This window comes from Anaerostipes butyraticus, assembly GCF_016586355.1.
GTDB classification, from domain to species: Bacteria; Bacillota; Clostridia; order Lachnospirales; family Lachnospiraceae; genus Anaerostipes; species Anaerostipes butyraticus.
Window position 1 is genome coordinate 1 of sequence record NZ_BLYI01000062.1, and the last position, 115,343, is coordinate 115,343.

The 115,343-nt window shown below is 39.1% G+C and carries 92 protein-coding genes (1 of these 92 running past the window's edge); 5 read left to right on the forward strand and 87 right to left on the reverse strand.

The features are described from left to right. Positions 1-98: 98 nt before the first annotated feature. A complete protein-coding gene (locus JMF81_RS12995; protein WP_201311865.1) occupies positions 99-533 on the reverse strand; it encodes a hypothetical protein in 435 nt (144 codons plus the stop codon). Between the two features lie 2,039 nt (positions 534-2,572). Between JMF81_RS12995 and JMF81_RS13000 the strand changes: the two genes are divergently transcribed. After that, positions 2,573-3,031, forward strand: a complete 459-nt coding sequence (locus JMF81_RS13000; protein ID WP_201311866.1) for a fibronectin type III domain-containing protein — start codon at positions 2,573-2,575, stop codon at positions 3,029-3,031. An 830-nt stretch (positions 3,032-3,861) separates the two neighbouring features. Here JMF81_RS13000 and JMF81_RS13005 read toward each other — a convergent pair. The 37 genes from JMF81_RS13005 to JMF81_RS13185 form a co-directional block, all read right to left on the reverse strand. Beyond that, a complete protein-coding gene (locus JMF81_RS13005; RefSeq protein ID WP_201311867.1) occupies positions 3,862-4,473 on the reverse strand; it encodes a nitroreductase family protein in 612 nt (203 codons plus the stop codon). Positions 4,474-5,082: 609 nt separating this feature from the next. After that, positions 5,083-7,137, reverse strand: coding sequence for a pentapeptide repeat-containing protein (locus JMF81_RS13010; RefSeq protein WP_201311868.1), 2,055 nt, complete (start codon positions 7,135-7,137; stop codon positions 5,083-5,085). 28 nt (positions 7,138-7,165) lie between these two features. Further along, positions 7,166-8,242: a hypothetical protein gene (locus JMF81_RS13015; RefSeq protein WP_201311869.1), complete on the reverse strand. Its 1,077-nt coding sequence runs from the start codon at positions 8,240-8,242 to the stop codon at positions 7,166-7,168. 15 nt (positions 8,243-8,257) lie between these two features. Next, positions 8,258-10,561: a radical SAM protein gene (locus JMF81_RS13020; RefSeq protein WP_201311870.1), complete on the reverse strand. Its 2,304-nt coding sequence runs from the start codon at positions 10,559-10,561 to the stop codon at positions 8,258-8,260. Positions 10,562-10,706: 145 nt separating this feature from the next. After that, the gene (locus tag JMF81_RS13025; RefSeq protein ID WP_201311871.1) at positions 10,707-11,888 is read right to left on the reverse strand and encodes a Coenzyme F420 hydrogenase/dehydrogenase, beta subunit C-terminal domain; all 1,182 of its coding nucleotides are present in this window, start codon (positions 11,886-11,888) and stop codon (positions 10,707-10,709) included. 17 nt (positions 11,889-11,905) lie between these two features. Then, entirely contained in the window at positions 11,906-12,886 is a 981-nt protein-coding gene (locus JMF81_RS13030) for a glycosyltransferase family 2 protein (RefSeq protein WP_201311872.1), read from the reverse strand. A 57-nt stretch (positions 12,887-12,943) separates the two neighbouring features. Then, positions 12,944-14,479, reverse strand: a complete 1,536-nt coding sequence (locus JMF81_RS13035; protein ID WP_201311873.1) for an oligosaccharide flippase family protein — start codon at positions 14,477-14,479, stop codon at positions 12,944-12,946. Positions 14,480-14,507: 28 nt separating this feature from the next. Next, positions 14,508-15,662: a polysaccharide pyruvyl transferase family protein gene (locus JMF81_RS13040; protein WP_243282661.1), complete on the reverse strand. Its 1,155-nt coding sequence runs from the start codon at positions 15,660-15,662 to the stop codon at positions 14,508-14,510. A gap of 45 nt (positions 15,663-15,707) precedes the next feature. Next, positions 15,708-16,688 (reverse strand): glycosyltransferase, encoded by a 981-nt coding sequence (locus JMF81_RS13045; RefSeq protein ID WP_201311874.1) that lies wholly within the window; start codon positions 16,686-16,688, stop codon positions 15,708-15,710. A gap of 13 nt (positions 16,689-16,701) precedes the next feature. Continuing rightward, on the reverse strand, positions 16,702-17,706 hold the full coding sequence (locus JMF81_RS13050; RefSeq protein WP_201311875.1) for a DUF6625 family protein: 1,005 nt from the start codon (positions 17,704-17,706) through the stop codon (positions 16,702-16,704). Next, on the reverse strand, positions 17,706-18,587 hold the full coding sequence (locus JMF81_RS13055) for a glycosyltransferase family 2 protein (RefSeq protein WP_201311876.1): 882 nt from the start codon (positions 18,585-18,587) through the stop codon (positions 17,706-17,708). The genes JMF81_RS13050 and JMF81_RS13055 overlap by 1 nt, the downstream gene beginning before the upstream one ends. 38 nt (positions 18,588-18,625) lie before the next feature. After that, positions 18,626-19,633: a glycosyltransferase family 2 protein gene (locus tag JMF81_RS13060; protein WP_201311877.1), complete on the reverse strand. Its 1,008-nt coding sequence runs from the start codon at positions 19,631-19,633 to the stop codon at positions 18,626-18,628. Continuing rightward, positions 19,633-20,175: an acyltransferase gene (locus tag JMF81_RS13065; protein WP_243282663.1), complete on the reverse strand. Its 543-nt coding sequence runs from the start codon at positions 20,173-20,175 to the stop codon at positions 19,633-19,635. The genes JMF81_RS13060 and JMF81_RS13065 overlap by 1 nt, the downstream gene beginning before the upstream one ends. 140 nt (positions 20,176-20,315) lie before the next feature. After that, positions 20,316-20,903, reverse strand: a complete 588-nt coding sequence (locus JMF81_RS13070; RefSeq protein WP_201311878.1) for a serine O-acetyltransferase — start codon at positions 20,901-20,903, stop codon at positions 20,316-20,318. Between the two features lie 9 nt (positions 20,904-20,912). Further along, positions 20,913-22,025 (reverse strand): glycosyltransferase, encoded by a 1,113-nt coding sequence (locus tag JMF81_RS13075; RefSeq protein WP_201311879.1) that lies wholly within the window; start codon positions 22,023-22,025, stop codon positions 20,913-20,915. Further along, complete coding sequence (locus JMF81_RS13080; RefSeq protein ID WP_201311880.1) at positions 22,022-23,008, reverse strand: glycosyltransferase; 987 nt, start codon at positions 23,006-23,008, stop codon at positions 22,022-22,024. Before JMF81_RS13080 ends, JMF81_RS13075 begins: the two co-directional genes overlap by 4 nt. An 11-nt stretch (positions 23,009-23,019) precedes the next feature. After that, positions 23,020-23,907, reverse strand: a complete 888-nt coding sequence (locus JMF81_RS13085) for a glycosyltransferase family 2 protein (protein WP_201311881.1) — start codon at positions 23,905-23,907, stop codon at positions 23,020-23,022. 2 nt (positions 23,908-23,909) lie between these two features. Then, entirely contained in the window at positions 23,910-24,971 is a 1,062-nt protein-coding gene (locus JMF81_RS13090) for a glycosyltransferase family 1 protein (RefSeq protein WP_279323897.1), read from the reverse strand. A gap of 42 nt (positions 24,972-25,013) precedes the next feature. Continuing rightward, on the reverse strand, positions 25,014-26,108 hold the full coding sequence (locus JMF81_RS13095; protein WP_201311883.1) for an EpsG family protein: 1,095 nt from the start codon (positions 26,106-26,108) through the stop codon (positions 25,014-25,016). Positions 26,109-26,124: 16 nt separating this feature from the next. Further along, positions 26,125-27,252 carry a glycosyltransferase family 4 protein gene (locus JMF81_RS13100; protein WP_201311884.1) on the reverse strand — a complete coding sequence of 376 codons (1,128 nt, stop codon included), beginning with the start codon at positions 27,250-27,252 and terminating at the stop codon, positions 26,125-26,127. Further along, positions 27,249-28,745, reverse strand: a complete 1,497-nt coding sequence (locus tag JMF81_RS16995; RefSeq protein WP_201311885.1) for a sugar transferase — start codon at positions 28,743-28,745, stop codon at positions 27,249-27,251. Before JMF81_RS16995 ends, JMF81_RS13100 begins: the two co-directional genes overlap by 4 nt. Before the next feature lie 12 nt (positions 28,746-28,757). Further along, positions 28,758-30,617: a polysaccharide biosynthesis protein gene (locus tag JMF81_RS13110; protein ID WP_201311886.1), complete on the reverse strand. Its 1,860-nt coding sequence runs from the start codon at positions 30,615-30,617 to the stop codon at positions 28,758-28,760. Positions 30,618-30,640: 23 nt separating this feature from the next. Beyond that, positions 30,641-31,615: an SDR family oxidoreductase gene (locus tag JMF81_RS13115; protein ID WP_201311887.1), complete on the reverse strand. Its 975-nt coding sequence runs from the start codon at positions 31,613-31,615 to the stop codon at positions 30,641-30,643. Between the two features lie 323 nt (positions 31,616-31,938). Beyond that, positions 31,939-33,372, reverse strand: coding sequence for an adenylosuccinate lyase (gene purB / locus JMF81_RS13120; protein WP_201311888.1), 1,434 nt, complete (start codon positions 33,370-33,372; stop codon positions 31,939-31,941). 9 nt (positions 33,373-33,381) lie between these two features. Further along, complete coding sequence (purF, locus tag JMF81_RS13125) at positions 33,382-34,809, reverse strand: amidophosphoribosyltransferase (protein WP_201311889.1); 1,428 nt, start codon at positions 34,807-34,809, stop codon at positions 33,382-33,384. A 17-nt stretch (positions 34,810-34,826) separates the two neighbouring features. Beyond that, positions 34,827-35,531, reverse strand: coding sequence for a phosphoribosylaminoimidazolesuccinocarboxamide synthase (gene purC, locus JMF81_RS13130; protein ID WP_201311890.1), 705 nt, complete (start codon positions 35,529-35,531; stop codon positions 34,827-34,829). Between the two features lie 101 nt (positions 35,532-35,632). Beyond that, positions 35,633-36,838: a glycoside hydrolase family 3 protein gene (locus JMF81_RS13135; RefSeq protein WP_201311891.1), complete on the reverse strand. Its 1,206-nt coding sequence runs from the start codon at positions 36,836-36,838 to the stop codon at positions 35,633-35,635. Positions 36,839-37,201: 363 nt separating this feature from the next. After that, on the reverse strand, positions 37,202-39,316 hold the full coding sequence (locus JMF81_RS13140; RefSeq protein ID WP_201311892.1) for a sensor histidine kinase: 2,115 nt from the start codon (positions 39,314-39,316) through the stop codon (positions 37,202-37,204). After that, complete coding sequence (locus tag JMF81_RS13145) at positions 39,288-39,995, reverse strand: response regulator transcription factor (RefSeq protein ID WP_201311893.1); 708 nt, start codon at positions 39,993-39,995, stop codon at positions 39,288-39,290. Before JMF81_RS13145 ends, JMF81_RS13140 begins: the two co-directional genes overlap by 29 nt. 151 nt (positions 39,996-40,146) lie before the next feature. Next, complete coding sequence (locus tag JMF81_RS13150; protein WP_201311894.1) at positions 40,147-41,691, reverse strand: metallophosphoesterase; 1,545 nt, start codon at positions 41,689-41,691, stop codon at positions 40,147-40,149. A gap of 926 nt (positions 41,692-42,617) precedes the next feature. Continuing rightward, entirely contained in the window at positions 42,618-43,814 is a 1,197-nt protein-coding gene (locus JMF81_RS13155; RefSeq protein WP_201311895.1) for an NADP-dependent isocitrate dehydrogenase, read from the reverse strand. Positions 43,815-44,003: 189 nt separating this feature from the next. After that, positions 44,004-45,722 carry a [FeFe] hydrogenase, group A gene (locus tag JMF81_RS13160; protein WP_201311896.1) on the reverse strand — a complete coding sequence of 573 codons (1,719 nt, stop codon included), beginning with the start codon at positions 45,720-45,722 and terminating at the stop codon, positions 44,004-44,006. Then, positions 45,716-47,548 (reverse strand): NAD(P)-binding protein, encoded by a 1,833-nt coding sequence (locus JMF81_RS13165; RefSeq protein ID WP_201311897.1) that lies wholly within the window; start codon positions 47,546-47,548, stop codon positions 45,716-45,718. The genes JMF81_RS13160 and JMF81_RS13165 overlap by 7 nt, the downstream gene beginning before the upstream one ends. Positions 47,549-47,695: 147 nt before the next feature. Next, the gene (locus tag JMF81_RS13170; RefSeq protein WP_201311898.1) at positions 47,696-48,532 is read right to left on the reverse strand and encodes a DegV family protein; all 837 of its coding nucleotides are present in this window, start codon (positions 48,530-48,532) and stop codon (positions 47,696-47,698) included. Positions 48,533-48,618: 86 nt separating this feature from the next. Next, positions 48,619-49,476, reverse strand: a complete 858-nt coding sequence (locus tag JMF81_RS13175; RefSeq protein ID WP_201311899.1) for a DUF368 domain-containing protein — start codon at positions 49,474-49,476, stop codon at positions 48,619-48,621. After that, positions 49,477-49,956 (reverse strand): DUF5721 family protein, encoded by a 480-nt coding sequence (locus tag JMF81_RS13180; RefSeq protein ID WP_201311900.1) that lies wholly within the window; start codon positions 49,954-49,956, stop codon positions 49,477-49,479. It lies immediately after the preceding gene. A gap of 155 nt (positions 49,957-50,111) precedes the next feature. Next, positions 50,112-51,545 (reverse strand): S1C family serine protease, encoded by a 1,434-nt coding sequence (locus tag JMF81_RS13185; RefSeq protein WP_243282667.1) that lies wholly within the window; start codon positions 51,543-51,545, stop codon positions 50,112-50,114. Positions 51,546-51,753: 208 nt separating this feature from the next. Between JMF81_RS13185 and JMF81_RS13190 the strand changes: the two genes are divergently transcribed. Together JMF81_RS13190 and JMF81_RS13195 are read left to right on the forward strand one after the other, a co-directional pair. Beyond that, on the forward strand, positions 51,754-53,184 hold the full coding sequence (locus tag JMF81_RS13190; protein WP_201311901.1) for an undecaprenyl-phosphate glucose phosphotransferase: 1,431 nt from the start codon (positions 51,754-51,756) through the stop codon (positions 53,182-53,184). A 45-nt stretch (positions 53,185-53,229) separates the two neighbouring features. After that, positions 53,230-54,267 carry an LCP family protein gene (locus JMF81_RS13195; protein WP_201311902.1) on the forward strand — a complete coding sequence of 346 codons (1,038 nt, stop codon included), beginning with the start codon at positions 53,230-53,232 and terminating at the stop codon, positions 54,265-54,267. A gap of 52 nt (positions 54,268-54,319) precedes the next feature. On the opposite strand, the gene JMF81_RS13200 is transcribed toward JMF81_RS13195, so the two are convergent. The 23 genes from JMF81_RS13200 to JMF81_RS13310 form a co-directional block, all read right to left on the reverse strand. Further along, positions 54,320-55,561, reverse strand: coding sequence for a DUF1015 domain-containing protein (locus JMF81_RS13200; protein ID WP_243282668.1), 1,242 nt, complete (start codon positions 55,559-55,561; stop codon positions 54,320-54,322). 30 nt (positions 55,562-55,591) lie between these two features. Then, a complete protein-coding gene (locus JMF81_RS13205) occupies positions 55,592-56,761 on the reverse strand; it encodes a CDP-glycerol glycerophosphotransferase family protein (protein ID WP_201311903.1) in 1,170 nt (389 codons plus the stop codon). Positions 56,762-56,765: 4 nt separating this feature from the next. Then, positions 56,766-57,701 carry a glycosyltransferase family 2 protein gene (locus tag JMF81_RS13210; protein ID WP_201311904.1) on the reverse strand — a complete coding sequence of 312 codons (936 nt, stop codon included), beginning with the start codon at positions 57,699-57,701 and terminating at the stop codon, positions 56,766-56,768. Between the two features lie 65 nt (positions 57,702-57,766). Then, on the reverse strand, positions 57,767-58,951 hold the full coding sequence (locus JMF81_RS13215; RefSeq protein ID WP_243282669.1) for a CDP-glycerol glycerophosphotransferase family protein: 1,185 nt from the start codon (positions 58,949-58,951) through the stop codon (positions 57,767-57,769). Between the two features lie 227 nt (positions 58,952-59,178). Further along, positions 59,179-60,078: a UTP--glucose-1-phosphate uridylyltransferase GalU gene (galU, locus tag JMF81_RS13220; protein WP_201311905.1), complete on the reverse strand. Its 900-nt coding sequence runs from the start codon at positions 60,076-60,078 to the stop codon at positions 59,179-59,181. Beyond that, on the reverse strand, positions 60,071-60,511 hold the full coding sequence (gene tagD, locus JMF81_RS13225) for a glycerol-3-phosphate cytidylyltransferase (RefSeq protein WP_201311906.1): 441 nt from the start codon (positions 60,509-60,511) through the stop codon (positions 60,071-60,073). The genes galU and tagD overlap by 8 nt, the downstream gene beginning before the upstream one ends. A 23-nt stretch (positions 60,512-60,534) precedes the next feature. Beyond that, positions 60,535-61,275, reverse strand: coding sequence for an ABC transporter ATP-binding protein (locus tag JMF81_RS13230; RefSeq protein ID WP_201311907.1), 741 nt, complete (start codon positions 61,273-61,275; stop codon positions 60,535-60,537). A 9-nt stretch (positions 61,276-61,284) separates the two neighbouring features. Next, positions 61,285-62,061: an ABC transporter permease gene (locus JMF81_RS13235; RefSeq protein WP_201311908.1), complete on the reverse strand. Its 777-nt coding sequence runs from the start codon at positions 62,059-62,061 to the stop codon at positions 61,285-61,287. Between the two features lie 73 nt (positions 62,062-62,134). Beyond that, entirely contained in the window at positions 62,135-63,190 is a 1,056-nt protein-coding gene (locus JMF81_RS13240) for an acyltransferase family protein (protein ID WP_201311909.1), read from the reverse strand. 81 nt (positions 63,191-63,271) lie between these two features. Beyond that, the gene (locus tag JMF81_RS13245; RefSeq protein ID WP_201311910.1) at positions 63,272-66,922 is read right to left on the reverse strand and encodes a CDP-glycerol glycerophosphotransferase family protein; all 3,651 of its coding nucleotides are present in this window, start codon (positions 66,920-66,922) and stop codon (positions 63,272-63,274) included. A gap of 75 nt (positions 66,923-66,997) precedes the next feature. Next, entirely contained in the window at positions 66,998-67,504 is a 507-nt protein-coding gene (locus JMF81_RS13250; protein WP_201311911.1) for a hypothetical protein, read from the reverse strand. Between the two features lie 10 nt (positions 67,505-67,514). Then, on the reverse strand, positions 67,515-70,193 hold the full coding sequence (locus tag JMF81_RS13255) for a bifunctional glycosyltransferase/CDP-glycerol:glycerophosphate glycerophosphotransferase (protein ID WP_201311912.1): 2,679 nt from the start codon (positions 70,191-70,193) through the stop codon (positions 67,515-67,517). Positions 70,194-70,209: 16 nt separating this feature from the next. After that, positions 70,210-71,313, reverse strand: coding sequence for an acyltransferase family protein (locus tag JMF81_RS13260; RefSeq protein WP_201311913.1), 1,104 nt, complete (start codon positions 71,311-71,313; stop codon positions 70,210-70,212). 303 nt (positions 71,314-71,616) lie between these two features. Further along, complete coding sequence (locus JMF81_RS13265; RefSeq protein ID WP_201311914.1) at positions 71,617-72,567, reverse strand: glycosyltransferase family 2 protein; 951 nt, start codon at positions 72,565-72,567, stop codon at positions 71,617-71,619. Further along, on the reverse strand, positions 72,564-74,762 hold the full coding sequence (locus JMF81_RS13270; protein ID WP_201311915.1) for an ArnT family glycosyltransferase: 2,199 nt from the start codon (positions 74,760-74,762) through the stop codon (positions 72,564-72,566). The genes JMF81_RS13265 and JMF81_RS13270 overlap by 4 nt, the downstream gene beginning before the upstream one ends. A gap of 162 nt (positions 74,763-74,924) precedes the next feature. After that, complete coding sequence (locus JMF81_RS13275) at positions 74,925-78,038, reverse strand: N-acetylmuramoyl-L-alanine amidase (RefSeq protein ID WP_201311916.1); 3,114 nt, start codon at positions 78,036-78,038, stop codon at positions 74,925-74,927. Between the two features lie 49 nt (positions 78,039-78,087). After that, positions 78,088-78,687 carry a GerMN domain-containing protein gene (locus JMF81_RS13280; protein ID WP_201311917.1) on the reverse strand — a complete coding sequence of 200 codons (600 nt, stop codon included), beginning with the start codon at positions 78,685-78,687 and terminating at the stop codon, positions 78,088-78,090. Between the two features lie 221 nt (positions 78,688-78,908). Next, positions 78,909-79,859 carry a glycosyltransferase family 2 protein gene (locus tag JMF81_RS13285; protein ID WP_201311918.1) on the reverse strand — a complete coding sequence of 317 codons (951 nt, stop codon included), beginning with the start codon at positions 79,857-79,859 and terminating at the stop codon, positions 78,909-78,911. Positions 79,860-79,868: 9 nt separating this feature from the next. After that, entirely contained in the window at positions 79,869-82,055 is a 2,187-nt protein-coding gene (locus JMF81_RS13290) for an ArnT family glycosyltransferase (RefSeq protein ID WP_201311919.1), read from the reverse strand. A 252-nt stretch (positions 82,056-82,307) separates the two neighbouring features. Beyond that, positions 82,308-84,143 (reverse strand): hypothetical protein, encoded by a 1,836-nt coding sequence (locus JMF81_RS13295; protein WP_201311920.1) that lies wholly within the window; start codon positions 84,141-84,143, stop codon positions 82,308-82,310. A gap of 12 nt (positions 84,144-84,155) precedes the next feature. Further along, positions 84,156-86,693, reverse strand: a complete 2,538-nt coding sequence (locus JMF81_RS13300) for a glycosyltransferase (RefSeq protein ID WP_201311921.1) — start codon at positions 86,691-86,693, stop codon at positions 84,156-84,158. A 136-nt stretch (positions 86,694-86,829) separates the two neighbouring features. Continuing rightward, entirely contained in the window at positions 86,830-88,722 is a 1,893-nt protein-coding gene (locus tag JMF81_RS13305) for a glycosyltransferase (RefSeq protein ID WP_201311922.1), read from the reverse strand. A gap of 140 nt (positions 88,723-88,862) precedes the next feature. Then, positions 88,863-91,565: a YfhO family protein gene (locus JMF81_RS13310; protein WP_201311923.1), complete on the reverse strand. Its 2,703-nt coding sequence runs from the start codon at positions 91,563-91,565 to the stop codon at positions 88,863-88,865. Between the two features lie 203 nt (positions 91,566-91,768). On the opposite strand from JMF81_RS13310, the gene JMF81_RS13315 reads away from it, so the two are divergent. Continuing rightward, entirely contained in the window at positions 91,769-92,191 is a 423-nt protein-coding gene (locus JMF81_RS13315) for a GtrA family protein (protein WP_201311924.1), read from the forward strand. Positions 92,192-92,195: 4 nt separating this feature from the next. Further along, positions 92,196-92,930, forward strand: coding sequence for a PIG-L deacetylase family protein (locus JMF81_RS13320; RefSeq protein WP_201311925.1), 735 nt, complete (start codon positions 92,196-92,198; stop codon positions 92,928-92,930). Between the two features lie 103 nt (positions 92,931-93,033). On the opposite strand, the gene JMF81_RS13325 is transcribed toward JMF81_RS13320, so the two are convergent. From JMF81_RS13325 to xylB, 26 genes are all read right to left on the reverse strand, one after another. Further along, positions 93,034-93,966, reverse strand: a complete 933-nt coding sequence (locus JMF81_RS13325; protein ID WP_201311926.1) for a glycosyltransferase family 2 protein — start codon at positions 93,964-93,966, stop codon at positions 93,034-93,036. A gap of 15 nt (positions 93,967-93,981) precedes the next feature. Beyond that, entirely contained in the window at positions 93,982-95,205 is a 1,224-nt protein-coding gene (locus JMF81_RS13330; protein ID WP_201311927.1) for a CdaR family protein, read from the reverse strand. Next, positions 95,183-96,064, reverse strand: a complete 882-nt coding sequence (gene cdaA / locus JMF81_RS13335) for a diadenylate cyclase CdaA (protein ID WP_378171622.1) — start codon at positions 96,062-96,064, stop codon at positions 95,183-95,185. The genes JMF81_RS13330 and cdaA overlap by 23 nt, the downstream gene beginning before the upstream one ends. Further along, a complete protein-coding gene (locus JMF81_RS13340; RefSeq protein WP_201311929.1) occupies positions 96,058-97,035 on the reverse strand; it encodes a hypothetical protein in 978 nt (325 codons plus the stop codon). The genes cdaA and JMF81_RS13340 overlap by 7 nt, the downstream gene beginning before the upstream one ends. Then, entirely contained in the window at positions 97,013-97,468 is a 456-nt protein-coding gene (locus JMF81_RS13345; protein ID WP_201311930.1) for a hypothetical protein, read from the reverse strand. Before JMF81_RS13345 ends, JMF81_RS13340 begins: the two co-directional genes overlap by 23 nt. A 160-nt stretch (positions 97,469-97,628) precedes the next feature. Then, positions 97,629-98,549 (reverse strand): C40 family peptidase, encoded by a 921-nt coding sequence (locus JMF81_RS13350; protein WP_201311931.1) that lies wholly within the window; start codon positions 98,547-98,549, stop codon positions 97,629-97,631. 144 nt (positions 98,550-98,693) lie between these two features. After that, positions 98,694-100,106: an MATE family efflux transporter gene (locus tag JMF81_RS13355; protein WP_243282670.1), complete on the reverse strand. Its 1,413-nt coding sequence runs from the start codon at positions 100,104-100,106 to the stop codon at positions 98,694-98,696. Continuing rightward, the gene (locus JMF81_RS13360) at positions 100,066-100,935 is read right to left on the reverse strand and encodes a DUF3737 family protein (RefSeq protein ID WP_201311932.1); all 870 of its coding nucleotides are present in this window, start codon (positions 100,933-100,935) and stop codon (positions 100,066-100,068) included. Before JMF81_RS13360 ends, JMF81_RS13355 begins: the two co-directional genes overlap by 41 nt. Before the next feature lie 193 nt (positions 100,936-101,128). Next, positions 101,129-101,389 carry a flavodoxin gene (locus tag JMF81_RS13365; RefSeq protein WP_279323895.1) on the reverse strand — a complete coding sequence of 87 codons (261 nt, stop codon included), beginning with the start codon at positions 101,387-101,389 and terminating at the stop codon, positions 101,129-101,131. Positions 101,390-101,395: 6 nt separating this feature from the next. Continuing rightward, positions 101,396-101,827 (reverse strand): NADPH-dependent FMN reductase family protein, encoded by a 432-nt coding sequence (locus tag JMF81_RS13370; RefSeq protein WP_201311934.1) that lies wholly within the window; start codon positions 101,825-101,827, stop codon positions 101,396-101,398. A gap of 17 nt (positions 101,828-101,844) precedes the next feature. Then, positions 101,845-101,982 (reverse strand): hypothetical protein, encoded by a 138-nt coding sequence (locus JMF81_RS16550; RefSeq protein ID WP_201311935.1) that lies wholly within the window; start codon positions 101,980-101,982, stop codon positions 101,845-101,847. After that, positions 101,943-102,671 (reverse strand): cyclophilin-like fold protein, encoded by a 729-nt coding sequence (locus JMF81_RS16555; protein ID WP_201311936.1) that lies wholly within the window; start codon positions 102,669-102,671, stop codon positions 101,943-101,945. Before JMF81_RS16555 ends, JMF81_RS16550 begins: the two co-directional genes overlap by 40 nt. A gap of 151 nt (positions 102,672-102,822) precedes the next feature. Beyond that, a complete protein-coding gene (locus tag JMF81_RS13385; protein ID WP_201311937.1) occupies positions 102,823-103,503 on the reverse strand; it encodes a P-II family nitrogen regulator in 681 nt (226 codons plus the stop codon). Positions 103,504-103,515: 12 nt separating this feature from the next. Further along, positions 103,516-105,075, reverse strand: coding sequence for a DUF1538 domain-containing protein (locus JMF81_RS13390; protein ID WP_201311938.1), 1,560 nt, complete (start codon positions 105,073-105,075; stop codon positions 103,516-103,518). Between the two features lie 124 nt (positions 105,076-105,199). Then, positions 105,200-105,979 carry an ADP-ribosylglycohydrolase family protein gene (locus JMF81_RS13395; RefSeq protein WP_201311939.1) on the reverse strand — a complete coding sequence of 260 codons (780 nt, stop codon included), beginning with the start codon at positions 105,977-105,979 and terminating at the stop codon, positions 105,200-105,202. Position 105,980: 1 nt separating this feature from the next. Continuing rightward, positions 105,981-106,643 carry a vWA domain-containing protein gene (locus JMF81_RS13400; RefSeq protein WP_201311940.1) on the reverse strand — a complete coding sequence of 221 codons (663 nt, stop codon included), beginning with the start codon at positions 106,641-106,643 and terminating at the stop codon, positions 105,981-105,983. Positions 106,644-106,720: 77 nt separating this feature from the next. After that, entirely contained in the window at positions 106,721-107,779 is a 1,059-nt protein-coding gene (locus JMF81_RS13405; protein ID WP_201311941.1) for a macro domain-containing protein, read from the reverse strand. Between the two features lie 37 nt (positions 107,780-107,816). After that, positions 107,817-108,287, reverse strand: coding sequence for a hypothetical protein (locus JMF81_RS13410; RefSeq protein ID WP_201311942.1), 471 nt, complete (start codon positions 108,285-108,287; stop codon positions 107,817-107,819). Between the two features lie 9 nt (positions 108,288-108,296). Next, positions 108,297-109,949 (reverse strand): AAA family ATPase, encoded by a 1,653-nt coding sequence (locus tag JMF81_RS13415; RefSeq protein ID WP_201311943.1) that lies wholly within the window; start codon positions 109,947-109,949, stop codon positions 108,297-108,299. Then, complete coding sequence (locus tag JMF81_RS13420) at positions 109,930-110,559, reverse strand: 4Fe-4S single cluster domain-containing protein (RefSeq protein ID WP_243282673.1); 630 nt, start codon at positions 110,557-110,559, stop codon at positions 109,930-109,932. The genes JMF81_RS13415 and JMF81_RS13420 overlap by 20 nt, the downstream gene beginning before the upstream one ends. Before the next feature lie 2 nt (positions 110,560-110,561). Further along, entirely contained in the window at positions 110,562-111,722 is a 1,161-nt protein-coding gene (locus tag JMF81_RS13425) for a ComEA family DNA-binding protein (RefSeq protein ID WP_201311944.1), read from the reverse strand. 20 nt (positions 111,723-111,742) lie between these two features. Beyond that, a complete protein-coding gene (locus tag JMF81_RS13430; RefSeq protein ID WP_201311945.1) occupies positions 111,743-111,952 on the reverse strand; it encodes a DUF2997 domain-containing protein in 210 nt (69 codons plus the stop codon). Between the two features lie 103 nt (positions 111,953-112,055). After that, positions 112,056-113,021 (reverse strand): biotin synthase BioB, encoded by a 966-nt coding sequence (bioB, locus tag JMF81_RS13435; protein ID WP_201311946.1) that lies wholly within the window; start codon positions 113,019-113,021, stop codon positions 112,056-112,058. Positions 113,022-113,141: 120 nt separating this feature from the next. Beyond that, on the reverse strand, positions 113,142-114,011 hold the full coding sequence (locus JMF81_RS13440; RefSeq protein ID WP_201311947.1) for a 3-isopropylmalate dehydrogenase: 870 nt from the start codon (positions 114,009-114,011) through the stop codon (positions 113,142-113,144). 272 nt (positions 114,012-114,283) lie between these two features. Beyond that, a complete protein-coding gene (locus tag JMF81_RS13445) occupies positions 114,284-114,982 on the reverse strand; it encodes a metallophosphoesterase (RefSeq protein WP_201311948.1) in 699 nt (232 codons plus the stop codon). A gap of 26 nt (positions 114,983-115,008) precedes the next feature. Further along, positions 115,009-115,343 carry the final stretch of a xylulokinase gene (xylB, locus tag JMF81_RS13450; protein WP_201311949.1) on the reverse strand. 1,132 nt of this gene lie beyond the right edge of the window, so only the last 335 of its 1,467 coding nucleotides appear in the window; its start codon lies off the right edge, out of view; its stop codon occupies positions 115,009-115,011.

Below are 115,343 nucleotides of genomic sequence, written 5' to 3' on the forward strand. Positions count from 1 at the left end.
GTAGGTGCGTCCTTCCTCCAAATGGAGACGGACAATCTTCTTTTTAAACTCTTGTGTGTAATTCTGTGGCATGATAAGAACCTCTTTTCTCATTGTTTTTAGTATATCTTATTAGCCACTTTCGTTACAACTTTATTATAGCACTTCACTTCTCTTTTTCCATCACTCACTTCACTTTTGTCTTTAAATATATCTCCTTCTAAAAATAAGAGCATAAAAACAACTAATATAATCAAAACTATTGCTTTAATAATAGACATATTATTTTGTCCAATATTTAAAATCATAGAACCACTATTAAAAGTAATGTGTCTAGAACTGTCAAAATTTTGTTGATTCGCTTCATATTTGTTTACAACATGAGTTTTCTCTTCTTCACGAGGTTTTCTTTTTTCACGAGCTTTTCCCTCTTCATTTCCTTTTTTACCAATATATTTATGCTTAATAATTGTAGATACAATTATTGCAACTAGAATAAAAAGGGCACCTTTTAATCCTGCCATTTCTATGATATAAGTTTCAATTGCTTCCATATTTACCTCTTATATAATAAGTTTTTATCTTGATACTATTAAAATTTTATATTTCATCCCCACAATCACTTTTTCTTAAAATATTAACTAAACTCCCTTTATCTTTTGGAAAAAAATTATTATTTTAAGACTAATTTCAATTCACAGTACATATTATACAATATTTTTATCATATTATATTTACACTACTGTAATTGTCAATTTAGCTCACTATTTGTCAATTAACAGCGAAAAAAGTAAAACATCTCTTTAGGGCAGATATATTGCAATTATTTATTATGAAAATAATTTTTAAGATTTACTGTTTTACAATTTGCATTCAAATTCCATATAGTGAATTCTTTATTACTTGAAATCCTCACTGCAGCGTTGAATACTTTATGAAATTGTAAATGCACCTTATTTGTGTTTTACTTTTCTTTTATATATCCTACCTTCTCTTTATTTTTTATTCTGGAACTATTTCAATAGTACCGGTGTCAAGTTTATAGAATCGGACGGAATCTTCTCCAAACTAAAAGATTCGCAGTCTTATAGTCATAATTCTTGATAAAATGATTGATTGAATCCTGTCCATTCCATTTTTCTTATGGTTGTGGATTGATATATTTCATCATTTTCCTAATCTCTTCTTCCGTATGTCTATCTTTCACATACTTTTCGGTATGATATAACAATCAGTTCATGGTTCTATTCACAGTGACTCTTCTGGTTTTCATTCATCGGATTACAATAGAATACTCAGCACTAGATTTCCGCAATCTCCATATCTATTTTGAGCTTTTCTAAATTTCTGAATTTATCTCATCAATCCACAAAAACAACTTGGAACAGCATCCAAAATCTCTTAACTCCAAAAGATTTTCTCAACTACTGGAATATATCCGTTATGGATTCCGCTGTATTGCATCTTCTCAGGAACATGAATAGCAAATCGCAATTGATAAATAAGATTATCACCATCATCTGATCCCTAAGGATCCTGCGTCAATATAAAAATAAATTGCTCTGATACTGGCAATCCACCTCTGTAACATTCATAAATGACTGGTAATTGCTGATATTTTTTATGAACAATAGTCTAATCATTGATTTAATCCAACTCCTGCTCTATGAGTGAGATTCCCTTACGGGTCTCAAAGTGTATCTGCTCATACTACTGCTGAGCATATTAGGTATCATACAGCAGACGGCATCGGGGCCGACGTCCAAGCATTTCAGATAAATGGCGACTTTCCATAATCTGCACAGAACCCTTCCTGATAATTCAGGCATTCTCCTCTGTCTGACTGGCACTGCTATTCCCCATCTGAAATAGCCTGAATGTCAATCCAAGTACAGGTATAATGGTGGATATAGTCATTATCTTTTAATATTCTGATTAGTCTGCAACGAATTTTGATCTTCCTGCTGAAAATCCACCTAGATTACCAGTCTGTCATTGTATATAAGATAATTTGTTACTCATGATTTTCTCCATTCTGAAGGCAAGACAAAGATAACTATATTGGAAAAATAATAAAAAATAAACCATAAAGTTACAACTGTAACTCCATGGTTCTTATGCTTTGTAATTCTAACTGCAACAATCTGCGTTGCAAGTATTTTTTCAATTAACATTACAAATTCACAATGTCATTTTCTAGAAGAATCAACCTTTCCATGACTTCAAACATGGCATGCATTTGCTACTATCTGTATGACAGCTCTGGAAATCAATTGTGGACTGGTTACTCCTACTGGAACAGTTCCACAGAAATAAACAAAATAAATGAAAATATTGACCTTACAAAGGGTACTCATTATCTTGCTATCACTCAGTATTCTTCTTATACTGGAAACTACTCTTTTAAGCTTTCCGGAACGTCGGGTGCAACTTCGCACATACATTCCTATAAGCAGACAATTACGAAAACAACACCGAAATCCAACGGTAAAATTGTAAAAAAATGTTCTTGCGTTTAACTAATGGAACAAGTACAATTTATGCTACAAAAACAATGAATTTGTCTTCATCCAATTATACTTATGATGGAAAAGTGAAAAAACCGTCTGTAACGGTAAAAGACATTAAGGGGAAAACCATCAGTTCCTCCAATTATAAAGTAAGCTATTCCAGCGGCAGAAAGTATATTGGAAAATATACTGTAAAAGTCACCTTTACAGGAAAATATTACAGCGGTTCCATGTCAAAGACATTTACGATTCGTCCAAAATCAACCTATATTTCCAGCTTAACAGCAAAATCAAAGGGCTTTACAGTAAAATGGACCAAACAGACATCACAAACAACAGGATACCAGATTCAGTATTCAGCGAATAAGCACTTCTCTGTTGCAGCAACTAAGACTATTACAAAAAATTCTACAACATCTGCATCTTATACAAAATTGAAGGCAAAGAAAAAATATTATGTACGAATTCGAACCTATAAAAAGATATCAAATGCATACTACTATTCTTCCTGGTCTTCTGTAAAAACAGTCACCACGAAGTAATCGCCTTCTAAATTAGTAAAAGAATAGCAAAAGGGAAATCGCCTCATTATCTGGATAATGGGGCGATACTTCCATTTTGGGAATATTTAAATACAGTTATTTATTTCCTTATTTTTTTGTATTTATTTAAGTTGGGAATATATTTATTTCTTATATTCATGGTCTTCGATGCATATCTACGCCAAAATTTAACCAATACAAATAAGAAGATTGCAGAACATATGCAAACTGCATCAAAGAAGTGCGCCTCTCCTATATTTTGAAGCGTAATTTTATTATTGTAAATACTCATCCCAATGCTTTTCTAACTACAAAACAATCCTAACTGGGTAACAGCAATGTATCCTGACAATATGTCCACTATTTTAAAATATACAACTTTTTATTCTAATTTTTCACACGTTTCATTCAATATATCCTTATAATCACTTTCCCAACCGATTCCTTCTTCTAAAAAACTACAATATATGCAACTATTCTAATACTTTCTTCTCGTATTGACAAAAACTGTCTTTCAAATGCGACAAGAATAATATATGTTTTCATAAAAAAATACCATGCATTTTTTACTTCTAACATAAATATAGATATGGTAATCATAATTTTATACATTGCTGTAACATAATTTTAGCCTTTTTACTATCTAAGTTCAATATTTCCTGCTTTAATATCGCATTCTCAATCTCTTTATTCATCATGGATTTTCTCACTTAATCTCATCTCTTGACTTTTATGATATGAATAAATTTTCTGATTCAATTACATTACTAAAATCCATTATTATCTTGTGGTTATATGTTATAGTGACTATTTATCTCTTTTAAATTTTATCATATATATTTCATTACTTCTTTTAAACCTCTTCTAGATACTTTTTTCCCAATGTCCATTCCATATCCTAACGCAATCGCTGCCACCATACAACCCTCTTCTCCCAAATACGCCTGCAATTCGTTATATGCGTAAAAAATATCTGCTATCCAAAGACTGTTAACTTCCTTTTCCGTAGCCATTAATAACATATTTTGTATCGCTGCACCGATTGCCATAATATGTGTACATTCTATATCTTTAGCGTTTAATTCCCATCTGACTCCATCATCATGGCCCTTACATTTTTGAAAATCTAAATAAACAAAAATAAGAGTAGGCGCTTCTTTAATTATTCTCACAGTTTCAAATGCACCTATAATGTCTTCTCGGTAGTTTCCTTGTCTTATATATTTACTTTTAATTCTATTCAACTGATTTTCCAAAATATCAGCTATTCTTTTTTTCTTCTCAATAGATTTTATTACCAGAAACTTCCATGGTTGATCATTCTTAGGTGATGGTGCCTGAGTTCCTGCCGCTATAATCTCTTCAATAATATTTCCCGCTATCTCACTTTTTGTAAATCTTCTGGTACTCTTCCTTTGATAAATTGCGTCTTGTACTTTCATAATTAGTATCTCCTACTACAATATATTTATGATTAATATCTCTTATCACTGGTAAGGAATTATCCCTCTTGTTACTTAAACCGTTAAAATGATGAAGGCGGTCGGTATCTCAAATTTCTCCCTAGACTTCGCTCCCGCAAAATAATCAACTAACTCATTCACAGCATTCGTTTTATGCAGATTAAGCCGCCATCAAGATGTCGCTCATGTCACACCGCAGTAAATAGAATAGATAATAAGTAAAACTGATATTGACTAATTATAATTTTTAATCCGGAGTGATGTTTTTATGGACATAAACACAGTAGAAATCAATATTTCCAATTAAAAATGCACTGCTGTGATCTTCAATTCTATTAAAAGATCATTGTAAGCCCCTTCAATCTCCCTCTAAAAAAACTCATCAAGAAACTGGATGGCAATACTCGTATTGTCATGAAGTGCATAGGTCACTACTATGCACCGATAAATACATGGACTATTCTAGGTTATTTTTTTGTAAACGCGTGAATTCTCAGACCATCCGTAACTTTCAGAAACAGGGCAAAATTTCTCCTCCATAAAGTAAAAACCGATAAGACAGATTCCGTAAAGACCGTATCTAATTCTTTATATTGCCTCTTTTCCATAGGACTCCTCAGAAAAATGTCTCCAATTTAAATCTTCTAGTTTCCCATATTTAGGTTTTTCAGACTTTATAAATGCTACTTCCTCCATCCAAATTTTTTGCGTGACTGTATTATCCAAATTTTTACATTCAATAAATTTAACATTAATCAACCGGGCATTTGTAAAATCCGCCCCTTTAAAATCGCACTTATAAAATTCTACATTCGCAATTGCTACATCACTAAAATTTGTGTTTATAAATTTACAATTACTTATGCGAATTCTATTTTTTGCATCTCCTACAAATCGAGCATTCGATAAAACACATCGTTCAAAATTTGAATTCTCTATTCGAGCATTAATCCATAATGTATCACGGCATACTGCATCACAAAAAGAAATCTGTTCTAAATGTACATTCGACATATCCACAGATATCATAATAGCAAATATAAAAGAAGAATCACTTATAATTGCACCTTTCATTGAAAGATTTGCACAATAAGATTTCCCAAAATAGCAATTTTCTATTTTACATTCCGAAAAACTACTTTTATTTAACCTAGCTTCTTCAAAACTTACTTTTTCAAGAATTGAATACGTAAATGTAGCTTCTTGTAAATTCGCATTTTGAAAATTGCATCTTTTAATGATACTTCTCAATAGATTTGCCTTCTCCATATTGGCATAAGAAAATATAATATTATTTTCTTTTTGTGCTGAATCCCCTATTTTAGCATCTACAAGACGTACATCAGAAAAATCTGCAAATTCAAAAGTTGTATTATAAATATCTAAATGGCTCAGATTAGCCTTTGAAAAATTAGAATAATCAAAGTTAAGCAAAGCTCCCTCTTTATCACATGGTCCAATTCTATCCATACCACTCAAATCAGCATTTGTAAAAATAGTACGTTGCAATTTCATTTTAGTATCAAACAATATCCCTATTAACTTGCAATTTGTAAAATTGGCATTCTCACAATTAGTTTCTTTAAAATGAACTCCATTTAAAGTAGAATCTCTAAAATCAGTATTTTTCAAATTTGTTTTTCCGTCAAAATATATATTTTTAAGTAAAGAATTACTAAATGATGTTTTTTCTAAATCAGCATTACAAATAGTAAAATTACTAATGCTCACTCCTGTTAATAACTCACTTTTTAAATAATTTTGGAAAAGTCGATTCATGATACTTTTTATTTGATCCCCCATTGCAACATTCCTACTATCTGCAATAGATTTATTCTGTAAAAGCAGATTTCTGTAATTTATAATTTTCTTATAATCTTCCGCTAATATTTCTCTTGTAGTTATATCTCCTGAATCTGTTATTCCATCACAAATAGCTCTTTTTAAATCTGAATCATATGTAGAACTCATTTTAGCATGAGAATGATTTTCAATCAATCTTTCTACAATAACTTCTATGTTATTTACTAAATTAAGGAACTCTCCTTTTGTCATTTCCTGATAATAACTTATCTTATCATATTCATCCATTTGTTGCTTAGCAAGTTTTGACAATCCTTCTTCATAATTGATTATTCCATATGTAAAATGCACTAACTTGTATATATTATATAGTGTTATCAAAATAATTCCAGTAATCGCAGTATAAACGGATAAACTTAGTGAAATTTTCATTGCTGAAAAAAACGCTTTTACAGATGATTGAAATATGATTATTATACATTCAACAGTTATTGCTATTGCCGAAAAAAATACACTTATCATCAATTTATTTCTTTTCCTATTTTGAAATAAATCAATTACTTCTCTCTCAAATTGATTACTGTTTCTTCTATTCTGAAAAGTATTATTAAGAAACACATAGATTGATACAGAAAAACCCAACATAGAAATTAATATAGTAACTGAAACTTTTATAGTCTCTATAAAACCATCATATATCTTTTCATAACTACTATAGTAATTTAACTCATAAAAATTTTTTATTAATATCAGAAATAAAATAACAATAAAAATTATGCACAAATTATTTTTTATCCATTTCCAAATTTTTTCTTTTAACTTTCTGATCTTTACTTTCATAGTTTTCCCCTTACTTATCCACTGTAATTTACAAATATTCTTTCAACCAGTTTTGTATTTTCTCTATTTTTTCCCCATCTTTTTTTGACTGAATCATATTTTCCTCAAATATTTTTTTACAATCACACTTCGAACTCAAAATTGTTTCATATTTTTGCAAAAGTTGTTTCCGTTCTAAATTATCTGATTTCATTAAAAACATCTGATAAAATTCCATCCACTTATTTTCACAAATACTGCATCCATATGGCGGCAAATTATCTTGTTGATTATATTTCTCATCGTAATCCACCCAATCCCCATACCACGCTAAATAAACTTTGTTAAGGTACCATCGTGGTATACTCTTTAACACCTCAAAAACTGCCCAATGAGAAAGTCGTTCAAACTTCTTTTCTATATATAAATCATATAGCATAGTATGTTTTCTAATATTTACTGGAAAAATTACAATTGAATCCACCCCATGACTTACTGCCCATTGAATTGTGTTATTTGTATCTTTTACTTGCTCTGATACCGTCAAAAATGGCGCCCCTAAAAAAACATTCGCAGTCAAACTCATCCCCCAGTTATGCACTAGTTTTATTTTCGATTCCAATATATAAAGATTTATTTCTTTATTTAAGCAATTTTTTTGGACAAATTCATCTGCGGATTCAACCCCTACTTCGATTACAATATCTTTCTCTGGTAACATTGAAAAAAGCCATTGACATATTTCATTCGTAATAAAAGTATAATGGGTTTCAAAAATAATAGTTTCTATTGGCAATTGGTTTAAAGTTTCACATATCATAGTTAAGCATTTTAGTGGTACTTCTTCTGGATCTAATACACTCCCTAAGGCCCCTATCAAAATACTATTCATACCATCAGATGCCTTACTCATATGTTGCAATACCTTTCCCATCTCTTTTTCTGACAATTTGCTTCCTTCACCATAGTCACACATTGTACAACTTCCATTTTTCCTAAAACGGCATCCAGAACTATTCAAACATACGTGCAACAATGTTCCTCTGCTTCTTATAATATCATTTGATGTAATTAATTTTTTACCATTTCTTTTGTATTGATTGTACTTTGAAAGTAATTCTTTCATAAAAACTCTCCGCTATCATAACATATCGAAAGCTACGGTATTATTTTGACAAGCTGCACATTCTGGTCCTAATTTCAAACCATATTGTCTGCATATTACCTCGGCTCTCTCATAGGCTTCCAGTATCCACTCATTATCTGGTGGATTTACATCTTCTAATTCAGTAAAAGGAATAGGTCGAAATACAGAAAAAATTGGAGCTACACCCAATTTACACACATACTCTACTCCTTCTAATAGGGAATCCATATCCTCCAATCCCAACACAAACGCAGTTCTCACTGCTCCCTTATTTCCTAACAATTCAACTGCTTTTTCTAATGCCGCTTGGTATCTCTCCAATGGGATATTCCCCTTTCCTGGCATATATTTTTTTGCTATTCTTCTATCAAAAATTTCAATATTAAATCCTATCTCTGTTATTCCGGCAGAAACATATTCTTCAATATCTTCTAAATTTATGCTTGGTAAAGCCATTAAATAAATCGGCATATTGGATTTTTCTTTTACGTGTTTGGCAATTTTACAAATATTTTCTTTTTCTTTCCCTACACAATTCGATAATCCTCCAATTAAAATATGACGAAATCTAATATTTTTTTCATTCAAATAAATATCTCCTGCCTCCATCACATCTTCTGCATTAAATTCTATATCCTTATATTCTGCGTCACAAAACTTACAAGGTACTCCCTGTTCTTTAAATGTGCAAAAATCAGAATTTTGCAATCTGAGCCGATCTGTTGCTAAAAAACACATTCTACTAACAGGAATTCCTTTTGAAGTTGACTGCGTTGCTATTTTATCTGCAAATTCAATCCTAACTTTATATATTTCCTTTTCGTAATAAGTGAGATACATACTATTTTTATTCAAAATAATTTTAAATGGTGATAATTGGCTAAACTTTACAGACAACGGTGCATTAACAATATATTTCTCTTCAATAACTAGATCAACAGAAAAATAAACTCCTTCTCGCATTCCACCTTGTTTTGCAAGATACTGTTTCACTTTCTTATCTAGTATGACACCTTGATTCAAAAGAGAAATTTTAATTTTTCGAAAATCTTTTTTTTCAATAATTCCTGTATGCCATTGCTCACTTGGTCCTAATATATTAGGATGAAGCCAAACAAATTTTTCACCGATTATACTTACTATATTAGTCGAAAATATCAATCGAAATAAATATGCATCTTCTTCTGCTTCTTGCCATGGAGTATAACCGTCATCTATTAATTCTACTATTGTTTTTTCATTGTCTTTTATTGATGAAATATGTGCTGCATGATATCTTTGATGATCTTGTATGAAAGAATAAATACTATAATTAATATTCAACTTAGCAAGCTCTTCCTTTTCAATCAACTCAGAAGTTGGTTTCTGAAAAGCCTCATAATTTAATTCATGAAGACTAGGCATATTTTTTTCCTGTAAAACTTTATTAATTAGTATCGTTGACGCCTGGAAACGATTATTTACTTCTAAAATCCATGCCACTTTGTCTACAATTATTGCATCAATTCCTATAATTCCTCTATAGCCTAGCTCTTGAATTCTTTGGCATAATATTTCTGTATCATCTACAAATTGTTTCAATATCTCTTTGTCAATATCTCTGTAAGCGATATAATCTGCTCCACGATAAAGCATTCTTTCTTGGTCTAGTACCATAATCTGTATAGATCCTTGCGTAATTAGAATATCCTGATCATAAATAATTGCATGAATATTGATGGGAATATTTTTTTCATAATATGGTGACACCAAATATATTTTTTCATCATCTATGTTTTTAAGTATCCCTTGTTCATTCTTCTCATCTAGCAAAAATGTTTCATACCCTCCCGAAGCAATATCTGATTGAACAATCCACTTATCATATCCATTAAAAATTCTTTTTAATTTCGCCACTCTACATTCTTTTCCCAGCAATTCTTCCGAATGTAATGTATGTACGTACTTTCTAGCAAACTTTCGAAATGAAATTTTTGAATCTAAAAAACGCATAATATTTTCTTCATTCAAACATACTGTATGCTTTACTACATCATCATTACAACCATATATCAAATTAGGATTATAAGCCATAAATTTAATTGAAGGATCCTTTTCAATTAATTTTAATTCGTTTTCAACTATAAATTCTGTTTGTTCCTGTGTTATATGATTATGATTAATACGATAGTCCTTTGTGAGACAAAAAGCTTTATTTTCCCTTTTTGACCCTCCATATAATGTTACTGCTCCTGAAAAAAAATCTCCAGTATATTCTTTATCACTTTCTCTTGGTCCATTCCAAATTATTTTTGCCACAAAAGTCACTCCAATTCTTTTATTATATTTTGTATAACAAAATACATCTTTATGTATAATAAAGACATATTTTTTATCTTGTTTAATCTTTATTGATGATTATTTGAAAAATTCTTTTTACAGAAATATGTTTTATTAAATATCCCTAAATTAACCTTCCTATATTGAATAAAAGAATTCTTCTAATCTTCTCTTTCAGTCTCTGCATCACTCTTGGCTTTTTCACTTCAACCGTCGGAAAGTACTGATTTACCAGTTCTTCAAAATCATCGGCTGTTACCTGTTTTATGAATTCATCTCTTGCCTCATGTGGTTTTGATGAATTTACCATGCTTACGTTTTCCTTGTAAGCGTCCTCAAGACTAACCTGCAGAGAATCTATCTGATCCTGTAACTCATTCAAAATCTGTCGTCCTTTCTCTGTATGTACAAAAACAACGCTGGTTCCTTTATTGTCATCAAATTCAGGATGCTGGTTCCAGATTCCCCAGTAATCACCGAGTGTAAAATCTGTACACCTCTCTACGCCTTTTGCTTTGCAATCACTACAGGAATTACGGAGACAAATGTTTCCGATAAAAGCCTTCATAAATAAATCTTGTCCGTTTTTCGTTCTTGTTATATGATCCGGACTATAAACGAATTCTGTGGAATATCCATATCTGCTCCATCCACTTTCTTTGGATCTCATATTTATTTGAGTCGGCCGCTGTCCGCTATTTTCTTTTTGGGAACGATAATCAATATATGCCTGCCAGACCTTAGGCGAAGGCACTCCATGACAAATAAGATCTGTCGTTACCAGATCATCGTATTCTTTCCCTAAATATTTCTTCAAACCTGTGCACTGACATGGAGTGCCCGAAAAAAGAACCTTTCTTCCTGTTTGAAGAATCTCCTTTATCTTTAAAAATAAATCATCTAATTTACTCTGGGAATATTTAGCACCCTGGAGTAAACACAGTTGCTCTTTATTTTCTACAAAAGTATGATACACCACAAAATTTTCATCATACGCTGCACCTAATACAATGCCGCCTTGATTCAAAATGTATTTTGCAAAGATTGGAAAAATACCTCCGGAAGTACTCTTATTTCTTTCGCTATCATTTCTACTCTTAATCGCAAATGCTAATGTCTGCCTGCTTAATTCAGGTTCATTAATAACCGGACAGACACTTTCACACTGTCCACAGTCAATGCATTTATCCATATCAATAAGAGGATACAAAAACTCTTCTCCGTTGTCTTCCATCGATATGCAATTTTTAGGGCAGATGTTAACACAGGCGTGACAGCCTGTGCAGTTAAATGGCACTGTAAACATATTGAAACTCCTTTAATCTACCAATGCATTTTTTTAGCAATATAAATATAAGGACGAATCCATTTTATTTTCAAAAAGAATGCATATATTTTCATATCTAAAGCTCCCTTTTTCAGAACATCTGCGATACATTCTCTAAAAAATGGCTCTCTTATTGCTCTTTTCATATCTTCCATAACTTCTTTTTTCCATTGTCTTCTTGGGTTATCCTCTAAATGATTAATACAATGGCGAACCGACATATCCCAATAAATATACTTAATCATCCAAAGTTGCTCACTATCAGGGGCAAATTGAGCAAATGTTTTTGCAACATTCAATGCATTTTCATAGCGACTCTTCTCATATTTATGCGAAACCGAATTAGCAGTATCAAAATATATATATTCTGCATAAGGTAAGGTTACCATAGTATTACATTCTTCTAAATACTGTATGTTAAATTTCGTATCTTCACCCCATTTTAAATTTGTATCAAATCTAATTGTTTTTGATTCAATAATTCTTCTAGAATATCTCACTCCCCATACATTCGTAATACGGTATCTGCTCCAATAATCCCAGCACTTCTCTTTAAATTCAGCAACAGTTGTTTCTCCTACTTTACCTTTTGAATCCTTTATTTCATCATTTCGCCGATGTTGTATAATTACAAAATCTTTCTTCGAATCAATTTCCATAAAATATTCAATATATTTCTCATCAACAGAATCATCACTGTCAATAAACAAAATAAAATCTCCATTAGAGTTCTCTATACCGACATTTCTTGCATTCGATACACCTCTATTTTGTTTTAAATCTATAAGGCATATATCAAGCTTGCCAAAATAAGATTTTACTATTTGAACTGTATCATCTATAGAAGCATCATTAATAACAATAACTTTAAACGCAGTATATGATTGCTTACATAAACTATCTAATGTTCTGCTAATCGTTTTTTCTGCATTATATGCTGGAATAACAATATCTATTGTCTTCGTTTTGTTTTTCATCGTATACATCCCCCATTATTTATTTTATGCCTGGTATAATTAATTAAAAAAATAATTTTACTTCCTTTTTCTTAATACTCCTATCACCTTTTGCAATGGTCCTTTGATAATGCTTTTTTCATAATCATTTAAGCAAAAAATATACATAAGAACCGCATAAATACCCACATAAACAATTACAGAAATTAAAAACACTGATACACTAGAAATTAAATAATAATGTTTCAATATTAATCCAATAATCATCATTCCTCCCGGAATAAAAGACAGTAGCCCTATATTCTTCCAGAACAATGGAATATTAATTCTTGTTACCCTATAATAATATAAATTCATAATAACCCCATGTCCCAAAATGTATGATATGCCAGAACAAAGTGCTGCTCCTATATTACCCATAAATGGAACAACGATATATGTGGATATAACATTTAATATTGCAACGACAAGATAAGTAATCGAACGAAATTTATGTTTATTTTGTGCAGTAACAATGCTTAACCCAGTATTTTGAATTAATGGAATACACAAAGGAAATAACGTTAATATGGCAATCCAATAGGAATCTGCATATTCTGCACCCGCCCAAAAATAAATAAAACTTTGTCCAAAAACAGTAAATCCCGATATAACTAATGCAATAATTAAATACTGTAATCTTCCAACTCTAATAAATAATTCTGTTAATTGATCTGTCCCTGCATTTGTAACAACCATTCCTGTAATTTTAGGCGTTAATACTCCCGAAATAGATGTAGAAAGGTTCATTACAATACTGTTAAATGATGCTCCCACATTATATATAGCCACCGATATACTTCCAGCAAACATTCCCAATATGACTCTATCTGTTGACCAGAACAACAAGTCAACTAATGTTCCAATAAAAGCATAGAATGAAAATCCTAACATCTCCCGCAAGAGACTAGGAGCGATTCTTCCAAATTTAGGTACAATTTTTAAAACTTTAAAACAGTATCCCATATTCAATGGCAACATAATAAATTGCAAAATTGTAGAGGTCAGTGCCATTCCGACAGATGCAAATCCTAAATACAACGCAATAAGATTAAATATAGGTGCTGCAACGGTGGAAAACATGTCAATTACTTTACGATATAAATATCTCTCGTAGGACGTAATTACAGAAGAAAAAACACTCAATGGAAAAGATAATGCAGTATTAAATGTCATAATCAATACCAATATATATATTTTACTAATTTCAGATCCTGTAAGTCCTCTATGAAAGATACCTTCAACATTAAAAGATATTATTATGCCTACTACGAGAACTAGCAATGCTGCTATACTATATAAGCTCAAAAATAATCCGAAAGTTTTTTGTACACCTTCTTTATTATTTTCAGCTCTGTATTTGGACAGATATCGAATTACCGTGCTCCCAAATCCAAAGGTCAATAACGTCAGATAATTAATAACTGAGTTTGCTAAAGAATATAATCCATATTCAGACTGTCCTAGCATTCGAAGCATTACTGGTGTATATGCAAAAGGAATAATAAAACTAATTCCTAAATTAATATATGATAAAATAACTCCGATTCGAAGCTGGCTTCTTGAATTATTCAAAACATTTCCTCCACTTACGAAAAAATTCTTACATCATTTTTTCAACCATATCTTTTGCTAAATACGCTCTATTGATATAATCTGGCATGATTTTTTGAAGATGAATGCGTATTTCATCTTCATGATTTTCTAGCCATTGAAACGCTTCCTTCAGTTCATCTTTATCTTTAATCCCCTGTACCGGCAATACATAATTCTTTTCTTCTCCAAACAAATCTCTTGCGATTCCCCGTGACTTTACCGAATATCCAAGAACCAATGTCGGAACGCAATTGGAATAAGCCGCTATTGTAGCATGCGTTCTTGCACCTATAAAGAATCGACACCGAGCAATATATCCTTTCAATTCCATGCAATTACAGTCTCGAATTAGTACAATCCGGTTTGAATCTTTAAACCTGTTATAAAGTAATTTTAATGGTTCCAAATCATTATTGTTTTCCCATACAACATGCGGAATTAACGCAATTCCATATGATGTATAATCTAATATATATTGCATCAATGTAGCATATGTCTCTATTATCAAATTTCCATCTTCTGCACTTTTCATAATCAATGGGCTAACATTGATTCCGATCATATTTCCTTCGTTCCACCTCTTTGGAAGTTCTAAATCCTGTCTTGGCAAGGTAAATGCCGGATCAGATACTAAAATCGTATTTTTATTCACTTTTTTCAATGCTTCAAATGAAATCGATTCCCTGGCTGTAATCAAATCATATCGCGCAAAATCCTCAGCAAGCTCTGGTTGATTAACTAACTCTGGCTCAACAGAACAGCCCCATAAAACAGTTTTAGCTCCTTTTTTATGCAGCCAATAATTCTGCCCAATAAGTGTTTCGACCCCTTCATAACAATAATTATCTCCTCCTATAGAAAGATAAATATCTCCTTTCTTTGCTTTAGACAATAAATCTTGAAAACGAAATAGGGATTCCAATTTTCTCGTTCCTTTTGTCTTAAATTCCACTCCAGCTAAATAGTATCGTAATGACGGTTTGCATGCAGGTGCATCAATATTTGTTTCTATCGAGAAAAACTCATTAAGCCCATACATATTATCTTGTTCTACTGAATACGAAAACAGCTTTATTTTATTAGAAAACATTGCAGCCGTACTACGCGCTAACGCTTCACATCCATGATTTTTACTTCCAGCATGTCCATATAAATTAATCACTGTTATTTCCTCCAATTTAACTCTAATATTTTATAATCTATTCTTCTAAATGCCAATTTTTAAGAGATTTCGAATCATACAAGTTTTTTCAACTGAATATTTTGTCAGATACCACCATATCTTATATTTAAAATTTATCTGCTGTAATTCATACTTTGAAAATGGATAATTCCCTAAAATTTTTCTAATGATTTTAAAAGTCTCAATACATTCCTTTTTTTCTAAATATTTAAGTGCCATCTGCCCCATATACAAACATGAAAACCATAATTTTTTATGTTCTGCAAATCGCAACTCTGGGAAATTATGAGTAATATATTCAAGCTTTCCCTCATGTGCTTCTATTCCTTGCAAACGCTTAAGTGAAAAAGATATATGCATCACTGACTGACTCTGCTGTCGATACGCATACAGAACTTTTTCCACATGAACCAGGTTTCTGGCATTTCCAATCACCTTATAAGTCCAAAACTCATCATCAATTAATTTGCCTTCTGGGAACCGGATATCTCCAATAACATTTCGTCTATATAATTTATTCCATATTACCTGCTGGAACCAATGTCCCTCTATATTCTCACGCATTGCTTCTTCAACAGAAAACCTTTTTGCTCTCGGATCTATCGTTTGATCTGAGAATTTTTCAGAGTCATTTTCAACCATACAATAATTACACTCCACAATATCGACATCTGTGGAAAAAAAAGAATATAAGGTTTCAAACATATTAGGCGATATATAATCATCACTATCCACAAAAGCTATATATTCTCCTTTTGCACAATCCATTGCGCGATTACGCGCTTTTCCCCCACCTCCATTATGTTGATGAATTACTGTAATTCTGGAATCTTCTATCTCCCATTGATCACACATTTCCGAACATCGATCTGGTGATCCATCTTCAACAAGTATTATTTCCAGATTCCTATATGTTTGTTCCACTATACTTTGTATACATTTATCTAGATATTTTTCGACTTTATACACTGGTACAATCACACTAATCAGCGGTGTTTGTTCCATCAACCACACCTCCTTATTTCCCAGATACTAATGATCTAAACTTATGTCGTACCGGTCCGCTTTTTTCAATCAACCAATATCGTGCATTCGCATATTCCCATTTGATACGTTTCTTATTTATAATCTTTTTACGTAATGCCTTCTTTATTTGCTGTTCTGCTTGATTCGAACTTAATGAAATAAAACAATCTGGAAGACATACAAATTCGTCCTCATTATTCAGCATACTCATATTCATATCACGTTTTTGGAAATGTACATATGCTACTTCTTCTTTTTTCAATTGCCCTCTGATTTTTTTAACAGAATAAACATGTCCACTTTTAATCATGGCAATCACCGGCTGTTTGGAAATAATTTCCTTTCTCTTCTCAGGTTTAGTAGCAGTTATTTTTTGAGTCACCTGTTTTAATTGATCATCATACGGATAAATATCAAGAAATTTATCCCAAAGTTTTATTTTAAAGCCATTTGAAAGTAATATATGATGGATGCTCGGATATCCCCATTCATCAAAAATACAAATAGCGTCTGTAGAAAATACCTCTTTATATCTAACAAGTCCTTGATAGCTTTTTCTAAAAGCTTCTCTCATTTCTTTATTATTTCTACAAATAGATAAATGACCTAAATAACCTATTTTATCGTAACTCTCCAGTAAGTCATCTGGCAAAAACTTTCTTAAATCTCCAAATAGCAAATCTATATCGCAATATCCCCAAAAGTCATATCCTTTAATAAATTCTTCGAAAATATATCCATATGCAGGTTTATAATCACACAATTTATACGGTTTTTCCAAGTTAATTGCAAAATCAAATTTTTTTTGAATCTTTTTTCGTAACTCCGAAAAACTTATCAAGACACGTCTGACATTTCCCGGATATTGAAACTCATCATCAATATCAGTAAAAATAATCCAATCTATGGTTTCGTTTTGCCCGCATGAATTTAAAAACAACTGAAAATAATTCGGAAATTTACCAAAATACGGAATTATCAATACTATTTTTTTCATTACTTTCTCCTATGCTTTAATCCAAAACATATTTTTATCAAAAACATCTCTAATATTGATGCATTTATAAAAGTTACAATATCTCTCCACTGATAAGTTTCTCTCAAATCAGAATAAAATGAATAGTATACTTTTAATCGTTTCATATAAGAATAGTCAAGCTGCTGCATCATCTCATTTAACCAAAGTCCATATCCTCTCGGATTCTCAATAAGAGTACGAAGTATTGAATTGGTTAACCCATCTTCTTGATGCTCACGCATATAAATCACATCATTAAAACAGCGAATTTGATATCCATCCTGCGCCATCCTATTCCAGGCAACTGCTTCCGTAATGAAGGATTCCCCTTCAAATTCAGGATATTTATATTTCTTATGTACTTCTGTATAAAGTACCCAAGGTCGATCATGTCCAATAAATAATCCCGTTTCTGCATATCTATTCAGAAATGTTGCATCTATATACTCCCCTTTGAATAACGGATTTGTAGCTTTTCCTGTCATATCTCCATCACTGCCTGCTAATCCACAAAATTTCTTATCCTTTGGAAGTGCCTTTTCCCAGCGATCAATCTTCTCCAAAGCATCATTCGTTAAAATATCATCTGAATCCACTGTGAAAAATAATTCTCCCCTTGCTAAATCCAAAGCCCTGTTAATTTCTCTCTGCTTTCCACTGTTTTCAAAATAATAATATCGAATAGAAAATTCTTTTTTTTCTTTACTCCATTTTTCAACTAGCTTTTTAGTATCATCCTCTGAACCGTCATCAATAATAAGCCATTCAAAATCAGTAAATGTCTGTCTCTTGAGAGATTCATATAGTTTTCCCAGTATATATTCCCGATTATAAGTTGGAGTAAAAACCGTGATTCTCATAATCTGTCCCTTTCCATATTTCTCAAATTTTTAAAATTTTATTCCACTAAATATTTTTTATCTATACCCGTTATATGTGCATATATCCTATGTATAAAGCCATAACTCCATGGCCAAATTGAGACCCACAATGCGGCTAATTTATCCTTTTTACTACAAACAGCATTCCGTAAAATTTGCGGCATCCTATTTTTAAGCATTTCTCGAACCTCTTGCTGAATAATAAGAAACTCTTTTTTGTGCTTCATATTCATAGAAGATATATTTACTAATTGATACGCTAATCTTTTTAATACTATATCCTGCAATTCTTTTTCACAAACGCTCTCAGATTCTATATACATTAACACTTTAATAGGATCCATAAGTTTTTGTACACTCAATGCTGCTCCTGTGGCAGAATTACCTCTTATCATATAATGATATGGACACCAATCTTCGTATATAGCATTGTTACTTTCTTTAAAAAGAAAATAATTCATTAATAGGTCCTCATTATATTTAATTTTTAAATCCATCAAATCCTTTTTCAATAATTCATAAAAAAGTTTTTTATGAAAAACCTTATTCCATAGTCCAGGTTCAACAAACTCACCTGATATCAAATCCTTCAGGCCTGTTATATTGTTTTGCTGTATCAGGCGTCCTGTATTATAATAATAATCAACCCTTTTGGGAAAGACCATCTGATAGCCACAATGTGAAATATCTGCGTGGTACTTTATAGCATTAGCTAACAGTCTCTCATACATATCAGCCTCTATTTGATCATCTCCATCTACAAAACCAATATACTCTCCCGTTGCCACACGAATTCCCGCTAATCTGGCAGATGTCACTCCCCCATTCTCTTTTTGGATTAATTTAATCCTTTTGTCCTTATTCTTATATAACTTAATCACTTCCACTGTTTCGTCAGTAGAACCATCATCTACGACAATCACTTCTATATCTTTTAAAGTTTGTGCGAGAACGCTTTCTAAACATTTCCCTACATATGAAGCGATATTGTACGCCGGTATAACAATTGAAACTTCTACTTTCATTAATCAATATACCCTATCTTTCCCTTTAAATCATTTTTTTGCTGGATCCTTTTTTCCATTGAAACATTCTGCCTCAATGTATATTCCTCTCCATAACATGGTGACTCTTTCATGCGGCTGCGTTCTTTTTCCAGATAATCATCCAGAGTACAAAGAAATCTTGCCGGTGATCCAGTATAAACACTATTATCAGGGACATCATGTGTCACCGTACTATTTGCACCAATGATCACATTATCTCCTATCGTTACACCCGGAAGAATCACACTCTCAGCTCCTATAAACACATTGTCTCCTATCGTTACACGACCAATCTTTGTATAATTCAAAAATTGTTTCGTACTGGCATCATGGCATAGTACATGAACTCTAGGAGCTATCGTAACATTGTTTCCTATCTCTATCAGCCAACAATGCGATGGATCCAAAATAACTCCCTGCAATCTTTTAAAATTCTTTCCTACTTTCATTCCCATTTGTACCAATCTCTCAGTAGTACACTCTCCACGAAAACGATATAATATTTCTTTTATATACTTCACAATTATCTTTCCTTTACGTTATAAGATTGTTTTACATCTTGTTTAAATCCTCTCTCATACGGATATCGTCTTTCCTTATAAAAAATGAATTTGTTGCCTTTTTTAATACTTTTTTGCAATTACATACTGGTATTATAACATCAATATATACTACTTTTATTTCTCTTCTTTCTCTTCAAAAAACGTGCTGAACCACCAACAACAACTGTATCAGCTGGGACATCTTTGACCACAACAGCCCCGGCACCAATTTGGGCTCGATCACCAATATGTATGCCTCCGATAACGACTGCACCAGTATAGACTGTAACATCATCTCCAATAATTGGTATATCATTTCCATTAATTTCTTTTCCTCTTCCCAATGTTACATTCTGGTATATAGAAAAATTCTTGCCTATTGATTTTGCAAAAACAATTGTAGAATATCCATGATAAATGCGCATTCCACCTCCAATTCCATTCACTACATCAATTCCCAATCCAAACATAGGTGGAAAAAGTAGTTTTGAAATTTTAGTTAGCAATGGATAATCTTTCACAGTTCTAGCATAAAATATATTTCGAAAGCAATTCCCTTTATAATATAAAGCTCGATGTAATCCCAAGTAAGTTGATGGCTGATTAATTTTTTTTAAATCTTCGTTTATCAGTCCGTTATCACTCATCCTGAAATACATTAAAAAAGCAGGAATACTTCTTATTAGATTTAAATAGCATAGCAACATAATATTCTCCTATTTCAGAGAAAACAACATATTTTCTACGGCTTTTACTGTTTTCTCTGTACTGAACATTTTTCCTCGTACAACTGCCTGTTTTCTATAATATTCTAATAAAGAATCATCATCCATGAGACTTTTGATTCCTTGGTATAGTGCTTTGTCATCATTTTCTGTAATTAACCCATATGTATTATTCCCAAGCATTTCCTTCATTCCGGATACTTCGACAGTACAAACAGGTGTGCCCACAACCAAGGCCTCCGTCGCTGCTGTTGAAAATCCTTCTGCAAAACTGGCACATACAAACAAATCGCTTTTAGAAACAAACTTATATGGATTTGTCTGATATCCTAAAAGGATAAACCTCTTTTCCATACCATTTTCTTTAGCGTCACGCTTTAATGCTGTGAACTCCGGACCCTCTCCTAAAATATAGACATTAACATTATAACCTTCCTCTAACAGTTTCTTTTGAATACGGAAAAGGCGATCAAACCCTTTACTCTTTAACAGTTTTCCAACACCAATAATATTAAATGTATCAGCCCGAAAAAGATTATTCTCTACATTTTCTTTTGATAATTCTATTATTTTTTCTGTTTCATTCGTATTATACAAAACCTCTACAGGTTTTTGTATAGACAATAACGATGTAAAATCACTTTTCACCGTTTCAGATACTGTTATAATTTTATCAAATCTATTGTAACACCCTTCTGCTTCCCTTTTTGAGCGAAATGATGCCGCTGCTCTGTCTGTTGTTTTCTGTTCGATGTGTATCCAACAAACTAATTTTGTATTATTATCTCTGCATCCACTGATTACTCTTGCAGACGGTCCTTCGAGATAAGCAACTTCTATATCATAATGTTCTTTTATTAACCAATTATGTAATTGTTCTGGTGTCAGTACTTTCATCATTTTTGAATTTCCAGGCGGCATTTTGGAAAAACAACTTTTATACGTAACATGCGGTGCTAAAAACTGCCGATTGACTCCCACGTCAAATAAAGTCATCACCGTTATATCAAACTTTTTGGGATTCATGTTATTGACTAAATTCACTAAGACTTTTTCAGCCCCGCCATGCCCTAAATCATGAATAAGAAAAAGAACTTTCGTCATCGTCTTTCCTTTCTTTTTAATGGAGGTAAGTTCTGATATTCCTTACTTTTTGTATAATTTTTTGCGTCTTTCACAGCTTGTTTTTTTGCTGTAAAGGCTTTCGTATCTAACTTTCCAATAATCAATCTAAACACATTATAAAACCCTTTACAAAAAAAGTAATAATGAATTGCCATTATATCTATAATCTTCTTCAATCCGTTATCTTCACTATAAATGAAACGATGCCAAAAAACATACCTGTTAAATTCCATTGCGTATGCAATATCAGATAATACCCGCCTGGATGTCTTTGCATCCAAATGTTCATATACTGCATTTGTTACCACAATCGTCTTTATTCCTTTCATTTTGGCCTTATAGAACATTGTTTGATCATCAAGCGATGCATAACCATGCATTTCTAACCACTTTTCTTCTTCCAAGTGGATTTCTTTTACTGCTTTTACTTCACAGAAAAAGCATGTCCAAGGCAACGAATCTGCATACAAATATTCTTTCTTTCTGGTATTAATCTTTCGATAATAAGAATATCCAGATGTAGATAAGATAGAAATATAATTTTTGTCTTTTCTCAATTTAGGAACTTCTGCGCCTGTTACTGCACGGAAAAAACTCTGTACTCCGGGTTTAGGCAAATAAGACAACAATGGTCCGGCAGATAATCTGGCATATCCTTTTTTCACTGGTTCATATAATTTCTGGACAAAATCTGATCCAAAATATACATCATCATCACAAACAAGAGCATATTTGGTTTTGCACTGTTGGAGACCATAAAGTCTCTGTGTAACCATTCCTTTTTTAGAATAACAGAACCTCTCCCATCCCAGCTGTTCTTTTGGTAAATCATATCCTTCCGGAAGAACTACAATAACTTCCTTCGGGCGGGGAGCAAGCATAGAAATAGAATCCAGCAATTTCTGATATTTCTCTCCAGCCTTTCCCATAGTTCGTATTACAACTGAATAATCAATCTTCATATATTTCTCCACTATAAATTTCTGTTCTTAAATCCAATGTATTTATATAACAACCATCCTGCCGGGAACATAATCGCAGTTATAAATGATTTGGGAGATTCTTTTATATAATGCTTATTTCCTGCAATCAAATTACTCGCGACATAATGAACACAAGCAGTGAATATCTTTTTTCGTGAACTCGGATAAGTCATATCAAGTTTTCTTAAAAATGCGAAGCCATTTGGATTCATCCAATATTGTTTCCACATCGTATTCGTTGATCCATCTGCTTGATACTCCACATCACACAAAACTTCATCCAAAACGCGGAGTTTATACTCTTGATCGCACAGCAGATACTTATACGACAATGCAACATACTTTTCTCCCTCAAACACAGGATATGGCGGATATTTTTTCATTACATCTGTACGGTAAACCAGCTTTTTGTCTCCCGCACCTCCTGCAGCATAATATTCACCTAAAGTAGTCTCCTTTAATCCTTCTGGGAAACCCTTTCCAATGATTTCACCGGTATTTAAATCATCATCTAGTCCGATTATACCAGCGTATCCCTTATCCCGTATACGGTTCCATTCATCCTTTATTTTTCTAACAGCCCCCAAAGCCATACAATCATCTGAATCAATACAGACATTTAACTCTGTATAAATATTCTCATATGCAGTATTATGGGCAGTATGCATTCCACCGTTTTCTTTATAAATGTATTGAATTTCAAATCCATTATCACGATTTTTCCATTCGTCTACCAATTTTTTCGTATCATCTGTTGAACCATCATCAACAATCAGCCAGATGAAATCCTTGCAGTCCTGCTGGCAAAGACTTTTATATGTCCGTGGCAGCGTATGTGCTCTATTATAGGCTGGTGTAAATACTGTTAATAAAACCATTTCTATCTTTTCGAACTCCTAACATAAAAATCTTCCAAATTCTGTGCTGCAGATGTAATATCATATCCAGAATCTTTAATCTCCTGGTCATGACTTTTTCTTGGAAGCAATGACTGTTGCATAATAATTTCCGCCCATTCTGACGGTTTATCTTCCAATTTACAATAACGCACCAAATCTTTAGTTACTACACATTCATCTGGTACTGTCTCTGAAATCACGCAATGCAATCCTGATGTCTGCGCTTCTATCATCGTCAAAGGAAGCCCCTCATATAAAGAAGGAAGGACAAATACATCCATAGCCTGCATTAAATCATTTACATCTGAACGGGCTCCTGTAAATATTACTTTATTATAAAGTCCCATTTCCTTAGCCTTCTCTTCTATTTTTTCTTGCTCTTCCCCTTCTCCTACTAAAAGTAATCTGACATTTGGATTTATCTCTTCACATTCCTTGAAAATTTTAAGCAAAAATCCATGATTTTTCTGTGGATTAAATCGACCAACATGACCTATTACAATTGAATCCTCTACTTGAAGCTTCTTCCGTACCTGCTTTGCCCGTTCTGGAGAATAACGATACTTTTCGCTGTCAATTGCATTTTTTAACAGTGAATACGAATGACCTCTAAACATCCAATCACCTGCTTCTTTTCCGCAGGCAAAGAAATCTGTAGCAAACTCAGGAATAAATCTCATATAATATAGTTTTACTATATATTTCCAATTTTTATCCTGATTGCTATTATGGCTATGGGCGATTCTCACAGGGATTCCACATTTTTGAGCGCACTCCAATGCTACAGAACTCAAACAATCTTGGTGAACATGCACAATTCTATATTCCGGATGTTCCTTGAAAAAGGCGCAGAGTTTTTTTCGGTATAATTTACTCCATGGTATAAGGCGTGAAATATGATATATTTTCCCGCCCAGAGCCTGTATTTCCTGATCATAATCTGATTCATAATCACGATGTACCAGAAAATCAAATTGTACCTTGTTTCGATCTATATGGCGGTAATAATTCATCAACATTGTCTCCAATCCGCCTCGCCGCATATTTGTAACTATTTGAAGTACTCTTATCAACTTTTACTCCTTTCACCCCAGATTCCAAGTAACATGCATCTGAAAATAATAAAATAATAAATAACATCCAATTAATACAAGATATATTAATCTTGCCGAATTCTTTGTAAAACAATGTTCTATTAACCACGGAAGTAAAATATAATTATATAATGAAAAATATATTGGAATTCTTCCAAGAAAAATTCCACTGGTAAAAGCTGAAAGCAAATACGTTAATGCCGTAATTAATGCCATATTTGCCGCCAAATTTATTACTGGATGATTTTCCCTGTCTATTCTGCGTTTTAATACTAAAGATAATATTGCAGGTATAGAATATACCAGCACCCTTTGTAGACTTGTACCCTCTGTACTTAAATACTGATCTACTTCTCCGCTATACTGAGTATTTTCCATAATTCCTGTTACCAAATCAGTAAATTGTTCCAAAGAGGCAATTGCTATAATAACTGCGATCATCAATAACATTGTTTTCCTATTCCATGCTCGTCCCTGAACAATAAATACCATTGGAATCATAAGCAAAGCTGAGGCATGAATTGTAGATAAAATTAATGTTAACATTATAAAAGGTATATATTTTTTCTTTAATATTAATCCAGTACAGGCAAATAAAATGGCAACCGGAATAAACTGACGTATCCCATTATAAGTCCATTGAATATACTCTCCTGAAGCAATAAAAAGGAAAACAGAGATAATAAAATTACATGAATATTTTCTATAAGTTAATACAACACATAATATACAAATTGCTGCAATTATTGTAAAATACACTACATCTTTGTTTCCTATAATTGATTTTATCACTACGGAAAGTACTGCGAATCCTTTATCCCTCATATCATCAGTAATATAGCCCGGAATTGCAGAAATCGAAGAAGGCATATTTAAAAAACTTTCTCTGTATACATATGTATCACCAATATTATCGCCTCTTGTTCCTGCTAAATATATAAGCGGTATTGCAACAAATAATGCAGGTGCTAATTTATATCTTGTCTCGATTTGACCAAAAGAGTTTACTCCCTCTATCATATTAGCTGAACCAGCTAATACTCCTACAACTATCAGCAAAACAAACAACTGCCACTGAAATATCACTTACTCACACCTCCCTTTACATTATCTGCTGATACAATTCTGCCATTTTGTCTACTATTTCTTCCGTTCTATACTGTTGTATCTTATTAAGATTATATCGCCTGATTCCATCTAAACGATCTCGATTCTTCTCCATTTTTTCAATTCCTTTAGCAAATCCATCCACATTTGTCGGCTTTATCAGATATCCTCCCTTTTTTCGATCGATAAGATCGCTGTTCCCTCTGATGTTAGACGCAATAACAGGAAGTCCACATGCCATGGCTTCCATCATTGCCACCGGCAGTCCCTCCTGTAATGATGGAAATACAAATACATCACATGCATTGTAGATTTCCGGAATATCTTTTCTAAATCCTAATAAAAAAATCTGATCATTCAGACCATATTCTTTTATTAAATCTTTGAGTTCATTCTCCAGAGCCCCACAGCCGCAAATGAAGTATTTAATTTTTCTATTTTCTAATTGATGTAATGCTTCAATTACAACCCTGTGATTTTTTCTCCTACTTAACTCTCCTACAGATACCAGAGCGAATTCATCATCTGAGATATTTAATTCCTTTCTCTTCTCTTCCCTTATTCCAGGCAATACAGAAAATCGATTCAAATCGATTCCTACACCCGGAATATATTCAAGACGCTTCATATGAAATGATTTCGCTCTTCCATAATCTTCTTTATTAATAGTAATCAGCAGATCTGTAAATCTTGATAAAAACTTTTCCGCCGGGTAATATAACAGCCAGTTTGCCAATGGAGCCCCTTTGTAAAAATGAAATCCATGTGCCATATAAATAACTTTCGTTCCGTTTCTTCTTTCTGACACTGCGGCAAGTCTGGCAACTGCCGCCCCTACCGGGGTATGACAATAAACAATATCAAATTTTTCTTTTTCTATTAGCTTTTTCATGCTGCGGTAAGCTTCTATGTTCTGTATTTTCAGAGGGAAACGTGCGAAGTCCGTTTCATGGAAATAATCACAGTACGGTATTTCGCATGTTTCATCTGCATCAAAATCATCTTTCGCGCATACATGCGTTTCCCATCCCTGATCATGAAACCATTTCAACATAGGAATATGAAAAACATTAATATGCATTTTTACTACTGTTGCCACAAAGAGCACTTTTTTTCTTGTCATTTCACTTTCTCCGTTAATTTTATGGTTTCATAGAAATCCTCTACAGCATTTGCTTTCTTTAATGGGCATCGATATACCAGATTTCCAAACACTTTTTCTATCAAAGGCATTTTGATTTTTTGAATCAGTGCATTAAATACCGGGATAAATAAAATCTTTTTCCCATGCACTTCCGCAATTGCCTTCACCATATCCGCTGTACAGACATATTTCTGGTTCTGAGGATAATATATTCCGGCTCGTTCTTCATCAATCAGCCATTGGATATAATCACACAGATTATCAATAAATATCATGCTCCTCTTATTTTTAACCGATGGAAAAACAGGTGTTTTCAACGCCAGTTTCCTCAGAAGCTGATAGTTACCTTTACATCCGTTCCCATAAACCATTGGCGGCCGAATGATGCATACCCGGAAATTTTCCCCGTTCATTTTCATTAAGTTTCTGTCTGCCTGTAATTTTGATTTTCCATAATTGGTTGTTGGTTCTTTTTTAGAATGCGGTGTAATAATTCCTGTTACTTTCCCAAATACGCTCATGGAGCTCATGAAAATAAACTGTGATACGCCTTCTTTTCTGGCTTTTCTTGCAGCCTGAAGCGGCATATCCCGATTTACCCGGTAATATAATTTTCGATTTTCGGATGTTTCCTTCTGATGTGCTATTCCGGCAACAAAAAATACACAGGAATCTTTTTCAAAACGGAATTCTTTGAAACCAGTTTTTTGAATATCAATTGTTATTATCTGATATTTCCTTTCATTCTTCAACAGCCAGTTTTCGACCGATGTCCCAATATAACTGTTTTCTCCCAGTATGTATATCTTTTTCCCGTCTGCGTCTCCACTGCAGCGGATTCCTGTATCACGTTCTGCCTCTGCTGCCATTTCCATCGCTCCGGTTCCGCCTTCTACGACTCCTTCGCTCTTTAATACAGATTTAACGCTTCCCAGCAGGCATCTTACATCCATGAGGAATCCGATGTGCTGTGCATAATATCCATCCAGTTCTGCTTTTACAGGAATTTCCAGTTCGTCTCTCCCATGAATCTGAGCCCATCCTGAGATTCCCGGTTTCACGTCATTTGCCCCATATTTATCTCTCTCTTCAATCAGGTCATACTGATTCCAGAGGGCTGGCCGTGGCCCTATGATCGACATATCCCCGTTGATCAGAACATTATGTAAGATCTGCGGCAGTTCATCCAGGCTGGTTTTCCGAAGAAATTTTCCCATCCTGGTAATGTAAGCATCTGGATCTTTCAGCAGATGCGTCGGCATATCTTTTGGCGTATCAGTCCGCATGGTTCGGAATTTATAAATATAAAAATGTGTTTTATGAATTCCCACCCGCTTCTGCTTAAAATAAACCGGTCCTTTGGAATCCAGTTTGATCAGCACAGCGATGATAAGGAATACTGGCCACAGAAATATCATAGCGCCTCCGCAGCATATGATATCCAGCCATCGTTTGATTACTTTCTGATACATACTTCTTTTCTCCTAATGTCCATTAATTGTATATTCCGGCACCAGTTCTTTTACAATATCCCGGATATTCGGGTCTTCTGAGAATGCTGCTGTTTCCAGTCTTCTGATGTCTTCGATAAATTTCTCTTCATCCAGCGGAATCGGCTGTCCGATAAAGATTCGTTTGTTCGGTGTTTCTTTCTTGTTATCTTCATCAATCAGCAGTTCTTCATACAGCTTCTCTCCCGGTCGTAATCCGGTAAATTTAATCTCAATATCTTCTCCCGGCGTCAGTCCTGACAGACGAATCATGTTTTCCGCAAGATCCAGGATTTTCACCGGCTCACCCATATCCAGAATGAAGATTTCTCCTCCTTTGGCGTAGGCCCCGGCCTGAAGCACCAGGCTGACAGCTTCCGGTATAGTCATAAAGTACCGGATAATCTCCGGATGAGTGACTGTAACCGGTCCGCCTTCCTGAATCTGTTTCCGGAACAGCGGCACAACGCTTCCGTTGCTTCCCAAAACATTTCCAAAACGTACCGCTACATATTCCGTATCAGAGTGCTGATTGAAGGTCTGGATGACCATCTCGCAGATTCGTTTGGACGCACCCATGATATTGGTCGGTCTCACGGCCTTATCCGTAGAAATCAGTACCATACGTTTTGTTCCTACAGCGCTGGCTTCTTTTGCCACGTTGATAGTTCCAAATACATTATTCTTAATAGCATCACATGGACTGTTTTCCATCAAAGGTACATGTTTATGAGCAGCCGCATGGAATACAATCTCCGGACGGTATTTTGCGAAAATATTGCGGATTCTCTGGCGGTTCTGTACAGAAACAATGAGAACCATCACATCCAATTCCGGATAGTGACGTTTCAACTCCATCTGAAGTTCGTAGGCATTATTCTCGTAATTATCCAGAATCAACAGGGATTCCGGATGATAGTTGGCAATCTGACGGCACAGCTCACTTCCGATGGAGCCTCCGCCTCCGGTTACCATAACCTTATGACCTTCCACATACTGCATAATATCCGGAAGATCTGTTTTAACCGGTTCTCTTCCCAGCAGGTCTTCAATCTGAACATCCCTCAGCATGGATACTTTGACCTCACTGTTGATCAGCTGATACATACCCGGAAGCATGCTGAGCTTGCATCCTGTCTGTTTGCATATATTTAAGATTTCTTTCCGGTCATGAGCCTCTATTGTCGGCACGGCAAGAATGATTTCTTTGATTCCAAATCTTACGGCATACTGCAGAATCTTATGCCGTCCACCTACCACAGGAACCCCATTTAAGAAAGTTCCCCATTTTTTGGAATCATCGTCGATGATACAGCAGACTTCTTTGTCCACGAACTGGCTGTTCTTGATCTCATTTAAGATCATATTTCCGGCTTCTCCGGCTCCGATCAGCATAACGGCAGTCGGCTGTTTGTCCACTTTCTGCAGCGGAATCTTTCTGCCTCCCCGCAGCACCCGGATCAGAATTCTTGGCATTACGACGATCAGTCCTGCCCATCCGATATAAAGGATGATATAACTTCTCGGAATCGGCCATGCCAGCAGATGCATTCCAATAAACTGAAATGCACTGGCCACTAGAACCGCTTTTACCACATTAAAGAAGTCCATCACGCTGGCGAATCTCCATAGAATCGCATACAGACGGTAGGCTGCGAAGATAAATAAACTGCAGAATGTATTTAAGACTGCATACCGCAGCAAAGTGTCTACAAAGTATGGTTCCACCGTTGACGGCTGAAATTCAAACCGTGTCAAAATTGCCAGAGCTGATGCCAGCTGAAGTCCCACAATATCACAAAGAAGCAGGACAATGGCTGACCTTTTTCTCATGAATTTTTCTTTTATCTTCATTTTCTTTTCCTCTGCGTTTCTTTCTACAAGTTCTCTTTATACCAGTCGATGGCCAGTTTTAATCCGGTTTCGAAGTCATAGTCCGGATCGTATCCCAGCTTTTCTTTGGCTTTCGTGATGTCCGCGTTAGAGAACTTGATATCACCCTGACGCTCCGGACCGAATTCCGGTTTGGTATCAAGGTTCAGAGTTTCGCATAATACATCGTATACATGAAGAAGGCTTTCTTCTGCGCCGTATGCGATGTTGAAGGCCTCTCCGGCACATTCCTCCGGTGCCTGGCAGGCTTTTAAGTTGGCTTCTACCACATTTTCTACAAAGGTAAAGTCTCTTGTCTGCTTTCCGTCACCATTGATCTTCGGCGCTTTGCCTTCCAGCAGGATTTTGATGAATTTTGGAATGACGGCTGCGTAAGCTCCTCCCGGATCCTGGCGTCTTCCAAATACATTAAAGTAACGCAGGCCGCAGGTCGGCAGGCCATACAGATTTGTATACAGACGTCCGTATTCTTCACAGGTTTTCTTATGAAGGGCGTATGGTGACAGAACCTGTGCTTCATATCCTTCTTTGTTCGGAATCACATCACAGTCGCCATATACAGCGGAGCTGGATGCGTAGATGAAACGTTTCACACCCTGGCGTCTGGCTGCCTCCATCATATGTAAGGTTCCCTGGGCGTTGACCGCGTCATACTCCAGCGGATTTTCAATGCTGCCTGGCACACTTCCAAGAGCTGCCTCATGAAGGACATAATCAACTCCTTCGCAGGCCTTCATACATGTATCGAAATCCCGAATGTCTCCTTCAATGAATTTGAAATCCGGGTGGGTCATAAATTCTTCCATATTTTCCATCTTTCCGGTGGAAAGGTTATCAAGACAGACGACCGGATATCCCAGCCCTAAGATTGCTTCACAAAGATTAGATCCGATAAACCCTGCTCCCCCTGTCACAAGGAATCTGGTTCCTTCTGAAAATTTCATTGTCTGGTACCCCATATTTTTATCTCCTTTTTTCTTTTCACTTCTTCACACTCTGCCCCAAATAGGCATATTAAGTTTATTATATCACCTTTTTTCTCATTTCTGAATTCCATTCCCGCAATATTTTGTCCATTTATACATCTTTGTGTACTTTTCCAGTATTTACCGCTTGACATTTTTGTATAAAAATGGTATTTCTTTTTAATTTTTCCGTTTTCTTTGATTTTTATCTAATTCCGTTTTTTAACGCATTCTTTGATTTTCTCTCTCTTTCCAAATGAGAAAACAGCCGCAGGGCAGAGTTATCTGCCGGCGGCTGTTTGGGATTTGTTTTCTGTTTATACGTTGATTTCGGCTGTCATTCCAAGGATATCTTTGTTTTCGTCTAAGATCGGCTGTACCACTTCCTGAATGAATTCTTCAGTCTGCTGCGGCGCCCGTCCTACGAAGTTCTTTGGATCCATGATGGATTCCAGCTGTTCCATGGTCATTCCGAAGGCCGGATCGTTGGCGATCCTGCTTAACAGATCGTTTGGTTTTCCTTCTTCTTTTACTACTTTTCCTGCTGCCATGGAGTGCACACGGATTCTCTCATGAAGTTCCTGACGGTCTCCGCCGGCTTTTACCGCATCCATCATGATGTTCTCGGTTGCCATAAATGGCAGTTCGCTCATCAGACGGCTTTCGATGACTTTCGGATATACCACCAGGCCGTCTACTACGTTCAGGTACAGATCCAGGATACCGTCAATGGCAAGGAATCCTTCCGGTACGGATAAACGTTTGTTGGCGGAGTCATCCAGAGTTCTCTCAAACCACTGGGTAGATGCTACCATTGCAGGGTTCATGGCGTCTGCCATCACATAATTTGCCAGGGAAGCGATTCTCTCACTTCTCATTGGATTTCTCTTATATGCCATTGCGGATGACCCGATCTGGTTTTTCTCAAACGGCTCTTCGATTTCTTTCAGGTGCTGAAGCAGACGAATATCGTTGGAGAACTTATGGGCTGACTGGGCAATCTGGCTTAAAACATTGATAACACGGGAGTCGATCTTTCTTGAGTATGTCTGTCCGGATACCGGCTGACACTTGTCAAATCCCATTTTTTCCGCGATCATTCCATCGATCTTCTTGATTTTCTCATGGTCTCCTTCAAACAGCTCCAGGAAGCTTGCCTGGGTTCCTGTCGTTCCTTTGGAACCTAAAAGACGCATGTTTTTGATCACATGATCCAGATCTTCCAAGTCATATACAAGATCCATCAGCCATAAGGAAGCTCTCTTTCCTACGGTTGTCGGCTGTGCCGGCTGGAAATGTGTAAATCCCAAAGTCGGCAGATCTTTGTATTTCATGGCGAACTTGGAAAGTTCGTTCATAACGTTCAGAAGTTTTTTCCGCACTAATTTCAGCGCTTCTGTCATGATGATGATATCTGTGTTGTCGCCTACATAACAGGATGTGGCTCCCAGATGGATAATTCCCTTTGCTTTTGGACATTGTTTTCCGTAAGCGTAAACATGGGACATAACATCATGGCGTACCTGTTTTTCTCTTTCTTTGGCAACTTCATAGTTAATGTCGTCTGCGTGGGCTTTCAGTTCATCGATCTGTTCCTGGGTAATGTCCAGTCCTAATTCTTTCTCTGTTTCTGCCAGCGCGATCCATAATTTTCTCCATGTCTTGAATTTCTTGTCCGGAGAAAAGATATACTGCATTTCTTTGCTGGCATAGCGTTCTGATAATGGGCTCTGATATCTGTCGTTACTCATATTAACTCCTTACTTTTCATAATTGCCACGGATATCCCGTGTTGGCGGTTCCATTGGATATTTTCCTGTGAAGCATCCTTTACAGATCGGCAGTCCCTTGGCCATCTCGGAAAGTCTTTCTTCCTTTAAATAGCCTAAGCTGTCCGCTCCGATGATCTTTCGGATGTCTTCGATGGTTCTGTTATAAGCAATCAGCTGTTCTCTTGCCGGAATATCGGTTCCGAAATAACATGGCCATAAAAATGGCGGAGAGCTGATCCTTACATGGACTTCAGTGGCTCCTGCGTCTCTTAACATAGAAACGATGCGGTCACTGGTTGTGCCTCGTACGATGGAGTCATCAATCATGATGATACGTTTTCCTTCCACCGCTTCTTTGATGACGTTTAATTTAATCTGTACACTAGATTCCCTGCTGCTCTGACCCGGCTTGATGAAGGTTCTTCCTACATAGGCATTTTTCACAAACGCCTTGCCGTAAGGGATTCCGGATTCTCTGGAATATCCCAGAGCGGCTGTGTTTCCGGATTCCGGCACGCCGACTACCATGTCTGCTTCTACCGGTGAATCCTGTGCCAGGAAACGTCCTGCCTGGATCCTGGAGTCATAAACGTCCACGCCATCGATCCGGCTGTCCGGTCTTGCGAAATAAATGTATTCAAAAATACATCTTGCTTCCTGTTCTTTTGGGAGACATTTTTCACAATTGGATTTTATGCCGTCTTTTGTGATGACAACAATCTCTCCCGGTCTTACGTCCCGGACAAATTCTGCGCCGATGGTGTCCAGGGCACAGCTTTCAGACGCAAGGATATAGGCATTGTCCCTCTTTCCGATGCAAAGCGGCTTGAATCCATACGGATCCCTTGCTCCGATCAGTTTTCTTGGGGACATGACGATCAGAGAATAGGCTCCTTTGATCTTGTCCATGGCGTTTGCCACTGCTTTTTCTACACTGTCTACTTTGATTCTTTCTCTTGCGATATGGTACGCAATAACTTCAGAATCGATGGTTGTCTGGAAAATGGCTCCAGTCTGCTCCAGTTCTTCTCTTAATTCCAGAGCGTTGATCAGGTTTCCATTATGGGCTACCCCAAGGATTCCCTTCACATAGTTTAATACCAGAGGCTGGGCATTTTCCCTGGTGCTTTCTCCGGCGGTAGAATAACGGACATGTCCGACTCCGATGTCTCCTTTTAAGCCATCTAAAATCTCCGGAGTGAAGACTTCGTTGCAAAGTCCCATTCCTTTGTGAGTGCAAATGTTGCGTTTCGGCCCGTTGGTGTCTGCTGTGGCAATTCCGCAGCTTTCCTGGCCTCTGTGCTGCAATGCGAATAATCCATAATAAATGGTGGATGCTACGTCATTTCCATCGAAATCGTAAATTCCAAATACTCCGCATTCTTCTCCTAACTTATCAAAGTTCTCTCTGCTCATTGTAATTTTAAGCCTTCCTATAATACTAATCTTCTATATACTTCTTCGTAAGCTGACTCTACATTTCCCATATCATAACGGAATCTGTCTTTGTCCAGCTTTTCATTGGTGTGCATATCCCAGAGACGGCAGGTGTCCGGTGAGATCTCATCGATCAGGATGATCTCTCCTTCATACCGCCCAAATTCAATCTTAAAATCTACCAGCTTGAGATTGGATCTGGCCAGTTCTTCTACCAGTACCTGGTTGATCTGGAATGCATAGTTGGTGATCGTCTCAATTTCTTCATATGTCCCGATTCCTAACGTGAGGGCATAATGTTCATTGATCCATGGATGATTCCGCCTGTCATCTTTAAAATGAAATTCCAGCGTTGGCGGCAGCAGTTCATACCCTTCCGGTATTCCCAGTCTCCTGGTCATGCTTCCCGCCGCAATGTTCCGGACAATGACTTCCATTGGGATGGCTTCCGCCTTCTTGACGACCGTCTCCCGGTCACTGATTTCCTGTACATAATGAGTTGGGATTCCACTTTGTTCTATGATCTTCAGCATGCAGTTGGTCATCCGGTTGTTGACAATGCCTTTATCCTTGATGTTTCCTTTTTTCTTTCCGTCACAGGCAGTGATGTCGTCTTTGTAATCGATGATCAGCAAATCCGGATCGTCTGTCTCGAAGACCTTCTTTGCCTTTCCCTCATACCGCAAGTTTCTTTTTTGCATGATGAAACTCCTTTATTCCTTGACATTTCAAGACTTACTCCTCCTAGATACTACCATATGAAAGAAGAAACTGCAAGGAAGGATTCCCTGCAGTTTCTCTGTTATCCATTGTCTTTTAAAAGATCGGTATCCGGCGGTATCACGCCTCGTTTTAACTTAGTATAAATAATCCGCTCAACGGATTCATCGATTCTGGACTCTTTGATCTCTCCGTTATCCACCGCTTTTTTGACCGCTTTATATGCCTCTGCCAGATCGTCCGGCATTAAGATGACGTCCACTCCTGCCTGCAGCGCCTTAACTGCCGCTTCCCCGGCGGAATAGTCATCGGTAATAGCTTTCATGTTCATGGCGTCTGTCATAACAACGCCGTCAAATTCCAGTTCGTTTCTTAAAATATCAGTTACCACTCTCTTGCTTAAAGTAGAAGGTTCCCTTTCATCGGTTACATTGCTTAACATCAGATGGGATACCATGACTGCATCCACATCGGCGTCAATTCCTGCCTCAAACGGCTTAAAGTCTATTTTACGCAGAGTCTGGATCGTCTGCTCTGCTTCCGCACTGCCCCGGTGGGTGTCTCCCCAGGTCTCTCCGCTGCCTGGAAAATGTTTTAAAACAGCTGAAATCTGCTGTTTCTGCATGCTTGTTACCAAAGTTGAGATGATATCTGATACATCCCCTGCGTCGGATCCGAAACTCCTGTCCCCGATCTCTGTATTGGATTCATTGGTCAGGACATCGGCTACCGGCGCCAGATTCATGTTAAATCCCAGTTTCTTCAGCTGGCTGCTCTGCGTCTTTCCCATCTCCTCCAGCTGATCTTCGTTATAGGTCTCCCCGATCTCTCTGGCGGCCGGATAATGAGTTACTCCCATCTTTTCGTTGGAAGATACACGGGCCACGGAGCCTCCTTCTTCATCCACCGATACAAACAGCGGAATCCTTGACGCATCCTGCAGACCGCTGATCAGTTCCTTTGTCTGACCGGCGTCGGTCATATTTTTGGAAAACAAAACAACGCCGCCCATCTTGTACTGCTTCATGGTCTTCTTCATCTGACTGGTGATCTTCTGCTGATTCTTCGTATCTCCTTCATCCAGCGAGTACAGCGGCACCATAAACAGCTGTCCGATCTTTGTTTCCAGAGACAGGTCTTTTGTGATGTCCTCAGACATTCCCTCTAAAGTTGCTTCGTCCAGGTCTTCCGTCCTGGCCGCTGTCTTCTCTTTCTTGTCCTTGGACTGGCATCCGGCACAGAAAAGCATTATGAAAATTAGAACGAGACTTAAGATTCTTCTCTTCATCCTTTGCGTTCCTTTCTATCAAAAAAATGAATGATGCCTGATCCTGCTGCTTCCGTCTTCACATCATTTGTTAACAGTATATCATTTTTCCAAAAACGTGTCTATGAATCTTCTGTGAATCAAAAAAAGAAAAAGTTCCTGCCCAAGGGCGGCAAGAACTTCCTCTTAAAACCGTACCTGAAATATAAGGCGAACGATACGTCAACCATGTATCATAAGCTATACCGTCCCACACTTCCGCATATCTCTCAGTACATTATATAGTATATACTTTTCTATTTACATTTTCTACTGTTTATTAGAAAAAATACAATTTTTTTTGCATTTTTTTCTTTTTTGCCGAAATATAGGCTGTTTTTTACATCATTTTACTTTTTCTGTGTATTTCTGGAAGGAAATCTCCACTCTGAACTGGTCTCCCCGGACCTCAATGCCGAAATCTCCCCCACAATTTTTGGTAAAACTATCTGCAATTGACAATCCCAGTCCATTGCCTTCACTGGTTCTGGATTTTTCTGCCCTGGCAAATCGTTCCATAATTTCTTCTTCCGTGAAATCCATTTCATAGGATGCGGTGTTGACGACTTCCAGTTTCAGCCTCTGATCGGTTTCTGTAATGTCAATAAAAATCCTCGTCCCCTTCATGGAATATTTTAATGCATTTTCCAGGACATTTTGTACCACCCGGTACATGCGGTTGACGTCTCCCAGGAATTTTGTATTTTGTGCTTTGCACTGAAACCGGATGTGGAATCCGGATGCTTCGATCTTATCACCCATATCTGCCATCGTCTGTTCCAGGAGTTTTCGCATATCCATAACTTCCAGAGATATTTTTGCATTTCCGCTGGTAGACTTTGCCAGTTCAAACAAATCTGAAATGATATTTTTCAGCCGTTCTGTTTTCTGGGTCAGGATCTTAACATAATCTCTCGCTTCCGGCGATAACGTCTCATCCCGGCTCAGGAGATCCACATAGCCAATGATGGACGTCAGCGGCGTTTTTAAGTCATGGGATACATTGGTGATCAGATCGATCTTCATGCGCTCATTTCGCATCTGATCTTCCAGCGCTTTCTCCATTCCATTTCCGATGTTGGCAAGCTTCTGGCTGTAATCGTAATAAACGCTTCCTTCCTCAATATCTGTCGTTGCCGTCAATTCTCCATTGGCGATCCGGTCAATCTGTTCTACCAGTTTGTTTAAGTCTTTCTGCTCTGCCGCATATTTATCAGAATATTTTACCAGATATTTCAGCCCGACAGCTCCCAGAATGATAAATCCAAGTCCCAGGGCGCCGGATATGTTCATAATACAAATTCCAAACAGGATAAAGACAATCAAAATCCTTCTCCCGATCCGGTATTGATGAATCCTGTCTTTTACATGCTGCTGCTCAAAACTCATTGCTTCATATTCCAGCTGATTTCTCTTTTTGGAATTCCGGTACCATTTTCGAAAATATCCGATGCATAAAGTCGAATCCAGCAATTTATGCTCCTTCAGTCTCCATACCGTTGTCTGAATGCAGACCGCAGCCAACGCAATCAGCGCCGGCACTAGGAAACTGCAGATCATAACGATCATCTCTTCCTGTGCCTGATCTGTCAGTCCCATCATATAGTCCTGACCTACACTCCAGGTCCATGCATACAAACCAATCAGGCCGACTCCGATCCAAAAAGCTGCCAGCAGGATCACTTCCCACCATATATGATCCAGCCACCGGAAAAATCTGGTCCGGCTTCCCTGCAGCGCAAACAATACGATCAGCAGAATGACACCCAGAACTTCCAATCCCAGAATGATTGTCATTTCTTTTACATAACGGATCAGCTGAGTCTGCTCTTTCTTATATTCCTGCTCAATCAAATCCATACCCTTTTGAGTGATGCGGATGCGAATCGTTCCTGATTCCAGCCGCCTTCCTTCTTCCCCATTGATCAGCAGACCCTCTGGCAGAGTAATCATCATATCTCCGGAAACCTGATAAAAGTTTTCCGGATCGTACTGGCCTTCATATCCGTTTTCCCAGTTCACAAACTGTCCGGCCTGATTAATCTGCTCGCTTTGATCTCTCTGTATTGTCATCTGCATTGTGTTGCCGCCCTGAAAATCGGCCTTCTGACTGCCATACTGGCTTTCTTCCCGGACTGTTTTCTTCCCATATGGTTTAAACACCAGATCCGCATCCAGATCCATTTCATTTTCCAGCTTATCGAGAAGATTCCGGGAAATTCCCTGATAATCTTCTGTCTCCAGGGAGTATCCCTGTTCTTTTGACCACTGAAACAAGAGTCCCTGCTGAAACAGATTGGTAAAATATCCGTTTTCTTCAAACTCATCCAGAGAAACTCCGGTCTGAAGAGATGCCGCCCCATTGGTTCCATTCAGCCCATACACGCCCCCTGCCGTCATCAGACAGATAACGGCCGCAATACACAGCGTATTAATCCATTTTTTCCATCTTATATCCAATTCCCCACACCACCTTTAAATATTTTGGATTCTTCGTATCAATCTCAATCTTTTCCCGAATCCTCCGGATATGGACCATAACTGTATTTTCCGTCGCGTAAGCTTCTTCCTGCCACACTCTTTCATAGATTTCATCCGCAGAAAATACCCGGCCCAGATGATTCATCAACAAATAAAGTATTTTGTATTCCGTTGCCGTCAGCTTTACCGGCTCCCCATCTACCAGAATCCGCTTTCCTTCTGTATCCAGGATCAGACCGCCATTTACAATCTTATCTTTGCTCTGCTTTGCGGAACTCATGCTGCCAAGCTGCATGTATCGGCGAAGCTGTGATTTCACTCTGGCTACCAGTTCATCCGGGCGGAATGGTTTGCTGACATAATCATCGGCTCCCATGGATAATCCCAGGATCTTATCACTCTCCTCTGTTTTTGCTGATAAAATAATGATAGGTATGTTCTTGCTCTCACGAATTTTCATAGTTGCGGACAACCCATCCATTTTCGGCATCATCACGTCTATAATAAGCAGCTGTACATCCTGAGACATCAGGATATCCATGGCTTCCAGCCCGTCGTAGGCTGCCAGGACCTGATAGTTTTCCAGTTCCAGGCGTTTTTTGATTGCTCCGACAATTTCTCTGTCATCGTCTACTACTAGGATCTTCGTTTGATTCATAATGCCCTCCCTATCTTTGATGATATTATCATATCAGTTGATTCTGTATTTTATGTTAATACAAACCTTTCAAAATTCTTACATTCTCCTTCTATTATAACGGCCATTGGAGATAAAACAAGGCGGAAGAATTATATTCTTCCGCCTTGTTTTATTCCTTTTCCAGCACAACTTCCCAGTCAGTCTTTCTCCCACAATCCGTCCGGTATGTATTGATTGTAAGTGTATCTTCTGCTGCTTCCAGAATCGAATATGCAGGTACATTTTCCTGCCACCGCGCTGCGATGTAGGACTGCCTGTCTTCTGCCAGACCATAGTATTTGCTGCCGGAAGAAGACCCGCCGGTGAGATAAAGAATGCCTTTGGGATTCTTATAAAGAACCCGCTGATTTTCTTTTACTCCCGAATCGGATTCTTTCCCGCCTTTTAACATTTTGCTTCTGGAATAGGCATGGTCATGTCCGGAAAGCACCAGATCAATCTTATTTTTTTCCAGGACAGGCGTCATTTCTTCCCTCATGGAAATAATTTCCGGTTCACTGGAATGAAGGGCAGAACCGTAAATATCCTGATGAAGCACGGCAATCCGCCATCTGCAGTCTTCGTTTTTTCTGATTGTTTCTTCTATAAATTTCCTGTGTTCTTCCGTATCATCATTCTGGGCGTTGATCATCAGAAACAGGCCGTTTCCATAGGTAAAATAGTAATCTCCTGCTGCTGCCGTACGTCCCAGTCTGCTTTGATTCGGCATATGGAAATGATAAGAAAAATTCGTATTGTCCCCATCGTGATTCCCCACAGATACTGCAGCCGGAAGAGACCGTAAAGCCGGAGGACTTAAAAATCCTGTATATTCGATTTCGTTATAGGAGACATCTCTGCCCGGGCATTGAGACTGCGGCGTCTGAATCTGATCTCCCGCTGAGATTATAAAAGAAGCTTTGTTCTTTGTCTGTTTCATGGCTGCCTGGATTGTCTGATTCCATCCTTTCGCATCCCGGCTGACTGCCTCTGACTGAGTTTTCCTGTATGTCTCAGAACCTGTATTTTTTGCCTCATTGGGAGATCCGATCTGAGGATCTCCTGCAAAAATAAAGCTGAATTCCTTAAATCCTTTTGTCCGGTACTCCATCGGTTCCGTGTATCCTTTTCCGTTGTCATAACTGTAATAATATACTGTGTTTTCTCTTAATCCTGATACTGTTACATAATTATAATGATACGTTTCCCCTCTGGAATCTTTCACTCCTTCTGCCGATGCCTGGACAGCCGGATAAAGTTTAGCTTTCTTCATATTCTTTCCCTCTCCGATTAATAAAGAAGGGATTTTTCCATCTGCCGTTTCCGGATCCATTTTTTCTGCAAGAGCTTTCATATCCGGATCGCTCTCTTCATCGGTGGTGTTCTCCGGCGTATACCACGCAAAATTGAGTTTGGATTCATCACTTCCGGGAAGCAGTGAAATCTGCGTCCAGTCATCCTTTACATCGTTCCAGTATGCCTGCCATCCGGCATCTTTTTGATTTTCCTGTGAGGCATCTCTCCTGATGAGAATCATTCCTGCTGCCGTAATGATTCCAATGATTATCAGGACACTGCCCCATAAGATCCTGTTTTTCTTTTTCATGTTTTCGTTTCCTATGTTTCCGTCTTTACCTGTGCGGCCTCTTTGATCTACAGGAGGCTCCTTCTTCATGCTTATCTCCTCCTGCGCAGGCTTTTTGATCCACCGGAGGCTCTTTTTCTATGTTTATCTCCTCCTGTGTGAGTTTTTTGATCCATGGGAGGCTCTTTCTTCATGCTTATTTCCTCCTGTGCAGACTCTTTGGCCCACAGGAGACTCTTTTTCTATGTTTATCTCCTCCTGTGCAGACTCTTTGCCCCACAGGAGGCTCTTTCTTCAATTTTGCCTCCTCCTGTGCAGGCTTTTTGATCCACAGGAGGTTCTTTTTCTGAACCTATTTCCTCCTGTGCAGGCTTTTTGATCCACAGGAGGCTCTTTCTTCATGTTTATCTCCTCCTGTGCGGCCTCTTTGACCCACCGGAGGCTCTTTCTTCAATTTTGGCTCCTCCTGTGCGGCCTCTTTGATCCACAGGAGGTTCTTTTTCTATGTTTATCTCCTCCTGTGTGAGTTTTTTGATCCATGGGAGGCTCCTTCTCCATGTTTATCTCCTCCTGTGCAGACTCTTTGATCCACAGGAGGTTCTTTCTCCATGCTTATCTCCTCCTGTGCAGACTCTTTAATCCACAGGAGGTTCTTTCTCCATATCTATCTCCTCCTGCGCAGGCTTTTTGACCCACAGGAGGCTCTTTCTTCATGCTTATCTCCTCCTGTGCAGGCTTTTTGACCCACAGGAGGCTCTTTCTTCATGCTTATCTCCTCCTGTGCAGGCTTTTTGACCCACAGGAGGCCCTTTCTTCAATTTTGGCTCCTCCTATGTGAACTCTTTGATCCACAGGAGGCTTCCCCTTCAAAATTGCCTCCTCCTGTGCAGACTTTCTAATTTTCCGGATGCTTCTTTCAAAAAAAACAGCTCTGTTCCTTACTTTCCCTGTATCTGACAAAGAACTAAAAAAATAGAACGATCTCAGGCTGTTTTCCTGAGATCGTTTCTCTTTTTTTATAATCTTTCTGCGATTGCCTTGATGAATCCTTCGCTGTTGACTGCGTTTACATTTTCCAGTGTTGTGATCAATGCAAGGTCTTTGGTCATAGTTCCGGATTCGATAGTATCCAGAGTTGCCTTTTCCAGTCTGTCCGCGAAATCCATCAGTTCCTGATTACCGTCTAACTCACCGCGTTTTCTTAATGCTCCGGTCCATGCGAAGATGCTTGCTACGGAGTTCGTGGATGTTTCTTCCCCTTTCAGGTGTTTATAATAATGACGCTGTACAGTTCCATGTGCTGCTTCATACTCATAATAGCCCTGAGGAGATACCAGTACAGATGTCATCATGGCCAGAGAACCAAAAGCAGATGAGATCATATCACTCATAACATCTCCGTCATAGTTCTTGCAGGCCCAGATAAATCCGCCTTCAGATCTCATAACCCTTGCTACTGCGTCATCGATCAGGGTATAGAAGTATTCAATACCAGCTGCCTCAAATTTCTCTGCGTATTCTTTATCATAAATTTCCTGGAAAATATCTTTAAAGTTGTGATCATATTTCTTGGAAATTGTATCCTTTGTTGCAAACCAGAGATCCTGTTTTGTATCCAGCGCATATGTAAAGCAGCTTCTTGCGAAACTTTCAATGGAAGCATCCAGGTTATGCATTCCCTGAATGATTCCCGGTCCGTCAAAATCGTGAATGGTTTCTCTGATTTCCTGTCCATCTTCTCCTGTAAAGACAAGTTCTGCTTTTCCAGGTCCTGGAACCTTGATTTCTACGCCTTTATACACATCTCCATATGCATGTCTGGCGATTGTGATTGGCTTTTTCCACTTGCTTACGGTTGGTGTAATGCCTTTTACAGTAATTGGCGCACGGAATACAGTTCCGTCTAAGATTGCACGGATGGTTCCGTTAGGACTCTTCCACATTTCTTTCAGGTCATACTCTTCCATACGGGCTGCGTTTGGAGTGATGGTAGCGCATTTTACCGCAACTCCATATTTCTTTGTTGCTTCTGCAGAATCGAAAGTAACCTGGTCATTGGTTTCATTTCTATGTTCCAGTCCTAAATCATAATATTCGGTTTTTAAATCTACATAAGGCAGAATCAATTCTTCTTTGATCATCTTCCAAAGAATCCTTGTCATTTCATCTCCGTCCATCTCAACTAACGGGGTCGTCATCTGAATCTTGCTCATGATTGTTCCTCCTATGGTGTTATTTCATTGCTGCAAGGCCATTTTATCAGCCTTTTAGGCTATATTATAGCGAAAAAACTGAATTCTGTAAACGTTATACAAAAAAAAGCACAATCTCCTGGTATCAAAACTAAGCTTCTTTCTATCTAAAAACAAAAGCTGCCTCCATTGGAAGCAGCCTGTTTTCTCTTAAATTCTATGTTCCGTATGCAGCAGCTGATGAGCTCTTTTGCCTCCCGGTTCTCCCATATACTCCTGATATAATGTCCGGATATCCGGATTTTCATGAGAAAAACGGATTTTGGCATTCTTATCAAGGAAATATAGATTTTCCCCTCGTTCGCCTGCCAGCTCATATCCGTCATGGATTGGCTGTCCGCCTCCGCCGGAACATCCGCCCGGACATGCCATAACTTCTACAAAATGATAATGGACTTTTTTCTTTCGAATGGCTTCCATCAGCATCCTTGTATTTTTCAATCCGCTTACTACGGCAATGGATACTTTCTTTCCTGCAATGTCAAATTCAGCTTCGGTCCAGCCTTTCTGCTTCACGCCGCGGATTTCCTTAAAAGCGTCTGCCGGAGGATTTTCTCCTGTCACCATAAAATAGGCAGATCGTAAAGCTGCCTCCATCACTCCGCCGGTGGCGCCGAATATTACCCCTGCGCCGCTGCTTTCCCCAAACGGACGGTCAAATTCCACATCTTCCAATGTGTGCGGATCAATGTAATCTGCTTTTAACATCCGGTCCAGCTCTCTTGTTGTCAGCACACAGTCTACATCATGTCCTGCAAACTCTTCATAAAACAGTGTCATTTCCCGTTCCGCTTTCTTGGCCAGACACGGCATGATAGACACGGCATAAATTCTTTCCGGTTCAATTCCAAGCTTTTTGGCAAAGGCGCTCTTCATTACGGCTCCGAACATCTGCTGTGGAGATTTTGCCGTGGAGAGACAGCCTGTCATCTGTGGATACTGAGTTTTCATAAAACTTACCCATCCAGGACAGCAGGAAGTGAACATCGTATCTTCCTCCAGTTCTCCTTTGGTAAATTTCTCCACAAATTCGTGGGCTTCTTCCATGATCGTAAGATCTGCGGAAAATGATGTGTCAAAGACATAATCCACTCCCATACGGCGCAGCGCATCCGCGATCTTACCTACTGCCGCCTCTTCTCTGGACAAACCAAGGGATTCTCCCCAGGCAGCCCGGACTGCCGGCGCGATCTGCGCAACAACAACGGTATCTTCCCGCTCCAGGGCGCGGTAAAAACTTGTTGTATCATCTCGTTCTCTTAAAGCTCCTGTCGGGCAGTGGGTCACGCACTGTCCGCATAACGTACAGTCAGCTGATGTAATGTCTCTGCATCCGGATACACCAACCGTTGTTCTTGATCCGGTTCCGGATACATCCCATACGTTCATTCCCTGGACTTTATCACAGATCTGAATGCACCGCATACATTTAATGCATTTGTTTGCCTCTCTGATAAGAGGGAAATGCATATCCCATTCCTGAAGCACCAGTTCCTGTTTGTAAAAACTTCCTACTACGTTCAGGTCATTGGCAATGGACTGAAGACTGCAGTTCCCGCTGCGCACGCACATTGGACATTCCATATTGTGCTGGGACAAAAGCATCTCTATGGTATGCCGGCGGTTTCTCCGGACTCTTGGACTGTTGGTATAAATCACCATGCCTTCTTCCACTACATTATTGCACGATGTTACCAGACGGCTCTGACCTTCCACTTCTACGACACAGATACGGCAGGCGCTGATTTCATTTACATCTTTCAGATAACATAATTTGGGAATCTGAATATGGATGGATGCTGCTGCTTCCATAATGGTCGTCCCTTCCGGAACCGAAATCTCCCGGTGATTGATCGTAACATTTACCATTTTATATCCCTGCCTCCTTTAAATATTCCGTATCCGAAGTGATCACATCTCAGACATCTGGATGCCTCCTGACATGCTTCCGCTGTTGTCATACAATTCTCTACGCCTTCGAAATCACAGATTCGTTCTCCTGCTTCCCGCTCTGTCATGTTAACCCTTCCGCACGGCTGTTTATCTTCCAGAATCGGTTCCGGTATTTCCACATCACTCCTGATTTCATGATGGTATCCCAGATATTCGTCAATATTTGCCGCAATAACTTTTCCTGCCGCTACTGCTGAAATTACAGTGGAAGGTCCGGAAGCACAGTCGCCTCCCGCAAATACGCCCGGCATTTCCTCAAATCCTCCGAATTTCTCGACACTGATTCTTCCTCTCTGAACCGGAACTCCGGATTCTTCAAAATGCTGGTATTCGATGTCCTGACCGATGGCCACGATCAGAGTCTGACATGGAATCAAAACGTCCTCTTCTCCTGACGGTCTTACACTCGGCCGGCCATTTCGAATGACGCTGATCATCTGAGGTGTAACCCAGATTCCTTCTACTTTTCCTTCCTCATTTTTTTCAACTCTGGACGGCGCCATCAATGTACGTATTTCCACGCCCTCTGCCTCAGCTCCCTGGATTTCGTCCGGGAGCGCGGTCATGTCTGCCACTCTCCTTCGATAGAGAATGCTGACTTTTTTCGCTCCCAGCCGGACTGCAGTCCGAACTGCATCCATGGACACATTTCCGCCGCCGATTACAGCTACTTCCTGTCCATCCAGTCTTTCTTCCTGCCCAAGAGCCACATTTCTTAAAAACTGCACCGCTGAGATTACACCATCGGCGTCCTCTCCTTCCAGTCCCATCTTTTTATCGGTGCTTGCCCCGATACTGATCAAAACCGCATCATATTGTTCTTTTAATTCCGCAAGAGAAATGTCTTTTCCGATATCTTTTCCAAATTCTACCTTGACTCCCGTATCCAGAATTGCCTGAATGTCCTGATCCAGCCGTTCCTTTGGAAGCCGGTAATTTGGAATTCCGTAGCGAAGCATGCCTCCCAGTTCCGGCAGCATTTCATACACAGTCACCTGATGTCCCATTAACTGCAGATAATATGCCGCGCTCAGTCCGCTTGGGCCTCCTCCTACTACCGCTACCTGTCTGCCCGTAGACGGCGCGCACTCCGGCGGCGCCACATAGCCGGCGGCATCGGAAGCCATCCGCTTCAGTCCTCTGATATTCACCGCATCATCGATCATATTCCTCCGGCAGAGATCTTCACAAGGATGTTCACAGATAAACCCACAGGTTGTCGGAAAAGGATTATCTTTCCGAATCAGCCGGATTGCGTCTTCATATCTTCCTTCTCGGACCAGAGCTATGTATCCCGGAATATCAACTCTGGCCGGGCAGCGGAACACGCACGGCACCGGCTGATTTAATGTACTAAGACAGCGGTGATACATAATATGTTCCAGATAATCTTCTTTGAATCCTACGGCTCCTTTGTACACCATATTGGCTGCCTCGTAGCCGATGGCGCAGTCTGCCGATTCCATAATAGACTGAGCGGTCTCCCGGATGGCAGTCAGTGTCCGGATATCCGCTTTCCCATCCAGCACATCTGTCAGAAGATTCTTCAGCTGTCCCAGTCCGACCCTGCACGGCACACATTTTCCACAGCTTTGCGCATGACAAAGTTCCAGAAAAGCCCGTGAAATATCCACCGGACATAAGCCCGGCGGACTGGACTCAATCCTGCGTTCCAGATCTTTGTACAGTCCTTCTACCACAAGCTGCGCATGATTGGGGGTCTGTAATTCTAAACGACTCATAAATTCCTCCTTTTTTATCGTCAGATTTCCACATCTGAAATAATCCGACCATTTATGATTGTTCCTAATTATATACAATCTGAGAATAAAAAACAAGACAGGGTTCCCTGTGCAGGAATCCCTGTCTTTATTGATAACAAAACTCATTTAATAGGACAAAATAATGCCTCCATCGCAGGCATACAGTGTACTTACGCCCTTTGTCTCGATAATCACGATCTCTCCGACGTCCAGATTTTTTTCAATCAGATTTTTTACAAATTCTGCTCTCTGGGGACAGTTGCAGTGTGCAATTGCCAGAATCCGCCGGGACAGATCTCTTCCTTCTTTTACAATGGATTCTACCATCCTGGACAATGCTTTCTTCATTCCTCTGGCCTGTGTCAGCTTCTGGATCACTCCATCTCTCGTTCCTTCCATCACCGGCTTAATATTCAGCGCGCCGGCCAGAGTCGCCGTCAGACTGGAAAGTCTCCCGTTCCTGCGAAGGACTTCCAGGGTTTCCAGAACAAAATAAGTACGCTGGGTGGAGATATACGCTTCCACTTTCTCAACCACTTCTTCAAACTTCATTCCGGCAGAGGCATACTCATAAATCTTTCTGGCAATCAGCAGCTGGGTTGTAGAGGCTCCTCTGGAATTGAACACGTAGATGTTTTTCTTTCCGTTTTCCTCTTCATAAAGATTCTTCCCCAGTACCGCGCTGTTGTAAGAACCGCTTAATTCCGCGGATAATGTGACAACATAAATATCATCTGCCTGATCATAAGCCTCCATATATTTCTCCGGCGCAGGACAGGCGGATCTCACTTCTTTCCGGCTCTCCGCCACCTTTTTGAGAAAGGACGCCTGGTCAAACGTCTCATCATCCATAATCTCTTCCCCATCTACGATCAGGGTCAGAGGCACCCATGTATAACACCCTTTCGCAAAATCTTCTTTTGTTAAATCCGTGCAGCTGTCGCATACAATATGAAAGCTCATATCGGTATCTCCTTTTCAAAACTTTATTATGTGGTATTGATTACTACTTATTCTACCATATCCATACAGCCATCACAATCCTTTTCTCATGATTCTTTGTCCCCCAGCCGGTTAGCCGCAAACAGTCCGATCAGCAGGGCAGGCACTCCCGTCAGGACAGAAACAGCATCAAAGGACATGCCTCTCATTTCTGCCAGGATTCCCACCGGCGATGCAATGATCAGTCCCAGAATGCCCCAGTAAGACGTTGTTTTATGATGCGCCAGGAGATATTCTACGATTTTCGCTATAACAATAATCCCTGCTCCCAGTCCAAGAACTGCCGGCGCCAGAATCAGGACACCCCGGATCATCTGATCCGCATTCATGGTCAGGAACCCCTGGATACATCCTGTAATCTCATCCAGCAAAGGCTGATAATACCCTATCAGTAAAAGAATCATGGAGCCGCTCACTCCCGGCACAACCATGGTCGCAGCAGAAATAATTCCTATTCCAAACATTTTTACTGCTGTCGCAAAAGACAGATCCATCACTGCTTCTTTTCCGCTGATATTCAGCATTGGCAGCACTGCTACCAGAAAGAAAAAGAAGAAAAACGCCAGAATCCCAGCCGTCCTGACTTTCTCTGCCCGGATTGGTTTCAAAATTTCCGGAATTCCGCCCAGTACAAGACCAACAAATAAAAGATTGGTCTGAAGCGGATATTCTTCAAACAGCCAGCGGATCACAAAAGACAGTCCTGCGAATCCCAGAACAACGCCGATTCCAATCGGCGTCAGAATCCGGATGCTGTTTTTCAGATCTTTCCTCAAATGAGTAATGGCATAAATAATCTTGTCGTAAATTCCCATGGAAATGGCCAGCGCCCCTCCGCTGACGCCCGGCATGATATTCGCCACTCCCAGCAGGGATCCTCTGCATATTTCTTTTAATAACCGCATTTACATAAACTCCTTCAAACGCTCTTTTACTTCCACATCCCAGTATTCTTCCACTCCCCGGTCCATGGTAAACGACCTTCTGGACACACCGGAAGTACATTTCAGGCTTTTTCTGTCATACAGAAGATTAATGAACAGCCCTGCAATCTCATCCTGTCCTGCAGCCAGGTTATATTTTTCAAGAAATCTTTCCACTTTTTCCGGCTTCAGCATCATAACAAACTGAAATGACAAAGGCGTCTTCTTTCCTTTGATCAGACCAAACATCCTTGCCTTTTCTCTCTCCCACGGAATATACGGATATATTCCGTATTCTTCCCATTCTTCTGTATCATAAAACTCCTTTAAAACTTTTCCATTGAATTCATATGCAATATCCATGGATAACTTTCCTTCATTCATCAAAAAGTCATCAAATAAATCTCCCGCAAGGAATCCTGCCATAAATCTCTTAATATTCTCAATCTCAACTGCTATCATTTTTGATCTCCTGATATAACCTTCACAAAAAACTACAGGTTCCGATACAGGACCATTTTCCCGGTCCTTTCTTTCCCAAAAAAGAAAATGGACAGCAGTTTCTGCTGTCCATTTCATTTTATCTTCTATCTGGTATTTTTTCAATATCTTTCTATTTATCTGCCATAATTATAATAGTAGCTGCTGCCAGATCCACTCTGTGATCCGCCATAGTTATTGCCGGAACTGCTGTTTCCAGAACTGCTGCCGGAAGATGATGTTGACGGAGCATCGGATTTTTTGCCAAGGGTTACTGTCAATGTCCTGGATTCATACGTTCCCTGCTGATTCTGACGCTGTACCACAACTTTTACTTTTTTGCCTGCCTTTAAGTTAGACATCTTGCTCTGCAGCCCTTCCATGGTAGAAACTGAACTTCCATTGAACTGCGTAATGACATCTCCTGCACTGATTCCTGCAGTCTCTGCCGGAGATCCGCTGACTACCTGCTGTACATATACACCTGTCGGCATATTGAACTGAGAGGCCATGGAACTGTCTATGGTCTGACCGGAAATTCCAAGATAAGCCTCTTCATCCTCTGACGGCGCTTCATTTTCAATCAGCTGTTCAATGATCGGTTTTGCTGTATTGATCGGAATTGCATAGCCCATTCCTTCTACATCCGTAGAAGCATATTTTACTGTGTTAATTCCAATCAGTTCTCCTTTACTGTTTAACAGGGCGCCTCCGCTGTTTCCAGGGTTAATGGCTGCGTCTGTCTGAATCAGCGTCATCGTATTATCTGTCATCTGTACTTCACGATTTACCGCGCTGATATATCCGCCCGTTACTGACTGTCCATATCCCAGAGCATTTCCGATGGCGATTGCCTGTTCTCCTGTTTTCAGGTCATCAGAATCTCCCAGTGTAATAATCGCGATTTTACTCTGAGTCGAATCTTTCATGTCGCTTAAGTTAACTTCAACCACTGCCAGATCCGCATCACTGTCAGTTCCACGGACACTTGCTTTTACGCTTTCTCCATCAACAAAACCGACAGAAAGAGATTCCGCATCTTCTACTACGTGATTATTGGTAACAATAAGGAGTTTTCCATCTTGTTTTCCAATGATGACCCCGGATCCAACTCCTTCCGTCTGACTGCTCTGCTGCTGTCCGAACCATCCCTGAGAAGTATTTTCAAAAATACCGGTGATAGAAACGATCGCCGGCATGGCGTTTTCCGCAACCTCAGAAATTCCATCACTGGAATCAGAAGAAGAACCGCTGGTCGTTTTGGTCGTTGCCAGCTGTGTGCCGCTGGTTCCGATACCCGCTTTTGAAAATCCATACTGAACTCCCTGGAAAGCGACTCCTGCCACCAGCCCAAACACGATCGCTGTGGCTCCGACTTTTGCCCAGTACGCGCCGCCTCTTCGCGTTCCATCGGATCTGCCGCCTCCATGATTCCTTTTCTCTTTTCTGCGGGCGAAAAATCTATTTTTCTTCTGAGATGTCTCTTCCTCCTGTCTCCATTCTTCGGCGGTCTTCCACTGACCGTCATCATTCGCATTATTATTATTTATATTATTATCATATTCACCCATGATACTGTCTCCTTTCTTTCATCCTTAATGTTTAACTTGCTTTAAATATACTCAATATTTGTGTTTAAATTGTGTTTTAATTGTTATAAAAATGAGAAACCACTCTGTTTTGCACAAAACCGGCATAAGAAAAACCTAAGCTTTTTTCCATTGTACATATGAGCTTTTTACCTTATAATAATAAGAAGTAAAAAAGGAGTATTGATTTATGATTAAGCAAAACCAAACTTATTTGAACAGGCTGCACGTCCTGATCGATGCAATCTGCATTTATCTCGCGGGAGTTACTGCCTATCAGATCCGGTTTAATTTAAGTATTTTCGGCTTTGAAGTATACAAATATGTTTTCACTTACAATCGTTATCCCTTTCCGCTGAAATACTATCAGCTTCCTCTTATTATCGCAATGATCGTACTTCTGATATTATATGCATCTTTTGGGCTTTATACGCCAAAACGATATCAGAGAGGGAGCAAAGAACTGATCAATCTTTTAAAATCCAATGTGATCGGACTGGGCATCGCGGCATTTGTCATTACGATCTTTCAGATCCAGAATTTCCCGCGTTCTCTGTATCTGCTGTTTTTCATCATCAATTTTATTTACGGCGTAATTTCCAGATACATTATCCGTAAGATTTTGAAAGTAAACCGCAAAAGAGGGCATAATATCAAACATACGGTATTCGTCGGATTCAGCACATCTGCTGCCGCTTATATCGACCGTATCAAATCTAATCCTCACTGGGGACTTGAAGTTCACGGAATTTTTGACGATACTGTCAGTGAAAATTTTGAATACCGCGGCGTAAAACGAATCGGCACACTGAACGATCTGGCTTCTTATCTTGAAAATACTTCTCTGGATGAAGTTGCCATTACTCTGAACCTGAACGAATATCATAAACTGGAAAAAGTCGTTGCCATCTGTGAAAAATCCGGTGTACACACAAAGTTTGTTCCTGATTATTACAACTTTATTTCCACTAACCCGTATACCGAAGATCTGGACGGACTTCCGGTTATTAATATTCGAAATGTGCCTCTTACCAATACGATGAACCGAATCATCAAACGGACCATCGATATCATCGGATCTATCGTTGCACTGATCATATTCTCTCCGATCATGCTGGTGGTGGCAATCCTGGTGAAGAAAAGTTCGCCGGGACCGATCATCTTTGCCCAGGAACGCATCGGGCTGGGAAATAAGCCGTTTAAAATGTACAAATTCCGTTCCATGGGCGTCCAGGATCCGAAGAAGGAAGCACAGCAGTGGACCACAAAAAACGATGCCCGTGTTACTCCGGTGGGAAAGATCATCCGAAAAACCAGTCTGGACGAACTTCCTCAGTTCTGGAACGTGTTAAAAGGCGATATGAGCCTGATCGGGCCTCGTCCGGAACGGCCGCAGTTTGTTGAGAAGTTTAAAGAGGAAATTCCTCGTTATATGATCAAACATCAGGTGCGTCCGGGAATTACCGGATGGGCACAGGTCAATGGATTCCGCGGTGACACTTCCATCCGCGGAAGAATTGAGCATGACCTTTATTATATTGAAAACTGGTCCCTGGGCCTGGACATCAAAATCCTGTTTTTAACATTCTTCAAAGGATTTGTAAATAAAAACGCTTACTAAAACCGGACGGCCTTTGTGCCGTCCTTTCTTTGATTGGAGGTTCTTATGAAAAAAGCATATCAAAAAAAACATCTGAAAAAGAAGCGGCGATCGCCGCTGCGTACGATTCTTTTTCTTCTGCTGCTTCTGGTTTTGATCATCCTGATCTTCCTCGGCATCGCATTTGTAAAGCTTGGAAACATTCAGACAACCAGCTTAGATGAAACCCAGCTGGTAACGGTCAGTGAAGACGCCAATATGCAGAATTACACGAACTATGCTCTTTTTGGCATTGATTCCCAGACAGGCAGCATGTCTGACACCGGGAACCGTTCTGACTCGATCATCGTAGTCAGTGTTAACAACAAGACCAAAGATGTAAAACTTCTTTCCATTTACCGGGATACCTTTGTCAGCATCAATGGCCAGTACAATAAGATCAACGCGGCTTATTCCTGGGGCGGTCCGGTTCTTGCCGTCAGCACTATTAACCGAAATCTTGATCTGAATATCGAAAAATACGCCACTGTAAACTTTCAGATTATGGCAGACCTCGTGAATGCACTGGGCGGCATTGAAATGGATATCGATTCCAGCATTCTTGATAATCTTAACGACTATATTGGCGATATGAACCGGATCAACGGCGGAGATTCCCCTGAAATTCCAGCGGCAGGCACCTATACCCTGGACGGCAATCAGGCGGTAGCCTACTCAAGAATCCGTTATACAGCAGGCGGTGATCTGGCGAGAGCCGGAAGACAGAGAGAAGTCCTTCAAAAGATCTTTGAAAAAGGAAAGCGAAGTCCGTTAAAACTCATGTCAGCTATGGATGACGTTCTTCCTCAGATCAAGACCAATATGGATCGTTCTGAATTATTCCGTATGCTGCTGTCTGTTTTCCGATATGATATTATCGATCAGCAGGGATTCCCATGGGATCAGAAAGAAATGAAATATAATGGCACTTACTACGGCTTCCCGACAACCCTGGAAGAAAATGCCGTACGTGCTCATGAATATCTGTTCGGCACTTCCAATTACCAGGTCAGCGATGAGCTGGGAAGAATTAATCAGAAAATCATAAACCGTGTCGGCTCCTGACATAACAAACGCAAAAGTCCCCGCAGTTTTTCCCTGCGGGGATTTTTTATTTCTACCGTATTCTTCTTCCTTCAATATAATATCTTTTTTCACATGCATGACCCATGGAAAATGTTTTCCTTGGCAGAGTTCCATCTGTCATAACACTTGGGAACAGCTGGTCTTTCTCAACTGCCGGCAGCAGAAATCCAATGGCCTTTTCCTGTCGTGCCAGCTTTTTCAGCACTCCGTCTCCATGGATATAATCCATCTCACCGGTATTTTCCGCCAGATACTCATCCAGAAATGTCTGCAGCTTATCTACCGGAAGCTGATTCTTTTTCAGATCCAGATATATCTTTCCCCGTTTCTTTCCTGAATACCAGGAAATCGGGAATCCTCCTTCCCTGCAGGAAGTCTCCTGCAGCTGTTCCATCAGTTCTTCTGTATCCACGCTGGTAATGATCCTGTGGATCGGTTCAAATTCCTGCGCTTCGTCATGCAGGTTCTCAAGTTCCACCAGCGCGTATCTGGCCGGATGCTCTGAAAAATCCTCCTCCGGATGTGCCTGCTTTAACCGCTCATAACAGGCCTTGGCTGTGGCCAGTGAATGATTGCCGTCTCCCACAGCATATACCATCGGCGTTTCTCCAAATTCCTTATATTTCTCCATCATCTGCTGTTCATATTCTTCTGTCCTGCGGACGAAAGCGTCAGTGTCTTCTCCCTGGATCAGCCATCCTGCCACATGGCCTCCGCCTTTCATCAGCTGGAAATCATACAGTTTTGTAAAACTCTTTTTCTTCCTGGTGATCGGCTCGATCAGCTTTTTCTTCTGATCATCGCACAGCAGAATCACATGAGGCAGTTCCACAGATGCATTGTAGCGAATCTTCATTCTCGGCGGGATTCTCTCCATAACTGTTTTCTCCGTTGCCCGGATTTTAGCCTCTTTTCCCGGTGTATAACTGTATTCTTCCAGATCGATCCTTCCCACAATCCCTTTTCGGATTTTTCCATTCTGCAGAGTTCTCTCCACATAAATCAACGCATGCGGATAACTCCGGAACATCTGGTTGGTCAGATAACGATTCATCGTCTTATGTATTTTTTCAATTTCCTCTTTTTCTCTTCCACTCCCAAGTTCTACTTCCGGGAGAATCAGATGCAGCGCTGATGGCACATTCTGCACCTTTTCTCTTACTTCTTCCCAGTACTCCGGCTGAGAAGAATACTGATCACAGGCAATCACTGCCCATTTTCCCATGGAATCTACCCGCGGCATTAAGATATCTGCCGGTAAAAACGTATTCACTTCTTACAGCTTCCTTTCTTTCATCCTTTTTTATGATATGTCTTTCAGAAACTCCAGCAGTTTTCTTCCGACTGCTTTCTGCCCCTGCGCACAGTAAAACAGATCCCTTACGCGCCTGCGCTCCTCTCTCCACTGATCTTCTCCCTGGAAAATCAGATCCAGCTCATCCAGCAGCTGCCCAAATGTCTCTGCCTTGTATCCTGGCGTTACCTCATCATAGTCATAATACATTTCTCTGTCCGTCCTTAAGTAGTCCTGATAATCAAAATCATAAAATACCATCGGCCGGTCCAGCAGCAAATAGTCAATATAGGTACTGGAATAATCGGTAATCAGCAGATCTGTATCCATTAAAAGTTCCTGGATGTCCATTGACTTGTCTGTGATATCCGCAATATTGGAATATCCGGAAAAATCAACCGGATCCTCCTGATGATAAAAATGGCGTTTTATGACAAATACGGCATGATGCTCCTGGCACCACTGATTCAATCTCTGAAAATCAAAATGTTCCTCCAGCGGAAACAGAATCCTGCCTTCCTGCCTGTGGGTCGGGGCATATAAGATGATTTTCCGGCCCCGTGCCGCATTCCTCAGTCTGTGCTGAACCGGAAATTTTCCTTCTCTATCAAAAAAAATGTCATTTCTGGGCTGCCCCACTACCAGAATATGATCCGACGGCCTGCGAAATGCACTCTCATAAATTGGCTTATAATTCTCACTTGTAGCTGCCACATACTCTCTTCCCAAAGGAATCTGCTGGATCAGACGCCGGATCTTCTGTCCTCTGCTGTCCCAGTTTTTCACCTTATCATCGTCATAACCTACTTTTTTCAGCGGAACGCCGTGCCATAAGTTCAGAAAAACCGCTCTTCCAAGAAAGGCATGATTCAGATCACTGATTCCATTGCAGACAACTGCGTATTTCGCCCGAAGCTGCATCCAGATCCCTTTCAGGCTGTGAGACAGATAAGCTTCATATCCCATAGCGCGGACCTGACGGCACACATCCGGATTCTTTGTAATCCAGACCGGACGGATTTCAGGATCATCCTGAGCCTCTAAAAACAGATATTTCGGATTATCCGCGAACTTTTCCCCCAGCCATGCGCCGAATACATAAATCTTTCGGCTGCGTGGGAAGAGGCATGATAAATACATAATAAAATATTTTATTAACAATCCTGCTGCGTTTTTCATATTCTTATCCCCAAAGCCACTGCATCAGCTTTCTGATCCTTCCTTCTTTTAATACCTGGTTATGCCTGTAAAATGCCAGACGGCGTAATTTTCCTTTATAGTACAGCTCCCCATAATTTTTCAGCAGTTCATAGCTGTCCAGATCCTGAATTTCTTTTCCATAAGTACCTACAAACCCCTGGATCTGCTCCATGGATTCAATCATCATTCTCCGGTAGGAATTCTTTCCTTCTTTCAGCCGGCCGTACAGAAATTTAACATTCATGGCATCCTTGGCCCCTACCGAATTATGCCCATGCTGACGGTACAGCATCGTCGGCTCATTTACAAAACCAATCTTTCCAAATACTTTGGCGATCAGCGCTGCCCAGTAATCATGCATAATAATCTTCGGAATCGGAAGCTGCCGCAGGAAAAACTGCTGCAGACACCGGTTGATCATTACCGTACACCCTGTCACCGAATTCTGCACGATCAGACGATTCAGCATGACTCGCTTTGGCAGGTTAGCATACTGAAAAAAAGATTCTGCCACCATTTCCAGATTCTCATCTACCACAGACAAATCAGAATGCACCAGAATCGGCACCTTATCGCCATACCGGGTCTCCAGCGCCTCCATCTTCTGAAGCGTCAGATAGATCTTGTCTCTCTTCCACACATCATCCTGGTCACAGAACATAAAATGCGGACCATAGGAATTTCGAAGCAGATTGATAAAATTTCCTTTTGCGCTTCCAAACGGAGGATTATTTTCATAAATCGTCACCTGGTTCGGATGTTCTTTCTGAAATTCCCTTAAAATTTCCAGCGTCTGATCCGTAGAACCATCATCGCCGACCACCAGCTGCCAATTCTCATATGTCTGGGCCGCAATAGATTCTAACTGCGCTTTTAAATATTTTTCTCCATTCAGCGTCGCTAAAAGAATCGTTACCATAAGACACTAACCTCCTACTTTGTATCTTCCAGGAAAAGAACCTGCTTTTTCATCTGCCAAAATTTCTAAGCTTCTTTTGTTTTCTCCTGAATCAAATCTATGATCTTTCTGGAAGCTTCTCCACAATCTACATTGTTGAATTTATCGTGGTAAGCTTTGTATTTTTCCTCCCAGTCTTCTTCCCGGTAATTCTGAATATCCGAAATCAATGTTTCTGTATCCTGGGAAATCGGTCCCGGAATCTCATTGATAAAATCAAAGTAGAAACCTCTCAGATGATTCTGATAATCTTCCAGATCATAGGCAAAAAAGAACATCGGACGGTTCAAAAGACTGTAATCAAACATAACAGAAGAATAATCTGTAATCAGGATATCAGAGACAAGATACAGCCATGCAATATCTTTCGTCTCATCAAAAGTATATATAAAACCTTCATATGGTGTCCAGTCTATATTTTCAGATACCAGATAATGATATTTCACAATCATGCAGTATTCATCAGAAAAAGCCTCCCGCATCCTGTCAAAATCTAATTCTGTAGCAAATTTATAAGCCCCTTTCTGATAAAATTCATTGTCTCTCCAGGTAGGCGCATACAGCATAATCTTTTTATCCAGAGGGAGCCCTAACTTTTCTTTCAGGTCCCTGATATCTTTTTCATTATTTTTCTGGAATAAGACATCGTTTCTCGGATACCCAATCTCTAAAATCGGCTTATTGGCAAAATCAAAGCAGGATTTAAATACTTCCGTGGAAAACTTATTCTGGGACACAAGATAATCCCAGTCCCTGCATGCAATGCGGAAATTTTCATGATACCTCTCAATGTTCTGATTCCCTGCCATATCCATCTGATCCATATCCAGCGCCAGTTTTTTCAGAGGCGTTCCATGCCATGTCTGAATATACACCGTATCCTTTTTCTTTACATACATCTTTTCCTGCCGGCTGTCGAACACCCAGAATTTTGCTCTCATCAGATTCCAGAAAAATTCCGGATAATTGCGCCTTATTTTACGGCATTTCCCCGGTACTTCAATGGATGTATCCAGCAGGATCCATGCGCAGTCATATTTCTGATCCAGTCCCTGCCGGACCATTTCCTCATAAATATACTTTGGATTTCCTGTATAATTCACGCCGTTATTACTCTGAAACAAAATCAGATTTTTTTTCAACGGCATTGCCGGCGTCAGACGTTTATAAGCTGCAATAATGATTTTTTTAATAAACTGTTTAATATTCACGTTTCTTCCTTCCTTATCTGTCCTTCATTTTCCACAGAAAAGTACCAAATTTTATACAACAGTCTATTATTTATTCTAAAAAATCTGATACTTTTATATTATATCACAATCACAAAACTGTGTCCCTGATACATTAAAAAAGAATTTCTTCTTACAAACAGTATAACCATTTGCAGTTGAAATTCCTTTTTAATTTCATTATTCCATACTTTTCCTTTTATATCCTTTTAATTCTTCTCAGCAATACTTTGGATATATGCCATTACCTGATCTTTCAGTTCCGGACGCTCCAGCGCAAAGTCAATGGTTGCCTTAATGAATCCGAATTTATCTCCCACATCATAACGGGTTCCCTCAAAATCATAGGCATAGACAGCCTGAGTATCAATGAGACGACAGATTGCATCTGTCAGCTGAATTTCTCCGCCGGCGCCGGCTTCCTGACTCTCCAGCAGTTCAAAAATCTCCGGCGTCAGTACATAACGGCCTAAAACAGCCATCTGGCTTGGCGCTTCCTCCTGACTCGGTTTCTCTACCATGTTATCCAATTTCACCGCGCGTCCATCTGCCGGAACATTCTGGTTCGGCGCTACGATTCCATATTTGCTGACCTGATCTTCCGCAACCGTCTGAACTCCTACCACAGAAGCATGATGCTTATCATAGGCATGAATCAGCTGCTTCAGCGCCGGTTCGCCTCCTTTATTGATAACTACATCATCTCCCAGAAGCACAGCAAACGGTTCATTGCCAATGAAAGATTTTGCGCATAATACCGCATGTCCCAGCCCTTTCGGTTCTTTCTGACGAACATAATAAATATTTGCCATATTGGCGATGTCGTTGATCATCTCAACTTCTTTCATCTTACCGGATTCTGTTAAACGTGCCTCCAGCTCATAATCTTTGTCAAAATGGTTTTCCATGCAGTGTTTATTAGAATTGGTAATAATCAGAATCTCTTCGATGCCGCTGGCAACCGCCTCCTCGACGATATACTGTACCGTAGGGATATCTACGATGGGCAGCATTTCTTTTGGAATTGCCTTCGTCGCCGGCAAAAATCTTGTTCCCAATCCTGCGGCCGGAATAACGGCCTTCCTTACTTTTTGAGTTTGTTTACTCATTCGCATCCTCCTTGTTCTCCTCATCCTCTTCTTTTCCTTGTGTACCTAATCCAAGATCCTCTTTGATCTTTGTAGTAGAAATTCCTTCTGTTCTAGGGAGATATACGACTTCACAGTAATCTTTCAGGAAATCAAATTTCCCTTTCCAGTCATCCCCCATCACAAAGGTATCCACATGATATTCCTTTACATCTGAAATTTTTTGATCCCAACTTACTTCAGGAATAACCAAATCTACGTATCGTACAGCTTCTACCAGCTTTTTGCGTTCCTCATAAGTAAAATAACATTTTTTATGTTTCTGCTCCCAGTTAAATTCATCAGTAGAAACTACCACAATCAGATAATCTCCTAATTCTTTCGCTCTTCTGAGCAGATTGATATGTCCTGCGTGCAACAGATCAAAAGTTCCATACGTAATTACCTTCTTCATGAGCCAAGATACCTCTTTCTTATTTATTTTGTTTTTTCCAAATATACTTCACTTACCTCATCAATTCCACCCTCAGCAATAATCCTTCCCTTTTCAAGCAAAATTGCTTTATTGCAAAGTCTCTTTACCTGATCCAGAGAATGTGACACAAACAATACAGTAACACCTTTATCAAACATACTCATAATCTTTGCCTCACTCTTTTTCCGAAACTTGGCATCACCAACAGACAAGACCTCATCCAGAATCAGAATATCCGGTTCTACCAGTGTTGCCACAGAAAATCCCAGTCTGGATTTCATTCCAGAAGAGTAATTTTTAACCGGAACATCAATAAATTTTCCCAATTCTGAAAATTCAATGATCTCATCCAGTTTCTCATCCAGAAACTTCTTGGAAAAACCAAGGACCGCACCATATAAATAAATATTCTCTCTTCCTGTGTACTGCTGGTCAAAACCAGCACCCAATTCCAACAGAGGCGCAATCTTTCCTTTGGAAGTTACTGTTCCTTCAGTCGCTTTCAGCACTCCCGCAATCACCTTAAGCAGGGTACTTTTCCCTGCCCCGTTCAGTCCCAGAATTCCTAATCGGTCACCTTTATTTAAAGTAAAACTAACATCCTTTAATGCCCAGAACTCATTGTAGGAAATCTGATGTTTCAGCAGTTTTATAATATAATCTTTTAAATCATCTACCTTTTCCTGACTCAGGTTAAATTTCATGCCGACATGTTCTACCCGCAATACTTCTTTCTTCGCCATGACACCCTCCTAAATATGCAGAATAAATTCGTCCTGCTTCTTATAAAAGAAATACAGTCCCACAATCACTGACACAATCGCGAACACAATGGATGCTGCCAGAAACTTCATATTCATCGGCCGTCCAAATACCGCCTGTCTGAAGTTATGAATCAGCAAATACAATGGATTGCATTTCAAAATCCATCCAAATCCGGAATTCAATAATCTCTCCGGATAATAGAAAATCGCAGACGCATACATAATGATCATCAGTCCCACAGACCAGAGATATTCCAGATCACGGAAAAAAACTGCCAGAGTGGAAAGAATCATTCCAACGCCGAATGCCGTAAACAAAATCAAAATCAGCGGCACAACCGCCTGCAGCATATATATCGTAGGATACACTTTCAATACAATTCCTACCGCTACCAGTACAATCAGAGAAATCAGAAAAATAATATAGTTAAACAGCACACTGGATAACGGATAAATATACTTCGGAACATAAACTTTCTTGATCATCCCCGCATTGGTCCGGATGGCCTTCATGGCTCCATTAGTCCCTGAGGAGAAGAAACTGTACATCAGTCTTCCGCACAGGATATAAACCGGAAAATGCGGATCGTCATTTCCAAACAGAGTTCCAAATACAATACTCAGAACAATCATTGTGAGCAGCGGTTCCAGAAGAGTCCAGAGGATTCCCAGATAAGACCGCCGGTACTTTAACTTGACACCTTTTTTTACAAGCTCCCATAGCAGGAACCTGTACTTCTTAAAATTCTCAATATAAGTTTTCATTACCTTTCTCCATTTTCGAACATTCTCTGCTTTATTATACTATCGAATGCGCAATTATTCAACATTTCCGGTACTAAAACTTACCAATCATAAACTTTGCTCTTTCATTAATAAATGTAATAATGGAATATTCCAGAATCAGTACAATGGCCAGAGCTCCCAGGCTGTCCAAATAGTATCTCCAGGACAGCGCTTCCACGGCTCCGGATATTTCCTGCCATCCCACTTTTCCGACAGCCAGGATATAAAACGCTCTCTGTGTCGACATAAGAATCAGGGAGTTCCTGCCAAAATAATTAAGGATTGGAAAACTCCAGTATTTTTCCAAAAACTGAAATACAAACAGGGCTCCGAACGATCCCAGAATTCCTCCGATGAAAAATAATTCCGGGTGAATGCCAAAATCCATATGATTCATATCCACTTCCATATTCTGCTGTGACAGATAAATATTGATAACAGAAAATATAATCCCTGCCCCAAACAGCAGTTCCCCGTTTTGGATCTGCTGACATAATCTGCAGCCCAGATATCCAATGTACAGATACCACAATGCTACAATGGTTTTCCCTGCCGGAAACAGCACAAAAGACACTCTTTCATACCACAGCGGCGACAAAACCATCTGCAGCTGTTCCAGATATCCGCCGTACCATGTGGCAATTAGCGGTGGCAGCAGAATCACCAGCAGTTTCACTATTCTCGGAGCATATCGAATCAAACAGTAAAACAAAATTTCTGCAAAGAACAGCACCGGCAGAAACCAGAGAGCAAAAATACCTCTCAAAGTAATGGTCGCAAAAATGTAGGATTTGATAGAATCCATATTGACCGCATTCTGCAGGACCATAGCAAAATAACGAAAAGTAATTCCAAATGCACTGAACAGCACATATGGCACCATCAATGATTTGAGCAGTTTAAAAACATATCTTTTCAAAGTCTGTTTCTCATAAGAATTTGTATAGCAGATCAAATATCCTGCTGCAACAAAGAAAATACTCAATTTCATGGATGACATCCACTGATCCAGAGGATTTGCCAGGGTTGTCACATGCCCCAAAGTTACCATCAATATTCCTAACCCCTTGCATAAATCAATATACTTTATTCGATTCTTTTCTTCCATTTTTTATCCTTCTACACTCTCTAACTTATTTTTTATCATCCTCCTACACTTACCTCTTTTATCCTTTTCTTATATTTTTAACTAATATCCTTTGCTGATAATATACTGATACGTCCTTTTACTATTATTATTATCTCGATATTCAAAATAGTAATCTCTCATTTCAGCATATTTTTTTTCTTCTTCAAAATCATTTTTCACATATTTTTTTATACCATCTATCAACTCCTCATATTTTATGTACCGTTCTCCAAATAATGCATGTTCCATATCTAAATAACTTCCATGTACCTGCATATAAACATCATAATCAAATTGATAAAATAATACTGGTTTTGCAAGATAATAAACATCCCAGCAGACACTTGAATAATCTGTGATCAACATAGAACATTTTTTCATAATTTCATTCAACGGTTCAGTTCCAAATGGTATTAGTTCCAAGTTTTCCCCGCTGACATTAAATTCACTTAAATAATCTTTAAATTTGGGATGTATATAAAATACCAATTTTACATTATTCTCTTTTAAAATTTCAGCTAATCTTTTACTTTGGAGAAGTTTCATATAGTTATAATAGTAATCACTATTCTTGAATTCTTCCGCACTCTTCTCTTCCAGCCAAGATCTCCATGTCGGCATCGCCAAAATAATTCTCTCATCTTTTTTGGATGTATCCTCCAATACATCCCATCTCGTAAATCCTAAAATTGGTACATTTTCCGGCTTATAGCCAAAATTATCCACTACTATTTTTTGTTCAAATTCCGAAGTTGTTGTAAAATACGTCATAGGACTTGATCCTTTTCGACCAAAAATCCCATCTACCCTTTTTAAAGCTGTTACTCCATGCTGAAGGAATAAAATATCTTTTTTAGAAATCCTGTTAGAGATAAAATTCGGTTTTGCTCTCCATATGTAAAGATGTTTTTTCGAGTCTGAGCCTACATATATTTTAGATGCCAGCGCATACAAGATATGTTTAAAGCTCATAAATGGAATTACCTGATTACCATATTGACACATTTTATTCCAATCAGCAGAATTTCGATCAATAATATAATAAATGTGTTTTTTTTCTTCTTCTATCAAATTCTCCATACAATATTTGAAAAAGAAGTATCCATTATCCTGTGCCATTGAACAAAATTTTTCAAAAACCAGCCAAATACGTTTTTTTCTCCAGTACGGATATAAAACTATAAATACAAATAGAGCTGATAATTCTTTCATTTTTGTGCATATTCCATCATACTTAGATATATGCCGATAAGTTAAAGCTAATTTATGCCCCATTGTTGGATATGGGAAAACAATATGTTCATTTTTTGCTTTGCAATGCTGACTCCAGAGCATCATCTGTATTCTTTGCTTTTTATTTAAATACGGGCTTATCTGAATTTCTTCTCCATTTTTCTCTGTGATAAGAAAAATATCCCAAAATAATTCTTCTAAATCAATTTCCATCATATTCATGCGAGCGTTAACGATCCAATATCCTTTTTCTTCACTCACATCATATTGAAAAGAATACTCGATCTTTTCTAACTTGCTTCGATAAGACAAAACAATATCTCGTATTGGTTTGTCCTGCTTCTTAAATTTCATTTTTATTCTTATATCAGAAGCAGACAATCTATAGCTTATTACTTGTCCTCGAACAGTTTGTGAAATTAATTTTTTTCTACTTCCAACAAAAATGGAAAGATAACCTTTTCCAAATGTCATATATGGAATTACTTTAATCTCTTTTTTCTTTTTACCTGCCAGTTTTGCATTTTCAAAATTAAATTCATCCATATAAAGTGAAGACTTATCCAATTCGTCTGCAAGTTTTTTTCTTTGATGATACAGTTTTTTATCTACCAGATAATACGGATAGATCTCTCCTTCCTTATCTTTTATTTCTGCCATCAGCAAATATCTTTTATTTTCTGCTAAAACAGGCTCACTCAATATCATTCTAAAATTTTCTATAATTTTTCCCGATTTTTTTTCTTCATATGATATATTACGAACCCACAATATATTTCCGAAATTATCAGTAATTAAAATTTTTGTAAGTTCTCCATATTTTATTTCCCCAAAGTCTAATTCTAATTGCTTTTTCTTTGTCGTAATTGTTATAGATAATGTTTTTTTTGATTTTACATGGAATGTTTCATTTCGTTCTCCATGATAATATTCATCTATAAATTCTGAATTCACAGGAAGCTCCCCAAACAACCTCTTTATTTCTCTTTTGTGAAGTTCTATTTCTATTTGGGGATTTTTATTTCTCCTAAATTCCTCCAAAAATGTTCTTGGCATACTTTTTGTAACAAAAATGAAATTAAATTTTTCTAAATAATTATCATATAAATAACTACTCAACTCCGCATTAAAGTAGTTTTTCTCAAATATAACTATATCATCTTTATTTTTAACAACTTTCGCCACTGTATTTAATGCCTCTTTTGTTCGTACAGCTGGATAGAAGTGAACTTTTCTTCTAACTTTTTTATTAAACCCATAATCAATAATCGGAAGACCACAATTATTACTTTTAAAAATCAACTTCGCTGTCTTTTTTGCTGCATCAACTGAATCATACTGGATAAAAGTTTTTTCATAAGTTCCATCCTTTTCATAAGAATCAGCTCGAAATTCTTCATTCACTATATAATCCACCAGCTCGCTTATATTATATATTTTCTTAAATGGCAATTTTTTTATATCGAAATACATTCCACGATCGTGCAAATATTCCTCGTAATCGTATAAAAAAAGAACAATTGGCTTTCTTGTAATTGAAAAATCAAAAAAAACACTGGAATAATCTGTAATCAGCATATCCACACTATTTAGAAACTCATATTTTTCCACATTATTTGGAAACGGATAAATATGTTCGTATTTATCCAATACAACATCTTGTTGCAACATTGGATGGAAATTGACATAAAGTTTTTGGTTTGCTTTCAAATTTTTATCTAAATAAGCCAATATTTTTTCTGTTTCTTGGCTATATTTAACAATATCCACATCATGATTGCTTTTCCCTCTCCAAGTAGGCATATAGGCCATCGTCGTATACTCACTATTTCCAAGCCTATTTGATACCTCTGCCGCTTTGGTTTCATTCAAAAATACACTATTTCTTGGATAACCATTCATTACAACTTTCCCTGTATATAGTTGATTTAAATTATAGTCTTCCATTATAACATCTTTGGTAAATTCGTTTGGAAACATAATATAAGTTGCCTGTAAAAAATTATGCTGAACATTATACATAGATTCAATTCCAAAACGCATTTTCTTCCCTAATGTCTTTAAAGGAGTTCCATGCCATGTCTGTAAATATGTTTGCTCCGGTCGACGAATAAAAAAAGCTGGAAATGAACTATTATTAATCAAATATTTTGATGTTGCCAAGACTTTTGCATATTTAAATGTAGTAATATCTACCAAGCGAATCCTCAAGCCCATATCAGAAATGACTTTTTTATCCCGTTTTATATTATTCGTTGCAAAATATATTTTATACTTCCTTTTCTTGTCCATTTTTAATAATTCTAAAAGTACAGCTAACGGCGAATCTGATATATTTTTTCCATGAAATGACTCAAATAAAACCTGGTGTTGTTTTACCCTTGAATGTTTATAATGCCATGCAAAAACATATTTTAACATGGGTGCTTTGGCTAATATTTCTCTAATAACTTGTATTATTTTTCTTAACTTATTCATACGTTCCTTCGGTCCCTTCCTCATTCCATGTATACAAACCCACTCAGCCTTCTTTCTATACTACAAATAGCACTTTTACAAAAGCTGCATATTGGCGACTATCGCTTTCATTTTACCTACTTTTGAATTATTAGGTACCATTTCTATCAATTTATTCTTCCTTTGAGCAAGCATCCAATTTCTTCCAACATAAATAAATCTTTTGTTTTCAAAACGTTCTCTTTGTTTTTCATTTTTAAAGTTTATCTCTGCCTTAATTCTATTTCCATAAAGTAAACTCTCTATTCCAAATCTCTTACCTTTTAATTTATCCACAGCAAATTTTAACTTTATTGAAATCTCATCTTCTGATGTCTTCTCCCAATTAACCGAATAATTCTCTTTGGGAATACTAATAGAAACATCAATTTTTTCAATTTGAGGTACAAATTTTGAATTCAATTTACCACACATATACATTTCTGCATTTTGAATTTTTATATCCGAGATTTGAAATATACCTCCTTTCCACTCGTCTACTAATTGATTTTTTTCATCATACCATATAATTCTATTTGCATTATAAGCCAAAAACTCTCCCATATATTACTCCTTAAAATCGCTCCAACATTACATCATAAACTCGTTTACAATTATTTCGATCCAAATATTTAAAAAACTTCTTTGTCCTTCTTAAGTATTCTTCTTCCAATTTGAATCCGTTATTAATATATTTTTCTATTTGCTGGATCAAATCTGCCTCATTATGTACAACCTTTCCCATTCCCATTGTATCGTAATCAAAATATCCACTCGCTAAATGATTTGATCTAACATGATAATAAATTACCGGTTTCTTCAAATACGCAAAATCAAAAAAAGTAGAAGAATAATCTGTAATTAAAAGTTTGCCCTTTCCAAATAGTTTCTGATATGACCATGAATCCGGTGCTAACACTATATTGTCACTAAATTCAAAATCTTCAATCTGTTTCATCATATTAGGGTGAGGCTTAAATAATATTTTATATCCACTCTTTTTTAAAACCTCATTTAGTTTTTTATCATTGAGGAAATCATTGATTTCTTTATATAATCTACTATGTTTAAATTCCGGACTATATACAGGCATTCCATCTTCTAATTTTAAAACAGAGCTATCCCATGTCGGTAAATATAAAATATAATTTTCTGAAAAATCTTTTAAATTATCATACCTCGGGAATCCAGATAAAATAATTTCTCCATTATCATATCCATACTTTCCCTTTACTATAGATTCATATTCATATGGTGATGCAGTAACAAATATTTTCAAATCTTTATTTAATTTATGCAGCCACTCTGACAAATCATCCTTTGTAATACCGTGCTGCAAGAAAACTCTTTTGGCCGTTAAAAATCCCGTAAAATATTTTGTCATTTTATCTGGGAATGGACTATATGTATGATTGTTCGCATGAGACGAAATAATTACATCTGCTTCCATCATCGCCAACTGATGCTCTTTGGATCCGTATTTTAATACAGTTCCATATTGCTTCATTCGCTTATAATCAACACTATCTTCCGAAACCACAAAATATTTTCTTATTCCATCATTTTGCTGAACTGCATATCGAAATAAGTGTTCTGCATTATCATCTGCTTTATTGGGACGATCCATAAAGACCCAGGTTTTTATATGTTTCTTGGATTTCAAACAATCCAGATATTCTTTTCTCACTTTCTTTATACTGGACAATTCATTTCTTTTCAAATTTTCTCTGGTTTTTATTTCTTCTATAAATTCATTTTCATACTTCGCTGCCAATTCTGGTGTATATTTTTGAACTCTTAAAGCATCTAACTCTTTTGAAACTAAATATCCACTCTCCAAAAGATACATCTTCTTATACTTATTACTCAATTTAGCAAGATTCGATCCGCCAATTTTCATTACTGTATCTACACCACCAAGATGCAATATACATGAAATCTTCATATCATCTTTTATTGCAAGCTCTGGTGTCTTAAAATAAAATCTCCTCTTTATGTCTTCATTTAAAGCAAATGTATCAGATCTCCAGTCATCCTTTTCTATGACTGGATATTCCCTTCTTTCACCTTGACAATCAGTAATTATAGACAGACCTATTTTTTCTTTTGGAATTGCCCCTCCAATTTTCCCTTCCAGCAATATTGTGTCATTCTTTATCTCAATTATCTCAATAAATACTTTTACCGATTTAACCGTTGATAGAATAAAATTCTTCCATACAACAAACTGATCTTCTTCTCCTGAGATAATTTTATATTGTTTTTCCATCTCCTCTATAGGAATCTTATATTTTATTGATAACATAAATATTTTGTGGATTATAGGATATCTATTCAAATACATTATTGATCTATCATCTATTTCTTGTAATAATTCGGAAACTTCCTCTAAAAATTTTCCTTTCCCTTCTTCACCAAATACCTCTTCATCCACTTCTTTACGGCGTAATTTCCATTTTAAATCATATAAAATTAAATTTTCCAGATATTTAGAAATATGTCCTTTTCCGCTGAGCTGCTTTTCATATTTTATCAGACTCCAGTATAAAAATCGAATAACCGGGAAATAATTATCATATGATTTTTTTGACTTCTGCATCGCTGAATCATCGCTGGCCCGAAATCGATACATATATGCTGTATCACTTATAACCCCATATTTTCTTTTTTGCAAAATGCACTTATTGATTAATTCCGCATCTTCTCCATATTTCAATTTTGTAAGGAAGCGGAATTTCTGTACAACTTCACGTCTTATAAACGAACTGCTAATGTGCATTTGAACAGCTTCATATTCTCGATCAATATCTACAACTCTGGTTTCAGAGAATTTCCAATTTAAAATATGATTTCCTTCCTTTGCATCAAAATATATAAGCGGAAGTGAAACTACATCTACATCATGTCTTTCAAAAAATTGCAATACCTTTTCACATGCATCTTCTTTCAATTTATCATCTGCATCCATAAAATTAATAAATTTTCCTGTCGCCTTTTTAAGCCCTAAGTTCCTTGCTGAGCTAACTCCCCCATTTTCTTTATCAATCACAATAACGCTATCAGGATATTTTTTTTCATACTTCCTACAGATATCTAAGCTTGTATCTTTACTTCCATCATTCACCAGTATCAACTGTATCTTATCAATTCCCAGCGTTTGATTAACAATACTTTCAATTGCCTCCTCCAAATATGATTCCATATTATATACCGCTGTTACAACTGAAATCATTGGTCTCTTATTGATTCTCAACTTTCTATCTCCTTTCTTATCCTCTTTCTGTCAATTGTCCTATCTTTTGACTGCATATTTCTTTCATCCGTCTAAGTTTGTCATTCCATCTGATGAGCTTTTTAAAATATTCAATTAATATAGATAGACATATCGTAACAATTAATAAAAATATCAGAATCAACCCTGCATAACGAAAAGAATATGTTAATTTATTAAACCATATTTCTCTTATAAACGTATGGATATAGAACATATTCGCAGAATGTCGTCCTAAAAACTCAAAAATTGAATTTATTTTTCGCTTTTTATAAAAACAATCATATAAAATTAAAATCATTATTACAGGTATCAGACTATTAACAATTAGTCGTATATGTGCCCATCCCCAAGGATGTGGCCGTAAATAAATCAATACTATAAAAATAAAATAAATAATCACTCTTTTTATCCAACAAGTAACTTTATTAAGTCTAATCCATTGATAGATTTTTTGAAACCATTTCAAATCTGCAAAACAAATGCCCAGAGGAATAACAAGCAGCCAACGGTTCATATTATCAACTTCTTCTACTCCCAAAAGCAGGCAAATTATTGTTAATGGAATAATTAGTATACTATATTTTTTGTACAAAGCTATTGCAAATGGTAAAACAACAATAAATAGGACTGTTAAGCTTAAATACCACCAAGTGGTTGTCAACATTGGAGTATCAAAAAAGCTGCTTAATCCAAACATGTCTAAAATAAAATTACAAACATGATTTACAATACCCTGCCCATATTCATCATATGACATAAATGCAGACACAATTTGACAAAAGAAAAAAGGAATCCAAAATCCTCCCAATAACCCAATATAGCGTCCTGCTACAAATTGAATTTTTTCTTTTATAGTTAAATCTAAATTCAAATTCTTATTTTTTATCGTTAATGTCATTCCAAATACTGATAAAAACGCAAACATACCTACACATATATTCATACTGTCAGAAATAAACATTCCCGTCTTCTGTGACAACGGGAAAAAAACAACATCTACTCCACTTAATCTTGAATAGCTGGAAAAGCAATGATAACAGTATAAAAAAATTATTGCAAAGCCCTTCATTAACAAAGTATCATTTTTTGAAAAATTCATTCTATCGCCTCTAAATCTGATTTAGTCTATCATTTCACATAACTTTAACACATTTGTAACATTTACGCAATCTTTCACTCTGTGCAGAGATACTTTTTTTCTATAGGCAGTTATATTCTTTCAAATCTATCTTTTCCTCATTTTATTTTTTCTTAAATTTTACGTATTTTTTTCATTCTATCATTTCTATCATTATTAGGCAATATTTCGACTTTTTGAATTATTTAAAATCTTACTTTCAAAAATTAAAAGAAGTCTGCTGATAACCCAATAGTCATCTTTCAGACTTCTTATATAATATATTTATTTTCTGTTAAGTATTTCAGCGATAATATATCTTGGCCGTTGCTTTGTTTCACTGTAAATTTTACCAATATACTCACCCACAATGCCAAGACCTAATAACTCGATTCCACCCAACAGCCAAATTGAACAAGCTAAAAATGTCCAGCCTCCTATTGTAAATCCGAATATTTTTCTTATTAGAGAATAAATAATTACCAAAATACTTCCTGCAAAAATAAGAAATCCTGTCATGGCCACAAACCGAATAGGTTTGACACTAAAAGAAGTAATACCATCTAATGCAAATGCAAGCATTTTCTTCAATGGATATTTTGATTCTCCAGCGAAACGTTCATTTCGATTATAAGCAGCTGTCGTATATCTATATCCTATCAGTGGAACAATTCCTCTCAAAAACAGATTCACTTCTTTAAACTTCTCTAATCCATCCAATGCTCTTTTGCTCATCAGCCGGTAATCGGCATGATTATATACAGCATCCACTCCCATAAACGCTTGAAATTTATAAAACGCAAGTGCAGTATTTCGTTTAAAAAATGTATCCGTTTCCCTCTTATTCCTTACGCCATATACAATATCATAGCCTTCGTAGTATTTTTCTACAAATTTATCTATGGCATTAATATCATCTTGAAGATCCGCATCGAGTGAGATTACCATATCTGCATATTCCTTTGCTGTCATCAATCCTGCCAACAATGCATTCTGATGTCCCCTGTTTCTGCTAAGGGCCACTCCGCTGAATATTTCATCTTTTTGATGTAATTTCTGAATAATATCCCATGTATTATCCTTGGAACCATCATTCACAAACATAATCCTGCTTTCTCTAGAAACCGCTCCATCCGCAATCAATTCATTCATTTTCTTCTTTAACTGCTTTGCTGTTTCTTCTAACACTTCTTCCTCATTATAGCAAGGAATTACCAAATATAATATATCTCTCATTTTATCCTTGAAACCTCCCTCTTTCCAATTGTTTTATAAAAAAATGCACTAATAAGGATTTCTATAATTATTACCATACTCCAAAGCAAAATAAATATCCTTTGTGAAAAAATCGAATCTACATGCTGATCAGATACTATAAACGTCAAATCATTAGATTCTTCCTCTTTATTTCCAACATATAAACAACCATTAAGATAATAATCAGGCGGTTCTTTATAATCTTGATATAAAGGATACGTTGCCGTATTTACTCCTATATATTCTTCATATTGCCGATATGGGCGAATAGTTAAAAGCAATTTTTCTTTATTTACACGTATATCGCCTAAATGGAACGCATGCATTTTATTATCTTGTATGCTGTCAGAAGAAAATTTTTCTTTATGAATAACATCTCCTTTAGTATTTAGAATCGACAGTATATATTCTTGTTCTTTTAACTTTTTAGGATTTACAAAATTAATTTCTATAGTATTGAAGTCTCCTTCTGCCATAAAAGACTGTGCTACACCCTCATATCCTATTTCTTCAATTTTTCCTTCTCCATACGCAATTGTCTGCTTTACTCTCAAATCTTTCTGTTTGCTTTTTTCTGACACATATTGAAAATATGACAAAGTTCCTACTATCATCGTAAAAGCTATAACCAAAATACTTAATCTTTTCATCCACAATTGTAATGATTGGCTATTAAAACAAGTTTCTTTTTGATCAACTGTCTGAATTTTTATACAATTAATCTTTTTGAATTCTGTTAACTTTGTTATGGCATATGATTCAATGATATAAAAAATTGGCAAAAAGCAGAGACTATACTTAGGTTTCACTTCCCAAAAAAGGTAAAAAATAATTCCACCTAGAATTGTAATAAACATCCATGCATTAATATTTTCTTTTCGCTTCAAAGTAATAATCCCTGCTAAAAAGGCAAATATCAACATTGTACAGCGAACTATTTGAAGCCAATAATTAAAAGCTTTGGCCGATCGGCCTATCGTATATTTATATAAAGTATTATAACTTTCAACCGTCGTTTGCAGCGATTCAGTATACGCTGCCGATGACCAACTTTTACTTATTTTTTTCATAAATAGTTTTTCCAGGCCTAAAATTCCTTTTTCTTTTACTCTTTTTTTTATCGTACTTATGTTTTCATTTACTTTTTTTTCATAAGTGTTCTGAGCCTTTGTATTATTGTTATCCTCAGCTGTATACATTCCATTTTCACTTAATCCTAATTTTATCCAATGAGTTATTGGATATTCGTATCTCCTATCCCTTACTCCATATATGTTCGTTATGCTATTGCTTAATATAATTGCACAAATCAAACCAATGGCTATAAAACTTATCTTTTTAAAAAACAAATGCATTGTATTTTTTATAAATAAAAAAATACAAATTGCAATTAGCGGAAAAACTGCCGTCATACGTATCTTTCCGCCTATAAAAATAACAAAAGCTGCTAAAACTAAAAACAAATCTCGTTTTCTCTTTGATTCTGTTCTCTCCGCATAAAGAAACAGTAAAATACCACCAAGCATAAACGGCATACATAATGTATCTGAATAATAATGAGATGACCAGCTAAAAAGCATTGGATCCACTATGAATGCTATCAAACTAATAATTCCTGCCTTCAAAGACCATAAACAGCAAATTCTATAAGTAAACCATGCGGATAGAAAAATCATTAGTATATTAAAAATGATTCCAACATCGTTATAATTTGTAATCCCAAAGTATTTTGCAATAGAAAACACAAAATACAAAAGGATTGTAAGAGGCTGCTGATTTGGATAACCAGCATAATACACAATGTTAGAAATTTTCCCTGTTTCAAGCATATCCACTGCTTCTGCATGAACATTAATTAAATCGTACGGAGGAACATACTTAAGATAAATTCCAAAGATAATGAGATTTACTAATATTAATGCTAATAAAACTACGCTGATAATTCTTAATGCTTTTTCAGAACACGATTTTATCACTTGTGCAACAGCTATAAAACCAGAAACTAAAACAATAATCCCCAGTATCAAAATCGAAGGATTATATTTTTCTATAGATGGTACTCCTCCAATATAAAACAACCCCTGCCAGATGCAAATTCCCATTAAGACCATTAGAATCATAAGTAAAATTCTATAGAAGCTGTTACAAATTTTTAATCTTAACCCGTCTTTCATTCATTACCCTCCTGAATTCAAAATCTTTATTGATTTTTCTCCTGAATCCCTTATGTTTTAATATATAATAAATAAATATTAATTTATTATATATTAAAGGCAGGAATTTGTCAAAAAGTCCCTGTCTTTAATATGTTTCTTACTTTATTATTATTTTTATTTCTATGCTTTTTTCAAACTATCTATAAGTTTAGAAATAGAAACCCCGTAATTTTCAGATGTTGCCCATCCGTATCCGTTCGGATTCTCTTTCTGTCCCAGAATCTCTACATACTGTGCACATCCCCTCTTTATTCGATCAAATCTTGGATCTACACAGCTTTGCTTTAACTCATCAGTTGATGCATATGCTTTTAAATGCTGAATTTGTGCACGTACTCCTGTCCTGACATCTTCAAAACTTGCTCCACATGCTCCTCCGTCTGTAGCTCCAATTCCCGCAAAATTATATTGTTCAATTTTAACTTGTCCGCCAAATTTCAGCCATCCAGTTTCTTTCATTGTTTGTGCCCATGCTACCTCTGCTTTTATCCCTTCTGCCTTGGCCTCCTCATAATATATACGTGCGAAATCTTCTATTGTTGCAGCTCCACCTTCTTTCAGCGCTTCCGATGGATATTTGATAGATGAATGCTTTTCATAAAACCTTACCATTTGCTGAATCGTTGTAGAACTATTTCCGGAAATTTTGTAAAAAATATTTCCATACTGACTAACCGGAATCAAAACTCCATTCGCTCCATAATATTTATGATTGGCAAAACCATTTTTTAATAATTCTCCAGTACTTTCTCTGAAATAATAAGATTTTCCATTTATTATTGTTTCACCTTTTGCCATGGCTCCATTACTTTCATAATAAACTCTTTTATTTGGAAAATTGTACCATCCAGTCACCATGGCTCCTGTTAACTCTTTAAACAAATACCATTTCCCGTCAATTTTTTTCTCACCTTTAACCATGGCTCCATCCATTCCATAGTACACCTTTTTGTTTGTGAAACTATGCCATCCGGTTTTCATAGCCCCTGTCAAATATTCGAAAAAGTACCATTTCCCATCGATCTTTTTCTCTCCTTTGACCATCACCCCATCACTTCCATAGTACACCTTTTTGTTTGTGAAACTATGCCATCCGGTTTTCATAGCTCCTGTCAAATATTCGAAATAATACCATTTCCCGTTGATCTTTTTCTCTCCTTTGACCATCACCCCATCGTTTCCATAATATACTTTCTTGTTTGTGAAACTATGCCATCCAGTTTTCATAGCTCCTGTCAAATATTCGAAATAATACCATTTCCCGTTAATCTTTTTCTCACCCTTAACCATGGCTCCGTCACTTCCATAGTACACCTTTTTATTCGTGAAACTATGCCATCCGGTTTTCATAGCCCCTGTCAAATATTCGAAATAATACCATTTCCCATCAATCTTCTTCTCACCTTTGACCATGACTCCATCACTTCCATAGTACACCTTTTTATTCGTGAAACTATGCCATCCTGTTTTCATGGCTCCTGTCAAATATTCAAAAAAGTACCATTTACCTTTAATCTTCTTTTCACCTTTGACCATCACCCCATCGCTTCCATAGTATACTTTCTTGTTCGTGAAACTATGCCATCCTGTTTTCATAATTCCCTTTTTATCAAAGTAATACCATTTTCCATTAATTTTCTTCTCCCCTATTACTTTTTGTCCATTTTCATAATAATATCGATTTCCTTTGCTATCTGTCCTCCATTCACCTTTACTTATCCCTAAATATTTGGCAATCCCTGACGCATCCGCCACACCCAGCTTTTTAAGACCTGCCTCCGTCTTAAGATATGTATTCACTTCCTCTGTATTCGTAATAAAAGCATGTTCAATAATAATACCTGGAATATTTCTCAGCTTGCTGTATCGCTGTACAGAATAATAATCCGCCGCACTGCCATCTGCATACTTCTTATTATTCACGGCATTTTTTGAATAAATAGGTGTTGCCCGTTTCGTTATTCCGATTTTTTCTAATTCGTCTAAAACAGCACCTGCCAGTTTTTCACCTTCTGACGCAACTGCCGGTCTCCAATTTTTGTTCTGAACAATAACTTCTGCTCCTTTCGCTCTGGATGAAGTAAAAGAATTCAAATGAAAACTGACAAAAATCTGGGCACCTGCATCTGCTGCTGCATTCACTCTGTCTTCAATGCAGTCGGAACTTGCTTTATTAAACGGACACTCTGGTCCCGTTCTCGTCATATAGACTTCAACTCCTGCATATTGCTCCAATTCTTCCTTGCAATACTTTGCAATTTTTAATGTAAGTTCCTCCTCTTTCAGCCCATTCGCATGAGCTCCAATGCTGTTCGCATCATGTCCGGGATCTAATGCCACCATTATTTTTCCAGAACGCGCTGCCCCAATCCTTGTCCTGCCAGTCGTTTCATTCTGAGCTTCATTCAAAGCTGCGGCAATACTTGTCTGCGCCTTTGCAGTACCATTTTCATCAATTACAGCCACAGAAGCACCAGCTTCTCCACTTCCATCATTGGTAATTGGCTGCAATTCATCAATTCCCTCATATTTTTTATTTACGCCAAATTCTGCCTGGACATTCAAATTAGATAGACTGATAGTTTCTTCCTTATCTTCTGCAATGAGATGAATCTTTTCTGCTTTATATATACCAGAGGCTGCGCTGCTGTATTTCTTTTCAAAGAGATACACGCCATCTTTCTGTTTTGAAAGCAGCCAGTTTTCTTTCTTTCCGGACTCATCTTTTACCGTTAAAGTAAGTGTTTTAACCCCGCTTATCGCTTTTTCAAAAGCAATAACGATTCTTTGTGTCCCTGGGGTTTCTAAATACGGACTTTCTATGTACACAAAATTAATTTTTCCTGCAGCGATAGATGAGGTTTTCTCTTCCTCTTTTTCTTCCATCTGCTGAGAATCTTTATTTGCTTCTAATGCTTCTAAATCTCTTTTCTCCGTACCTGCAGTGTTGTTTGTTTCATTTTTTTCTTCTGGCATATTGGCTGTGCCATTCTTCTCCTGCTCAGTTCCCTTTTTCTCTAAGTTATCTGTCTTCTCTTCCGTCGCTGTTTCCGATGATTTTTGATCTATATCCTTCTGTGTAATCGCCGTACTGTTCTCCTGTACTTCTTGACTTTCCTCTTCCACCGCTGCAACATTTGTTCCAACTATAGCTGCGGTCCCCGGAGATACAATGCTTAATATCATTGCAAAAATCAAAAAGCCTGCCATTATCTTCACTAATCTTTTCTTCATTACTCTTTCCCCCAATATTTAATATCTCTCCACTACATGATTAAAAAATTTACAGATCATTTATTCTGCCTATATAGCCTTCAAAATCCGCTCCATGAGCGGTCTGAAATACTTCTCCTCCTTCCGTTAATTTTATTTCCGTGCAATCATATGCCTCCAGATATGTATTAACAATACAGCCTATAACTGCTGTCTCTCCCGCTGTTCCCATAGTACGAATGTATTCCCCGGTTGCCTTATTAAAATCCAAATTTATTTGTTTCTTTTCCTTATTGACTTTTATACTCAGCAACTTACAGCCTTCTGTTAAAACTTTTTGTTTCTGCAAAACATTCCATATATCATATTCATCTTCAATTTCAAACCCTTCCCCTATTACTTCTGCACTTGCATCATCAATAAAATAAATCGTAACCTGTTTTTTCTTTTTGATTAAAGTATCTTTCTCCTCATCTGTTGTTTTTTCAGCAGAATTTTCTTCCGTTATTTTTGATTCCTCTGATGCTGCCTCACTTCTGTCACTTGTATTGCTTTGTGCTGATTTTCTCTCATTTTCGCTTTTCTCTCTTTTTCTTGAACATCCGGCAGCCAGACAAAAAATCAGGCTCACAGCAGCAAAGTACACAAGCAAACGCTTGTACTGTGCCATTTTCCCCTCCTCATTTCATTCAGTTTATAATCTATTGTACAAATAGTATCATCTATATCTATCTTTTTCAATGAAAATAGTATTTATACAATAAATTAGACAATATTTTTATTTTTCTCCCCTCAAAAATCCTTCACAAAACAAAAGAAGCCTGCCGATGACCTGAATCCGTCATCTCACAGACTTCTTTGTATCCCTTTTCAGTTAAGACAAATTTTAATTTACTGTGTATTCAGTACATCGGAAATAATATACCGCGGCCGCTGTTTGGTTTCATTGTAAATTTTACCAATGTATTCACCTACAACCCCAAGTCCCAGCAGTTCAATTCCACCTAACAGCCAGATGGAGCAGGACAGGAAGGCCCATCCTCCTACTGTAAAGCCTAATGCTTTTCTTATGAAAGAATAGATGATGACCAGAATGCTTCCTAAAAAAATGAGAAATCCTGTCATGGTAACAAATCGAATCGGTTTAATGCTAAAAGAAGTAATCCCATCCCAAGCAAATGCGAGCATCTTTTTTAATGGATATTTAGATTCACCAGCAAACCGTTCGTTTCTGTCATAAGTCACCGTTGTATACTTATATCCGATCAGCGGAACAATACCTCTCAGGAACAGATTGACTTCCTTAAATCCTTCTAATCCCTCCAGCGCCCGTTTACTCATCAAACGGTAATCTGCATGATTATATACTGCGTCAACTCCCATCAATGCCTGAAACTTATAGAATGCCAGCGCCGTATTCCGCTTAAAAAATGTATCTGTCTCTCTTTTATTTCTTACTCCATAGACAATATCATATCCCTCGTAATATTTTTCTACAAACTGATCGATCGCATTGATATCATCCTGAAGATCCGCATCCAGGGAAATCACCATATCCGCATATTCTTTCGCTGTCATCAGTCCTGCCAGCAGGGCGTTCTGATGCCCTCTGTTCCTGCTGAGAGAAACACCGCTGAAAACGGAATCTTTTTCATGCAGTTCCTGGATAATATTCCATGTATCATCTTTAGATCCATCATTTACAAACATAATACGGCTTTTTATGGAAATCATACCCTCGGATACCATCGTCGATATCTTTTCTTTCAGTCTCTTTGCCGTCTCATGTAAAACCGCTTCCTCATTATAACAGGGAATTACCAAATATAATATATCCTTCATCTTATCTCTTCAGACCTCCCGCGCTCCAATTGTTTTATAGAAAAATACGCCAGCAGCAATTTCTATTATGATCACCATGCTCCAGATCAAAAGAAATATCCGCTGTGAAAAAATTGAATCCATGTGCTGCTCCGATACGATAAACGTTAAATCATTGGCCGGCTTTGCCTGACCGCCAGCATAAAAACAGCCGTCAAGATAGTAATCCGGCGATTTCTTATAGCCATGGTACGAAGGGAAAACCGCAGTATTCACCCCTATATACTCCTCATACTCCTGACATGGGCGAATGGCTGCAAACATTTTTTCTTTATCAGCATGTATTTGATCTAAATGGAATGTGTGCATTTTATTGTCTTCTATATGATCAGAAGAAAACGTTTTTTCGTAAATCGTTTTCTTTTCACTGTTCAGAATCGATAAGGTGTATTTCTGTCCTTTCAGCTTATGCGGATTTATAAAACTAATTTCTATCGTATTAAAATCTCCTTCCGCTGTAAAAGACTGTGCCACACCCTCAGATCCTATTTCTTCCATTCTTCCATCCCTGTACAAGGTATCCTGCTTTACTCTTAAATCCTTTTGTATGCTCCGCTCTGGCACATACTGAAAATAGGATAAAGTTCCTATGACGATCGTAAAAATCACAGCAAAAATGCTGATTCCTTTGATCCATGGCTGTAACGATCGTCGATTGAAAAGGTATTCCTTCTGATCATCACGCAGGATTTTTATACTGTCGATTTTAAAAATTCCCGATAAACCAATGATACTGTATGACTGAATGATATAGAAAACCGGCAAAAAGCAGAGAATATATTTAGGCTTCACTTCCCAGAAAATATAAAATACAATTCCGCCTAAAATCGTAATGAACATCCAGGCATTAACATCTGTTTTCCGTCTCAGCGCCAGTATCACACCTGCAAAAACAAAAATTAGCATCGTACAGCGGACGATTTGAAGCCAGTATTTAAAGGCTTTCGACGATCGGCCTGTCGTATACTTATACAATGTATTATAACTTTCAACGGTTGTCTGCAGCCGCTCTGTGACTGCCGCCGATGACCAGCTTTTACTGATCTTTTTTAAATACAGCTGTTTCAGACCCAGGACGCCTCTTTCCTTTATCCTCTCTTTTATGGTGCTGATATTTTCATTTACCTTTTTTTCATAGCTGTCCTGGGCTTTCGTCGTATTGTTATCTTCTGTTGTGTACATTCCGTTTTCGCTCAACCCCAATTTTAACCAGTGAGTGACCGGATATTCATATCTTCTGTCTTTTACGCCATATGTGTTCAGCATACTGCTGATTAATATCATTGCACAAAATAATCCGATGACGATAAAAGCGAATCGTTTCAGGAAGGATTTCACCGGATATTTTATAAACAGAAACATACAGATTGCTATGAGCGGGAAAACTGCCGTCATACGTATCTGCCCGCCAATAAAAATAAGAAAAGCGGATAAAATCAAAAACAGAATTTTCTTCTTTTTTGATTCCGTCTTCTCTGCATGAAGAAATAATAAAACTCCTCCCAGCATAAACGGCATACAGATGGTATCTGTGTAATAATGAGATGCCCAGATGAACAGCATCGGATCGATCAGAAACACGATCAGACTGATTACTCCTGCTTTCAGTGACCATAAAGAACATATTTTATGCGTACACCATGCAGATAAAAAGATCATAACAATATTGAACCCGATGCCAGCCGCATTATAATCTGTAATCCCTAAATGTTTTGCAATAGAAAATAAAAAGAAAAGAAAAATCGTAAGCGGCTGCTGATTTGTATAGCCGGCATAATACTCTATATAAGATATTTTCCCATTTTCCAGCATATTAACAGCTTCGGCATGAATATTGATCAAGTCATACGGCGGAACATAGATAAGCTGGGTTCCAAAAAAAATAAGCTCTGCCAGTATTGCTGTCAGCAAAATAAAGCTGATTACCTTCAGCCTTTTTTCGGAACACTTCTTTATAATCCTGGCTGCAGCCATAAGACTGAAACTCAAAACAAAGATACCCAGCAGCAATACCGCCGGACTATATTTGTCGATAGACGGTTCCCCATTGATGTAAAATAGTCCCTGCCAGAAGCAAATTCCCACCAGTATTAATAAACTCGCAAGAAGAATCCTGTAAAACTTACCGCAGACTTTTTCTTTTATCACATTTCCCATTGTTCCCTCCTGCATCAAATAATTCATTTGATTATATTTCAAAAATCCTCTGTCATTGGTTCGGTCTATACTCTTCAATATCGCCTATTATAGATTAGTAATAAACTTTTGTCAAAAAATATCTTTTAAATATATGTATTTTAACATCAGTTTTACTTTTCTGTTATATTCGTATAACAAAAAATCAGTTTCTGTCCCCATGTTGCTTATTGTACTTTCAGAAACTGATTTCTTATAATGATGATACTCTTTCTATTTTTTCATTAAAATCTCTTCCCAGCTTTTTTCCATATAACTTAGATAATCCTGTTCACTGTTAAAACATTTTTCATCCTGTCTGATCAGCTTCTGATTCTTATAAACTAAGATCTCTTTTCCGAGAAATTCCATGCTGATCCAAATTGGACTGAATTTCCATTCCGCCGCTGCGATACATCCCTCAAAATATCTCAAATACCCGCTCATAAATGGAGAGGACGTTAACATATCCCTGTCAATTATTTTCAAATAATTTATCTGGTATTTTTCTTTCAGACGCTTCGAATCATATCGTTCGACAGCACAGATTGTAAGATCCATATCTTGATTTAACAAAGTCCCCCTCTGGATCTCTTTTAAAATTTCTTCTATGCAGTGTAAATCTCCATCTATGATATACGCTTTCTTTTTTTCATTGGGCAGAGGCAGCAATTCTATTTGTCCTCTTCCACAGGCGCTTATCTTTTCTGACGCCACAAAAAATTGATCTTTCTGATACCAAATCAGATTATTGCTATCCTCCTGCTCCGGTATCACATTCCCTGCCGGATAATAAAAATGCTCTCCCTTTCCTTTCATAATAAAGTGCCGCTTAATGGCTTGTATCATGTCAGATTTTGACGGGAAAATAATTTTATCAAATATAAGCTGATACAGCTGCATCATGTTGAGAAAAGATTTTTTCTTATTTTTCGTCTGACACCTTTGTTCTTCCTGCTCCAGATTTCTCGATTCGATACGGATTTTTTTCTTGGCTTTTACTCCACCGGCGATTACCGGCCATACAGCGCTGTGATTACCGACATAAATAACAGCATCAAACTCCACATTGCCCCATAATCTGCGGCACTCCCGCTGCACTATCCTCTGATTCAGAAATTTGTATGCCCTTTCCAAATCTTCAAAGGCGTGAAAATTTTTCAGCAAATACTGAATATCGATATATTCCTCCATGCTGCACGAAAAAGAGCCTTCCCGATAAATCAGACGGACATTGGAGTTTAAATTGTTTATTTCCTCATCTTCTATATTTGCTGCCTTCTTCATGGCCAGTGTAATATCATACTGACGGGAATCCAGAGAGTCTGCGATAACACCTATCATTTTCCCCTCTTCCCTCATTCCCTGTCCATTTAATATCAGGATTTTTTTCCTGGAAATATCTAAGTTGACGCTCTGTTTGTCATTCTCAGATATCCTGCATCTCAATTCAGAAATCCAGTTCTTTTTTATCTGATTTTCTGATATAACCGCAATTTCCCCTTCAAACAAACCCTTTAACTGATAATCTAGTTCCAGAATTCTTTTTTCTTCTTCTGTCTCCACAAAAATCAGAGAAGAATTCATAAACCAGGAGATTCTGTTTTGTGCCAGCCAGCTGCGCCCTGGTTTTCCTTTTACAAAAGATAGAAAACGGATAACCATCTGCTGTTTCTTTTTCACAAAATATTTTGGCAGCCCGTTACCCGCAATTATAAATTCCGCGCACGCAATCGCTTCTTTTGCCTCTCTTCTGTTTTCCTCTAATATGAAACTTCTGTATTTGGCTGGCAGTACTTCCTTTTGAACTTTATTTGATATAATGATGAAAAATGACTTTTCTTTTTCCTTCATTTCCGACAGCATATAATCTGCCATCATTCGAAAAACAGGATTCTGCCTGTCCTCCTGATGAAAATAATATACGATTTTATTTTTCGTTATCGGCAGATCATAATACTCTCCATATATAATGCCATCCTTGATTCTCCCTTTTCGCTGGCTCATTTTATTTTCTAAATCTGTTTTGAAATCACTGTATACATCTTTGAAAGAATTTAAAGATTCCATATTTCCCCTTCCTCACTGTATCGCCATCTGAAATTCTTCATATGCTTCCTGATTATAGGTTCCCAGATCAAATTTGCATTTAGGCACCGTTCCTTCTATCAATGTTTTCAAGCCATTGTATATACTTTCCTCATCTGTTCCGATCAGCAGCTGCCCGTCCGGATACAGGCTGTCGTTTACCGTAGAGAAGTCAGATACAATAATCGGCAGTCCGCAGGCTCTTGCTTCTAAAAGCACCATGGGCTGTCCTTCGTGAATCGAAGGCAGAATAAAGCAGTCACTCCGCTTCATAAACGCAAAGGGATTCTCTATGTTTCCAGTCAGCGTTATATACGGACATAAGTCCAGATTCGAAATACATTCTCTGATTTTCTTTTCGAGAGGTCCCGCTCCTATGATAAACAGCCTTGTTTTTTCGTATTCTGCATGCAGTCTGGAAAATGCATGAATCAAAGCAGTCTGATTCTTTTCCACCGACATCCTCCCCATTGTCAGAAAATTAATGTTCTCTCTTTCCGGAAGCCTTATAACATCCACTCGTTTGGAATCCCAGCCTGTCTGACTTTCATTTTTCATCAGATATTCCCGGTTCTTTATTTTGATGGTCTCCTGATGCCGCAGATAATATTCCATTCTTTTCTGATTTACCGTATTTTTAGCATACCTGAATTTCTGATATGTTTCTTTTACAGCCAGTTTTTCTCTGTTCACTTTCATGACTTCTCTGCTGCAGGAAACCAGAAAATCAAAATAGGGATACATTGAGACATTATAATGCAGACACTCCCAGTTCTTTTTCTTTCCATTTACTTTTTTATTCATATCCGCCAGTATGTCATTGTGCAGCCAGATTGACTTTTTCTTTGCTTTCCCTGTACTTAAAACAGAGGTTAGAATGACATTATACCCCTGAAAATCAACGATATAATCAAATTCTGCCATTCCAAAAATCCGCCTGTACTCCCTCGCATACATTTCCCACGGACAAATTCTTTTCCAGACGGGATGGTACAGTCCATGACGGACGGTTATCACTCTCCGCTGTTCTTCCTTCGTCGTAGAAATCCGAAATCCACACAAAACCAGTGTCCGGACATTTTGATTTAATCCATTGACCTTTCCGTGTTTTGCCGGATCTTTCGGATTATCTCCTACCAGAGCCGTAACATCCCAGTCATCATAATTCATCTGCTCCAGCAAGCTTAAAAACGAATGCGTAATACCGTTTTCCGCTAATCCTCCACAGGATATCAGCAGCCGTTTCTTATTATGCTGTCCTGTTATGGTGCTGCATGTTTTTCTCTTCTCAAAAACAGCGTTTACAATTCTCGCGCAGACATCTCCATCATCCCTGCCGCAGATATCCTGGCGCATTCTCTGGTATTTTTCTTTAAATTGTTCCTGAACTGTCTCTATGTCTCTGATATTCTCGGCAATATCTGAAATACAATCGCTGCAAGGACCGGGAAGTTCATCTAACCTGATATTCAGCCCCCGCATTTCCTTGTAGTGTTCCAAATCCGGAACATAAAATAAAACAGGCCGGTTTAAAACCAGATAATCTAAAAAAATGCTGGAATAATCTGAAATCAGCATATCTGCCAGGATCATCAGTTCATTTGCATCAACTGTGGCGGGAATTAAGAGATTCCGGTATTCTTCCCTGTCTTTTAACTGCTGATATACATACTGATGAGGTTTGATCAGAATCTGATACCGCTCCTTTCCAATGATTTCTTCCAGCTTCTTTTTTACTTCCAGCAGTTCTTCTGGATTTACCTTCAGTCCTCCCTCCTGGGCTTCTCTCCATGTTGGCGCATATAAGATCACTTTTTTATTCCGGTCAGCTGTAATCCCATATTGTTCCAGCTTTTTATATACAGCATCCTTTCTTTCATGAAACAGCAGATCATTGCGCGGCTGTCCTTCTTCTATGATCTTTCCCGGGAGGAGTCCTTCCATCTTATAACTTTTCAGATACATTCTGGTCATCCGTTCATTTGCTGACAAAAGATAATCTGCATGCAGAAAATTACGGACTGTATTGGCGGAACTGCTGTTTCCGCCTTTTACTTCATATCCCATGCTTTTCAACGGAGTTCCATGCCAGGTATTGATATAAATCTGCTGTTCTTTCTTTGCAAAGTATTGTGGATAAGTCGTATTGTTGATCAGATATTTCGCACTGGCCAGTTCGTAAAAATACTCATCACTTCCAAATAGAACAAACCGTACATTAGGATTTTCTCTATATTCCCGCAGAGCAGGCTGATTGTTTTCAAAATCATCCAGCACCCATACATGTGTAAATGCACGATATCGTTCTCTGGACATTAGCTCCAGAAAAATGGCGTATGGATTATCAATCATCCCTCTGCCCCAATAGCTTTCATAAAGGATTTTTTTATCGTCTATTTTCGCTCTCTTGTATGCTTCCGCAAATTTTACACTGGCTCTCCGGGTTCCTGTCTGGTTTAGAAAGACACGGCTTTCCTTTTTTATCGTTTCCCATTCCTGCCGGATTGTTTTTATTTTTCTCAATGCATTCATACAACCGTCTCCATCTGTATTCATTCTATTCTTTCATTTGCTGATACCCTCATTTTCTTCATTCTTCTGCAAAATTATTCTTAAAATTAAGAAAGAATCCTGCTTTACAGGATTCTCCGCCTGCGGAGGGGCGTTTTCATTTTCCTTTCAGCAGGTTTTCAAATTCCCGGTAAGCTTTTTTGTTATACTGTTCCGGCTTGAAGTGATAACCACATTTTCTATTTTGATACAACTGCTTCATTCCCTGGTATATGCTCTCCGGATCCTGTTTTACCACAATCTGTCCAGCCGGCATACAGACATCTCTCCTTGTTTCAAAATCCGAAATAAGAATCGGAAGACCTAATACCCGTACTTCCAGGACGGACATCGGCTGTCCTTCATACAAAGAAGGCAGAACAAAACATCCGCATTCTTTCAGCAGGGCAAACGGATTCAAAAGGTTACCGGTTAAAATCACATCACGCTCCAGATGGTATTCTCCGGTCAGCTTTTCCAATTCTTCTTTTAACGGTCCGTCTCCCAGAATGTACAGCTGTGTATCATGGTATTCTTCGTGGAGTTTTCGGAATGCTTCAATCAGGTTTTTCTGGTTCTTTTCCGGTGACAGCCGTCCCATGTTCGCGTATACCATACAATTTTTCTCCGGACGCTGAAAACGCCGGTATTCTTCGATCTGATCATATGGCACCTCTGCGTCTGTCCGCACCCGGTCCGCTGAAAAACTGTTCCTGACATATACAAATTTATCTCCTGCTGCCTCACTGTCCAGTGTTTTCCGATTCAGATTTCTGACACTCTCACTGCAGGCCACGATTTTATCATAATATGGATACAGAGAAAAAACGGTTCCCAGCGTTTGCTGCAGACTGACGCCCTTTTTTAATTCCTTTTTCGTCTCCCGGCCCAAATCACTGTGCTGCCAAATATATTTTCTGCCCTTCTTTACTGCAGCAAAGAGCATCCCATAGTGAGGACTGTATCCTGTAAACTCAATAAGATGATCAAAATCAGCTCTGCCGAACATTCTGCGGAACTCTCGTTCCATATACTGTCTCAGGGCTTCTCTTTCCGCTGCCTCAGCGGGGATCCCCTGCTTCAGGGCTTTTTCATATCGTTTTTGTTCCTGCGGCGTCCCGTTTGGCGCTCCAAATCTTGTAATCACCCGCACATTAGGATTGACCGCGCATATTTTCTCCCGGTTCGTTCCTTCCCGGTTCAGTACAGCCAGCAGAGTCACATCATATTTTCTATAATCTATGGAATCCAGCAGGCTCAGCAGAGAATATGTTACCCCATTTTCTCTCAGGTCACTTCCATAAAATAAAACGGTTTCTTTTTTCCGAGCTGCTTTTTTCTTTATTTTTTTCAAAATCGATTCTTTCTTTGGAATTCCTGCATGGTCGATGATAATGTTTAAAAGACGCGTTCCATTTTCTTCCCAATTTTGCAGACTGTTATTATCCATATCCAGTCTGGGCTCTCCTCCCCGCAAAATGATTCCTTTGTATATTCCTTTCAGCTTAAAAGATTTCTGATAGATTTCCTCCATCCTGTCATCAGACGCCAGCAGATAATCTGACGCCAGAAAATTCCGAATGATATTCCTGACTTCTACATTTCCATCCCGGGCGTCAAATCCGTATTCTCCCGGTTTCATCTCATGCCAGGTATTGAAATAAATCTGCCCCTTCCGCGGTGTATAAAAAGAAGGAAATGCAAGATCATTGATCAGATACGCGGCGGTTGCCGCATGATACAGATATTCTTCGCTCATATATCGAATGAAATGCACATTTTGGTCATTTTTATAAAGTTCCATGATCCTGGCATTCTCCTTCCAGTTTTTCATGACCCAGAAATGCTCATATTGTGTAAAGTCTTTTCTTTTCCGAAATGCCCGGAAGATACCATACGGATTGCCAGTCATTCCTCTCCCATAATCAGCTTCGTATAAAATATGATTTTTTTCAATTTCATGCTGCGTATAAAATTTTGCATAAACCTGCCGGCGTTCCTGTTCTTTCATTTTCCCATTCTCCTGTCTTCAATTTATGTTACGGAATATCATGGAAAATATCAAAAAAATGCAGGTAAGATTTCTGTTAGATGCTCGTAAAAAGCAAAAGAGACCAACTCCGCATCTGGAATCAGTCTCCCTTCTTTGATTTATTTTTCCTTTTTGATCGTCTTTTTCTTCTGCATTGCGATAACAAATACAATAAAAATGATCCATGCCGCTGCGCTGACTGCAGCCCCAATCTTAAGTCCTGGCGTTGTATAGCTTAATTCTATGGTATGGGCGCCCTTTTCTACCGGAATTCCCATATACATGCCATTTGCCTGATAGATCTTCGTTTCTTTCCCGTCAACGTATGCCTTCCAGCCGCTGGAATAAGGAACTGCCACACAGACGATCTTTTCCCGGTCTGTTTTTATCTCTCCGAAAAAATGATTGCCGCTGTAAGAAATATGTTCCAGCGCATTCTTCTGGAGGTTCTGGATTTTTTGTATGGTGTCTTCCCGGTCTACTTCCACCAGATACAGCTGATCAAACTGGTAAGTTCCCGGTGACAGGAAATATAATTTTATCTTTTCCTTGTCTTCTGTTCCCCGGTGGTTAAGTTTTACCATATAATCTGTACGGCCGAAATAGTACGGACTGAATGTACTCTGAATATAAATCTTTTTACTGATGTCATTTTGTTTCACCCGGATTCCATCCGTACTCTTCTTTCCGCTCATGAAAATATTTCCTGTATTGCTCTGAGAATCATCGTAAACCAGATTCTTAAAGTACAGATAAGTTTCCTTATCCGGATTCGCCGGAATCGTTATCTCCGCGTATTCTTTCCCTTCCGGAGATGAAATCCGGTTTCCGGACAGTGGAATCGTTGTAACCGATGTGTTATCTGATACTTTTTCCTGTTTTACAGAGCATCCTTCGATTTCCTCCTTCAGCACGATGTTTTCCAGCATAGCCTGCTCCCTGCCGACTCCGTTCAGCGCCTCATACTGATTCTCGGTAATGTAAGTATCGTAGCTGTAGGCCAGCGGCAGCGCATATTGATTTTCATACAGACCGACCTTTCCATTCTGCTTAATTTTCTTAAATCCATACGGCACATCATTTTCCTTGGATGTAGTCATGTATTTCACCCCTGACAATGTCAGGAGCCCCATTCTCTGATCCAGGCCGTGATATTTATCAGAATACTGCATTCCCAGCGTCTGAAAACTGTTGATGGTCTTTGAAATATTCCCCGGAGTGATGCTGTAATATCCGCTGATCGTATTCAGATTATTATACAGTCCATAATTCTTATATTTGTATCCTTCTGCATGGACTCTGTATAAGGAATCATCCTTTATCTGATTCAGCATCTCCACCTGTTTTGCCTGCAGAGTCTCTGCCGCGGTTCCGTAATCCAGAAATTCTTTTACATATCCCTTCTGATCCATATCAAAACGGTAGTATCCGTGAACTCCTGCAGAAACCACCATCAGCACCGCTATACAAATCCGGCAGAGTTTGTTTTTATGATCCCATTCCCTGCTCTGTGCCAGCAGAAAAACAAGGAAAAATACTGCCATCAGCGCTCCTGCCAGAAGATTCCCCTGATTATTGCCCAGCAGCGATTCATTGCCGGAGAGAAGACTGATGCCGACAATGGCAATATAAAGAACAATGCCGGCGGCGATTCCTATTTTCTGCTTCTTTGACATCAGGAAAAACCTTGGATACATCTCCGCAACCAGCAGCGCTGCAATAAAACTCAGAACAAAGCTCCAGCGGTTGCTGGCATAAGAAAATCCATTGAATGCGAAGCCGAAAATCGGAAATGCCAGCGCTATGATGCAGGCCAGAAACGCAGCCTTATATTTTTTGTGTTTCATCCTCTGAGAGAAGAGAACAAATAAGATCGCAATTCCCGCGATTGGAAGATACCCTACATTTGTATTGTTTCCCGCATTTCCATATCCGATGATGTTATCCAGCACCAGCATATAATATTTTGCCGGATAAACGATCAAAGTTAAAAGATTCACACCATTTCCATAACGTCCATTTCCCAGAAATCCTATGACAGACGGTAAAAGAACGGCCGCCGCCATGGCAATCCCCAGTACATAATATCCGATAAACTGCCCTACCGTCAGGAAAAACTTCCTGATCCTGTCTTCTTTTACATACTCATAAAAACGAATCCATGCATAAATCACAGAAAAGATTGTCAGCATGTACAGGAAATAATAGTTGCTCATTGCCGCTACGGCCACAGTCAGAATAAACACATAAGGTTTTTCCTTTTTATAGATCTTTTCGATTCCAAGGCAGAGCATTGGAAAATAAATCATGGAATTCAGGAAAAACGGATGCCGCAGTCCCAGGCGGAAACTGAATCCGCAAAATACATAGACCAGTGCTCCCATTACAGTGCCGAAACTTCTTTTCTTCATCTTCCTGCTGTATATGACAAAAGCCAGGCCAGCCAGATACATTCGAAGAAGAATCATAAAATTATACATCTGCTCCATATTTTTTTCCGGCACAAGCCCATACAATAAATTCAGAGGATCTCCTACTCCGTAATAGTTCAGCGTTGCAAGAATATCCGCTCCATATCCTATGCTCATATTCCACATGGGAAATTCCAGATGTCCGCTGAATAAATTGGAAACTGCCTCTCTGATCCACCGTCCGTAACAGGTCAGCGCAGTAAAGTGCTGGCTTAGTCCGTCTTCCACTCCTGCTCCCCATATGAATCCCTTGCCTTCTTCGTAAAACGGATAAAAGGCCGCGGCACACATAACAAGAAACATCAGCGTATAGATCAGATATACTTTCCCTCTTTTCCTTTCTTCTACCATCTCTTTTCTACTCCTTTATTTTCTCCTATTCCATATTCTGATCAGCGATTCCTGATCCGCAGATCATACTTTCAAATTGTAGTATATCAAATTACAGTTGAAAAATCTTAAAAAATGTCTTAAGATATTAGCTATATTAAGACAAATTTCTTATATCAGGAAATTTGTCCATGTTTTTGTTTTATAAGGAAAAGGAGTAGGTTATGCTGCACGTTGTAAAAAAGCTTTATCATGATTCACGGATCCGTTATCTGTTTTTCGGCGGATGCACCACTTTAGTGAATCTTGGACTGTTTGCGGTTTTGAAAGGCCCTCTGGGCATTGATTACCGGATCAGCAATTTCTTTTCTGTTGCCGCGGCGATCTGTTTCGCCTTTGTCGTCAACAAATTGTTTGTCTTTCAGTCCAAGACATCTTCTTTCACTGAAGGGTTTCGGGAATTTATCCGTTTTGTCCTCGGCCGTCTTGTTACCATGGCCGTAGAGGTGGGCGGCGTCCCTTTCTGCGTAGAAATTCTCCATCAGCCGGAAATGATTGCAAAACTGGAAACTCAGGTAATTGTCACCGTTGTCAATTACTTTATCAGCAAGTTCCTGGTTTTCAAATCAACAGGCGGAAAAGTGTGACTGTATGAGATATTTTGATCGAGTACAAAAAATATTTCTGATTGCCTGCATGGTGTTTGCTTTCTTCTGCATTATGAATACAAATCCTCCTGATACAGAGGATTATGTCGATACTTCCTATCTGAATAAAATTTGTCTGGATCATGTCGACCGCATTATGATCGTTGCGCATCCGGATGATGAAAGTCTCTGGGGCGGCGCTCACCTGGCGCAGCACCGCTATTTTGTTGTATGTCTGACTAATGCAAAGACCTATAACCACCGGCGCTACTGGGAATTTAAAAATGCTATGAAGATCACCAATACGCCAAATATTATCCTGAATTATCCGGATTATGAAAATGGACACCGTATCGACTGGGCTCCATATGAAAAAGAAATCGAACAGGATATCCGGTCTCTTCTTTCTTATCGTGACTGGAAAGAAATCGTTACCCATAATCCGGATGGCGAATATGGACATCAGCATCATATTGCTGCTTCCCGCATTGTGACAAAAGTCTGCAAAGAAACTGGCCAATACGACCGTCTGCAGTATTTTGGCATTTACCAGTGGGATTTGAAAGATGTAAAAGATATTGTAACCGTTGACCGCAAATATCTTGAGATCAAGCAAAAGATGTTCCGCCCATATTACAGAGAAAGAAACACCATCAAAAAACACCAGCTGATGCACCCTTATGAACAATGGATCAAAGCATCGGACTGGAATAACGCAAAAAGAAAGTTCCATAAATAAAAGAAAAGCGAAGAATCTATACATAACACAGATTCTTCGCTTTTTATTCTGGAAAAAGCTTCTTCATAAATTATGATTTGCTTCATTGTCTGACAAAAAACTTTTATTCTTCATCAGATCCAACTATTTCCGAAATAATATACCTTGGTCTCATTTTTACTTCTTCATAAATCTTTGAAATATAGTATCCGATCACACCGAGACTGAACATCAGAACACTGCCCACAAATAACAGCAGCAAAATGACCGTTGTAAATCCTTCTACAGCGTGTCCGGAAAAATACATATAAAGAGACTGGATACCTAACACCACCGCAACCAAAAAGAAAATAAATCCAAAAAATGTTACAATCTGCATCGGCGCCGCACTAAAAGCCGAAATATTGTTGACGGCATATTTTACCAGAGATTTGAAAGACCACTTGGATTCTCCTGCTTCTCTTTTCTGTACGTCAAACTCTACATATGTGGTCTTAAATCCAACCCAGGAAGATAAGGCGCGGAAAAAAACATTCCGTTCCGGCAGCTTCAGATATTCATCCACTACCTGTCGATCCAGAAGCTTGAAATCAGACGCCCGGGACATATCAATGCCTGTGGCGTTGCTGATGATCTTATAGAAAGTTTTTGCAAACATCTTATAAATCGGGCTTTCTTTTCCCCTGGATGCTTTGATTCCTTCAATTACCTGAAATCCGCTTTCCCATAAACGATACATGGTTACCAGCGTCTCCGGAGGATGCTGCAGATCACAGTCCATAACTGCGACACATGCACCTGCTGCCTGATCAAGTCCGGCAGAAATGGCCGATTCTTTTCCAAAATTCCGGGAAAAACAGACTCCTTTGACATGAGTGTTTTTCTCCTTCTGCTCCAGGATCTTATCCCATGTTCCGTCTTTTGATCCGTCATTGACAAAAATCAGCTCATAAGGAATTCTTTCCCTTTCCATAATATCACTGATTGTTTCTGTGGTTTTTTCAATCATCTGCTCTTCATTATACGATGGAAGAACAATCGATAATGTTTTATCCATAGTTTCGTGGTCTCCTTATTTTACCGTAATCGTTGTGCTGACATTTCCCTTGATCGATACATTGTCAATATCCGTCAGCTGTACCTGAACTGTATGAGTTCCTTCTTTGTACAGACTCATATCAATCTTTGGATTCAGATCTTTTGCTTTTACACCATCCACTGCAGACTGCAGTCCTGTAAGCTGAACTTCTATAGTTTCATCATCAAATGTCACATCATAATTGTCCGTATTATTTTCCAATGTGATCTGACTGACTGGTATCTCCAATGTACGCTCTTTTTGCTTTTCAATGTTGGCACGTATCACGATATTTCCAATGTCGCTGGCATCTTTTACAAAGCTGATGCCATCTGGAAGTTTAATCTCTGATGCTTTAATCGTCTTTTCCACATCTTCCGCGCTGTTGGAAATGTCCAGTGTTGCCAGTTCAATCTCATCAATCTTATCAAGATCATCTGCATTTCCTGTGATCTCAATCTCTTTCGGCTTATAAGTTACACTTCCCAGAATATATCCGCTCGCCGGACTTCCCTTTGTTTTAACAGTAAACGGAACTGTCTTGGTCTTGGAAAGCTGTACGTGTACATGGATCTCCTTCGTATCCAGGGTAATATCATTCTGACTGATCTCTTCCCCGTCGGAATCATAACATTTCAAGGTCTGTGTCGTCGTGACATCTTTCTTCAGTCCGCTTACATCCACTTCCGCCACAACCTCATCAATCTGACTGATCGTGCTTTTTGGGCCTGACACCGATACCAGATTCGGGCTTGCTGTCTGATCTGTCACCGTATAACCGCTGGCAGGCTCTCCTTTGACCTTGACTGTTACCGGGAACTGGTCACTCTTTAAGTCTTCCAGAACGATCTTAACCGTTGCGTTTCCTGTATCAATCTCCAGCTGCTCCTTATATTTGAGGGCATCCACCTGAATTGGTATTGCATGAACATCAGACATGGAAGAAACATCCGCTGTTGCCCGGAAATCTGATTTCTTTAACTGGTCTACAATATCCTTTTTTCCCCGCACGGTAAAACTTACCGTATCCCCGTCTTCGATGGTATATGTCTGATTCAGGTCATCCAGCACCTGTTCATTCAGCATATCAACCGGTACATCGGAAAAGCTTCTTGTAATAACAGGATTGTCTACATTAATGACAAATACCCATAATAAGAACGCAAAAATAACGGAAAATATTTTCAAAACCAGGTTATTCCCTATTTTTTCTTTCATTGCGATTCAGTCCCTTCCATAACTTAAACTTCTTGCTGCTGGTATTTTCCTCCCGCAGAACAGAAAGTTCATCTCGAAATTCCTGCGGAGCCAGGGCATGCTTGATCTTGCCGTTGACAGCAATGGAGATATCCCCTGTCTCTTCAGAAACGATAACTGTGATACTGTCAGACACCTCACTGATTCCAACCGCCGCACGGTGCCGGGTTCCCAATTCCTTTCCGATCTCCACACTGTCACTCAAAGGCAGGTAACAGGTTGCAGAAACAATCCGGTTATTTCGAATGATGACCGCGCCATCATGCAGAGGTGTATTATGTTCAAAAATATTGATCAGAAGCTGACTGCTGACTTTTCCATCGATAGGAATTCCCGTCCTTTCGTACTCACCCAGCATAACTTCTCTCTCAATTACGATCAAAGCTCCTGTTTTCACTTTGCCCATCTCAATGGCTGCTCTGTAGATTTCCTGCAGGGTTCTGGCAGTATAGCCTTCCTTGACCTGATCTGTATCTGTGGAAAAAATATTCGCGATCCAGTTCTTTCTTCCCAGCTGTTCCAGGGCACTCCTAAGTTCCGGCTGGAATACGATCAAAACAGCCGTAATTCCCACACTCATCGTATTCGCCAAAATAAATGTGATCGTATGCAGCTGCAGAAGATAGGCTGCCAGCGCAATACAAAGCAGCAATATAATTCCTTTTAACAATACCCACGCTCTGGTTGTCTTGATCCATTTTACAATCTGATAAAACAAAATACTGACAATCAGGATATCCAGTACATCTGTAAAACCGATCCGGGGTATTGATAACCAATATAAATATTTTCCAACTGTATTAACAATATTGTTCAAGATTCCTCTCCCTTATCATCATGCTTCTCTTTATGCTTCAAATAAAATCTCCTGGCAGGTACAATTACTTTCTTTACACTCATTTCTTCTTCCATAGAGATTTTCGGTATCGCCCTTACATAATAATAATACTCTTCATCTTCATATTCAAAATTTTCTTCCCTGGTATAATCAATGACGCTGTACAAAAACTGCCCCGCCATAACAATCAGCAGACTTGCCAGAATCATCAGAAGCTGCGGAACGATATGGACTTCATTGTCTAAGAAATATCCTCCGGTCAGCACAGCAAATAAATACAGTCCTCCGCCTGCAAGAATTGCGATATACCATCCATATGCGATCCAGAGCTTTCGTATTCCTGCAACCGCCGCAGTGACTATAATAAACACCAGAAGGCCCAGCATCAGCTCTTTATTCTCAGCCGTACTGCTCATGATCAGGCTGTAAATCTGTCCCCCTTCGTTTCCGCCTCCGCTCATCTGGCGGATTCCTTCCTGTACTGTGACAGCGAAATAATAACAGCAGGATCCCATTAAAATAGCAGGAAGTCCATACAGCCCGATAAACGATCCTACAACGATCGGCAGCACTGCCGGTATATGGAAATAAAAAAGAACCGGCGTCATCAATAACAATAATTCTGTCTTTTTAAACATTCTCTGATAAATAAGATAATACAGTCCGATCACAATCAGATATAAGATTCCAATTTCCATGGCCAGTGCGGACAGCTGAAAGGCAACAATCAGATGATATAAAAGAAAAATGACGGAAACCGGCAAAAAAATACAGGCAATTCCCAGGATCAGGAACATAAACGGCTGCGACAGCAGAGAACCGTAGGCGTACATTTCTCCTGCCACATAAAACAGCAATGCTCCCCCGATAAATTTACCCGCAAGGCGAAGCACCCTTCCATTAGAAGAAAGAAATTTTAAAATCCGTTCTCTAAATATTAATAGTTTCTCCATCTTCCTTTTCCTCCGAAATGATTGTAGGACTGTCATCCTCCTTCTCTTTCTCTTCATAAAGCCGAAGGAGTTCTTCTAACTGCTTATCGTAAACCCTGGTTCTTACTTCTGCTTCCTGATATTCCCGTTCTGCCCTCTTCTTCGTAAAATGAATGTAAATGAGGAACAGCAGAATATAAGAAACCAGCAGTCCCAGCAGAATCAAAGTAAGCTTATCCTGACGCAGCATGGAAAGGACCAGATCCATCTGAAAAAACGCAAGCAGAAGGATAATGCCCAGAAACGCCACCGTCAGAGCCATGCTTACTTTAATGATTTCCAGCCGGACATAGTCCTCTTTCTGATATCGATTGATATAGAAGTCTTTTCTGCCATATTCTTTTTCATAGCGGGCAAGTTCCGTCATAATCTTCACTTTCTCTTCTGAAATCACCGATATCACTCCGTTTCATACACATTTGAAAATGTTCTGATCTATGGACTGTCCTGTATCCAATACGGATATTATAGCATGTAAGATAAGAAAAAAAAAGGCAGAACCCATGAGGTTTTGCCTTTTCCTTATTATCTTTTTCTTAAATTTCTTACGAAAATTAGTTTGCAATTCTTCTTACGCTTAATACTGTACGGTAATTTGCCGGTGATGTGATCTTGATACCGTCTTTTGCGTTACTTGCATGTACGATCTTATTGTTTCCAATGTAGATTGCCACATGTCCTGAATAGCAGATCAAATCTCCCGCTTTTCTCTGAGACCAGCTTACTGATTTTCCAGCGCTTCTCTGTGAAGAAGATGTTCTTGGAATGCTATATCCAAATTTTTTATATACAGACTGTGTAAATCCTGAGCAGTCTGCTCCCTTTGTTAAGCTTGTTCCGCCATAGCGGTATGGATTTCCAACAAACTGCTGTGCGTAATTTGCAATCTGCTGTCCTTTACTGCTGCTGGATGAAGTTGAACTGCTGCTTGCAGATGATCCTGGTTTCTTTGTGGACAAATACTGGCTGGAGACATATCTTGTCTTTCCGCTGTGTTTTACCTTTGTCCAGCTTCCGCTTTTTCCATAGCAGGAAACTTTTGATCCTTTTTTGTAGGATCCAACTTTAGATGAGCTTGTGCTCGCTTTGGATCTGATATTCAAAGATGATGCTGTGACATATCTTGAATATGCAGAAGTACTTGTACTGGAACTGCTTGTGCTGGATCCTGGTTTCTTTGTAGATAAATACTGGCTGGAGACATATCTTGTCTTTCCGCTGTATTTTACTTTCGTCCAGCTTCCGCTTGTTCCATAACAGGTAACTTTTGTTCCTTTTTTATAAGATCCAACTTTAGATGAGCTTGTGCTCGCTTTGGATCTGATGTTCAAAGATGATGCTGTGACATATCTTGAATATGTAGAAGACGCAGATACATTTTTTACATTATTTTCACTGGTAATTACTGAAACACCGCCTGCCATCATTAAGCTCATTGCACATGCCGCAGCCTTTGTACAGAATTTTCGGTACATAGTTTCTTGTTCCTCCCAATTAAAATCACTTTATTACATTTCTTACATTTTTCTTACAACGACTAATATATCACATTTATTACGCCTTGTAAACACTTTTTTCAATAATTCTGTAATAATTCTGTAACAAACTGCATAATGTCTTCACAATTTTCTCTGCTGACGGATCAATAAAAGAAGCCCTCTGACGCACAATTCCACGGCCATGGCAGCCCATACGCCTCTCAGTCCCCATCTTCCTGCCAGCATAACAGACAGGCTGATTCTCACACCCCAGATACTGATTAAATTTAACAGGCTTGGAATCAGAGAATCTCCGGCGCCCCGAAGAGCTCCTGCCGCGATAATAGAAACCCCATACAGCGGCTCCGCAAACAATTCGATCCGCAGCACTTCCACTGCTGATTTTCTTACCTGCAGATCTGGCGTCAGAATCTGAAATACAAACGGACATAAGAAGAACATGAGCCCTCCGGCAATGCCCATGACTGCAGCCCCTGACAGTACCGCCATATTGGAAAAGCTTTTTGCCAGCTTTTTCTTTCCCGCTCCAAGGCTCTGTCCCACCAAAGCGGATATTGCCGTGGCAATTCCATATCCAGGCATATAACAAAAACTTTCCGCTGTTACCGCAAAGGAATTCGCTGCTACTGCAGTGGTTCCAATCGGCGCAATGATTCTGGTTGTCACGATCATTGCTCCACACACTACAAGATGTTCAAAGCCCATGGGAACCCCCAGACGAAACGCTCTGGACAAAATTCCTGCGTCAAAGCGGTGTTTTTCTCCTTTTCGGCATCGATATACCGGTGATTTTACAAAAACTTCCCATATCATAATACATGCAATGGTCACTTCTGCCATTGCTGTTCCCAGCGCAGCTCCTATAACTCCGAAATGCCGGATAAAAATCCAGTTGAACCCCACATCCAGCAGACACATCGATGCATTCAGAATGCTGGGCGTCCGCATGTTTCCGCTGCTCTGCAGCATTAAGCTGCAGATGGAATTCATCTGAACAAACGGAAGAGAACAGGCAAATACAAGAAAATATCCTGATGCCTGTTCTCTGATTTCCGGATCTGCCTTGAGCCATACTGGCAGTGCTGTGCTGACAGACGCCCCGAAAAGCGCAAGAAAAGAGGAAATAAGAATTGCTGTTATCATCCCATGCCTTAATACGTTTCGCGCGCCTTCCTTGTTTCCTGCTCCAATCTGATGGGAAGACTGAACGGAAAATCCTGTTGACACTGCGCTGCACAATCCGCTTAACAGCCATGTACTCGTTGATACTACTCCGATGGACGCGGATGCCGCCGCGCCCAGTCCTCCAACCATTGCCGCGTCAATATACTGCATAATAATAGAAGTAATCTGCGAAAGAATAGAGGGAACACTCATCCTGCATAAGAGAAACAGCTTCTGCTTTCTGTCCGGCTCCGGCTCCTGGCGGATAATCCTGGCCAGTTCCTGCTCCATATTCTTCTCATGATTTTGTCCGTTCAGCGTCTTCTTTTTACGCACATGCCGCATTGGAACATTTTCTGCATGGCTCATTTATGATCACCTTTCCTTTGGCTGTCTCGTCATCCATAATGATTTCACCAACCTGCGGAACTTTGATGTATCCTTCTTTTGGATTCTTTATGCTGATTACCGGTGTGGTAACTTCTGCTTCCACCTTAGACTTCTCAAATGCCAGATCTGTGTCAATCATTTCACAGTGAATCAGTTTCAGATTTTTGCAGTAGCATAAAGGCTGTGTACCGATGATCTTGCAATTTTCCAGTGTCAGGCCATCAGAATACCATGCAAGATATTCACCCTTTACCACACTGTTTTTTACTGTAACATTTTCTGCATGCCAGAAAGCATCTTTTGTATCAAAATTACAGTTTTCAAAAACCGCATTTTTGATATACTGGAAAGAATATTTTCCTTTGAATTCTACGTTTTTAAAGTGCAGATTCTCAGATCTCATCATAAAATATTCGCTCTCTGCCCTGGTGTCCTCCATTTGAATTCCGCGGACAGACCATCCAAATTCCGGTGAGATGATGTCGCAGTTCTTTATAACCACATCACTGCATTCTCTTAATGCCTTGATTCCATGCATTTTGGTCCCGGTAATTTCAATATGGTCAGAATACCATAATGCTGCTCTGCACATCTGTGTCAATTCGGTATCTTTTATTTTTAAACCATGATCATGCCAGAATGGGTATCTAAGATTCCAGAAACATCCTTCTACTTCTATTTTCTGGCATTCTTTCAATGCACTTTCTCCGTCTGCCGGTCCGTCAAAAACACAATCTTTTACCAGCAGATTTTTGCTTCCATATAGAGCTCTTTCCTGATCCAATGTTTGTTTTTCTATTATCTTCATTTCTATTACCTGCCTTCCAAAATCTTCTGTTTTCTACATCTTTAGTCTATGCTTCCTTTATAAAAACATCAAATACTTATCTTGTATTTCTTTCTATACTTAAAAAGCATTTTATCTTTACAAGACTGAAACCCGCGAATAAAATATCCATTCATTCTAACGGGTTTCTTCTTATTTAAATGTATTCTATTTCCTAATTAACTCCGAGACTTTCCACCCAGGATTTTACTTCATCTTCTGAATCTGCGGTTTCTGAATCACTCAGCTCCAGACCTTCCTGTACGTCCGCATCCGGCTCTTCTTCTTTGATTGCTGAAACTGTATCAGAAAATCCGCTGCCGCCAGACGTCACAAATGGAATCACTGTTTTCCCTGACAGATCATATTCATCCAGGAAACTGTAAACAGCCATTGGCATATCTCCCCACCAGTTCGGATATCCAAGGAAAACCACATCATACTAATCCATATGATCTACATGAGAAGACAGTTTCGGTCTTGCATTTTCACTCTGTTCTTCCTGTCCCTGGTCTACAGTATCATCATAATCTCCCGGGTACTTTTCTTCGGTCTGAATGGAGAAAAGATCTCCGCCTGCGGCGTCACTGATCCAGTGAGCAGCAAGACCTGTATTTCCGGTAGTATCTCCGTCCCACGCCTGAATGCTTGCGCTGGAGGAAGCATCTACCCCGTCCGGCAGTTTGGCATTTTCTCCATATGTAAAATATGCCACCAGAATATTAGCATCTTCCGGAATTTCCACATTTGCGCTGCTTTCTGTCTGCCCGCTATTCTGACTCTGCGAGCTGCTCTGTTCCCCGTCACTCTGACAAGCCGTCACTGAAACTGCCAGAATTCCGGTTATGATCATTGCTATTATCTTCTTTCTCATGCTATCATCCTCCATTTCTACTTTGCTATCTGAAATGTCATTTCCACTGTTTCAGGCAGTTCTTCTAATACCGACAAATCGGATACAATCTTTCCAATCGGCTGCACTTCCATCGTCAGATCCGGATTTTCTGTCTGTGCATAAAAAACTGCCAATGTGTTATTCTGACTGCAGTAAGTAATATCCCATTTTCAAAGTTCATCTGTCCGTTTCCTGAATTTTTCGGTGTAAAATCAATTCCGCCATAAAATTCTCTCCCGCCATAATTCACCATGGACATCGTTAAAGGAAATTGCTCCTGAATCTCATCTGCCAGATCTGTCCCATATAAAATTCCGCTTAAAACATGTTCCCCTGCAGTAACCGCGATGTATATCTGTTCATTCCCATTGTCTGCACGTTCTGTCTCAAATCCCAGATTCTGTATCCACTGTGTTACTGTTTCTTGTGCATCCGGCACTTCTTCCGCTTCGACTGCCAGGCCCTTCAAATTCTCTGCCTTCGGTACCGCATCATAATCTGACGGATACGCTTCTTTTGTCTCAATAGAATACAGATCTCCTCCGATTTCATTTTGAATCATTCGTGCCATATACTCTGTCGTTCCATACTGTCTTCCATTTTCATCCAGTATGCTGGCCGAAGTTGTACCGTCCATTCCATCCGGGGTATTCCTGTTCTCTGCCAGAGAAAAATAAGCAATCAGTATCCTGCCATTGCGTATTTCCTGCTGTTCCATGGACGCCGTAGTGCTGCCTGTTTCCCTTCTCTGGTCTTTGCTCTGGCATCCCGCCGGAATCATCAGCATCACAAGGATACACAAAATTCCTGCAATTTTCCTCATAGGCTGTCTCCTTTCTTCTTTTGAACGGTCAAAAAAATGTAAGTGCCATCCGGGAGCCTCTCTCCCGGTTACACTTACATTATAAAATGGTATCTTGACCATGTCTAATACCCGTATTATATGATTTTTTATGCTCATGGAGCATATCTATCTACTGAATCTCCTCCAGCCTGAGTCCGGCGACATCGGATACCGGAATGGAAAAAACAACTGATTTCGCCTCGCTGCTGAGTCCCGCCTTTTCCATAATGGATTTCATGATTTTATTTTTCTCTGTACCCTTAGTTACAATAAAAATCATTTCTTTCTCGTCCACAATGGATACTCCCAGGAATTTTTCCGCCTTTTTAAAGCCGGTTCCCTTGGCATGAAGAACCGTTCCGCCTCTGGCTCCCATCTCGCGTGCCGCATCCATAACTTCTTCCGTATACCCATGGTTTGCAACCACAACGATCAATTCATATGTCGTATCCTTCATAACACTCTCCTCTTCTTTCTCAAATGTCTGTCCATCCACAAAAAACCGCAGAGTCCGTCCGCCGCCTATGCTTGACAGAGACATCAGAAATGCAATGCCAGTTCCCGGCACATCAATCTGAATCTCTTGTTCCAGATCCCGTTTGACTTCTTTCCACGTATCTTCTGTTATGATTGATAAGGTTACCATCTTTTCGTTAGCCTCCATGCCAAAGCAGTCCAGCATTTCACTGGTGGCAGTTCCTTTGGCCAGCATACAGAGATTGACATCCAGATTATCTTTTTGATACAAGTCTAATATTCTTTTCCCGACAGAACGTTTCACAACTGTCATCAACATATAGATTCCGCTCATTTTTCCTCCCTCTTACAGTTCTATGATCTCATGGTCCGGAAGTTCTGAGAGCGCTGCCGGCTCTTTTCTGTCTCCCACAGTTTCTTCAGATTTGCTGCTCAGCTGATATACCAGTCCCAGAATCTGTATGGTGATCAGCGGCGTCATAGCAACCATAGCCACAACTCCAAATGCGTCTGTAACAATATTTCCCCCGACGCTTTCACAGGCTCCCATGGCAAATGCCAGCAAAAATGTCGCAGTCATAGGACCGGAAGCAACTCCGCCTGAGTCAAATGCGATCGCCGTAAATATTTTCGGTACAAAAAATGACAGAATCAGCGCAATTCCATACCCCGGAATCAGGAACCAGAAAATAGAGACTCCTGTCAGAACCCGTATCATTGCCAGACCCAGAGATACCGCCACACCGATGGACAGACTGAGTCTCATAGCCTTCGCTGTGATGGTTCCGGATGTGATTTCCTCTACCTGATGAGTCAGTACCATAACGGCCGGTTCTGCCAGTACGATAAAGTATCCGATCAGCATTCCGATGGGCACGATAATCCAGGAATAAGAATTCCCTGCGATGATCTGCCCCAGATAATTGCCGGCAGGCATAAATCCCACATTGACGCCGGTGAGGAAAAGCACCAGCCCGATATAGGTATACACCATGCCTACGATGATTTTCACAATCATTTTCTTTTTCATTTTTTTGAAAATAATCTGGAAAATAATGAAAAATACGATAATCGGCAGTAAAGATACTGCCATTTCTTTCATGTATTCAGGAAATCCTTCCGCAAACAGACTCCACAATTCCACGGAATTATGAATCTCCGGCAAAGGTTCCGCCGCATATTCTGTTGTTTCCGGATGATATATCAAACTCAAGATAAGAACAGAAAGAATCGGACCCACAGATGAAAGGGCAACCAGCCCGAAACTGTCATCTTCTGCCCGTTCATCACTTCGAATCGCAGAAATACCAAGACCCAGGGCCATAATAAATGGCACCGTCATCGGTCCGGTGGTCACGCCGCCTGAATCAAATGCAATGGCGATAAAATCACCGGGTACAAAATAGGTTAATATAAAGATAATTCCATACAGCACGATCAGCATATGCGCAAGTGTTATGCCAAACAGCATGCGCAAAGCAGCCGCAACCAGGAAAATCCCCACGCCGATCGCTACCGACAGGACAAGCACCATGTTCGGAATAGACGGCACCTGTTCCGCCAGAACCTGAAGATCTGGCTCTGATATTGTAACAATGAAACCAAGGATAAAACTCAAAAGAGCGATCAGCCACAGTTTCTTTGTCTGTGTCATGCAGGTTCCCACATTTTCTCCGATCGGTATCATGGCCAGATCCACACCAAAAGTGAACAGGACCATACCGATGATCAGAAGGACTGCTCCCAGCAGAAACGCCAGCAGGATGCCGGATTCAATCGGAGCGATAGAGAAACAAAGAATCAATACAATGACAAGAATCGGAATCACCGCATCCAATGTCTCCTTCAGCTTCTCCTGAAGCTTTTCCAGTATCTTTTCTTTTATTGTTGCTTTATTTAATTTCATTCTCCCTCTTTCATTGTGCCTGTTTTCATGCTGCTTTTGCGAAATTCCCAGCGTAATTGTTATACTTTATTTATAACACGAATCCCTTCCTGCTGTCCACAAATAATTGATAAAAATCAATATTCTATAATTCCCAGATTTCCCAGAGTCTGTCATCCAGATATCTTCTCAGAATCTCTTCCCCGTCAAATCCGATGCCATGATAGAATTCTTCTGCTACGGCTCCACCGATTGCTCCAAGGGTATCACAATCACAGTTCAGCTGAAACAGATTTCTCATAAAGCCGTCAAAAGAACTGCTCTCATAAAAACATCTCATGGCTGCCGGCACGCTTCCCATGCAGGTTTCATTCCAGCGGTAATGTTTTCTCAGATAATTCAAATCCTTATCTATGCTGTATTCATAAGTTTCTGCCGGATACTGCTTTATCACATAATCATAAATTTCATCTTTTGTTTTTCCATTCTTTGCCATCCAGATACATACCGCCGTGGCAACGGCTCCCTTGATTCCCTCCGGATGATTATGAGTCACTGCTGCCGTTTTTTCCGCTTCCCGGACCACATCTTCCAAACGGTTAAAATATTCCCCTATAAAAGACACTCTCATGGCGGATCCGTTGCCATAACTGTTATAAGGTTTTGTATCTTCTCCCAGTATCCACCTGCGGAACTTTCCCCCATATCCGCAGTCAGGGTAATGCCTTCCGATTTCCTTCATGGTTTTCACAAGATCTGCTCTCGTTATGACCGCTTTTTTGACTGCCAGTGTCATCACCGTATCATCCGTAAATTCACAATCTTTCGTAAACAGTTCGCAGTTCTGTATATCCAGCCGAAACGGCCGTTTAAATTCAAACCGGGACCCTGCAATATCTCCCAGTATGGCTCCAAGTACTGCCATATTATTTTTTCCCCTTTCTCTTTCTGTAATCTTTCTCGATTGCCTCTTTCCATCTGCCATCAACCTGAGCCATAGAAGCTGCTGCCCGCATACAGCTTAAGGTTTCTTCCACTGCCTGATAATTTACCGCGATTCCCTGGCTGTCATTTTGAAAAGTAACGGATCGGTCTGCTCGGATTCCCATTCTGCCTGCTTCCGCCACCGCGTCAATATTGGCGCCCAGAAACAGGAACTCCCATCCGTAGATTTCCTTTTCTTTTTCAATCATGGATTTTACTTCCTTATATCCATATTCCCGGCTGGCATTTTCCATTCCATCTGTCATGATAACAAAAATCACTTTCTCCGCTCTTTTTTTCTCCGGCAGATGTTTCTGGATATTCGCCATCTTTTGGATTGTCTTTCCCACTGCGTCCAGCAGCGCCGTGCAGCCTCCTACATAGTAATCCCTTTCCGTCATCGGCAGAATTGTTTTTAACGGAAACCTGTCATGAATCACATTACAGCGGTCATCAAACAAAACAGTCGTTACATTTGCCTTGCCTTTCTGCTTTTTCTGTTTCCGGATCATTCCGTTAAACCCTCCGATGGTGTCACTTTCCAGCCCTGCCATAGAGCCGCTTCTATCTAAAATAAAAACCAATTCTGTTAATCCTTTTTTCATTCTGCTTACCTTCCTTTCTTTTGATAAGCTTATGATACCGAATTTCTGAATTGGTTTGGTCGCATGACAGGAGACATTTATTCTCCCAGTGTCGGCTGATGAAATGAAAACAATGCTTCGTTAATCTCAAAAATATCATAATCTTTTTTTTCAATGAAATAACGAATGATCACATCAAATTTTGAACAGTTGGAAAATGCGTATCCTGCTTTCATCAGCAGATCATTGGTTTCCTCCAGAGACAGTTCCAGCGCAACCGCAAATGCGATCACTGTCTTTTTATTTGGCGTATAATCCGGATGATTCCGAATCTTTGAAAAATGTCTCCGGTCAATATTTGCCTTCTTGTATACATAAGAATCCTTCAAGCCTCTCTCATCGATCATCCGCAGCAGTGCCTGAGAAAAGGTTTCTTCTTTTTTTCTCAGCAGCTGTTCCAGAAAATTCATCTGAACTTCCTGATCTGCTCTCTGTTCAATGCGCTGTGCGGCTCTTTGCGGACGCGGCATGGATGCCGTAACCGGTATATTATCCAGTTTCATCCGAAATTCTTCTTTTGCCGTTTCCGGGTAATCTTCATCTCCCGGAATCCTTTCATCATTTTCTTCTACATAGTGATCGTCTATGTAAGCTTCTATGGATTCTGACAATTTCCTGCTGATAGCAAAAGAATCCTGATCATAAAGAACCAGATATATTGTCATTTCATGATCCATAAGAAACTCACTGATGGCTCTTACCGCAGTTCTCATGGCAATCTCTTTTGGGAAACCGTAATTTCCTGCGGAAAGCAGCGGAAACGCTATGGAATCCAGACGGTAGTCTTCTGCCAGACGCAGGGTTTCCATATAAGTATGATAGAGAATTTCTTCCTCTCCTCTTTCCCCATTGATCCATACCGGTCCCACAGCGTGAAAAATATACTGCGCAGTCAGACGAAAGGCAGGAGTTGCCGCTGCCTTTCCCAGTTCACATCTTCCAATCTTACGGCAGGCTTTGTCCAGCTTTTCTTCCCCTGCTGCCAGATAGATGGCCCGGCTGGTTCCGCTTCCCTCCAGCAGTTCCTCGTTGGCCGGATTTACAATCGCATCGGCTCTGACTTTTGTAATATCATTTCTGATCATGAAAAATGGCATGTCTGATTTCCTTTCTTATATTTCTCTTTTGACCGGGTTACACATTAAGGACGATCTTAATGGTATTATCCTCTAATACCTCTTCGGAATGAACTTCCATCCCTTCTGACGAAAGATGCTCTTTTAATCTCTGATACGTAAACTCCTGAACATTAAATCCATACTCTTCCTCCAGGGAAATCAATTCCTGCACCAGCTCTTCCGACTCCGGCTGACCGCCTAAATCCACTTCATAGACTCCCTGGAAATTCTTGCTGTATACCAGCTCTTTCTCTTCCGCGGAAGCCCGGATGGCTCCGTCTTCCTCCAGAATCACTTCCATTCCATGTTCCTCTAATGTTTTGATCAGCAGACCTTCATCTGTAAAATTCGTTTCAATCCTGCTGGCAGTCTCTCTTCCCAGCATTTTCTCCTGCTGGCGGAATTTCAGAAATGTTCGAATACTGCTTATGCTGCATGTGCCGGTTACCGCGACAGACAATGCAACCATCGTTAATGTCATTGACATAATTTCCTCCTAAAAATCAAGCAGCCGTCCTCCCCGGCTTGTATTAATATCTCCTTCTTTATCTTCTTTACGCGCCTGCTCACTGACCTGATACTGCTTCAGATCTTCTTTGGCAGTGGCGGCTACGGCTCTGATATTGGCCCATTCTCTCAGCTCTTTGATCTGCTCCTTCTGCGTTACGGACAGAGGAATCGTCATGGCCACTGCCTGCTCAATATCTTCCGGCAAAACCTTTCGCTTCTCAAAAAAGGCTTCATACAGCGCATTGTAAATTACCTGTTCAATCTCCGCTCCCACAAATCCCTCACTGATCCGTGCCAGATGTTCCAGAAGTTCTTCTGTTATAACAAAGTTTTCCCCTGCTCTGCAGGAACAGATTTTCTTCCGGATATGCAGTTCAAAAATCTTCTTTCTCTCAGAAAAAGTCGGCAGATCCACAAAAAAGATCTCATCAAAGCGGCCTTTTCTTAATAATTCCGGCGGCAGGGTCCTGATATTGTTTGCTGTGGCAATGACAAAAACCGGAGATTCCTTCTCCTGCATCCAGGTTAAAAAGGAGGCGAAAACTCTTGCGGAAGTTCCGCCGTCCCCGGTGGCTTCCCCGCCGGAGGCAAATCCTTTCTCAATCTCATCAATCCATAAAATCGACGGCGCCACCGCTTCTGCCGTGGCGATGGCTTTTCTCATATTTTCCTCTGAACTTCCCACCACGCCGCTGAAAATTCTTCCCATATCCATCTTTAACAAAGGGAGTTCCCAGATTGCGCTCATGGCTTTAGCGGTAAGACTTTTTCCGCAGCCGGGCACACCTGTGATCAGCACTCCTTTTGGCGCCGGCAGATGATAAAACGCTGCTCTTTCACTCCATGAATCTTTCCTTTTTAACAGCCACTTTTTCAGATTTTCCAGTCCTCCAATATCTTCCAGACTTAAATCTGATTTGATAAATTCCAGAATTCCTGTCTTCCGTATGACCTGATTCTTTTCTTCCATCACCGTCTGAAATGCTTTCCGGTTTAACCCTTTCAGCTCCACCATAGCCTTGGAAAAAGCGTTCTCCGCTTCCTGAAGGGTCAGGCCCAAAGCTGCCTTCGCCAGACTTCTTCTCTCACTTTCGTCTAAATCCACCTGGATAACATCCGCATTTGTTTCAATCAGATCATCCATGACAGAGTGTATCTGATCTGCCGTCGGAAGAGGAAATTCCAGGACTGTGATTTCCTTCTGCATATCTTCCGGCAGAACTAAAACCGGAGATAAGAACACGATGGTTTTCATATAAGTTCCTGTTGACCGGCTGTTGGACAGATAATCTCTCAGCCTGCGGATCAGGGCATAATCCGGCGCCCGGTTCCCGGTTCCGAAAAACACATGAAAATCCTTTAATACAAGAATCATATTTTCTTCTGTTTTCTCTGCAAAATCAATGGCCGCGGAGGGATGGACCGTTTCATTCTTTTTTCCTGCTTCTCCCTTTTTCCGGATACCGGTCGTCTGACTCCAGACATATACTTCCCGTCCACTTTGAAAAAATTCTGTATTTTCTGCCACGTCATAAATCATCTGCAGCGCACGGTCTTCTTCCCAGGTAGGGATATACACAAATGGGAACCTTGCCTTTACCAGATTGGCAAACTGTGCGTCAATCCCATGATATTTCATTGCTGCTGTGCCTCCTTTTTTCATAATCTCTCAATCCTGCCAAATCTCCCATTCCGTTGATCCATATTCTGCCGTCTTGATCAATTCGGATTTCAAAAGAATTCTTCCAGGACATGATGTCTTCCTTTTTGTACCGGTCTGTCAGAAAGTGAAATCTCTGATTGGAAGATCCCACAAGCGGCCGGTCAAAACTTTTCTTTTCTTCCTCAAAAGGACCATCAATCAGAAGATCCGTTCTTTTCAATAATTTTCTTTCTGCCGGTCCTTTTTTCCTCAGTTCTTCCAGCCGGTATCCGGTAAATGTCAGAACGCTCAATCCATGCTTTTTCGCTTCTTTTGCCAGCTGTGCCGCTTCCTGCGCCTGATCAAAGGGCTCCCCTCCTAACAGAGTAAGCCCTTCCAGGTCTTTCCTCTTTCCCGCTGCACTCTGAATGGCCCGGCGCAGATCTTCTTTTATGTCTTCTATCTCTATCCACCGGCCTTTTTCCGAATCCCAGGTGTCCTTTGCAAAGCATCCGGGACAATGATGGCTGCATCCCTGCACCCAGACACAATAGCGCAGTCCCGGGCCTTCCGCGGCTGTCTCCCTTAAAATTCTGTGAACCCTCATGATCAGATATCAAGCACACGTCCGGTGTGCTTCCTCCTGTCATCTTTTGGTACAGGAACGGCTTCTGCCATTTTTAAAATCTGAACCGCCATATGAGGTTTAACACCCAGAAGATCGATCAGCTCTTCCACTGATTGAAATGCTTCTTTTTCTTCTCTGTACCCAATGGCCTTTTTTGCTAAAATGGCATTAATTCCAGGAAGCTTTGCCAGTTCCTCCTCTCCGCATCGGTTGATATCAATCTTTTTTACCGAACGGTCAGGTTTCACATCCACTGCCCGGCCGGAAAGCGGCTTCTGTACTTCTTTGCCGGCCGGTGCTTTTGATACCGGCACTGTTTCTTCCGGCACAGATTCTGAATGCTTCTTCTCTGCTTTACGGCGGTTCTTTTCTCGATGACGCTCCATCACCCTGGCTTTCATAACTTCTTCCTCTCCTGGCCGGATTTTTTCATAAGCCTCCAGATACAAAAGATATTCTTTCCGCTTTGAGAAGCTGTGAATAATGCTTGCAAACCAGATCAGGTATACAATCCTTCTCATTTCCGGCAGAACTGTCATCATAAAACTGTCCGAAAACCATCCCTGCCTGTCATGAGCATAAGGAATCACGATCATGCACAAAAGAAAACCGCACAGCATAAGAAGATACGCTGCCATCCATTTCATATATTTCTTCACATGCGCTTTTTTTACGGCACAGCCAAAGCCTGCCCAGGCAAACATCGGCAGAGACAGCCACGGCCATTTTACTTTTCTCAGACTGCCATCTGATAAGTCAGTGACCAACGTCTCTTTTGTATTTGTTTCTTTCCGGATTCTTTCCCGGAGCGCTTTGTCTCTCTGGCTGACATCTGTTCCATACATTTCAAATGTCATCCAGTATTCCTTTCTGAATTTCAGCGCGGAAATTATCCCTGCTCCCCACTGTAATATGAAAATCAGAATCTGGAGCATCATAAAATTAACTCTGATTGTATTGACCACATTAAACAGCTCAAATATAAGGTTTGCCAGGTTAAAAGGGCCTGCAAGAAAAAACAGCAGGAAATACCCTTTCCACTGTTTCGTATCCTGATACATTCTCCAATAAGTCACACAGCTCAGGCCAAAAAAAGCAAAACCTGTTTTGGGAATGTATTTCACTTTTTCATTCTTTCCCATAATGTTCCACTCCTCTTTTTTTATCGTTTTATTTTCATTTCCGTTTCCTGAATCTGCGTCAATTCTTCTTCTGTCTCATAATATTCTGACGTATAATCAGAATCCACTGTCTGCGCATGCAGCATTTTTTCCAGTAATTCTACATATTTCAGGCAGCCTTTTCCTTTGATGCCGAACGTCTCAGCATCAATCTTTCCATCCGGATGGATACAAATTTCAATCTGTTTCATTCCTTTTCCTTTCCTCCCATTAAACTCCTTACCATTATATCATCCCTAAGTAAAATTAAAAAGAAGAGCATAGAAAATATGCCCTTCTAACCTTCTCTGCATCTTATAGTGAAACTTTGTATCCCAGCGACCGGATCATTTCCATATCGCTTTCTACCGTAATTCCGGCTGTTGTCAGCATATCCCCGGAGATTGCCGCGTTTACCCCGCTCTGAAAACACTGCTTTCCTTTATCCTCCATCAGACCTCTTCCTCCTGCCAGACGGATAAATCCATCCGGAATCAAAAATCGAAAAACTGCAGTGCATCGAAGAATTTCTTCCCCGGACAGCACCGGATTCTTCTCATAAGGCGTTCCTGGTATAGGATTCAGCACATTCACCGGTATCGATCTGACTCCCAGATTTCTCACTGTCAGTACCATGTCAATCCGGTCTTCCATTGACTCTCCCAGACCAAGAATTCCCCCGGAACAGACAGAAAGTCCGGCCCTCTCTGCCGCCTGTATCGCGGCAGTCTTCTCCTCATAAGTATGCGTTGTGCACACCTGCGGAAAATATCTCTCGGACGATTCCAGATTGCAGTGCACCCTGTCAGCTCCCGCTTCTTTTAATCTGCGAAACTGTTCCTCCCTAAGCAGTCCCGGCGAAACACAGATCCGGATATCTGTTTCTTCTTTTATCCTGCGTATGCTGTCACAAAGCTGCTCCACCTCCCGGTCCGACAGACATCTTCCTGACGTGACAATAGAATATCTGAGAACGCCTCTGTCCGCATTGTACTTTGCTTCTTTCAGAAGTTCTTCCGTTCCAAGCAGCGGATATGTATCTTTCAGCCCTGTATGATATCTGGAACTCTGAGCGCAGAATTTGCAGTCTTCTGAACATTTTCCGGACTTCCCATTGATGATCGTACAAATATCAAAGGTATCCCCGCAATACCGCCTGCGGATCTCATCTGCCGCCTCTGTCAGTTCCTCCAATGGCGCTGCCGCCAGCTGCAGAGCTTCTTCTTTCCCGATCCACTCTCCAGACATTACTTTTTCCTTTAACTGCCGCACAATACTCATTATGATTCCCTTCTTTCACTTCCAGTGTCTGATTTCCCATTGATTATAAGCAGTTCGGGCACTATTGTCAACTCATTTTAATCAATAGTTAACATTCTGTGCTGAAGCAAAGCGGAATTTTCATATTTTGTACTTTTGAAACAACTGCTCCATATAATCTCCGTCTTCTGTTGCTTTCAGCAGAAGATCCTGCTGGTTCTGCCGGAGCAGAATACCAGACAGCTTTGCAAAACGTGCGATTCCTTCTTTTCTTCCATCTTCCTGTCCTTTTTTCCTCATATCTTCCAGTTCATCTGCCATCAGTTCCTCTAATGCCTGACACATCTTCTTCACCTCCAAAAACCGTTCCCGGTTTACCCGGACAATCATATCCATAACCGAACGATATTTTTTATCTCGTTTATGCTTCTCATATTCCTTTAATAAAGATTCTGCTTCTTCCCGTCCTGACATCTCTACTGATAAACTATGAAGCCACAGATTTTTCTCACCTGATAGTTGATGCAGCAGGACCATCTGTATGGGAATCTTATCTCCCATAACATAATAAATTCCCTTCTCCTTCTTTCTGACAAAATAGCCTCTGCTGCTTTCCAGATGCTGAATCAGTTTTCTTGGATATCTGCTGCACGCGATTGTAATTGTAATCTCATCAATCGAAACAGCGTCCGCCTCTTTCTGATCTGCTTTATACAAACATGCATATGCGTAAACCTTATAGAAATCATCAATCCCCATATAATCTGACGGGCTTTTATACTCGATGATATTATATCGGCGGAAAATCTCTCCTATATTCGAAGAAATCCTCTCATTTGTTTTCTTGATCACAAGAACATCAATCGCTCTGGGCTTAGTTCCCAGCTGATGCTCATTCTCAAACATCAAATGCTCCGACTCTTCTTCTAATTCAATCTGCAGCCCTGCATAAAAAGCAGGGTGCCACTGAAAAACATGATTTTCTTCCCGCTGTTCTTTTCTCAATAACATTCCCCTCCTTAACACTTCGGAGTTTCTTCTTCTCAGAAACTCCTGCCTCAATCATGGAATAAAAAGCACGAATTTCCTGAAAAGATCGTATCTGATACGATTATGAAATGATATGAGACCTCAAATAGATTCACCTTTATATTGATGATTTTAGAAATTATATTATGCTTTTGATTTATTATAACAAATCTTTATCTATTTGTAAATATAAATAGTAAAAATATGGAAATATTAATTTTAGTAATTTACATTTTCCTCTCTCTGACGAACCTCTACACATAATATTCCCGGCCGTCTTCCAGACGGAGACACGCCAGCCGGCCACCGTCTCTGCGCCTTTCATTTCCGGTATCAATATCTGTATATCTCCGGTTCCGGTAGATTTCAGACCGCTCCCAGTCCGGCAGCAACACTGTCGGATAATGCCCCACGATAATCTGCCGGTCAAACCTGACCGCAGCCGGTATGTAATGAATATCATTGGAGAAAAGATACCTCTCCTGGTCATGATCCACTGCTTCCTGAACGGACGCCTTAATATCTACAACGTCCCCTTCTCCACTGACGATATAATCCGCATTCAGTCCCGAATGGGTCAGAAAATATCGATTTTCTCCTATTATGACATCTTTATAAATTGGTAAGCTTTTCAGATATCCTGCCAGATCTTCTTTCTCACTCTCAGACAGAACGTCTACTTCTTTTCTCGTACTGAGGCCGCCGCAGGCATCCCAGAAAGACGCCCCTATGATTCCCTCCAGATACCGCTCACACAAATATTCATGATTTCCCTTGATCAGTCCTATATTGCCGGCTTCCCGAATCAATGCAATCAGGCGGAGATTTTCTTTTCCCTTATCTACGGCGTCCCCCAAAATATACATTTGATCCTGCTTCGTAAAACGAATCTTATGAAGCATTTTTTCAAATGTACGGCAGTCACCATGTATATCGCTGGTTAAATAGATCATAATCTCCACCTCCTGCATTCTTCCAATTATTCTATGTGATAAAACTCCTTCAGTGCCGGATACAGTTTCCGATACTTCTGGTATTTTTCTTCATATTTTTCCGCCAGCTGCGGATCTGATTCTTCCGTGTCTGTAATCTTTACCAGTCTGCCCGCTGCTTCTTCCACAGAGGAAAACACTCCGCATCCCACGGCTGCCAGGATTGCAGCTCCATATCCTGGTCCTTCCTCACTTTCAATTCTGTCAATTTTCATATTCATAACATTGGCAATAATTTTCCTCCAAAGAGGACTTTTCGCTCCGCCGCCGCATATTTTGCTGCGCTTCGGAGTCAGCCCTGTGCTTTTCGCCGCTTCCATCG

Excerpts from the sequence above, each read along its gene's own strand:
- JMF81_RS13280 (WP_201311917.1), bottom strand. The coding sequence starts at position 78,687 with ATGGCACAGTACAAGCGTTTGCTTGTGTACTTTGCTGCTGTGAGCCTG.
- JMF81_RS13235 (WP_201311908.1), bottom strand. The coding sequence starts at position 62,061 with ATGAAAACTTATATTGAGAATTTTAAGAAGTACAGGTTCCTGCTATGG.
- purC (WP_201311890.1), bottom strand. The coding sequence starts at position 35,531 with ATGCAAAAAAGAAACTTGCGGTATGAGGGAAAGGCAAAGAAGGTCTTC.
- JMF81_RS13300 (WP_201311921.1), bottom strand. The coding sequence starts at position 86,693 with ATGAATGCATTGAGAAAAATAAAAACAATCCGGCAGGAATGGGAAACG.
- JMF81_RS13100 (WP_201311884.1), bottom strand. The coding sequence starts at position 27,252 with ATGACAAGAAAAAAAGTGCTCTTTGTGGCAACAGTAGTAAAAATGCAT.
- JMF81_RS13080 (WP_201311880.1), bottom strand. The coding sequence starts at position 23,008 with ATGAAGATTGATTATTCAGTTGTAATACGAACTATGGGAAAGGCTGGA.
- JMF81_RS13195 (WP_201311902.1), top strand. The coding sequence starts at position 53,230 with ATGAAAAAAGCATATCAAAAAAAACATCTGAAAAAGAAGCGGCGATCG.
- JMF81_RS13055 (WP_201311876.1), bottom strand. The coding sequence starts at position 18,587 with ATGAGAATCACGGTTTTTACTCCAACTTATAATCGGGAATATATACTG.
- galU (WP_201311905.1), bottom strand. The coding sequence starts at position 60,078 with ATGAGTAAACAAACTCAAAAAGTAAGGAAGGCCGTTATTCCGGCCGCA.
- JMF81_RS13430 (WP_201311945.1), bottom strand. The coding sequence starts at position 111,952 with ATGAAACAGATTGAAATTTGTATCCATCCGGATGGAAAGATTGATGCT.
- JMF81_RS13155 (WP_201311895.1), bottom strand. The coding sequence starts at position 43,814 with ATGAGCAAGATTCAGATGACGACCCCGTTAGTTGAGATGGACGGAGAT.
- JMF81_RS13185 (WP_243282667.1), bottom strand. The coding sequence starts at position 51,545 with ATGGGTGAATATGATAATAATATAAATAATAATAATGCGAATGATGAC.
- JMF81_RS13325 (WP_201311926.1), bottom strand. The coding sequence starts at position 93,966 with ATGGATAAAACATTATCGATTGTTCTTCCATCGTATAATGAAGAGCAG.
- JMF81_RS13270 (WP_201311915.1), bottom strand. The coding sequence starts at position 74,762 with ATGAAAGACGGGTTAAGATTAAAAATTTGTAACAGCTTCTATAGAATT.
- JMF81_RS12995 (WP_201311865.1), bottom strand. The coding sequence starts at position 533 with ATGGAAGCAATTGAAACTTATATCATAGAAATGGCAGGATTAAAAGGT.
- JMF81_RS13360 (WP_201311932.1), bottom strand. The coding sequence starts at position 100,935 with ATGAAGATAATAGAAAAACAAACATTGGATCAGGAAAGAGCTCTATAT.
- purF (WP_201311889.1), bottom strand. The coding sequence starts at position 34,809 with ATGAGCAGAGAGAACTTTGATAAGTTAGGAGAAGAATGCGGAGTATTT.
- JMF81_RS13400 (WP_201311940.1), bottom strand. The coding sequence starts at position 106,643 with ATGAAAAAAGGATTAACAGAATTGGTTTTTATTTTAGATAGAAGCGGC.
- bioB (WP_201311946.1), bottom strand. The coding sequence starts at position 113,021 with ATGAGTATTGTGCGGCAGTTAAAGGAAAAAGTAATGTCTGGAGAGTGG.
- JMF81_RS13405 (WP_201311941.1), bottom strand. The coding sequence starts at position 107,779 with ATGCCATTTTTCATGATCAGAAATGATATTACAAAAGTCAGAGCCGAT.
- JMF81_RS13285 (WP_201311918.1), bottom strand. The coding sequence starts at position 79,859 with ATGAAGGATATATTATATTTGGTAATTCCCTGTTATAATGAGGAAGCG.
- JMF81_RS16995 (WP_201311885.1), bottom strand. The coding sequence starts at position 28,745 with ATGTATCAGAAAGTAATCAAACGATGGCTGGATATCATATGCTGCGGA.
- JMF81_RS13030 (WP_201311872.1), bottom strand. The coding sequence starts at position 12,886 with ATGAAAAACAAAACGAAGACAATAGATATTGTTATTCCAGCATATAAT.
- JMF81_RS13265 (WP_201311914.1), bottom strand. The coding sequence starts at position 72,567 with ATGAGAGATATATTATATTTGGTAATTCCTTGCTATAATGAGGAAGAA.
- JMF81_RS13150 (WP_201311894.1), bottom strand. The coding sequence starts at position 41,691 with ATGAAGAAGGAGCCTCCTGTAGATCAAAGAGGCCGCACAGGTAAAGAC.
- JMF81_RS13415 (WP_201311943.1), bottom strand. The coding sequence starts at position 109,949 with ATGAAATATCATGGGATTGACGCACAGTTTGCCAATCTGGTAAAGGCA.
- JMF81_RS13410 (WP_201311942.1), bottom strand. The coding sequence starts at position 108,287 with ATGTCAATGACATTAACGATGGTTGCATTGTCTGTCGCGGTAACCGGC.
- JMF81_RS13115 (WP_201311887.1), bottom strand. The coding sequence starts at position 31,615 with ATGGGGTACCAGACAATGAAATTTTCAGAAGGAACCAGATTCCTTGTG.
- JMF81_RS13210 (WP_201311904.1), bottom strand. The coding sequence starts at position 57,701 with ATGGTAACGATTCTTTTAGCGACGCTGAATGGAGAAAAATATTTAAAA.
- JMF81_RS13085 (WP_201311881.1), bottom strand. The coding sequence starts at position 23,907 with ATGGTTTTATTAACAGTATTTACACCAGCCTATAATAGAGCACATACG.
- JMF81_RS13295 (WP_201311920.1), bottom strand. The coding sequence starts at position 84,143 with ATGGAATCTTTAAATTCTTTCAAAGATGTATACAGTGATTTCAAAACA.
- JMF81_RS13290 (WP_201311919.1), bottom strand. The coding sequence starts at position 82,055 with ATGGGAAATGTGATAAAAGAAAAAGTCTGCGGTAAGTTTTACAGGATT.
- JMF81_RS13245 (WP_201311910.1), bottom strand. The coding sequence starts at position 66,922 with ATGAATAAGTTAAGAAAAATAATACAAGTTATTAGAGAAATATTAGCC.
- JMF81_RS13445 (WP_201311948.1), bottom strand. The coding sequence starts at position 114,982 with ATGATCTATTTAACCAGCGATATACATGGTGACTGCCGTACATTTGAA.
- JMF81_RS13045 (WP_201311874.1), bottom strand. The coding sequence starts at position 16,688 with ATGGAACAAACACCGCTGATTAGTGTGATTGTACCAGTGTATAAAGTC.
- JMF81_RS13190 (WP_201311901.1), top strand. The coding sequence starts at position 51,754 with ATGATTAAGCAAAACCAAACTTATTTGAACAGGCTGCACGTCCTGATC.
- JMF81_RS13350 (WP_201311931.1), bottom strand. The coding sequence starts at position 98,549 with ATGTACCGAAAATTCTGTACAAAGGCTGCGGCATGTGCAATGAGCTTA.
- JMF81_RS13170 (WP_201311898.1), bottom strand. The coding sequence starts at position 48,532 with ATGAGCTTTCATATTGTATGCGACAGCTGCACGGATTTAACAAAAGAA.
- JMF81_RS13420 (WP_243282673.1), bottom strand. The coding sequence starts at position 110,559 with ATGAGGGTTCACAGAATTTTAAGGGAGACAGCCGCGGAAGGCCCGGGA.
- JMF81_RS13010 (WP_201311868.1), bottom strand. The coding sequence starts at position 7,137 with ATGAAAGTAAAGATCAGAAAGTTAAAAGAAAAAATTTGGAAATGGATA.
- JMF81_RS13370 (WP_201311934.1), bottom strand. The coding sequence starts at position 101,827 with ATGAGAAAGAAGATAATAGCAATGATCATAACCGGAATTCTGGCAGTT.
- JMF81_RS13315 (WP_201311924.1), top strand. The coding sequence starts at position 91,769 with ATGCTGCACGTTGTAAAAAAGCTTTATCATGATTCACGGATCCGTTAT.
- JMF81_RS13075 (WP_201311879.1), bottom strand. The coding sequence starts at position 22,025 with ATGACGAAAGTTCTTTTTCTTATTCATGATTTAGGGCATGGCGGGGCT.
- JMF81_RS13165 (WP_201311897.1), bottom strand. The coding sequence starts at position 47,548 with ATGAGTCGTTTAGAATTACAGACCCCCAATCATGCGCAGCTTGTGGTA.
- JMF81_RS13205 (WP_201311903.1), bottom strand. The coding sequence starts at position 56,761 with ATGAAAAACGCAGCAGGATTGTTAATAAAATATTTTATTATGTATTTA.
- JMF81_RS13240 (WP_201311909.1), bottom strand. The coding sequence starts at position 63,190 with ATGGAAGAAAAGAATCGAATAAAGTATATTGATTTATGCAAGGGGTTA.
- JMF81_RS13440 (WP_201311947.1), bottom strand. The coding sequence starts at position 114,011 with ATGTTATTGAGAAAAGAACAGCGGGAAGAAAATCATGTTTTTCAGTGG.
- JMF81_RS13070 (WP_201311878.1), bottom strand. The coding sequence starts at position 20,903 with ATGTTGCTATGCTATTTAAATCTAATAAGAAGTATTCCTGCTTTTTTA.
- JMF81_RS13260 (WP_201311913.1), bottom strand. The coding sequence starts at position 71,313 with ATGAATTTTTCAAAAAATGATACTTTGTTAATGAAGGGCTTTGCAATA.
- JMF81_RS13015 (WP_201311869.1), bottom strand. The coding sequence starts at position 8,242 with ATGAAAGAATTACTTTCAAAGTACAATCAATACAAAAGAAATGGTAAA.
- JMF81_RS16555 (WP_201311936.1), bottom strand. The coding sequence starts at position 102,671 with ATGAGGAAAATTGCAGGAATTTTGTGTATCCTTGTGATGCTGATGATT.
- JMF81_RS13025 (WP_201311871.1), bottom strand. The coding sequence starts at position 11,888 with ATGTTTACAGTGCCATTTAACTGCACAGGCTGTCACGCCTGTGTTAAC.
- JMF81_RS13005 (WP_201311867.1), bottom strand. The coding sequence starts at position 4,473 with ATGAAAGTACAAGACGCAATTTATCAAAGGAAGAGTACCAGAAGATTT.
- JMF81_RS13305 (WP_201311922.1), bottom strand. The coding sequence starts at position 88,722 with ATGAAAGAACAGGAACGCCGGCAGGTTTATGCAAAATTTTATACGCAG.
- JMF81_RS13160 (WP_201311896.1), bottom strand. The coding sequence starts at position 45,722 with ATGGTAAATGTTACGATCAATCACCGGGAGATTTCGGTTCCGGAAGGG.
- purB (WP_201311888.1), bottom strand. The coding sequence starts at position 33,372 with ATGAGTAACGACAGATATCAGAGCCCATTATCAGAACGCTATGCCAGC.
- JMF81_RS13355 (WP_243282670.1), bottom strand. The coding sequence starts at position 100,106 with ATGAGCCATGCAGAAAATGTTCCAATGCGGCATGTGCGTAAAAAGAAG.
- JMF81_RS13340 (WP_201311929.1), bottom strand. The coding sequence starts at position 97,035 with ATGGAGAAACTATTAATATTTAGAGAACGGATTTTAAAATTTCTTTCT.
- JMF81_RS13425 (WP_201311944.1), bottom strand. The coding sequence starts at position 111,722 with ATGGGAAAGAATGAAAAAGTGAAATACATTCCCAAAACAGGTTTTGCT.
- JMF81_RS13135 (WP_201311891.1), bottom strand. The coding sequence starts at position 36,838 with ATGAAGAGAAGAATCTTAAGTCTCGTTCTAATTTTCATAATGCTTTTC.
- JMF81_RS13110 (WP_201311886.1), bottom strand. The coding sequence starts at position 30,617 with ATGAAGATAAAAGAAAAATTCATGAGAAAAAGGTCAGCCATTGTCCTG.
- JMF81_RS13395 (WP_201311939.1), bottom strand. The coding sequence starts at position 105,979 with ATGGCAGTACTTGGAGCCATACTGGGAGATATTGCAGGGTCCCGGTTT.
- JMF81_RS13230 (WP_201311907.1), bottom strand. The coding sequence starts at position 61,275 with ATGGCGAAGAAAGAAGTATTGCGGGTAGAACATGTCGGCATGAAATTT.
- JMF81_RS13330 (WP_201311927.1), bottom strand. The coding sequence starts at position 95,205 with ATGAAAGAAAAAATAGGGAATAACCTGGTTTTGAAAATATTTTCCGTT.
- JMF81_RS13390 (WP_201311938.1), bottom strand. The coding sequence starts at position 105,075 with ATGAAATTAAATAAAGCAACAATAAAAGAAAAGATACTGGAAAAGCTT.
- JMF81_RS13275 (WP_201311916.1), bottom strand. The coding sequence starts at position 78,038 with ATGAAGAAAAGATTAGTGAAGATAATGGCAGGCTTTTTGATTTTTGCA.
- JMF81_RS13310 (WP_201311923.1), bottom strand. The coding sequence starts at position 91,565 with ATGGTAGAAGAAAGGAAAAGAGGGAAAGTATATCTGATCTATACGCTG.
- JMF81_RS13090 (WP_279323897.1), bottom strand. The coding sequence starts at position 24,971 with ATGCGGCGAGGCGGATTGGAGACAATGTTGATGAATTATTACCGCCAT.
- JMF81_RS13175 (WP_201311899.1), bottom strand. The coding sequence starts at position 49,476 with ATGCGGTTATTAAAAGAAATATGCAGAGGATCCCTGCTGGGAGTGGCG.
- JMF81_RS13385 (WP_201311937.1), bottom strand. The coding sequence starts at position 103,503 with ATGAGCGGAATCTATATGTTGATGACAGTTGTGAAACGTTCTGTCGGG.
- JMF81_RS13320 (WP_201311925.1), top strand. The coding sequence starts at position 92,196 with ATGAGATATTTTGATCGAGTACAAAAAATATTTCTGATTGCCTGCATG.
- JMF81_RS13050 (WP_201311875.1), bottom strand. The coding sequence starts at position 17,706 with ATGAAAAAAATAGTATTGATAATTCCGTATTTTGGTAAATTTCCGAAT.
- JMF81_RS13060 (WP_201311877.1), bottom strand. The coding sequence starts at position 19,633 with ATGAAAGTAGAAGTTTCAATTGTTATACCGGCGTACAATATCGCTTCA.
- tagD (WP_201311906.1), bottom strand. The coding sequence starts at position 60,511 with ATGAAGAAGGTAATTACGTATGGAACTTTTGATCTGTTGCACGCAGGA.
- JMF81_RS13250 (WP_201311911.1), bottom strand. The coding sequence starts at position 67,504 with ATGGGAGAGTTTTTGGCTTATAATGCAAATAGAATTATATGGTATGAT.
- JMF81_RS13145 (WP_201311893.1), bottom strand. The coding sequence starts at position 39,995 with ATGAATCAAACGAAGATCCTAGTAGTAGACGATGACAGAGAAATTGTC.
- JMF81_RS13180 (WP_201311900.1), bottom strand. The coding sequence starts at position 49,956 with ATGATAGCAGTTGAGATTGAGAATATTAAGAGATTTATGGCAGGATTC.